Raw genomic sequence first — 114920 nt, 5'->3', positions numbered from 1 at the left:
CAGACGGCATTATCATTCAATGGGGGAAGTCGACTTCTGGCACGGTTGGCACCATTATCGGCGGCTTCGTCGGCGGCGCGCTTGCCGCATGGGAAATGGGACGTTTGTGGAATTGATTATGCAAAAGGTTAATTCAATAACATTGGTTAAGGTTAGTGAAGCTACCGATGTATCCCAGGCTCAATCTGACGTTGTGCTCAATGGTAAAAGCACCGGCATTATTGTACCGGGGCAAGTGCTTGAAGCAGCGGTCCAGGTTAATGAGCAGCGTTACATCCTGTTTCTGACGGATGACATTATTTTTGAGGAATCCCTGACGATTGCCCTTATTGACGTTCATGACGGGCTTAAAGAAATTGTTCGTTTGGGAAATGAGTACTCGACAGGGAGTTTTGCGGATCTCCTGGTCACTGACGATAGCGTGGATTTCAGGTTTTTTGGGGATTATATCTGGACACTGAAAGTATCAGATTCACCCCGCCTGCGGCTTCCTTTTGTTTCCGATCCAAAAGATGTTAAACGGGAGTCTGGTCTGAAAAAGTACATAACGATTTCTGCCACACCGGCGTCGGAAAACGTAAGCTGAAGTCATTATTTAACAGAATGAAAAGGCTTTCTGGTGAGCTGGATAAATGCACCTGAGAATTATGCAGCCCCGGATAGCCAACCAGAATCTCCATCAGTAATAACCCTATTCACCTGATGAAATCCTGAAAGCTCGCACGGTACAACCCCTGCGGGCTTTTTAGTACCTCACCCCACCGTTCCCCATCCCTTTGACAAACATCAACACCCTCTCCCCCTTCCTGCGCAAAATTACCCACGCCACCCAGCGCTACGGATTAGCCGCCCCAACCCGGAAGGAACTCCAACATGTACAGACCCATTACCGTCATTATCTTTATTCTCCTGACCCTCGCTGCCCTCGCGGAAATAGGCATTTTATCCTTTGGATAATCCTCAGGCGAAATATCCCTCATCAGGGCACGTTGATCTCATTACAGTTTTTTCCTAAAGCCATCCCGCTTCGCCTGTGCCATGCTAAATCACGCTCATAACCGATAACGTTAAATGAGGATATTATGAAAAAAACAATTATCGCATTATCTGCCGTTCTGCTGGCTTCCCCAGTATTTGCTGCGACCACACATGCAACTGACGATACCGTCGCGGCGGCGAACGCAAACGCCAACGAGGCGAAGCAAAAACTGCACGAAGAGCAGAACAAAGGTGAAGAGCTGAAGCTGAAACAGAAGCATGCTGCGGAAGGCAAGAGCGAGAGCCTGGGCAGCAAGGTCAGCGAAGATTCCCAGAAAGCCTGGCATAAAACCAAAGAAGGCACCGAGAAAGGGTGGGATGCCACCAAAGAAGGCGCTGAGAAAGGCTGGAACAAAACCAAAGAAGGTGCCAGCGAGCTGGAAAAGAAAGTCACTGAGTAAGTATTTATACTCACAAAAAGGTCGCGCTTGCGGCCTTTTTTATTTCTTCGAATACAATTAGCACCTCGGGCGTTTACGCATTGCGCACTTATCGGAGAAACCACGATGTATCGCCTTTTGGCCTTTCTGAACGTTCTGCTGTTATGTCCTTCCCTGCATGCTGCCCCGAAGAGCTACATTATCGACACCGATAACACCGCCATTCGGCTGTCGTGGCATGCCTTCGGCGGCATCCTCTCCTGGGCGACGTTCAGGGGCGTGACGGGCGCCGTGACGCTCAACCCGGAAAACGACGTCGACGACCATATTCACGTCACCATTCCCGTAGCGACTCTCGTAGCCTCAAACAAGCTGCTCACCTGGCAGCTGAAAAGCGATATGTTTTTTGAATCCGAGCGCTACCCGACTATCGAGTTCATCAGCTCTCGCGTGGTCGCCCAGGGCGACGGGCGATTCAGGGTGTTCGGCACGTTGACCGTACGAAACATTGCCCGCCCGATGATCCTGGAGGCCGTCGTGAGAGACCCGCACGCGCAGGCCCTCACGCTGGATGCCACGACGGCGATCTCGCGCGCGGCCTACGGGATGGATAAGTTTGCCCTGGTCGTGGACGATCGTATTGCCATCGCTATTGCGATTAAGACGAACGACGTGCCGTCATCCTGAGATGAGCCGCTGTAGCTGCTCCGCATTTCCCCGCAGATGAGACGGCGGGTTGCGGCCAATGAGGACAAACTGGTAGCCCGCCTCCTGCCACCACGCCAGGTTCATGCCGTGCCGCTGCTCCTGGCGCAGAGAGGCCGTCGCCTTTTCATCAACAGGAGAGATACAGAGCGCCATCGGGCCGTAGTCGGCGTTGATCCAGGCAATCTGCGCGATCGAGGTGGTTTCATAGCGCAGCATTCGCACCATTTTCAGCTCTGCCCCCTGCAGGACAAGCTGCGACATATTCAGCTTCATGCCGATATCCTGCGCGGCTCGTTCCAGCCCGCGCTGCAGGACCGGCGTTGCGCTGTCCATATCCAGTAGCGTCTCGACGCTGTACAGGGACATATATTGCGCTTCGAGGTCGCGAATATGGGCGTTCTCATCCGCTGGCGAGGAAGCGGGCCTCAGCAGGTAGCCCAGCCCGGATCCGACCATCAAAAAGCTGACCGACGCGGCAATCAGCGCCCGCCTGCTGACGCCAGCCGGCGTGGAGGATTGTGGATCGGAAAGGGCCGCCAGACGCGCCTGCATTGCCTCAAGTGGCGCCTCATCCAGCAGGGGGGCAAACGCCCCGGCGAAATCCTGGGTGCTTTTCATCAGCTCGGCGGTTCGCCCGGAGAGGCGTTCATCACTTTTCAACTGTTCTTCAAATTGCTGCGCGTCGGCGCGGCACATCTCGCCATCTATCCATGCCACGATAGCGTCGTCGTTATAGGGCGGTGCAAAACGGTGCGCGTTCAAGAGCGTTTCTCCTTTACCGGAGGCAGTGCGTCAGCGAACCTGGCAAGCCGAGCTCGTGCCGTCGCCAGCCGGCTCATCACGGTACCGATCGGCACCGCCAGAGTGTCCGCCGCCTCCTGGTAGGTAAAGCCTTCGACATAAACCAAAAATACCGCGTTGCGCTGGGCTTCAGGCAGCGCGTTGACGCGCTGCATCACCTTAAGGTAATGCAGGCGCGTCTCATCCTGTTCACGGGTGTCCGGCGCCAGAAGCTCGTCGCTGGCGACAAATCCCTGCCCCTGACGCACGTGTCGTGCCCGAAGTTCAGAGATCCAGATGGAGTGCAGTATCGCGAACAGCCACCTGTCGATGCGCGTGCCCGGCGTATACTGGCTGCTCCTTTCAAGCGCACGCACGCAGGTGGACTGAACCAGCTCTTCGGCGATATCCCTGTTTCGCGACAGCACCAGCCCATAGCGCCAGAGATGCGGCAGGTGTGCGGCTAACTGTTGACGAACCTCACGGGTAGCGATGTGTTTTCCCTCCACGAGAAAATCAGGACTCCGGATGTCCGTTGATAGCGGCCTGCAGGTCACGATACTCCTCGCAGGACTGGCCACAAATACCGGCAATCACCTTCAGCTGTTCTTTCGCGAGGTCAGGACGCCCTTTTACCATCCACGCTTCACCGAGATATTCCCGGGCTTTGGCATAATCCGGTGCGATAGCCAGCGCGCGCTGGTAGTAACCAATCCCTTCGTCCGTGCGGCCAAGCTTGCGCGTGGCGAACCCGCGATAGTTCCACGCTTCAGGAGTATTGCCATTTTTCAGTGAATCAAGCAGGTTCAGCGCCGCCTGGTACTCGCCTTTCTTCGCGAGATGGTACGCATAGTTGGTTTTGTCCTGGTCGCTGAGGCTGCTGCTCTTGTCCGGCACGCATTTCTGGGTGGCGCTGTCATACACCTGTCCGGAAGGACAATCGGGCGTTTTGCTCTCGGTACTATTATTGCCCATGGCTAGCGCCAGGGGGGACAGCAGGGAAAAAATCAGCACCGGGATCAAACGAAACGAGGTCGTGTTCATACAAAGCTCCAGGGTAAGAAGGAAGTGACGTCAGTTAACGCCCGACTGACGATTTTTATTCATTCTCACCGTGAATATTTTGCTGTCGCAAAATCATGCTGACGTCGTAGCCCCAATGGCTATGAATCAGATTATTTCACCCTTGCCTTAACGTTATTATTCTCGCGCAATAGCAGAGTTTTAAGCCTACATGATAATATATTTCATTATACAAGTAACATAATATATCTTATATCAAAAACGTTAATCTAACTTAAATGCATATTAAGCGCGCTTAAACAATAACGTTAAATGTTATATTTTAAATGTCCCCTACCAATTATCATACTGCGTTAATCATATTTAGAAGCAGCCTCAAAAGGAAAAGACAAAACAATATAAAACAGAAAGTTATGCAATATGAGCTATTAACACCCCTATGTATTAATGCCATCTTTATTGTTTTGGCACTTATTTACGAAAGCTTAAGTTGCACAACTATCGTTTTCTGTCTATATCATTTTTATATTTTGAAAAATAATTCCTCTATTAAACACAGGGTTTTATAAGACGCAAAACACCCATAAAAACTGTTCTCTTTTATAAGTCATTAGATTCGCTCTGATGTTGCCACTCTGAATTCTGGCGGGCATCGTGCGCGCTAAAAACGACGGTGAGTGCTGCGTTATAACAGCAACTGCGCCGGGGGCGCCCTTTACCTTCTGCAGAGATGGCTCGTCTTGCTTGCCGTTCATGATACATCTGCTGGAGTAATGCCTAAATGAGCCAAATCTCTGTTATATCGAAACTTACTGGCGTGGAAACGACCACGGAAGGCACACAGATTACGCTGAGCCATTCCTCTATCGTTGAGCTTCATGTCGAGCGAGCGAGCGTCTCCCACTTCGCGCGAAATGGGAACGATCTGCTGGTTACGCTGCACTCCGGCGAGGTGATCACCCTTAAAAATTTCTACGTCACGGACGCGCAGGGCGTGAGCCAGCTGGTACTGCAGGACAGCAACGGCGCATTATGGTGGATTGAAGATCCGACCGGAGCCGCCACGTACGAATCCATCGCGTCCACGGACGTGCTGCTTGCGGCCTCCGGGAGCGACGCCGGTGGTGCCGCCATCTGGCCATGGGCCCTGGCCGGTATTGCCGCTGCGGGCGGCATCGCGGCGGCGGCAAGCGGTGGAGGCGGCGGCGGTGATAGTGGCAGCAGTAACAATTCGGCCGATCCGGATACGACAGCGCCGAACGCGCCTTCCGGCCTTAAGTTCTCTGCAGATGGCAAAACCGTCACCGGTACCGCTGAACCCGGCAGCACCATCACGCTGAAAGACGCGAACGGCAACGTCATTGGCACAGGAAAAACGGGCAGTGACGGCAATTTTACCGTCTCTCTCGACACACCGTTGACCAACGGCGAGCAGGTGACCGCCACAGCGACGGATAACGCCGGGAATACCAGCCCGGGCACAACGCTCAACGCGCCGGACACCACCGCGCCCGATGCGCCAGCCATCACCAGCGTAACGGATGATATCGCCCCGCAGACGGGGGCAGTCAGCAACGGCGGCAGCACCAACGATCAGCGTCCGCAGCTTACCGGCACCGGCGAAGCGGGCTCGACAGTGACGATTTATGACGGCGGAGTCGCTATTGGTACGGCGGTCGTCGCCAGCAACGGCACCTGGACTTTTACCCCGTCAGTTGTTCTGAGCGAAAGCACCCACCAGATTACCGTGCGGGCAACCGACACCGCCGGCAACACCGGGCCTGCCTCGCCGGTGTTTACCCTGACGGTGGATCTTACTCCGCCGGACGCGCCGACCGCGATTGTGCTGACCGACGATACGGGCGTTATCAGGGGAACCATCACGTCGGGCGCGCTTACCGATGCTTCACTGCCGATCCTGGCGGGAACGGGCGAGCCCGGTGGGACCATCACCATCTACGATAACGGCGTGGTTGTTGACACAACGACGGTGCTGCCCAACGGCACCTGGAGCGTCACGCCGAACGGTCCGCTTCCGGACGGGACACACTCCATAACCGTCACTGAAACTGATGCCGCAGGAAACCTGAGCGCGACCTCAGAGCCCGTCATCTTCACCGTGGACACCACGCCGCCGTCTGCCCCGGGTAATCTCGTGGTGTCGAATGATGGCGGCACCATCAGCGGCATCGCGGAAGCTGGCAGCACGGTGACCATCCGTGAAGGCGACGTCATCCTTGGCACGGTTGTTGCGGACAGCCAGGGTAACTTCAGCCTGACGCTGACCCCGCCAAAAGTTAACGGCGAAATCCTGACCGCTGACGCTACCGACACGGCAGGCAACACGGGGCCCGCAACCTCCGCGGCGTCACCGGATATTACCCCACCGCAGACGCCAGTTATCGTGTCGGTGATGGATGACGTGCAGGCCACCATCGGCCCCGTAGGCCAGAACGGCCTCACCAACGACCGGGCCCCGACCGTGAACGGAACGGGCGAAGCGGGCTCGACCATCACGATTTATAACGGCAGCGATGTCCTCGGTACGGTGGTTGTTCCCTCCTCCGGCCTGTGGAGCTTTACGCCGCCCGCACCGCTGACCGATGGCACGTACGAGCTGACGGCGAAGGCGACGGATCCCGCCGGTAACCCGAGCGGGTTGTCAGCCCCGTGGACAATCAACGTCGACGGCACGGCACCTGGCGCCCCGGTGATTTCACAAGTCGTGGACGATGTTCCCGGCCGCACCGGCTCGCTCGACATTAATGAGACCACTAACGACGCCACCCCGACGCTCAGCGGTACCGCCGAAGCAAACGCGACGGTCACCGTGCACGTGGACGGTGTTGCTATTGGTACGACCGTCGCCAATGGTCTTGGCGTATGGATCTTTACCCCTTCCACCCCGATCGGTGAAGGCCCCCACGCCCTGACCGCCGTCGCGACCGACGCGGCAGGTAACACCAGCGGCGTCTCCAACACCTGGACTCTGACGATTGACAGCGTCGCGCCTGCCGCCCCGGTCATTACCCAGGTGCTGGATGATGTGCCGGAGCGCCTCGGCGCGCTCAACCCCAACGACAGTACTAACGACACCACGCCGACGCTCAACGGTACGGCTGAACCTGGCTCAAACGTCACCATCCGCCTCGATGGCACCGATCTTTTCACGGTCCAGGTCGACGACAACGGCACGTGGACCTATACCCTCACGACGCCTCTTGGCAGTGGGCCTCATACCTTTACCGTTGTCGCCACCGATACCGCGGGTAACACCAGCCAGCCGTCAGGCGGCTTCACCCTGACCGTCGATACCACGCCGCCTGCGGCGGCAACTATCGCCACCGTGACCGATAACGTCGGTGGCGTTCAGGGCACGCTCAGCAGCGGCGATACCACGGATGACACCCAACCCCTGCTGCAGGGCACCGCCCCGGCTGATGCGACGATCACCGTCTATGACGGCGCCACCCTGCTCGGCACCGCCACCCTTGACGGCAGCGGAGGCTGGAGCTTTACGCCCGTTACCCCGCTCACTGACGGCCCGCATTCCCTGACGGTTCACGCCACGGATGCCGCAGGCAATACCACTATCTCCAGCCCGTTTGTGTTGACGGTAGATACCGTCGCACCTGCAACGCCGGATATCCCGGTCATCACCGTCAATCCTGACGGAGCAGACACAACGCTGAACCCGGGCGAAACCACCCGCGACACCACGCCAACCCTGAGCGGTACCGGCACGGCGGGCGATACCGTGACGATCTATAACAACGGCACCAAACTTGATGATGTCATCGTGGACGGTACCGGCAACTGGTCCTGGACGCCATCACCCCCACTGTCCGGCGGTACCTATGACATCACCCTGACCGTCACCAACGTGGACGGCACGGGTAACGAAAGCGCCCCGTCGCAGCCGATAACTTTCACCATTGATACCGAAGCGCCGGCTACGCCTGCGGCACCGACCGTCACCGACAGCGTTACACAGATCACCGGCCCCGTTCCCGATGGCGGAACCACCAACGATCCGCGCCCGGTTCTGAGCGGCACCGGCACGCCGAACGACGTCATCAACATCACTGACACCGTCAACGGCATATCGACCGTCGTGGGCACCGTAACGGTAGACAGCAGCGGTAACTGGAGCTGGCGCCCTGGCAGCGACATTGCCGAGGGCAGCCACGCCTGGACCGCCACCGCCACCGATGAAGCGGGCAACGTCTCTGACCCGTCGCCAGCGATTACGATCGTCGTGGACACCCTGGCGCCGGATACGCCGGTGATTAGTGCAGTGGGCGGCGCACCTGATGGTGGCTTTATTACAGATACCACACCGACAGTGGGTGGAACCGGGGTTAACGGTGAGACGGTGATCGTCTACAACAACGGCGTCGAAGTGGGCCGTGTCGTGGTGGCTAATGGAGAATGGAGTCTGGCGCTTCCCACGCAAACGGACGGTCCGCTCAACATTACCGTGGCGGGCGTGGACGCAGCGGGCAACGTCAGCGCGCCGAGTTCGGTCTTTACCGTCACCCTCGATACCGTTGCGCCTGGGATACCGCAGATTAATGGCGTCTCAGACAGCCAGCTCACCAACAACGTGCTCTACACCCGCGACGGCGCGCCGACCCTTACCGGGACCAGCGAACCCGGCACCACCGTTATCGTCTCCGTCGACGGTATCCCGTCAGGTGTGCCGGTCACGATACAGCCGGACGGCAGCTGGAGCTGGACCGCAGGCACAACGCTCTCAGACGGCCCGCATACCTTCACTGTCTCCGCTACCGATGCGGCGGGTAACGCTTCAGGAACTTCAGCCCCGCTGAGCGTGACGGTGGATACCCAGGATCCAACCGCCCCGGGCAATCTTAGCCTTGCTCCAGAAGGTACACCGCTGACCGGAACCGCCGAGGCTGGAGCACTCATTACCGTTAAGGATAGCGGCGGAAACGTCATTGGTACCGGGGTTGCGACCGGAGGCAACTTCTCCATCGCGGTCAGCCCGGCCCCGCAGGATGGCGCGACCCTGACCGTGACCGCAACCGATGCGTCCGGACGTACCAGCCCTGATGCGACTTACAACGTCACCGGTACGCTTCCGAATCTTCCTGACGTGCCCGTCATCACGGCGATCGTCGATGACGCGGATCCGGTCACTGGCGATGTGAAAGGCAAAACAACCAACGACACCACGCCAACGCTTACCGGTACGGCCGAAGCGGGCAGCCTGATTACCATCTATCAGGACGGCAGCGCGACGCCATTGACAACGGTGACCGCCGACGGCAGCGGCAACTGGAGCTATACGCCAGCCGCGCTTGGCGAGGGGCTGCACACCTTTGTGGTGACGGCGACCCTCAACGGCCAGACCAGCGGCCGCTCTCCGGCGGCCAGCGTCACCGTCGACCTCACCGCACCGGGCACGCCAGCTATCGGCGCGGTGATTGACGACGTCGGCCCGGGAACCGGTCCGCTGACCAGCGGCCAGACCACCAACGACAACCAGCCGACCCTCACCGGCACCGGCGCGGTCGGCGATACTATTTCCATCTACAACAACGGCGTGCTGCTGGGGACCGCGGAGGTCGGCAATACCGGCACCTGGAGCTACACCACGCCCGTTCTGGCTGAAGGCAATAACGTCCTGACTATCCGCGAGACCGATCCGGCGGGGAACCAGAGCGGTCCTTCGGCGGGCTTCACCGTTGTGGTGGACTCCGTTTCCGCCACGCCGGTCATCACCAACGTCACGGATAACGTCGGTAACACCGCGACCACGGTGGTTAGCGGCAGCGAAACGAACGACGCCACGCCAACCCTTTCGGGGACAGCGGACGCAAACAGCGTGGTGACCATTTTCGACGGCGGCACCCAGATTGCCGTGGTAACGGCTGACGGCACCGGCGCGTGGACGTTTACTCCTGACACCGCGCTCGGCGAAGGCTCACACAGCTTCACCGTTCGGGCAACCGATCCGCTGGGCAACGTCAGCGCGGTCTCAGCCCCCTGGAGCATAGAGGTTGACCTGACGGCACCGACGGTTCCGACGCTGGATAATGTGAACGACAACGTCCCTGGCGGCGTTCAGGGTAACCTCACCAGCGGCCAGGTGACCAACGATAGCACCCCAACCATCAGCGGCACCGGCCAGGCGGGCAGCACGATTCACATCATGAACAACGGCACGCAGATTGGTACGGCGCTCGTTGACGGCAGCGGGAACTGGTCCTTTACGCCGACCGCGCCGCTGGGCGACGGCAGCTACTCCCTGCGCGCGTATGCAACGGATACCGCAGGCAACGCCTCGGCTAACTCGTCGGTCTTCGCCTTTACCATTGATACTGCAGCTCCCGGCGTACCGGTGGTGACCAGCGTGATTGACGACGTCGGTCCGGTCACCGGGACGCTAACGTCGGGTAACAGCACCAACGACGCGCGTCCAACCTTCAGCGGCACGGGTGACGTAGGTTCTACCGTGCACGTGATCGTTGATGGCAGCGAAATTGGCACTGCGGTGGTCAATGCCCAGGGCAGTTGGACCTTCACCCCGGGTACCGATCTGCCCGATGGGCCGCACGCCATCACCTTCAACGCCACCGACGTGGCTGGCAATACCGGTAGCACGACGGCACCGTTTAACCTGACGGTGGATACGGGCGTGCCGTCGGCGCCGGTCATTTCGACCGCGGGTGACAACGCGGGCAGCATTCAAACCCCGCTCTCTTCGGGGCAGAGCACTGACGACACCACGCCGACGCTGAACGGCACCGCGACCGCCAACGCCACGGTCACCGTGTACGAGAATGGCCAGCCGGTCGGCACCGTTCAGGCGGACGGTACCGGCGCATGGAGCTTTACGCCGTCAACGCCGCTCACCAGCGGCAGCCATACCTGGACCGCCACGGTCACCGATGCAGCGGGCAACGTCAGCCTGAACTCGCCGGACTTTACCCTGATTGTGGATACCACCGCACCGAACGCGCCGGTTATCAGCCAGGCGATAGACGACGTGGGCACCATCACCGGCCCGCTCACGTCCGGCCAGACAACCGACGATACGGTACCGCGCCTGGTCGGAACCAGCGAACCGTTTGCTACAGTGAAGATCTATGAGGGAACTACGCTGATTGGCACGGGCACCGCGGATAGCAACGGAAGCTGGAGTATCTTACTCAACACTACGCTGACGGCGGGCGCGCACAGCTTCACCGCGCAGGCGACGGATGCGGCAGGCAACACCAGCGTGTCGTCCACCAGCTTCAGCCTCACCGTCGACACCACGCCGCCTGCGCTGCCGGTGCTGACCAGCATTCTGGATGACGTGGGCAATGCGGCAACGCCGGTGGCGAACGGCGGATTCACCAACGACGCGCAGCCAACCCTCAGCGGCACGGCGGAAGCCGGGTCGACGGTGAAAATCTTTGATAACGGCGTACAAATCGGCAGCGTGACGGCGACCGGCGGAGCGTGGAGCTTTACGCCATCCCCGGCGCTGGCCAACGGTCCGCACAATTTGACCTTTACCGCCACCGATGCGGTGGGCAACGCCAGCGCGCCGACCGCCGGGTATGTGATTAACGTCGATACCCTCGCGCCGGGCGCGCCGGTTATCAGTTCGGTGATTGATGATGTCGGCAGCGTCACCGGTCCGGTGACCGGTACGAATCCGACCAACGACACGCGCCCAACGCTGAGCGGAACCGCCGAAGCGAATGCCACGGTGCGTATCTACGACGGCATTACGCTGGTGGGCACGGTGACCGCAGACGGCAGCGGCAACTGGACCCTGCCGCAAACCACCACGTTGACGCAAGGAACGCATAACTTCACCGCCACGGCCACCGATGCGGCGGGCAACACCAGCGTGGCGTCAGCCGTGACGACGATTATCGTCGATACGACCGCCCCAACGGCGCCAACCGGGACCCTCAACGCCGACGGTAGCGTCCTGACCGGAACTGCGGAAGCAGGCAGCACCGTCGCGATCCGCCTTGCGGACGGCTCAACGGTGACCGCCATTGCGGGCAGCAACGGCACCTACAGCTACACCTTCATCAACAAACAGATCGAAGGTCAGACGCTGCAGATCACCGCTACCGACGCCGCGGGCAACACCTCCCTGCCGGGCTCCGCCCTTGCGCCGGTGGTGCCGCTCTCTGCCAGCAATAACGTCGAAGAGCTGGACCTCAGCACCACGGCCACCGTGACCAACAGCCAGTACAGCGATTACGGCTTCCTGCTGGTCGGCGCCGTGGGCAACGTCCTGACGCTGCTGGGCAATGATACGGCCCAGGTCAACTTCACGGTGGGCAACGGCGGCAGCGCGGATATCGTGGTGAACGCCAACGCCACGGGAGCGGTGCTCTCTCTGCTCAACACCCTTGAGCTGGTGGTTCAGCATTACGTCAACGGCGCCTGGACCACCGTGGTGGACACCGGCCAACCGCAGTTTGCCGATCTCCTGACCCTCGGCGCAACCGGCGTTTCGCTGAACCTGACCGGGCTGGCCGACGGCGACTATCGCGTGCTCAGCTACAACACCAACCTGCTGGCAACCGGCTCCTACACCAGCCTCGACGTGGCGGTGAAAGAGACCGGTCCGGGTACGGTTACGGGCGACACCAGCCTCAACGGCAACGTGATCCTCGATACGGATCCGACCGCCGGCAGCGACAACGCGCCGGCCGGAACCACTATCTCCACGGTTACTAACGCGCAGGGCGTCACCACTAGCGTGAACGCCGACGGCACGGTGATTCAGGGCCAGTACGGTACGCTGACCATTAACCGCGACGGCAGCTACACCTACAACCTGACCGACACCAGCGCCGCAGTCATTGGCCGCACAGAGAGCTTCAGCTACACCATTACCCACAACGGCGTCAGCGCCTCGGCGAACCTGGTTCTCTCTCTGGGTGCCGGTACGGTGAACGGCATTGTGGCGGTGGACGACACGGCCTCGCTGACCTTTGACACCACCGTGAGCGAGATTAACAACGGCACATCGTCTCAGGGCGGCGTTACTCTGGTAGGCATTAATCTCGGCAGCACGCTGGGGCTTAACCTGCTGGACGACATGACCAACCCGATTATCTACAACGTGGAGGAAGGCACGACCCGCACCATGACCATCCAGGCCTCCGTGGGCGGCGTGGCGCTGGCGTCGGTGTTCGACCTGTACGTCTATAAGTTCAACAATGCGACCCAGACCTTCGAGCAGGTTCGCGTTGAGTCGGGCTGGCTGCGCGCCCCGGTGCTGGGGGGAACGTCACCTCAACTGACGCTGAACCTGCCTGCCGGGGAGTACCTGTTCCTGCTGAATACCGCGTCCGGGATCGCTGTACTGACGGCCTACACGCTGAGCGTCCTGCAGGATCATGTCTACAGCGTGGCGAGTATCAGCGAAACCACCACGGGCGACGTGCTGGCGAATGACCCGGTTCCAGCGGGCACGCTGGTTACCGAAGTGAACGGCGTGGCGGTCAACAGCAGTGGAACCACCACCATTCAGGGAGAATACGGCACGCTGACTATTAATTCGTCCGGCCAGTACACCTATACCCTGAGGAGCGGCGTGGGGGCGGATCATATCAGCACGCCGGACACCTTCGTCTACACCGTTACCGCGCCTGACGGCTCGAAGGATACGGCATCGCTCAACATCACCCCAACCGCGCAGGCGATGAATGCGGTCAACGACGTCAGCACCGCAATGGACGTCACCTCGGTGCACCACACGTCGGTCTACTCCGATACCACCGTGGGAGTCGCCAGTTGGACAACCGCGCTGCTTTCATCAACCCAGGGCTCCGGCAGCGGAACCTTCGTGGTCGACCCGAATACCGCGCTGCACAACGCGTCGCTGCACTTTAGCGTGGCCTCGCTGCTGTCGCTGGGCGGACTGACGGTGAACTGGACGATTAGCGATGCCAACGGCGTGATCCGCAGCGGCTCCTTCAGCGGCGCCTCGCTGCTGGGCGGCAGTATCGACGTTCCGCTGACCGGGCTGGATCTAAACGCCGGGACCTATACGCTGAGCTTTACCGGTAGCGTACCGGGGCTGAGCGTGGGGAACATCACCATCACGCCAAGCGTGAACGGCACCACCTACTCGCTGAGTGATTTCGACGTCACCGGCAGCCACACCGTCAACGGCAATATCTTTGACGGCACCGATTCTGGCGGCGTGCTGGATCAGCTCCACTCGGTGGATACCCGTCTGAGCGTGACCGGTTACAACGGCGTGACCACCACGCTGGATCCGTATACCGGCAGCGCAACGGTGAACATTGTCGGTCATTACGGCACGCTGGCGATCGGCGCGGACGGTCACTACACCTATACCCTTAACAGCGGGGTATCGCTCTCAACCATGACCTCGAAGGAGACCTTCAACTACACCCTGACCGACTCCACCGGGAGAACGGACAGCGCCACGCTGACTATCAATATGGCGCCACAGTTCATCAGCTCTGAGCATAACGACGCCATCACCGGTACGGCCTACGGCGATACGCTGATTTACCAGGTGCTGAACAGTACGGTGGGGAATGGCACGGCGGGTAACGTCAGCAGCACCGCGGGCGATCACTGGACCGGCTTCTCGCTGGCGCAGGGGGACAAAATCGACATCGGCGATCTGCTGGTCGGCTGGAACGGTAGCGCCGCGACGCTGGGGAATTATCTCCATGTCACTAATAGTAATGGCAATACCGTGATCTCCATCGACCGTGACGGTGCGGGAGGCACCTACACTAATACCACGCTCGTTACGCTTGATGGCGTTCAGACCACCTACGACGAGCTTGTTAACCAGCAACACATCATTACCTGATAGCACCTGCAGGAGATGACCCGGGCGCACAGCGCCCGGGCATAAATAATAAAGCCGTACTCTTTTTATTAGGGACATGACATGGGAATGAAGATGCCTCACTGGTGGCTCTCGTGCTGCCTGATATCTGTGCCCGCTCTTTGCGCGAACCCGGCGGCAATCATCAATACCGGCCAGCTTCGCGAAACGCAGGAACTCCCCTCGCTCAATGGCCGCGTCGCACCTGCGGCGGGCAAAGCCGCACCCGGTTCATTGCAGCTTGGCGATGCCGTCAACCGCGCCGTCACCTGGCACCCGGCCATCAGCGAAGCCGTGGGGAAACTCTACCAGCAGAGCGAAGAGGTGGACGTCGCTAAATCAAAATACTATCCGCAGATTAATGCCGGCGTGGACAACGGTTATTCCCATGACGGCGACCAGAACGGCTTTACGCCGTCGCTGGTGCTCTCTCTTTCACAAATGCTCTACGACTTTGGCAAAGTGGACAGCCAGGTGCGAGCCGAGAGCGCGGGCGTTGCCCAGCAGCAGGCCAACGTGCTGGTAAGTATCGACACTATTGCCCACGATACCGCTATCGCCATGGTGCAGGTGCAAACCTGGCAGCAGATGGTCGAGACCGCTAAAGAGCAGCTCGACGCCCTCTCCTCCATTGGCAAACTGACCCGTCTGCGTAATGACGAAGGAGCCACGTCGCTCTCTGACGTAGTACAGACCGATGCCCGTATCGAAGGCGCGCGCGCCCAGCTAATGCAGTACCAGGCCAGCCTCGACAGCGCCCGCGCCACGCTGATGAGCTTTCTCGGCTGGAACAGCCTGAACGCCATCGGCAATGACTTTCCGCAAAAGCTGGGCCGGAGCTGCGACATTGCCGAGCCGGATGACCGTCTGGTGCCCGCGGTACTTGCCGCCTGGGCGCAGGCTAACGTCGCCCAGGCGAACCTCGACTACGCCGACGCGCAGATGACGCCCACCGTCTCGCTGGAGCCGGAGGTGCGCCACTACATGAACGATCGCTACGCGGGGAGCGAAACCCGGGATCGCACCCAGTATTCCGCATGGGTGAAAGTGCAGATGCCGCTCTACCAGGGCGGCGGCCTCACCGCCCGGCGTAACGCTGCCGGACACGCGGTGGAGGCGGCGCAGTCCACCGTTCAGCGTACGCGTCTGGACGTCCGCCAGAAGCTGCTGGAAGCCCGCAGCCAGGTGATGAGCCTGCAAAGCACGCTGCAAATCCAGGGCCGCCAGGAAGCCCTCAGCGCCCGCACCCGCGAACTGTACCAGCAGCAGTATCTCGATCTCGGCTCGCGCCCGCTGCTCGACGTGCTTAACGCCGAGCAGGAGGTCTATCAGGCGCGCTTCACCCAGCAGCAGACCCTCGGTCAACTGCACCAGCTGCAGCTCAACTGCCTGTATAACACCGGGCAGCTGCGTCATGCGTTCGATCTTGATAACCGCACCATCCAGACCGTGGAGATCCAGCCATGAAGCAACGCGAAATCCCGCAGGGTGAAATGATGACGGATGAGGCGCTGGCGCAGTGGGCGCAGGCCTTTGGTTTTGTCGCCACGCGCTACCGCGTCGCCTGCTCGCCCGGCGCGCTTATCGCTGGCGCACCGTGGCTGAAAGGCAAACCGATGGTACCCGCCCTCACCCAGCTGGCCCGCGAAGCGGGGCTGTCGTTTCAGCTCCTTACCGACGATCGGCAGGCGATCAACAGCTGGCGTCTGCCGGTGGTGGTGGCGATGAATGACGGCAGGATCGGCGTGATCGAGCATTTCGACGGGGACGATACGCTGGAGGTCAGCTTTTTCGACGATGAGGCCTACACCAACCGGCTGTCGATGACGGCGATGCTGCCCGCTATCCGCCACGTCATTGCCCTGCGTCCACTCGCCGCGCTGAAGGACAGCCGCGTGGACGCCTATATCTCAAAATACCGTCCGGACTGGCTCTACCGGCTGGTGATGCGCGACCTGCGCCCCTACAGCTGGGTCATGCTGGCCGCCCTCTTTATCAACGTGCTGTCGCTCTCCGGGATCGTCTTTTCCATGCAGGTGTACGACCGGGTGATCCCCGCCCAGTCCTACCCGACGCTTTACGTCCTGACTATCGGGGTGCTGATCGCCACGCTGTTTGGCTTTGTGCTGCGCGTGGCGCGCGGGCACATCATGGATCTGCTCGGCAAGCGCTCGGACATGCGCGTTTCGGATCGCGTCTTCGGCCACGCGCTGCGGCTGCGCAACAGCGCGATCCCCCGCTCCACCGGCAGCTTTATCTCTCAGCTGCGCGAACTGGAGCAGATCCGCGAGATGGTGACCTCGTCCACCATCTCGACGATTGTTGATCTGCCCTTCTTTCTCCTGTTCGTGGTGGTACTGGCGATCATCGCCCCGCAGCTGGCGTGGATCGCCCCGGTCGCGGCGGTGATCATGGTCCTGCCCGGCCTGCTGCTGCAGAAGAAGCTGGCGGAGCTGGCAAAGCAGTCGGCCCATGAATCAACCCTGCGCAACGCGGTGCTGGTGGAGAGCGTGCAGGGCCTGGAGGACATCAAGCTGATGCAGGCGGAAAACCGCTTTTTGCAGCAGTGGAACAGCTATATCCAGATCACCGCCGAATCCGGCCTGCGCACCCGCGAGGTGACGCAGAACCTGATCAGCTGGGGGATGACCATTCAGAGCCTGGTTTACGCCGCCGTGATTGTGGTCGGCGCCCCGATGGTGATCGACGGCACCCTGACCACCGGCTCGGTGGTCGCCGCGTCAATGCTGGCCTCCCGCATGATCGCCCCAATGGCGACACTGTGCGGCGTGCTGGCGCGCTGGCAGCAGGTCAAAGCGGCAAAAGAGGGGCTGGACAGCATCATGCAGCTTCCCACCGAAAACCAGCGCGAGGAGACGCCGATCCGCCAGGACGTGCTGCGCGGTCACTACCTCTTCGAGCAGGCGCAGTTCCGCTATCAGCCGGACGATCCGCGCATGGCGCTGCGCATTAACCGGCTGGAGATCCGGCCGGGAGAAAAAGTGGCGATCCTCGGGCGCAACGGCGCGGGCAAATCCACCCTGCTGCAGGCCATGGCGGGCGGGATGGATCTGGCGGCCGGCGAGCTGCGGCTTGATAACTTCAGCCTGCCGCATCTCGACGTCGCCGACGTCCGGCGCAACGTCGGCTTTATGACCCAGAACGCCCGGCTGTTTTACGGCACCCTGCGCGAAAACATCACCCTCGGCATGCCGCGCGCTACCGACGAAGAGATTTTCGAGGCGCTGGAGCTGACCGGCGCGGCAGGCTTCGTGCAGAAGCTGCCCAAGGGGCTGGACTACCCGATCATGGAAAACGGCGTGGGATTATCCGGCGGGCAACGCCAGTCGATTCTGCTGGCGCGAATGCTCCTGCGCGATCCGAATATTGTGCTGATGGATGAACCCACCGCGTCGCTGGACGAGCACACCGAGCGGGAATTCATCCAGCGCCTGGGCGACTGGCTCGGGCATCGCACCCTGATTGTCGCCACGCATCGCGTACCGGTGCTGGAACTGGTGGAGCGCGTCGTGGTGTTGAAAGAGGGGATGCTGGTGATGGACGCGCCAAAGGCCCAGGCGCTGAACAACAGCCGTATGCAGCAGCAGCAGCAACAGGCAGCAACCGGACGGGAGTGGAAAAATGAAAATCAGTCAGCGTGACGTGGCGGCAATGGACGATCTGGATAACGCCCTCGACTCCGAAAGTGGCTACACCGGCGCGCGTCGGATCGTGATCTTCTCGCTGCTGATGTTTGTGGTGCTGGGCGTCTGGGCGTGGTTTGGCGTGCTGGATGAGGTATCAACCGGCTCGGGTAAAGTGATCCCCAGCTCGCGCGAGCAGGTCTTACAGTCTCTCGACGGCGGGATCCTCACCGAGCTGAACGTCCACGAGGGCGATCAGGTGCAGGCCGGACAAGTGCTGGCGCGGCTCGATCCGACGCGTTCCGAATCGAACGTCGGCGAAAGCGCGGCGCGCTACCGGGCCTCACTGGCCTCCAGCGCCCGCCTGTACGCCGAGGTGAACGATCTCCCGCTGAAGTTCCCCCCTTCGCTGGCGAAATGGCCGGATCTGATTGCTGACGAAACGCGCCTCTACAACTCCCGCCGCGCGCAGCTGGAGGATACCCAGCGGGAGCTGCGCGCCGCGTTAGATCTCGCCAACAAGGAGCTGGCCATCACCCAGCGGCTGGTCAAAACCGGCGCCGCCAGCCACGTGGAGGTGCTGCGCCTGCAGCGGCAGAAAAGCGATCTGGAGCTGAAGCTCACCGACGTACGCTCGCAGTATTACGTTCAGGCCCGGGAGGCGTTATCCAAGGCCAACGCGGAGGTGGATATGGTTTCAGCGATCCTCAAAGGCCGCCAGGATTCCGTGACCCGTCTGACGGTAAAATCCCCGGTACGCGGGATCGTGAAAAACATCAAGGTCACCACCATCGGCGGCGTGATCCCTCCCAACGGCGAGCTGATGGAGATTGTGCCGGTGGACGATCACCTGCTGATTGAAACCCGCCTGTCGCCGCGCGATATCGCCTTTATCCACCCGAACCAGGAGGCGCTGGTCAAAATCACCGCCTACGACTACGCCATTTACGGCGGCCTGCACGGCGTGGTGGAGACGATATCCCCGGATACCATCCAGGACGAAGCCAAGCCGGAGGTGTTCTATTACCGGGTATTCATCCGCACCAGCCAGGATTACCTGGTCAATAAGGCGGGCAGGCACTTCTCGATTGTGCCCGGGATGATTGCGACGGTGGACATTAAGACCGGAGAGAAAACGGTGCTGGATTATCTGATCAAGCCGTTTAACCGCGCGAAAGAGGCGCTGCGGGAGCGGTAATCAATCGCCGGGTAGCGGCGCCGCCTTACCCGGCCTACATACCCGGAGGCCCTTGCAAGCGCAGCGCCGCAGGGTATTAAACCGTACGCCAGAACTGGAACCTACCTCGGAGTATTAATCTTTAGCCATGCATCCCACTTCCCTTCAGCCATCGCCCTGGTAATATTAACCGCAGACAAAAACGCACTTGCGCACAGTGCGGGAGTGCATTACTATCCAATCAGCTTCAAGGACTGGAGCTCAGCACCATTATGATTAGTTATTTTCGGGATCAATGGCTTGAGGATTTTTTTCTTTACGGCAGATCGAGCAATGTTATTCCTGCAAATCTGGAAACAGCGCTTGCGAGAAAGCTCGATATCATCAGGGCAGCAACCTCGCACAGAGATTTGCGATCGCCACCGGGCAATATGTATGAAGCATTGAATCCTCCGCTGAAGGGATATTCCTCAATCCGGGTAAACAGGCAATACAGGCTCGTATTTCGCTGGACAGAGGGTAAAGCAGAAGATCTCTACCTCTCACCACACAAGTACACGCAACACAAGTGAGGCATCACCCATGACACTTCAACAGGCACTCCGCAAACCCACCACGCCGGGCGACGTGTTGCAGTATGAGTATCTTGAACCGCTCAATCTGAAAATCAGCGATCTGGCGGAGATGCTCAATGTTCACCGCAACACCATCAGCGCGCTGGTCAATAACAATCGCAAACTTACTGCCGATATGGCGATCAAACTGGCAAAAGCCTTTGATACCACGATTGAATTTTGGCTGAACTTACAGCTGAACGTCGATATCTGGGAAGCGCAATCTAACTCCAGGACTCAGGAGGAGCTAAGCCGTATAAAGACCGTTGCGGAAGTTATGGCTAAGCGAAAATCTGGCCAGCCGGATGTTGCCTGATTCGGTAAACACTTCACCTATCAATACTTTTAATCGTTAAAAGAGCTGGATCTCAACGCAGCCACGCGTATTACCTTCGCCCAAAAGGGCCTTCTTTAATCGCCCACTGCCCCGGCGTTTTACCGGTCCATGCTCTGAAAATCTCAATAAATGCGCTGACGCTGCTGTAGCCGCAGGACAGCGCAATCCACCCTACCGGCTTCCCCGCCGCCAGCCACTCCATTGCCCGCATAACGCGTGCCAGCTGCCGCCAGTTAACAAAGTTCATTCCGGTCTGGGCGCTAAACCGACGGTTGAACGTACGCACGCTCATCCCAGCATGAGTAGCATGGCTCTCGACTGTCTGGTTATCATCGACAAACTGCAGCAAATGGCTAACCACTTTCTTCAGACGCGGATCCGTCGGCACGGGCAGAGAAAAGCGAGCCTGGGGCGTCAGGACAAGCTCATCCAGCAGCAAAGTAAGCTTTCGCGGATCGTACTCGCTCTCTGCATCGCATAAACGGGAAAACAGTGCATGGGTGAGATCGTCGGGCTCGAACAGAGCGGGCGCATCGGGAAGCATTGCGCACCCGGCGGGGTCAAGATAGATAGCGCAGCCATCTATTGCACTTTCGGAAAAAGCGGCGTGCTGCTGATCCGGAGGGATCCAGCCAATGTGTTTTGCCGGTACGACCGAACGCGCCTGCGGCGTCTCAATGACCAGCAACCCCGTTGCAATGCGCCACAGCTGGCCGGTGCGATGACTGTGCCAGGGCGTTCGATACCCGCCGGGATGAAGGAGCGCTTCAATACTGACCATATCATTTTGACCGAAAATCGTTATTCTTCGGCATATTAGAGAAACTGCGACTTCGGCTGTCAAGGATAATGGTGATTCAACCACATAAGGAGCCCGCATGAGCATTATCACGTCCCTGATAGCCGACACCGACAACGCCGCGCAGCGCGAAAAGATGGCCTGCCTGTTAACCCGCTTATTCAACGGCGATATCGATCCGGCAGAAGTATTTACGCCCGATTACCAGCAGTTTACGGACGGTCACGCGCTTGACTACCGGGGTTTTATCCAGCATCTGAGCCACGTCAGCTCGCAGATCCGCGCGATCGCCTTTGTCGTGGTGGAGATAGCCTGTCATGACGAACTTCTGGCTGACCGGCATATCGTGACGGTCACGTATCCCGATGGTCGTCAGGCAGAGATCGAGGTTTACCTGTTTGCCGCGCTGCGTGAAGGGAAAATCTGGCGGATCCATGAAGTCACGCGAGCACTCAGCGGCGATGCTGCAGATCGCACGCTGGCACACGCGACAAAATAACCTTACTCCGCCGGGCGCGGTGCGGCGCTGTTATACACGCCAATATAACGCGCAAATTTCCCGAGAAACACACCGGCAAACACGCCGCCGGAGACGATCGCCAGCGCGCTCATGGCGGGCTGCTGCATCGTCTGGGGAGAGACAGCGCTCATCACGCCCATGACGTACTTCACGCCGAACGCCAGCATCATAAACGGCAGCGCGGTGTAGTCTGCCTGACGGTAAAGGCTGCGCGGCGCCTCTGCGCGGGTGATAACCGCCTGCTTAATCAGGAAATACCCCAGCGCGGCCCCGGCGAGGATCCCCGCCGTCCACAATGCGACAGTTCCGGGCGTCAGCGTGCGGTAGACCACCAGATCGTAGATATCCCAGATTAGAAATATTGCCGGAATGATGGCAAGCCTCTCCAGCGTAACGGTGGCAGGCCTGCGGGCTTTAATGCCGCGAGAGATAAGGAAGATAAAAAGCACCCACACCCAGGCGGGCGTGTGCGTAACGACACCGAACAGAAATTCAAACATGGAGATCTCCATGGACGATCGCGGCCCGAGCCGCCTGAACGCGTATTGCGCATAACGGCAGGAAAGCCATTATGCGCAGGTCTTTTACAGCGATTTTTTCAGGCGTTGAACCGCTTCCTTCAGCTCTTCATCCGTTGGCGTGACAAACGACATACGCAGCGTTGAATGGTCTGGCTCATTGCAGTAGAAAAATTCGCCCGGCACAAATACTACGCCGTTACTTAACGTTTTTTCCAGCCAGCGAGTGGTATTACTCCCATTTTTCATAGTCGCCCACAGGAACATGCCGCCCTTCGGCTTGTGGAATGACATTACATCGCCCAGCTCGGCCTCCAGCTCGGTTGCGAAGGTCTGGTATTTCTGGCGATAGGCTTCGCGGATCGTTTTAATCTGATCGGGCAGACGACCGGTTTTCAGGTATTCATACGTCATCAGCTGCGACAGCGTGCTGGTGTGCAGATCGGTGGTTTGCTTAAGGTTCACCACCGCGCGCTTCAGCCATTCCGGCACCAGCACCCAGCCTACGCGAGTCCCCGGCGCGAGAATTTTGGAGAAGGTCGAGGTATACACCACGTTCTCTTCGTTGCCGATATCTTTGGCATGGGCAATTAACGGACGGAAAACTTCATCGGTATAATTAATTTCGCTGTACGGATCGTCTTCAATAATGACGAAATCATAGCGCTTCGATAATTCCACCAGCTGTTTGCGACGCGCCTCAGAAAGGGTTACCCCGCCAGGGTTGCCAAACGTCGGAACAATATAGACCGCTTTGATGGTTTTATTTGCCGCCAGCGCTTCAAGCTCGTCGACCTTCATGCCGTCGCCATCGGTGCCAACGGATTCAAAATTCGCCTGCGCCAGGCCAAATACCTGCAGCGCAGCAAGATAGGTTGGACGCTCAACCACAACGGTATCGCCCGGGTTAATTAATGCACGCGCCAGCACGTCGAGGGACTGCTGCGAACCGGAGGTCACGACCACATCATCCGCCTTGCAGCGGATCCCACGCCCTTCACAGATGCGCTGAATTTCTTCCCGCAGCCCCGGTACACCTTCGGTCAGACCGTACTGAAAGGCCTCACCAAAATGCTGTGATAATACGGCATCAGCGGCAATTTTCAGCCCTTCGTGATCGAACAGGGCCGGGTTAGGGATCCCCCCACCCAGCGAAATGACGCCGGCCATTTTGCTATGTTTTAATAATTCACGGATGGCAGATGATTGCAGGCCCTGCGCGCTGCTGGCGAGTTTATTCACAGACATTCTTTGCATACCTTCTTTTTTATAGTGTGCCCAATCTTAGCAGAATATGGGCGATAAATTCCGTTAGCTTAGGGAGAGGTCGTAAATCCTGACGCCACAGCAAATGCACGGGTCTCGGCGCCGGAATGTACTTCTCCAGCACCCGCACCAGCCTGCCGCTTTCCAGATCTTCCGCCACCAGCATCTCCGGCTGCAGCAGCAGTCCCGCGCAGGCTCTCGCGGCCATCCGCAGCCCGTAGCCGTCATTACATCTCAAGACCGCATCCCGTTTCCAGCGCACCTCGCCTTCGATGCCCGGCAGCCGCCACTCGTTGCGCGCGGTCCACACGCTGTGGGACAGGCAGAGATGATCCACCAGATCGGCAGGGGTTTGCGGCGTACCGTAGCGCGCCAGATAGTCCGGCGCGGCGCAGATCACCATCCGGTAAGGGCAGAGGTATTTCGCCACCAGATCGTCGTTGTGAATGTCGCCAATGCGAATGGCCAGATCGATACCTTCCTCCACCAGATCCACCATACGATTGGTGAGATCAAGCTCGATGCGCACTTCCGGGTAGCGTTGTAAAAAAGAGGCCGTAAGCGGCGCGATCGCGCTGCCGCCAAACGAGGTGGGCGCCGTCACGCGCAGGGTGCCGGACGGCGCGGCACGCAGGCGTTCCACCGCGCTTTCGGCAATCGCCACCTGCTCCAGCACCCGCTTCGCCTCGTCGAAATAGACCCGTCCGGCGTCGGTCAGGCTCTGGCGCCGCGTGTTACGCTCCAGCAGGCGGTTGCCGAGCTGTGATTCCAGCAGCGCAACGTATTTCCCCACCATTACCGCCGACATCTCCAGCCGTGCCGCCGCGCCGGTAAAGCTGCCGCTTTCCACCACCGCAATAAAGGTCTCCATGCTGCGAAGCTTATCCATATTCCAAACCCCTGGTTAGCAATCTTCTAACTTTAGCCCAGTTTATCTCCATTTTTATTTATTAAAGAATGGAGGCTCACAACATAAGGAGTCGGATATGAAAATCGTCATTATTGGTGCCAGCGGTACGGTCGGTCGTGCGGTAACGGAAGAGCTGAGTCGTCGCCACGAGGTCATCCGCGTCGGCCGCACGCAGGGCGACGAGCAGGTGGATATCACCTCGCAGGCGAGCGTCCAGGCGCTGTTTGAGAAAATCGGCCCGGTGGATGCGATTGTCTCCGCCAGCGGTGGCCTTTACTTTGGCCCACTCGCGACCATGAAGGACAGCGACTTCAACCAGGGCCTGCAGGACAAGCTGCTCGGGCAGGTGCGCCTGGCGCTGACCGGCCAGCATTATCTGAACGAAGGCGGCTCTATTACGCTGATAAGCGGCATCGTGGCGCACGAGCCAATTGCCCAGGGCGTGAATGCCACCACGGTAAATGCGGCGCTGGAAGGGTTTGTCCGCGCCGCAGCCTGCGAGCTGCCGCGCGGGATCCGCATCAACCTGATTAGCCCGACGGTCCTCACCGAATCCGTCGAGACGTACGATGGCTTCTTCCCGGGCTTTGAGAGCGTTCCCGCCGCGACCGTGGCGCAGGCCTATCGCCGCAGCGTGGAAGGTGTACAGAGCGGGCGCGTGTATAAGGTGGGTTACTGAGCCTTACGGGCGGCGATCAGCACCAGCATCGGGCGTTCTGCCTCTTCGGCCAATGCAGGCCAGGCGTCAATCTGCGCCTGCGCTGGCCCCCACTCGTTGACGTCGCTTATCGTTAATCCTGCCCCGATCAGCGCGTTAAGCGTGGTGCCGAGCGTGCGGTGGTATTTCACCACTCCGTCCGCCAGCCAGTTGCTGACGCGTTTGCCTTCGTCCTGATAATGGTTTACGCCCCAGAACCGCTCGCCGTTATCGTCGGTCAGCCAGCCCTGACGGGTGGCGCAGGTGTATATCGGGTGCTCCATCGAAAAGACCAGGCTGCCGCCGGGCTTGAGCGCGCGCTGAACCCTGGCGAATAGCGTGTCCAGTTCCGGCAGGTAGTGCAGCGCCAGCGAGCTATAGACCAGATCGAGGCTGTTCTCGTTGAGCTTAAGAGATTCCAGATCGCTACGCTGATAGTGAATCTGTGGGTCAGCGGTAAGCTCCGCTGCGCGGGCGAGCATCTTTTCTGAGATATCGACCCCCGTGACGTCAGCAGCGCCCAGCTCGCGCGCCGCGCGGCAGAACCAGCCGTAGCCGCAGCCGAGATCGACAACCGATTTACCGGTTAAATCGGGCAGCATGGCCTTAAGCGCGGGCCACTCCGGCGCGCCGTCCAGCCCCTGCACCGAGCGTGGAAGCTGGGCGTAGCCTTCAAAAAACGCCGGATTGTCGTAGATGTTTTGTGCCATGGCAGATCCCTCTTTAAGAATGTGACTTCCAGTATAAAGCATTGCCTGCGGCCTGATGCCTTCATCCCCCTCTCCCACAGGGAGAGGGAGAAATGCACGTCAACCCACCGAGCCCCAGACAAGATTGCCCTTATGGAACGTCGCGGTGCGCGGTGAAATGCGCGCCACTGCCTCGGCGGAGCAGGAGGCATCCACCAGCACAAAGCTGGCGTCGTCCTGCGCTTTCGGCCACACGCGTTCGCCTTTGTCGTTCAGCGGCAGCACGTCGCCGGTGGCGATACCGAGCGCGCGGGAGAGCGTCTGCTCGTTCGGGCGGATATAGAGCTGGGCGTAGAGATTCGCTTTTTCCAGCATGTCCCCCAGACCGTACGGCGACCAGTGATCGATTACGCTGTCGGTCCCCGTCATCACGAACACGCCCTTCTCGCGCAGCTGCTTCAGCGGCATATGCAGGGTGCCAATCGGCACGGTGGAGGCGATGGTCACCTGCTGCGCCGCCATGCGGGTGGCGATCTCATCCACCTGCTGCTCGTTGAGCGTCGCCAGCGCAAAGGCGTGGCTGATGGTCAGCTTGCCCTTCAGCTCCGGCGTTTTCTCCACGGTCTCGACCATGTAATTCACCGCCGCCACGCCCGCCGGGCTGGTTTCGTGAAGGTGAATGTCCACCCCTTTGTCGTAGTCCAGCGCAATCTGGAACATGGTGTCGAGGGATTTCTCCATCGCGCCGTCGACGTTGGTTGGATCCAGCCCGCCCACGTAGTGCGCCCCGGCCTGCATCGCCTCGCGCATCAGCTTTTCGGAGTTCGACAGCAGCAGCCCGTGCTGCGGAAAAGCGACAATTTCGCAGTCAAAGCCGGGCTTACGGCGCGATAAAACCGCCTGCAGGTTTTCCAGATTCTTCAGGCCGGAAACCGGCTCGATATTGCAGTGGCTGCGGGCGATGGTGGAGCCTTTCGACTGGATCAGATCGATCAGCTTTTCCGCACGCTCCTGGGTGTAGGGCTGTAGCTTCGGCAGCAGCTTCTGCTCGAGGCGGATCATATCCTGAATCGTCGTGCCCGCCGGGCGGTTCAGGGAGCGCCACGGACCGCCGTAAAAGGTTTTATCCAGGTGAATGTGCATATCGCGCATCGCCGGGAGCATCAGCTTGCCGCCTGCATCGTAGTGCGGCAGCGTGGCGTCGGCGTGGCGCTTGTTGTCGCGCAGGGCGACGAACTTCCCGTCGTTAATCTCCAGCGTTTTCAGTTCGGTGCGGGTGCTCGTCGCCACACCGCCGTCGACGTTGAACCCGGCTTCGAGCAGCACGTTGTCCAGATAGTAATGTTTCGCGGTGATGCTCATCGGTTTGCCCGTCTCGCAGGTTGGCTTCGCGGAGTCAGCAGCATACGCGACGGATCCGGTGGCGCCAAACAGCGCGCAGGCGGTGACCATTTTGCCGCTCTGGCTAATAAACTCGCGGCGGCTTTTGTTTTCACTCATCTTATTCTCCCTTCATTAACGATATGGGTGCCGGTTTCCCCGCGCAGCGCCGCGGGCAGGCAGTCCGGCGAGGTGATGATCACGCGCCTGCCGCCGTGGTGTAAAAATTCCAGCGAGGCGACGATTTTGGGCAGCATGCTGCCCGCCGGGAAGTGGCCCTCTTCCCTGTAGCGCGTCATCTGCGCCACGCTGACGGTGTCCAGCGCCTGCTGGTTCGGCTTGCCGAAGTTGATGCAAACCTTCTCCACGCCGGTGGTGATCACCAGCACGTCGGCGCCGATCTCGCGCGCCAGCAGCGCGGTGGAGAGATCTTTATCAATCACCGCATCGACGCTCTGGTAGTCGCCCTGCTCGCTGCGAATCACGGGTATTCCGCCGCCGCCCGCGCCGATCACCACAAAGCCTTTTTGCGTCAGAGCCTTGATGGCATCCGCCTCGACGATCCGCAGCGGCTGGGGTGAAGCCACCACGCGACGGTAGCCACGGCCTGAATCCTCGACAAAATGCCAGTCCGGGTGTGCGCGCTGCTGCTCGTCGCGCTGCGCCTCGGTGAAGAACGCACCGATAGGTTTGGTAGGGTGAGTAAAGCCCGGATCGTTTTTATCCACCTCCACCTGCGTGACGACCGTGACCGCTTTTTGCTCCCCGCGCGCGGCCAGGCGATTGTTGAGCGCCTGCTGGATCAGGTAGCCAATCCCGCCCTGCGTGTCCGCCACGCAGTTTGCCAGCGGGGTCAGCGGCAGCCCTTCCCGCTCGTGGGCGATTTCGGCGCGGCGCAGATCCAGCCCCACCTGGGGGCCGTTACCGTGGGTGAGCACGATGTCATAGTCGGAGGCCAGCATTTCGAGCACCGACTCTGCCACCGCTTTCACCGCCTGCGCCTGATGTTCAACCGACTGGCTGGCGTTGTCTTTGATAATGCTGTTACCGCCGATGGCGACGACCATAAGCTCTTTCATTTTGTGTCCTTTAGAAGGTGCGTTCTGGTGCCCTCACCCCGGCCCTCTCCCACAGGGAGAGGGGGAGTGACAGAGATATCCAGCACATGCTTCACCACAAACATGCCGCCCATCATCAGATACGCGGTGACGAACATCAGCGAACTGCCCTCGGCAAATCCCACCACCGGAGCGTGGATCACGCCAAACAGCGCCAGCAGTGCACCACCCGCAGCGGCGACAGCTCCGCGCAGCGGCTTGTTGATGATGGCGAAGATGGCGATACAGCCCCACAGCATGCTGGCGAGCGGCGCGCCGTTGCCGAGATGCACCAGGCCTTCGTAGTAAATTCCTTTGCTGTGCAGCACGTCGGTGCCGATCTTCGCCGCGCTGGTGCCCGCCGCCCCCATCACGCTGTTCATCATGGTCAGCGCCCAGTTGGCGATCCACGGGAACAGGCAGATGAAGATCACCGGTACCTCCACTTTGGGCGTTTCCCTTACCACCTGGTTGGCGGTGACCACGCCGATAAACACCAGAATCGGCACGATGGCGGTCATTGGAATGATGGCGAGCATAAACGCCCCCAGTCCGAACAGCGGCACGATGAACATGGTCACGCCGGAGGCCAGCGTGTAGCCGATGCTCGCACCCATCGCTTTCCAGCCAGGGTGGCCGACGTAGACCGTCACCGGGAAGGGGTTCCCCATCAGGCAGCCGAGCATCGACGCCAGGCCGTTCGCCAGCATGACTTTACGCGTCGGGTATTCATCCCCCGCCGCGTGGGCGCTTTCGATGTTCTCCAGGTCAAAGATGTAGTTCGCCAGCCCCAGCGGCACGGCAGAGGCAAGATACGGCAGCGCGTGCGGCAGGCCCTGCATAAAGCTGTCCACGTGCACTTCCGGCGGGTTAAAGCCGAAGGATGACATAGACGCTTTAATCGCTTCCGGGCTTTGCAGACCGGAGATCCACGCCAGTGCCGTACCGGCAATCAGCAGCAGCAGACCGGTCGGGATACGGGCGAAAATCGGCTTTTTACCGAACCAGTTGATGAAGATCAGCAGCAATACGATAAACGACACGGTCGGCGCTTCGAACGCCTGAAGCATCGGGTTCATCGCCAGCAGCAGCAGGCCCAAACCGGAGAGGCACGACAGCAGCACGGTACGCGGGATCATCTTGCGGATGGTTTCACCGAGGAACGAACCGCCCGCGAGGATCATCGCCTCCACGAAGCACCACACCAGGCCAATCTGGATCGCGAAGTCCGCATCGCCGGTTTGCTGATAAACCGGCATCAGGACCAGGAAGGTCACGGTAAAAATCGACGGCGCGCTCGGGCCGGACGGTAGCGCGGTCACGTCCGTTCGTCCGGTGGCGCGCGCCATCTGCATGCCGAACCAGGCGTAGCAAATACTCGCCACCAGCACCGCCAGCCCGAAGGCTGGCGCGATGCGTCCATAAACAATCTCCTTCGGGATGCCGACGACAAAAATGAGCAGCCCCATCATGGTCAGCAAATTGGTCAGGTTGTTGGTCATCAACCCGAAATACGCCGCCCAGTCACCTCTTTTCCACTCCAGCTTCATGTTTTTCATGGATGCATGCCTTATAAAAAGTAGCGATTGCGGAAGGTCAACAGCGCCTTTTCAAAACAGCTAAACGGCGGGTGAACGATGCCCGCCCCAATCATGCCGATGCCCGCGTCTTTGTGGGCAATGGCGGTGTTAATCACCGGCAGAATGCCGCTGCCCGCGACTTTGGTGATGTCGATGGCGGTTGGGATGCCCATAAACGAGAGCAGCGGAATGGTGACGTTCGGGTTTTCGCCGAGGGTGATTTCGCGCATCTGACGGGAGAAGTCGATGGCTTCCTCCACCGTTCCGCCCACCAGCGCAACGATTGCCGGAGCCGTCGCCATCGCAAAGCCGCCGATGCCGTAGGTTTCGGTGATGGCGCTATCGCCGATGTCCAGCCCGGAGTCTTCCGGCTTATAGCCCGCGAACATCGGGCCAATCACCTGCTGCGCCGGGCCGGTGAACCACTGCCCCGGCAGGCCGGAAACGCGCAGGCCGAACTCGTAGCCATTACGCGCCATGGTAGTGACAACGGTGCTGTACTCAATGCCGTGAGCGGCGTCCAGCGCGGCTTTACACATCGCCATCCACGTCGGGCCGGAGAAGTAGTCGCTGCTGGCGACAAATTCGAACACCTCGCGCTGCTGCTCCACCGGATAGCCCGCCTGGATCAGCCCCGGCGTCAGCGCCTGAATAAGAAGCGTGGTGCCCGCGTTGTTGCGGTTGTGGCACTCGTCGCCCATATGCAGCGCCTGGGCCAGCATCAGGCGCAGGTCGATTTCGCCGACGATCTTCATCGCCTCGCGCAGCATCGGGCCGAGCACGTCGCGCATCCAGTTCAGGCGGTCGATCACGCTCTGGTCGTTGGCGCCCATGCGCAGGATCTTCGCCATCTGCTCGCTGAGGTTGGTGAACGCGCGGTTGCCGTAGGTTTTGTTCTCCACGATGTGCATAAACATCGACGCGGAGGTGACACCCGCCATCGAGCCCACGCAGTCGTGCTCGTGGCACGGTGAGAAGGTAATATCTCCGGAGGCAGCGAGCTTTGCCGCATCGTCCAGATCTTTCGCCAGCCCTTCAAACACCAGCGCCCCGGTGACCGCCCCCTTCATCGCCCCGCACATGTTCTCCCAGGCGACAGGCGGACCGGCGTGCAGAATGGTGGTGCGGGTCATGCCCGGCACCACGTTAATGGCCTGGTCATAGCCCACCAGCACCGGATGAGACTGAATAATGCGCTCAAGGGCGATGCGGTTGGCGGCGGCGATTTTCTCCGCCAGCGGTTTTTCCGCCAGCCGATCGAGCGCTTCAACGACCTGCATATTGCCCCGTCCCGGCGGCGTCCAGTCGAGCTGGGTCACGGGAACGTGCTGTTTTTTGATATCGTCGCTGAACATCGCAATGCCGACGTTAATCACGTTCAGCGGCTGGTTGAATAAGGTCGTCATTATGCTTTCTCCCCTTTGCAGACAAATTCGCGTGCCAGTAATCCGGTGTTGGTGCTGCTGCTGGCCCAGATGACGCCTGCGTCGGTCAGCAGCTGGCACTGCTGCGCCAGCGACTGCGGATCCTGGTCGGTGCCGAGCACGTAGCCGAGGATCTCCAGCGGACGGTTATCGGCCTTCGCGATGGCCTGCGCCTCTTTGATAGCGTCGATCATCACCCCGACCGGATCCTCGTGCGCGCCAAAGCCCAGCACGAAGTCCATCACAATTACCCCGACTTCCGGGTCGCGGGCTTCCTGCAGCAGGCGGCTGATGCGGTTGGTCGGGTCGATCATCGGGTGCGGCTTGCCGTTGGTAAAGTCGTCGTCGCCAAAATCGAGGAAGGTGTGGGCTTTACTGACGCTGATGTCGCTCAGGCGCTTAGCCGGATCCGGCTGGATGTTGCTGTAGACGTCGTCGAATTTCGCAAGCGCCGCGAACATCGCCTCGTCGCACAGGGTGCCGCCGCAGAACAGGCCGCGAATGTACTTCTGCTGCGGGGTCAGGCGGGCGCGCACCTCTTCAATCAACGGCCAGTTGAGAGGATGCAGATCGAGGGACTCTTTTTTGATGCCGGTGAGCAGGACCGCCTTCAGGGCCGCCTCTTTCGTGCCGCGTGCAAACTGCAGGCCGTCTTCATCGGCGGGCGGTTCGCTGCGGCCGAGGAAACATGCGATCACGGGCTTGCGGCAGGCGCGTGCTCGGGCCAGCACTTTCTCCGCCACCGCAGGGGCCGGCGGCTTGGAGATCAGCGCAATCACCTGGGTCGCGTCGTCCGCTTCCAGCATGTCGATGGCGTCGAGCATCATCAGGCCGCCGATTTTCTCGCTAAGATCGCGACCGCCGGTGCCGATCAGCTGCGACACGCCGCCACCGAATTCGTGAATGCGCACGCTCAGCTCCTGACTGCCGGTGCCGGAGGCGCCGACGATGCCAATCGCTCCGCGGCGCACCGCGTTGGCAAAGCACAATCCCGCGCCGTTGATAATGGCGGTACCGCAGTCCGGCCCCATCATCAGTAGCCCTTTCTGGTGCGCCAGCTGCTTCAGCGCCAGCTCGTCGTCGAGCGAAACGTTGTCGGAGAACAGCATCACGTTAAGATCGTTTTCCAGCGCCTGGCGCGCTTCGCGGGCAGCGAAGGTGCCGTTGACTGAAATCACCGCGAGGTTGCTCTCCGGGCGATGAGTTTTGGCGCTGGCAATCGTGGCGTAGCGCGCTTCATGGGTGCCGCCGCTCTCTTTACGCGTGAACAGCGCTTCGATGGCCGCCAGCGTTTCATCATTCGCCGCGTCGCCTTTAATGACGATCATCAGGTCGCCGTTTTTGGCTTCCGCTAATTCCGGCGTTAATAGCCCGAGGTTTTTTAATACGCCTTTGTTCATTTCCGTCGCCATCGCGACAAACGCCTGCTCGACGCCCGGTAATTTATTGGCTTTGGTGGAAACGGACATTAATGAGACGGAGTCAAAATATGTGTTCTTTTTTATGACGATTTTTGTGGGCATTATTTTCTCCTGAATGCGGATAAAAGGGGGCCGCCGTCGTGCAAAATGCACGTCGGTAAAAATGCTGTTTAAATTAACGGCCAGCCGGACGCGGCTGACCGAATGCGTTATGCGCCCGCCGCCAGCAGCAGGTCAGCTATTGCATCGAAGCCTTTTTCCCGCGCCAGCTCGAGCGGGGTTTTGCCGTATTTATCGGTCATGTGCGGGTTCGCGCCGTGATCCAACAGCAGCTTCACGATCTCCTGCTGCTTAGCGCCGCCGTCGTTGAGCACGATCGCTTCCAGCAGCGGCGTCCAGCCGACAAAATTGGTGTGGTTAACGTTGATATCGGTTTTTTCCAGCAGCTCGCGGACGATCTCCACGTGCCCTTTTTCACTGGCTGGCGTAATGCCCACGCCGCCAAAGCGCGTCAGGCGGTCAAGATCGGGATTTGCCGGAAGGACAAGGCGCAGCAGGGTGATATCGTTAGTCAGGCAGCTAATCAGGAAGGGGTTAAAGCAGGTCTGATCCTGTTTATCAATATCCGCCCCGGCGGCAATTAATAACGCCACGCAGTCATAATGCTTTTTCAGGCTGGCAATAATAACGGCGGTTCTTTTCTGGCGGTTGGTGGCGTTAATATCCACACCTTTCTCCAGACAGGCTTTTAGCGCATCGCTATTGCCCTCTTCTGCCGCCAGCAGAAATTCAGTAACGAGTTCGTTCGCAGACATATTCAGACTCCCGATGTTTTTATTTCTGTTGACCTGAGAATAGCAACAGCCTGGTGATAAAAGAATCCGCTTAAAAATGATTCATCGACAGTCAATTCATTGTTGAGGTAAATTCAATAAACCGGTCAAAACGTGCGTCTGTGCAACCTTTTTCTTATGTTTCCCCGCTTTTTATCGCTTCTGCCTGCATTATGCTTATGTCTGCCGAAGCCTTACTGCATGCGGCTTTCGACAAAGAGTCAGAACTGTGATCGGCTTCAAATGCGTTGTAACGACGCTGTTAAAATATGTTCAAAACTGATGGCTGGAGGGAGTGAGATATGAATTCCATCTTTACCGAGGAGAACCTGCTGGCCTTTACTACCGCCGCACGCTTCGGCAGCTTCAGCAAAGCCGCCGCCGAACTGGGGGTAACAACCTCCGCCATCAGCTACACCATTAAGCGCATGGAGACCGGGCTGGACGTGGTGCTGTTCGTCCGCAGCACGCGCAGCATCGAGCTGACCGAGTCCGGATTTTACTTTTATCGTAAGGCCACCGACCTTCTTAACGACTTTCACGCCATCAAGCGCGGGATTGACACCATTTCTCAGGGCATTGAGGCGCGGGTGCGCATCTGTATCAACCAGCTTTTGTATACCCCACGCCACACGGCGCGGCTGCTACAGGTGCTGAAAAAGCAGTTTCCCACCTGTCAGATCACCGTGACCACCGAGGTCTACAACGGCGTCTGGGACTCCATCATCAACAACCAGGCCAACATCGCGATTGGCGCGCCGGACACGCTGCTGGACGGCGGCGGGATTGATTACACCGAGATCGGCGCCATTCGCTGGGTGTTTGCCATCGCGCCGGAACACCCGCTGGCGTTCACCCCGGAGCCAATAGCGGAAAGCCAGCTGCGCCTGTATCCCAACATCATGGTGGAAGATACCGCGCATACCATTAACAAAAAGGTCGGCTGGCTGCTGCACGGACAGGAGGCGATTCTGGTCCCGGACTTTAACACCAAATGTCAGTGTCAGATCCTGGGCGAAGGGATTGGCTTTTTGCCGGAATACATGGCCCGCGAGGCGGTAGAAGCGGGGCTGCTGGTCACCCGACGGATTAATAACCCGCGTCAGGATTCGCGCATGCTGCTCGCCACGCAGCATGCCGCAACCGGCCAGGTCACGCGGTGGATCAAGCAGCAGTTTGGTCCTGCGGGGGTGCTGACCGATATCTATAGCGATTTACTGTGGCGCGCCTAGCTTTTGCTCTGTACCCAAAATGCGTGAATGAGGCCGGGGAAGTAGCCTAGCAGCGTCAGAAGAATGTTGATAATAAACGCCCAGCCAAACCCTTTGCCCAACAGCACGCCCAGCGGCGGTATAAGGATCGTAAAAACAATACGCCAAAATCCCATATAAACACTCCGTTCAGTCTAATCCATTGAAAATAATAAAGAGAACGCTGTAAGCATAGCCAGTTTATTCGTCTGTACCAGTTCCGGGCCTCGCGTTTACCCTCTTTTACGCTTTAGACGCTGGTTTAATGCATCGAATTAGTTTAGCATTTACTTAATTAAGTAAATGCTAAACTATTATGACCCAACTCGAACAGCTTCAGGCCAGCGCCGGGCAGGCCGCCACACTCTTAAAAGCGATGAGCAACCCCCGTCGGCTGCTGATCCTCTGCACCCTGTGCGGAGCGCCCGGCACCAGCGCGGGGGAGCTTGCGCGAGCAACGGGGCTTAGCGCGTCCGCTACGTCTCAGCATCTGGCGCGCATGCGTGAGGAAGGGCTTATCGACAGCACCCGCGACGCGCAGCGCATTCTCTATTCCATTAAAAACGATGCGGTACATCAGCTTATCAGCACCCTGAAAACCCTTTATTGCCCGTAAGGAGCCGCCATGTCACTTCCTCTTCTTTCACCGCGCCAGGCCAATGCCCGGGTCGCTGAAGGCGCAAAACTGATTGATATTCGTGATGCCGATGAGTACGCCCGCGAGCATATCCCCGTCGCGCGGTCCGTGCCGCTGGATACCTTACCCGGCGCACTTAACGCGCAGGCGGGCGATACGGTGATTTTTCACTGCCAGTCCGGCGCCCGGACGTCGGGGAATGCCGACCGCCTGGCTCAGGCCGCCGCACCCGCAGAGGCATTTATGGTCGAGGGGGGCATTCAGGGCTGGAAGCAGGACGGGCTGCCTACCGTCGAAGACAAGTCCCAGCCGCTGCCGCTGATGCGTCAGGTACAAATTGCCGCCGGGCTGTTGATACTCTGCGGCGTGGTGCTGGGCTATAGCGTCTCCAGCGGCTTTTTCCTGCTCAGCGGTTTTGTCGGAGCCGGGCTGCTGTTCGCCGGTGTGACGGGCTTTTGCGGCATGGCGCGACTGCTCAAGGTGATGCCATGGAACCGGCGTACCTCATAAGCAGTAATCGGTGAATTACGCTGTACCCGGCGTCATGCGTGGGCTAAGGTGAAGATCGCTAAAACGATGAGGAGGTAATATGTTTTCTGTCGGTGATTATGTGCAACCGCGTAAAGGCGGCCCGAAACTGAAAGTGCTCGAAGTGAACGGTGACAGCATTGTGGCGGTCCAGGCCAGCAATGAGCAAGGCGAGAAATATACGCTGAAAGCCGCCGATGTGGCGCCTTATACCGAAGAAGGCGATTTCGGCGTCTGCTGAACAATAAGCCGGGCGGCGTGTTCCGCCCGGCTCATCCGTTAGATCAGAAAATCATCCAGTGATTTACCGTCTGCCAGCGCGCTGGCGATAGGCTTCGGCGTGCGGCCCTGGCCGGTCCACGTTTTCTCTTCGCCGTTCTGGTCAATAAAGCGATATTTTGCTTCACGCGGCTTACGCTTTTTCGCTGGCTTACCCGCCTGCGCCAGTTCAGAACCCAGCAGGTCAGTCGGGGAAATACCATCGGCTTTCATCCGCTCCAGCAGAGCATTAATTTTTTCCTGCTGCTCAGCACGCTGCTGCTCTAATTCCGTCAGCTCGCTGCGTTTCTCTTCAGTAACGACCCTGACCTTTTCCAGCATTTCCTCAAGAACGTCCAGGGATAATTCACGCGCCATGGCGCGCAGGGTTCGGATATTATTAAGATTCTGTAACGTCAAAGACATATTATTTGGAAACCTTTTCTTTGGGGGATAAATAGATAAATCGCCGACAGAATAATTCATTTGAGTTGAAATATCTACCCAAGGGTCCGTACGGGCGTCGGTGTAAATATATTTAGAGCTCATTGTTAATAATAGCGCAAGGTGCTGGCAGGACACCGGTGAATCCAATCATCCCTATTAATATAAATGGCTAAGCTTAATCCAAATCACAGCATACTCACCCGCCATCAGGTGTAAATGCCTGCTTCTCGCCACCTATAAAATCAAGTTATTGATTTTAATATAAAAATTATCAATCGAGACAGATTATAACGATCGGAACAAAAAACGAACAACTTTAGAGAATTTTGTGGACAAAAGGCGATTAAATAAAAATTAATCACTAGTTGTTAGTTCAAACTCAGAGATATACGCTATACACGTCAAACAAACCAACCTAAAGCACTAACCGCTGAAGGAAAATCGTTTCTTTTGTGTTCTTCTCAAGGAGTTCAGACATGTTCTCGCCGCAATCTCGCCTGCGCCACGCGGTGGCGGATACTTTCGCGATGGTTGTTTACTGTTCCGTCGTGAACATGCTGATCGAAATATTCCTCTCCGGAATGTCCTTCGAGCAGTCGCTTTCTTCTCGTCTGGTGGCGATCCCGGTCAATATTATTATTGCATGGCCTTACGGTTTATACCGCGATGCGGTAATGCGTTTCGCGCGTCGTATCAGTCCTGCAGGCTGGGTGAAAAACCTCGCAGACGTTCTGGCGTATGTGACGTTCCAGTCACCGGTTTACGTGGCCATTCTCCTGACAGTCGGTGCAGACTGGCACCAGATCGCTGCGGCGGTGAGTTCGAATATTGTCATTTCGATGTTGATGGGAGCCGTTTACGGCTATTTCCTCGACTACTGCCGCCGTCTGTTTAAGGTCAGCCAGTACAGCCAGGCAAAAGCGTGATGTGAAGCGACTGGCGCACGCCAGTCGCGGATTTACTGTACGTCGCCAAACAGTCCCTTCAAAAATCGCTCCAGCGCCATACGCGAACTGAAACCGTGCGGAATACCATAATGCTCGTGCCGTTCACCGCCTAAATAGAGCGGAAATTGCTGATAATGATCGCAGGTTTTAATATCCGAGGCAGGCTCAGCAAATGACAGACTTCTGTCTTTCAGCGTCGGGTGAATAATGAGAGCGGTGCGTCCCATTCTTGCTTCGCGATTAACATAAACATAATTCTCGCCGCGGCGATATCCATACGCTTTTGGCGTCACCTCATCCATGGTGAATCCCTCTTTTTCAAGAACGCGTGCCACCTCGTCAGGTCGTAAATACATATCTTTTCCTCGTTATCTTTTCCTGCCCGGCAACCTTACAGTATTCAGCAATAGCAGGGCTTTCAGAATAGTCCATAAACTGCCGGATAACGCGTGATGCGCTTCAGATATTAAATTTCTGAACTAAACTGAACGGGAACACAAAATTACGGAGGATCGTATGTTTAACAGACCGAACCGAAACGATATTAATGACGACGCTCAGGATATTCGTAATGATGTCAGCCAATTAGCGGACACGCTGGAAGAGGTGCTGAAGTCCTGGGGAAGTGACGCGAAGGACGAAGCGGATGCCGCAAAGCGTAAGGCTCAGTCTCTGCTCCGTGAAACTCGCGCCCGCATGAACGGACGTTCACGCGCCACGCAGGCAGCCTGCGATATGGCAAGCTGTGCTACGACCTTCGTGCGTGAAAAACCGCTATGTACTCTGGGAACCGTCGCGGCGGTCGGCATCTTCGTCGGTGCCCTGCTCAGCCTGCGTAAATAAGCCCGCGTTTTCTGCCCCGGCAGCCTCAGGCGCCGGGGCTTTTTTATGCCCGTTAGCCTGAAAAACCCGTACAGCCTGCCCTGCCCCGCTGTGCTCATCACAGGGGCGATATCAATCTAAATTTCCCATATCTTGTATGGTTGAAACTTAAGACAACTACATCTAGTATTCCTTTTAGCAAGATACATACAACCCGACGCGATGATTCGCGCCGTACTCTCATTTTAAATGGAAATACGAATCATGAGCATTATTATTTACACTCGTAACAATTGTGTTCAGTGCCACGCGACCAAACGGGCGATGGAAAGCCGCGGCGTGGCGTTTGAGACGGTGAATATTGACCAGCAGCCCGAGGCCGCCGATACCCTTCGCGCGCAGGGTTTCCGTCAGCTTCCGGTGGTGGTGGCCGGGGAGACCAGCTGGTCTGGCTTCCGCCCGGACATGATCAACCGCATCGCCGCGCAGGCCGTACGGGCATGAGCAGACTGGTGTTCTTCTCCAGCAGCTCGGAAAACACGCTCCGTTTTATTGAGCGCGTCGGGCTGCCTGCGGTGCGCATTCCGCTGAACGAGCGGGAGCGGATCCGGGTAGAGGAGCCTTACATTCTGGTGGTGCCCAGCTATGGCGGAGGCGGTACAGCAGGAGCCGTGCCTCGTCAGGTGATCCGCTTTCTGAACGATCCTCATAACCGCGGGCTCATCCGCGGCGTTATCGCAGCGGGGAATCGCAATTTCGGCGATGCCTTTGGCCGCGCCGGGGATGTCATTTCTCAAAAATGCGGCGTGCCGTATCTCTATCGTTTTGAGCTGATGGGGACACAGCAGGACGTCGAAAACGTGCGTAAAGGAGTGAACGAATTTTGGCAACGACAACCGCAGAACGGGTGATTCAGGCGACGCCGGATTACCACGCATTAAACGCGATGCTTAACCTCTACGATCGGGAGGGGCGCATCCAGTTCGATAAAGATCGTGAGGCGGTGGACGCCTTTTTTGCCGCCCACGTGCGGCCCAACAGCGTGATCTTTGCGAGCCAGCATGAACGTCTCGACTATCTGGTTAACGAGGGCTACTACGACGCGCGCACGCTCACCCGCTACGACCGCGCCTTTGTGGTGAAGCTGTTTGATCGCGCCCACGCCAGCGGCTTTCGTTTCCAGACCTTCCTCGGCGCATGGAAGTACTACACCAGCTACACCCTGAAGACTTTTGACGGTAAACGCTACTTAGAAAGCTTTGAAGATCGCGTGGCAATGGTGGCGCTGACCCTGGCGCAGGGTGATGAAGCGCTGGCGGAGCGGCTCACCGACGAGATCCTCTCCGGACGCTTCCAGCCCGCCACGCCGACCTTCCTCAACTGCGGCAAAGCCCAGCGCGGCGAGCTGGTTTCCTGCTTCCTGCTGCGTATCGAAGACAACATGGAGTCGATTGGCCGCGCGGTGAACTCGGCGCTACAGCTTTCCAAACGCGGCGGCGGCGTGGCGTTTCTGCTCTCGAACCTGCGTGAAGCGGGCGCGCCGATCAAGCGCATCGAAAACCAGTCCTCCGGGGTGATCCCGGTGATGAAGATGCTGGAAGATGCGTTCTCCTATGCCAACCAGCTTGGCGCGCGTCAGGGCGCGGGCGCGGTTTATCTGCACGCGCATCACCCGGATATTCTGCGTTTTCTCGATACCAAGCGCGAAAACGCCGACGAAAAAATTCGCATCAAAACCCTGTCGCTCGGCGTGGTGATCCCGGATATCACCTTTAAGCTCGCCAAAGAGAATGACGAGATGGCGCTTTTCTCGCCGTATGATGTTGAGCGAATCTACGGCAAAGCCTTTGGCGACGTGGCCATCAGCGAGCTGTACGACGAGCTGCTGGCCGACGATCGCATCCGCAAAAAAACTATCAACGCCCGCGATTTCTTCCAGACGCTTGCGGAGATCCAGTTTGAGTCCGGCTATCCGTACATCATGTACGAGGACACGGTGAACCGCGCAAACCCGATTGCCGGGCGTATCAACATGAGCAACCTGTGCTCGGAGATTTTGCAGGTCAACAGCGCGTCAACCTACGATGAGAACCTGGACTACGCGGACATCGGCAAGGATATCTCCTGCAACCTCGGGTCGCTGAATATTGCCCACACCATGGATTCCCCCGACTTTGGCCGCACGGTGGAGACCGCCATTCGCGGGCTGACGGCGGTATCGGACATGAGCCACATCCGCAGCGTGCCGTCTATTGAAGCGGGTAACGCCGCGTCGCACGCCATCGGTCTGGGGCAGATGAACCTGCACGGCTATCTGGCGCGCGAAGGCATCGCCTACGGCAGTCCGGAAGGGCTGGATTTCACCAACCTCTATTTTTACACCATTACCTGGCACGCGCTGCACACCTCGATGATGCTGGCGCGCGAGCGCAGCCAGCGGTTCGCGGGCTTTGAGCAGTCCCGCTACGCCAGCGGGGAATATTTCAGCCAGTACCTCGAGGGCGACTGGCAGCCGAAAACCGAAAAAGTGCGCGAACTGTTTGCCCGCGCGGGGATTACCCTGCCGACGCGCGAGATGTGGCAGCAATTGCGTGATGACGTGATGCGCTACGGCATTTATAACCAGAACCTGCAGGCGGTACCGCCGACCGGATCGATTTCCTACATCAACCACGCCACGTCGAGCATTCACCCGATCGTGTCGAAAATTGAAATTCGCAAAGAAGGCAAAACCGGGCGCGTTTACTACCCTGCCCCGTTTATGACCAATGAGAACCTGGCGCTGTATCAGGACGCGTATGAGATCGGCCCGGAGAAAATCATCGATACCTACGCGGAGGCGACAAAACATGTGGATCAGGGGCTGTCGCTGACGCTGTTTTTCCCGGACACCGCCACCACGCGGGATATCAACAGGGCGCAGATCTACGCCTGGAAGAAAGGCATCAAAACGCTCTACTACATTCGCCTGCGCCAGCTTGCGCTGGAAGGCACCGAAATTGAAGGCTGCGTGTCCTGCGCGCTGTAAGGAGAAAGGATGAAACTGTCACGCGTGAGTGCCGTTAACTGGAACAAAATCCAGGACGATAAAGACCTGGAGGTATGGAACCGCCTGACCAGCAACTTCTGGCTGCCGGAAAAGGTTCCGCTCTCCAACGATATTCCGGCCTGGCAAACGCTGAGCCACGCCGAACAGCAGCTGACGATCCGCGTCTTTACCGGCCTGACGCTGCTGGACACCATTCAGAATACCGTGGGAGCGCCCGCGCTGATGAGCGATGCGCTGACGCCGCACGAAGAGGCGGTGATGTCAAACATCAGCTTTATGGAGGCGGTGCACGCCCGCTCCTACAGTTCGATTTTTTCGACGCTCTGCCAGACCAAAGACGTGGACGCAGCCTACGCCTGGAGTGAAGAGAGTGAGTCATTACAGAGAAAGGCGGAGCTTGTTCTGGAATATTACCGGGCCGACGAGCCGCTGAAGAAAAAGATCGCCAGCGTATTCCTGGAATCCTTCCTCTTCTATTCCGGCTTCTGGCTGCCCATGTACTGGTCGAGCCGGGGCAAGCTCACCAACACCGCCGATTTGATTCGGCTCATCATTCGTGATGAAGCGGTGCACGGGTATTATATCGGCTATAAGTATCAGAAAGGGCTGGAGAAAGTCAGCGAGGCAAAGCGCGAGGAGCTTAAAGGCTTTGCGCTCGATTTGCTGATGGATCTGTACGACAACGAGCTGAGCTATACGGAGGAACTCTACGCCGGCACCGGCTGGGAGGAGGACGTGAAGGCCTTCCTCTGCTACAACGCCAACAAGGCGCTGATGAACCTGGGTTACGACGCGCTGTTCCCGCCGGAGATGGCGGAGGTGAACCCGGCTATTCTGGCTGCGCTGTCGCCCAATGCCGACGAAAACCACGATTTCTTCTCGGGATCTGGCTCATCGTACGTGATGGGCAAAGCGGTGGAAACCGAGGATGAAGACTGGGATTTTTAATGAACGCTAACGTTCGTTAATTTAATATAAACCCAACAACTCCCTCTCTAATATTTACAAAACAACTACACTGTAATTTCCACGTCATATTCGCCTGAATCATTCCGATTCAGGTGAAATTTCCCGATGCAGCAGCAAAAAATTGAGAAAAATTCAAACCGCCCTCAGCCCTTTATTCATGGGAAATTCAGCCGTTTCGCTTGCATGAAAATTCCGCCCTTAGCCCGACACAGGGTTGTCTCAGATTCTCAGTATGTTAGGGTTATGCCCGTTAACAATTTACCATGGTAATCATATCGGCATAAACAAATAACAGGACACTCTCTATTGCATGGCAATTAAATTAGAAGTGAAAAATCTTTATAAAGTATTTGGCGAGCACCCGCAGCGCGCATTCAAATATATTGAGAAAGGCCTTACGAAAGAGCAAATTCTGGAAAAAACCGGGCTATCACTTGGCGTTAAAGACGCCAGTCTGGCCATTGAAGAAGGCGAGATTTTTGTCATCATGGGGTTATCCGGTTCGGGTAAATCCACTATGGTTCGCCTTCTCAATCGCCTGATTGAACCCACCCGCGGACAGGTGCTGATTGACGGCGTGGATATCGCCAGAATATCAGACGCAGAGCTTCGCGAGGTGCGCAGAAAGAAGATTGCAATGGTGTTCCAGTCATTCGCGCTGATGCCGCACATGACGGTGCTGGATAATACTGCTTTCGGCATGGAATTAGCCGGCACGTCGGCTCAGGAACGTCAGGAAAAAGCCCTTGATGCACTGCGTCAGGTCGGGCTGGAAAATTATGCGCATGCGTACCCGGATGAACTTTCCGGCGGTATGCGTCAGCGCGTAGGATTAGCCCGTGCATTAGCCATTAATCCAGACATATTATTAATGGATGAAGCCTTCTCCGCCCTCGATCCTTTAATTCGCACCGAGATGCAGGATGAGCTGGTAAAATTACAGGCTAAACATCAGCGAACGATTGTCTTTATTTCCCACGATCTGGATGAAGCCATGCGTATTGGTGACCGTATTGCCATTATGCAAAACGGTGAAGTGGTGCAGGTCGGCACGCCGGATGAAATTCTCAATAACCCGGCGAACGATTATGTGCGCACCTTCTTCCGCGGCGTGGATATTAGCCAGGTCTTTAGCGCCAAAGATATTGCCCGTCGAACGCCAAACGGCATTATCCGTAAAACGCCAGGCTTCGGCCCGCGCTCCGCGCTGAAGCTGCTGCAGGACGAAGACCGTGAATACGGCTATCTGGTTGAACGCGGCAATAAATTTGTTGGCGTTGTCTCCATCGACTCCCTGAAAACGGCTCTGACTGAGAACCAGGGAATCGATGCGGCGTTAATTGACGCTCCGCTTGCCGTGGACGCCGAAACGCCGCTCAGCGAGTTGCTCTCTCACGTGGGCCAGGCGCCTTGCGCCGTGCCGGTCGTGGGTGAGGAACAACAGTACGTCGGCATCATCTCAAAACGGATGCTGCTGCAGGCTTTAGATCGCGAGGAGGCAAACAATGACCGATCAATCTAACCCGTGGGGCACCACTGAAGCAGCGGACAGCGCTGCGCAATCTGCCGACGCCTGGGGTTCCGCGCCAGCGCCGACCGATGGCGGCGGTGCGGCAGACTGGCTCAACAGCGCACCCGCGCCTGCGCCAGAACACTTCAATATCATGGATCCGTTCCACAAAACGCTGATCCCGTTGGACAGCTGGGTCACGGAGGGGATCGACTGGGTGGTCACCCACTTCCGTCCGGTCTTCCAGGGGATCCGCGTCCCGGTGGATTACATCCTGAACGGCTTCCAGCAGCTGATGCTGGGCATGCCGGCGCCGGTGGCGATTATCCTGTTCTCCCTGATCGCCTGGCAGTTCGGTAGCGCGGGCATGGGGGTCGCCACGCTGATTTCGCTGATAGCCATCGGCGCGATTGGCGCCTGGTCGCAGGCGATGATCACCCTGGCGCTGGTGCTGACCGCTCTGCTCTTCTGCATTGTCATCGGCCTGCCGATGGGGATCTGGCTGGCGCGCAGCCCGCGAGCGGCGAAGATTATTCGTCCGCTGCTGGATGCAATGCAGACCACCCCGGCGTTCGTCTATCTGGTGCCTATCGTGATGCTGTTCGGCATCGGCAACGTGCCGGGCGTGGTGGTCACCATTATCTTCGCCCTGCCGCCGATTATTCGTCTGACCATTCTGGGGATTAACCAGGTGCCTGCGGACCTGATCGAAGCGTCACGCTCGTTCGGTGCCAGCCCGCGCCAGATGCTGTTTAAGGTTCAGCTTCCTCTGGCGATGCCGACCATCATGGCGGGCGTTAACCAGACGCTGATGCTGGCCCTGTCGATGGTGGTGATTGCCTCGATGATCGCCGTTGGCGGTCTGGGCCAGATGGTGCTGCGCGGCATTGGCCGTCTCGACATGGGGCTGGCCACCGTCGGCGGCGTCGGCATTGTGATCCTCGCCATTATTCTTGACCGCCTGACCCAGGCCGTCGGTCGTGATTCACGCAGTCGCGGCAACCGTCGCTGGTATACCACCGGCCCTGTCGGGTTACTCACCCGCCCTTTCACGAAGTCAAAATAAGGAACAACGATGCGACATAACGTACTTTTTGCCACAGCGTTTGCCACCCTTGTCTCCACCAGCGCGTTTGCGGCTGACCTGCCTGGCAAAGGCATTACCGTACAGCCGGTGCAGAGCACCATTTCGGAAGAGAGCTTCCAGACGCTGATCGTCAGCCGCGCGCTGGAGAAGCTGGGCTATACGGTTAACACCCCGAGCGAAGTGGATTACAACGTGGGCTACACCTCGATTGCCTCCGGCGACGCCACCTTTACCGCCGTCAACTGGCAGCCGCTGCACGACGACATGTATGCCGCCGCCGGTGGCGACAAGAAATTCTATCGCGAAGGCACCTTCGTGACGGGTGCGGCGCAGGGGTATCTGATCGACAAAAAAACTGCCGATAAGTACCACATAACCAACATTGAACAGCTGAAAGATCCGAAGATCGCCAAACTGTTCGACACCAACGGTGACGGCAAGGCCGACATGATGGGCTGCTCGCCGGGCTGGGGCTGTGAAGCGGTGATTAACCACCAGAACAAAGCGTTCGATCTGGCGAAAACGGTCGACGTGAGTCACGGCAACTATTCAGCGATGATGGCCGACACCATTGCCCGCTTCAAAGAGGGTAAACCGGTGATCTACTACACCTGGACGCCATACTGGGTGAGCGACGTGCTAAAGCCGGGCAAAGACGTGGTGTGGCTGCAGGTGCCGTTCTCCTCCCTTCCGGGCGAGCAGAAGGATATCGACACCAAACTGCCGAACGGCATGAACTACGGCTTCCCGGTGAACACCATGCATATCGTGGCCAACAAAGCCTGGGCGGAGAAAAACCCGGCGGCGGCGAAGCTGTTCTCGGTAATGAAGCTGCCGCTGGCGGACATCAATGCCCAGAACGCGATGATGCATGCGGGCAAATCGTCTGAAGCGGATGTGAAAGGCCACGTGGACGGCTGGATCAAAGCCCACCAGCAGCAGTTCGACGGCTGGGTGAAAGAGGCGCTTGAAGCGCAGAAGTAAAGGACTTAGCCCTCTCCCCGTGGGAGAGGGCTAGGATGAGGGGATCAACCGCACCCAACCTAAACCGCACAATACATCACCCAACAATCCCCCAACTTTCACAATCATTAGCTATTATGGTTTCCGGAAAAATAATCACTCAACTAACGATTCCTGAAACTAATGACAAAAACAACTCAAGGGCTTAGCCCCGCACTCATCCTTTTAATGTCCGTGGCAACGGGTCTGGCAGTCGCCAGCAACTATTACGCGCAGCCTCTTCTCGACACCATCGCCCGCGCGTTCAATCTCTCCGCCAGCTCCGCAGGCTTTATCGTCACCGCTGCACAGCTGGGCTATGCCGCCGGGCTGCTGTTCCTGGTGCCGCTCGGCGATATGTTTGAACGCCGAATGCTGATTGTCTCCATGACCCTGCTGGCCGCCGGTGGGATGCTGATCACCGCCAGCAGCCAGTCGCTGACGATGATGATCGTCGGAACCGCGCTAACGGGGCTGTTCTCCGTGGTGGCGCAAATCCTGGTCCCGCTCGCCGCGACCCTCGCCTCTCCGGAAAAACGCGGCAAGGTGGTGGGCACCATCATGAGCGGCCTGCTGCTGGGGATTTTGCTGGCGCGAACCGTTGCAGGGCTGCTGGCAAGCCTCGGCGGCTGGCGCACCGTATACTGGGTGGCGAGCGTGCTGATGGTCGTCATGGCGCTGGCGCTGTGGCGCGGGCTGCCAAAAGTGAAGCAGGAAAACCACCTGAACTATCCTCAGCTGCTGGCCTCCGTTTTCAGCCTGTTCACCCAAGACAAGCTTCTGCGCACCCGCGCCCTGCTGGGCTGTTTCACCTTCGCTAACTTCAGCATCCTGTGGACGTCGATGGCGTTTCTGCTGGCCGCGCCGCCGTTCAATTATTCCGAAGGGGTGATTGGCCTGTTCGGCCTGGCCGGCGCCGCAGGCGCGCTGGGCGCACGTCCCGCAGGCGGGCTGGCCGACAAGGGCAAATCCCACCTGACCACCTCCGCAGGGCTGGTTTTACTTCTGCTCTCCTGGGCGGCGATCTGGTACGGACACATCTCGGTGCTGGCGCTGATTGTCGGTATCCTGGTACTCGATCTCACCGTTCAGGGCGTTCACATCACCAATCAGACCGTCATCTATCGCGTGAAGCCAGAGGCGCGTAACCGCCTGACGGCCGGATACATGACCAGCTACTTCATCGGCGGCGCGGCGGGTTCGCTCATTTCAGCGTCGGCGTGGCAGCATGCGGGCTGGTCGGGGGTATGCGCGATAGGGGCCATCGTCGCAACCCTCAACCTGCTAGTATGGTGGCGCGGTTATCACCGTCAGGATGCAATTAACTAACATTTACATTGAGTTGGCCTCTTAGGGTGTTAAGAGGCCCTTCACTCTGTTAATGTAAATGTAATCATTTATCCCAGAAATTTTAATGTGGGTGACATATTTACAATCGGCATGAATAGTTCAGACCCCCGTCCTCACATCCTCTCTCCAGCGGGTTCACACCCTACGCTTTCTGTGCTCACCGGGTCACGGACTTACCCGGCGCTTTCTGACGGTGACATAAATTTGGCGGATATAACCGCACAAATAATTCATTTACATTATTTGTCACTATCGTTACTATATCGGCTGTAATTAATGAGGTTATGCCCAAATGGATAGTTCGTTTACGCCCATTGAACAAATGCTTAAATTCCGCGCCAGTCGCCATGAGGACTTCCCGTATCAGGAAATCCTGCTGACTCGCCTGTGCATGCACATGCAGGGTAAGCTACTGGAAAACCGTAATAAAATGCTGAAAGCTCAAGGGATTAACGAGACGTTGTTTATGGCGTTGATTACGCTGGAGTCTCAGGAAAATCACAGCATTCAGCCTTCCGAACTGAGCTGCGCGCTGGGCTCCTCCCGTACCAATGCGACCCGTATTGCCGATGAACTCGAAAAGCGCGGCTGGATTGAGCGCCGTGAAAGCGACAACGATCGCCGCTGCCTGCATCTGCAACTGACCGATAAAGGTCACCAGTTCCTGCGCGAGGTGCTGCCACCTCAGCACAATTGCCTGCACAAACTCTGGTCTGCCCTCAGCACCGCCGAGCGCGACCAGCTTGAGCACATCACTCGCAAGCTGCTCACCCGTCTGGACCAGATGGATGAAGACGGCGCCGTTCTTGAGGCGCTGCGCTAACGCGACGACACGCTCACCATTCCAGATTCATAAGAAAACCGACAGGCCAGCACGTCACAGTGCTGGCCTTTCTGACAACAGGTCGGCTCAGCCGATGTGAAAATAAGAAGATCGTGGAGAACAACAATGAGCGCAAATGCGGAGAGCACTACCCCGCAGCAACCGGCCAACAAGAAAGGCAAACGTAAGAGCGCCCTTCTTCTGTTGACCTTGCTCTTTATCATTATTGCCGTGGCATATGGGATCTATTGGTTTTTAGTACTGCGTCATGCTGAAGAGACTGACGATGCGTACGTGGCAGGGAACCAGGTACAAATTATGGCGCAGGTGTCGGGCAGCGTGACGAAAGTCTGGGCTGACAATACCGACTTTGTGCAAAAAGGCGATGTGTTGGTAACCCTCGATCCAACCGACGCCCAGCAGGCGTTTGAAAAAGCACAGACCGCGCTGGCCTCCAGCGTCCGTCAGACCCGCCAGCTGATGATCAACAGCAAGCAGCTGCAGGCCAACATCGACGTGCAGAAAACGGCGCTGGCGCAGGCGCAGAGCGACCTGAACCGCCGTGTTCCGCTCGGCACCGCCAACCTGATTGGCCGTGAAGAGCTGCAGCACGCCCGCGATGCCGTTGCCAGCGCTCAGGCACAGCTGGACGTGGCCATTCAACAGTACAACGCCAACCAGGCGATGGTGCTGGGCACCAGTCTGGAAAATCAGCCTGCCGTACAGCAGGCGGCGACCGAAGTGCGCAACGCGTGGCTTGCCCTGCAGCGTACCAAAATCGTCAGCCCGATGACCGGCTATGTCTCCCGTCGTTCCGTCCAGCCAGGGGCGCAGATTAGCCCAACCACGCCGCTGATGGCGGTCGTGCCGGCGGACAACCTGTGGGTAGACGCCAACTTTAAAGAGACGCAGCTTGCCCATATGCGTATCGGCCAGAGCGCGACGGTTGTCAGCGACATCTATGGCGATGAGGTGAAGTACACCGGTAAAGTGGTCGGTCTGGACATGGGGACCGGCAGCGCCTTCTCCCTGCTGCCAGCGCAAAACGCCACCGGTAACTGGATCAAAGTGGTTCAGCGTCTGCCCGTGCGTATTGAGCTGGATGCCAAACAGCTGGCGGATCACCCGCTGCGTATCGGCCTCTCAACGCTTGTGACGGTCGACACCGCCAACCGCGACGGTCAGATCCTGGCAAGCCAGGTGCGAAGCAGCCCGGCTTATGAAAGTAACGCCCGTGAAATTAGCCTCGATCCGGTCAACAAGCTGATCGATGACATCGTGAAGGCAAACGCCGGTTAATCCGAAGGTGAGCGTTATGCAACAGCAAAAGCCGCAAAAACCGCTGGAAGGCGCGCAGCTGGTCATCATGACCATCGCGCTGTCGCTGGCGACATTCATGCAGGTGCTGGACTCCACCATCGCAAACGTGGCGATCCCGACCATCGCCGGTAACCTTGGCTCGTCGCTGAGCCAGGGAACCTGGGTCATTACCTCGTTTGGGGTGGCAAACGCCATCTCCATTCCGATTACCGGCTGGCTGGCAAAGCGCGTCGGTGAAGTGAAGCTGTTCCTCTGGTCGACGGTATTGTTCGTTCTTGCCTCCTGGGCGTGCGGCATGTCCAGCAGCCTGACGATGCTGATTTTCTTCCGCGTCATTCAGGGGATTGTGGCCGGGCCGCTGATCCCGCTGTCGCAGAGCTTACTGCTGAACAACTACCCGCCCGCCAAGCGCTCGATTGCGCTGGCGCTGTGGTCAATGACCGTAATTGTCGCGCCGATTTGCGGGCCTATCTTAGGCGGCTATATCAGCGACAACTATCACTGGGGCTGGATCTTCTTCATCAACGTACCGATTGGCGCCATCGTGGTAATGCTGACGCTCCAGTCGCTGCGCGGCAGAGAAACCCGGACGGAACAGCGGCGTATCGACGCCATTGGTCTGGCACTGCTGGTTGTCGGCATCGGTAGCCTGCAGGTCATGCTCGACCAGGGCAAAGAGCTGGACTGGTTCAACTCCCGGGAGATCATCATCCTGACGATTGTCGCGGTGGTGTCGCTGAGCTTCCTGATTGTCTGGGAGCTAACGGACGATAACCCGATAGTCGACCTGTCGCTGTTTAAGTCGCGAAACTTTACCATAGGCTGTCTGTGTATCAGCCTCGCCTACATGCTCTACTTCGGCGCGATTGTACTGCTGCCGCAGCTGTTGCAGGAGGTATACGGCTACACCGCAACCTGGGCAGGTTTAGCCTCAGCGCCGGTTGGATTGATTCCGGTTCTGCTGTCGCCGATTATTGGCCGCTTCGCCCACAAGCTCGACATGCGCAAACTGGTGACGTTCAGCTTTATCATGTATGCCGTTTGCTTTTACTGGCGCGCGTATACGTTCGAACCGGGAATGGACTTTGGCGCGTCCGCGTGGCCGCAGTTTATTCAGGGCTTTGCCGTGGCGTGTTTCTTTATGCCACTGACCACCATCACGCTTTCCGGTTTACCGCCTGAGCGCATGGCGGCCGCATCGAGCCTGTCGAACTTTACGCGAACGCTGGCGGGCTCGATTGGTACGTCGATCACCACCACCCTGTGGACGAACCGTGAATCGATGCACCATGCCCAGCTGACCGAAGCGGTGAACCCGTTCAACCCTAACTCCCGGGAGACGTACAATCAGCTTCAGGGAATGGGTATGACGGAACAGCAGGCGTCCGGCTGGATCGCCCAGCAGATCACCAACCAGGGTCTGATTATCTCGGCCAACGAGATTTTCTGGATATCGGCGGGGATCTTTATCGTCCTGCTGGGGCTGGTGTGGTTTGCTAAACCACCGTTTGGTGCCGGTAGCGGCGGCGGTGGCGCGCACTAATTCGCGTTGTCCAGAACGCGACAGCGATTGTCAGTTTCGATAAAGCAGCGCTCCTGAAATCCATTCACGATGGTGAAAAGACAACAGGAGCGCATCATGCTGAACACACCCGCCGACAAGTACCAACCCTATCCAACCCTTTCCCTGCCCGACCGCCGCTGGCCGGAGCAACGCATTACCCGCGCGCCGCGCTGGCTCTCAACCGACTTACGCGACGGCAACCAGGCCCTTGCCGAGCCGATGGACAGCACCCGCAAGCTGCAGTTCTGGGATCTGCTGCTGGGCTGCGGATTCAAAGAAATTGAGGTGGCTTTCCCATCCGCCTCGCAGACGGACTTCAACTTTGTTCGCCAGCTGATTGAAGAGAACCGCATCCCGGATGACGTGACGATTCAGGTGTTAACCCAGGCGCGGGAAGATCTCATCCATCGCACTTTCCAATCCCTGCGCGGCGCGAAACAGGCCACCGTCCATCTGTATAACGCCACCGCCCCGCTGTTCCGCCGCCTGGTATTCGGCATGGAAAAAGCGCAAATCGTCGAGCTGGCGACGCGATCCACGCGGCTTATTCGTCAGCTGTGTGAAGAGAACCCGGACACCCGCTGGCAGTATGAGTATTCCCCGGAGACCTTCTGCTTTACCGAGCCGGAGTTTGCGCTGGAGATCTGTGAAGCCGTGGCGGAGATCTGGCAGCCGTGCGACGAACGGCCCATGGTGATCAACTTACCGGCCACCGTCGAAGTGAGCACGCCGAACGTCTATGCCGACCAGATCGAGTATTTCTGTCGTCACTTCAGCCGCCGCCGGGATGTCTGCATTAGCATGCATCCGCATAACGACCGCGGTACCGGCGTCGCCAGCGCCGAGCTGGCCGTGATGGCGGGGGCTGATCGCGTGGAGGGCTGTCTGTTTGGTAACGGCGAGCGCACGGGCAACGTCTGCCTGGTGACGCTGGCGATGAACCTCTACAGCCAGGGCATCAGCCCGAATCTCGACTTTAGCGATATGAACCGGATCGTGGAAGTGGTGGAAGCCTGCAACCAGCTGCCGGTGCATCCGCGCCACCCGTGGGCCGGACGACTGGCCTATACCGCCTTCTCAGGCTCGCATCAGGACGCGATCAAAAAAGGCTTTGATGCCCGCAGGCCTGGCGATCGCTGGGAGATGCCGTATCTGCCCGTCGATCCGCAGGATATCGGCTGTACCTACGAAGCGGTGATCCGCGTAAACAGCCAGTCAGGGAAAAGCGGTAGCGCGTGGCTGATTGAGCAGAATCATGGCCTGAAACTGCCCCGCGCCCTGCAGCAGGATTTCAGCCAGCACGTGCAGCAGGAAACCGATCGCCACGGAAAAGAGATGACGCAAAATGCGCTGTGGCAGCTGTTCCGCACCCGCTACGGCCTGGTCGCCACGCCGCAGTTTGCGCTGCAATCCTACCGCAGCGACAGCCAGCAGGACGGCCAGCTGCGTTTGACGGCAAGCGTCGCTACGCAGGGGGGAACGCGTCAGCTGGAAGGTCAGGGTAACGGTCTGCTCTCCGCCGCCGCTCAGGGCTTAAGCCGCTGGGTCAACGCCCCGTTCGTGATTAAGGATTATCACGAGCATACGTTAGGCGAACGCAGCGACAGCCGCTCGGTGGCCTACATCTGCTGCCTGTTCCAGGACGGCAGCAGCCGCTGGGGCGTAGGCATTGACAGCGACGTGGCGCGCGCGTCGCTTCAGGCGCTTTTAAACGCCGTCAGTCGTTCTTAAAATAATCGCTGGGGGAGACGCCCATCACCCGGCGGAACATCGCCGTAAAGGCGCTGTGGCTGCCGTAACCCAGATCCAGTGCCACGCGCAGTACCGGCTGGCCCTGCGCCAGCCGCACTAAGGCTTCCAGCAGGCGCGCCCGTCTCAGCCACTCGCCGTAGCTTAATCCCGTCTGCTGCTGAAAATGGCGGTTCAGGGTTCGCTCGCTCATGTTCATCATGCTCGCGGCCTGCGCGCCGCTCCAGCTCTCCCCCGCGTTTTGCCGGATTAGCAGACACAGGTGACGTAACGCCTCGCTTTCCGGCTCCGGCAGATGAAACGGCAGCACCGGCATAGTGCGGATTTCATCGAGAATGAGTTCATAGACGCGTTCATCCCGGCTGCCGGGCGAGTACGATTCAGGTAAAGCAAGAGAGACGAGGATCAGCTCGCGCAACAGCGCCGCGATCTGCACGATCTGGCAGGTGGCCGGGAGATCGGCTCGCGCCAGCGGATCGATGAACAGCGTTCGCGCCGCCACGTTGCCGGTGATGCGAAGCGAGTGGCGAGTACCCGCCGGCAGCCAGACGCCGCGGCCAGGAGGAACCACCCAGTAGCCCGAGACGGTATCTACCCGTACCACGCCGCTCAGGATGTGCAGCAACTGCGCGCAGTCGTGCTCATGCCACGGCTCGCTGTCACCATGAACGTAATCATGGGCAAACGGAACAAGAGGACGATGGGTAAAGGAGAAAGTCGACGTTGTGGTCATGGGGTTAAACAACCCTCACCCTACCCTCTCCCGGTGGGAGAGGGAAAAGGTGCACTAGATGTGCAGTTCCTGCAGCTTTTCTTTTGGCAGGGCCAGCTCTTCGTTGCTGTTCACGCGAACGTCACGCTCGATGATGTGGCGCGCGATGTCCTGCGCTTCTTCCAGAGAGTGCATCTGGTAAGTACCGCACTGGTAAACGTTCAGCTCAGGGATCTGGTTCTGCTCTTTCACCTTCAGCACGTCTTCCATCGCCGCTTTCCACGCATCTGCGACGCGTTTCTCTTCCGGCTGGCCAATCAGGCTCATGTAGAAACCGGTACGGCAGCCCATCGGAGAGATGTCGATGATCTCAACGCCGTTGCCGTTCAGATGGTCACGCATGAAACCGGCGAACAGGTGTTCCAGGGTATGAATGCCTTTCTCTGGCATCACTTCTTTATTTGGCACGCAGAAACGCAGATCGAAGACGGTGATCGTGTCGCCGTGCGGGGTGTGCATGGTCTTCGCCACGCGAACTGCAGGTGCTTCCATACGGGTATGGTCGACAGTAAAGCTATCTAATAACGGCATACGTCACCTCCGACAGTGATTTTTTTTAAAATAAACTGAACTCTTCTACAGAATGCACGTCTGAGTATATGAAAGACGCGCATTTGTTATCATCATCCCTGAATTCAGAGATGTATATTTTGGCCACAGCGATGTGGCCTTTTTCTTTTCTGCTTAAGACTGCTTCGCCAGAAACGCCTCAAACGACTCGGTATCCGCCGCTTCAACCTCTTTCTGACGCACCACGGACGCATCGCGTTCCGCGGCAAAATCCGCTTCGCTCAGCACTTCTAACGGCTCCTGCATCAGCATCTCACGGTACTCCGCTGAGAGTGAACGCCCCGTGCCGCCAATGCCCTGATCGATCATAGAACGCAGAATACGCGCTGAGAACGTCAGTTCCGGATTATCAAAACATTCCACCAGCTGGTCGCAGACCTGTTGATACGCGTCGCCGCCGTCAACGCTGTCCATTGTGCGGGCAACGCGCTTCAGATCGCGGAACAGATCTTTGCCGACTTTGGTCAGCGGGAACTGTGCCGTTTCGCAGCCGATACCCAGCGTCAGGCCCGGTTTACGCCCTTCCAGAATCACGCGATTCCAGTTTGTACGGGTACAGAGCAGTTCGTCTGAACTCATTTCCGGCGCATCCGCCAGCACGCACCAGACCATAAACAGATCCAGGAAGCGAACCTGCTGTTCATCAACGCCAATCGGTGAGAACGGGTTGATATCCAGCGAACGCACTTCGATGTATTCGATCCCGCCGCGCTGCAGCGCATCCGACGGGGTTTCACCGCTGCGCGTTACGCGTTTAGGACGAATAGGCGCATACAGCTCGTTTTCAATCTGCAGCACATTGCTGTTGATTTGCAGGCGCTTGCCGTCTTTTTCGAGGCCGATTTTCTCGTACTCTTCCGACGGGGTTTTGATCGCCCGCTTCAATCCTGCCACATATTCGTGCAATTCGTTAAACGTAATACCGAGATTGCTTTGCGATTTATTGGTATAACCGAGATCGCTCAGGCGCAGAGAGGTGGCGTACGGGAGATAGTACATTCCGCACTCGGTCTTCTCGAACGGCAGCGTGGTCGGTTTCCCCTGCAGGAACGAAGAACAGATCGCAGGAGACGCACCAAACAGATACGGGATCACCCAGCCGAAACGGTAATAGTTGCGGATCAGGCGGAAGTAGCCTTCAGAGATCGCGTCTTTATCCGTTTCACCGCATTTCGCCTGCCAGAATGCCACTGGCAGCGAGAAATTGTAATGCACGCCCGAGATCGTCTGCATCAACGCGCCGTAGCGGTTTTTCAGCCCTTCGCGATAGAGCGTTTTCAGCCGGCCGATATTTGACGTGCCGTACTGCGCCAGCTCAATCTCCTGGCCCTGCTCGATATAGCACGGCATGCTGAGGGGCCACATACGTTCGTCACCCATGTTGCGCGCGGTGTAGCGATGGATATCGCGCATAATCGTCAGCATATGATCAATATCACCCTCTACTGGGGTGATGAACTCCAGCAGCGCTTCAGCGAAATCGGTTGTGATCCATTTATGTGTCAGCGCCGAGCCTAACGCCTTCGGGTGACCCGTCGTCGCTAAACTACCGTCCGCGTTAACGCGCAGCGTTTCACGCTCGAGACCACGCTGAATACCCTTCAATGCCTGAGGGTGGTTTTCCAGCCAGGCCAGCGCCTGAGATACGTCCGGGATCAAATTGACCTCCCGCCTGTCAAAGTAATGTTACTCAGCATAATTGTAATGGTTGACGATTGAAGGTCGCGTATTCATTCCACCAATTAGTGCCACCACGTCATACCCTGTAGTGTTGCCCACGCCACAAGAACATAGCGCAACGCCTTGCCAAGGCACAAAAAAAAGAGCACCGGTCCCCAGGAGATGCGCATCCATCCCGCCAGCAGACACAGTAAATCGCCTATTACAGGCATCCAGCTTAATAACAGCGTGGCAGCGCCATAGCGTTTTAGCCAGCCAACTGCCTTTTCCTGCCAGCGCGATTTTTCGCGCAGCGGAAAGAAACGCCCAAGAATAACGTTAGTCAGCCCTCCAAGGCTATTACCCATTGTTGCTATTAATACAAGCAGCCAGGGCTGACTCACGCCGGACAACAGCATCGCCACCACCACCACTTCCGAATTTCCCGGTAACAGCGTGGCGCTTAAAAAACTGCTGGCGAATAATGAAGCAAGTGACAGCGCGTCACTCACAGTAAGCGCACATCCACCGCATCCATTCCGGCATCTCGCGCGGCCTGGATACCGAAATCGGCGTCTTCAAACACGACACATTTTGCCGCCGGGACGCCCATTAATTCTGCGCAAAGCAGGAAGGTGTCCGGTGCGGGCTTGTGATGTTTAACATGATCGGCGGCCACCACGGCAGAAAAATAGTGGCGCAGGCCAAGATGGTTGAGCAAAGCTTCTGCAATCGCGCTTTCGCTCCCGGTTCCTACCGACATCGGGCGGCGCCCGTGCCACTCTTTTACCACATCAATCAGCGGCAGAGGGCGTACGGTATCTAAAAGCATGGCTTTTACCGCATCGGTTTTTTCGCGCGCGAGCAGGTGCGGGTCGAGATCGGCCTGATTCAGTTCAATCACGGCCTGCGCAATACGCCAGGTGGGGGATCCGTTGAGGGCAATCATCGCCTGAAGATCGAAACGCATACCGTAGCGGCCCAGGACGTCAGTCCAGGCTTGACGATGCGTGGGTTCGGTATCCAGGAGAGTGCCGTCCATATCGAAGATCAAACCGTCATACTGTGCGTACATCGTGCTCTCGCTAAACGATTAACAAAGCATTACTTTATCGTAAATGGTGATTTTTGTCGCTGATTGCGAAATGATAACAACGAGAGTGATTAAGAACTAAACATCGAAGGGAAAGCAGAAGAGATGGTGCATCCGGGAGGATTCGAACCTCCGACCGCTCGGTTCGTAGCCGAGTACTCTATCCAGCTGAGCTACGGATGCATCGGGAAATGCTTTTAGAAACAGTAAATGGTGCATCCGGGAGGATTACTCGGCTGCGCCTCGCCCTGCGGGCCGTTGCTGAAGCAACGTTATCCTCCCTGGTGCTCGCGATTAACTCGCAGACCTTGAAACAACAGCGTGGCTATTATCTCGGAGAATATGGTGCATCCGGGAGGATTCGAACCTCCGACCGCTCGGTTCGTAGCCGAGTACTCTATCCAGCTGAGCTACGGATGCATCAGGGTACTGCTTTCAGAAATAGTAAATGGTGCATCCGGGAGGATTCGAACCTCCGACCGCTCGGTTCGTAGCCGAGTACTCTATCCAGCTGAGCTACGGATGCATCGGGATTTACTACTGTACTGCTCGATATTCATATCACTTCTAAAGCAATATGAAGTAATAGATGGTGCATCCGGGAGGATTCGAACCTCCGACCGCTCGGTTCGTAGCCGAGTACTCTATCCAGCTGAGCTACGGATGCAAAATGGCGGTGAGGCGGGGATTCGAACCCCGGATGCAGCTTTTGACCGCATACTCCCTTAGCAGGGGAGCGCCTTCAGCCTCTCGGCCACCTCACCACACAACGCCTCTTTCGAGTGCTTCGAGTTACTCGTTAAGAGCTTCTCGTCGCTGCGTGGCGCATATATTACTTTCTGGGACTTATAAGTCAAACAATTTTCCAAAAGCTTTTATCGTTTGCACAAATCACACGCAATTCGAATGTAAAAGCCGCAAAGAGGGTGTTTTATAAGCGGATTTTGCAGGCATCTTCACAGAAAACCTATGCAGAAATGGCGGCGCAGGGGCGAGTTTAGGGTAACAGAGTGGTTAAAAAGAGAGCGTTTGAAATTAAACGGTAACGTTGAGCAGGAAAAATGACAGGAGGGTTGCGTCTCGCCCGACAGCGAGACGCGACAATATCAGTAACTGGACTGCTGGGATTTTTCAGCCTGGATACGCTGGTAGATCTCTTCACGGTGGACAGATACTTCTTTAGGAGCGTTAACACCAATACGTACCTGGTTACCCTTTACCCCTAAAACTGTCACGGTGACCTCATCCCCAATCATGAGGGTCTCACCAACTCGACGAGTCAGAATCAGCATTCTTTGCTCCTTGAAAGATTAAAAGAGTCGGGTCTCTTGTATCCCGGCATTATCCATCATATAACGCCAAAAAGTAAGCGATGACAAACACGTAAAGTGTAAGCAGTCACGGCATCACATTCTGTTAAACGTAAGTTTAGCCGATATACACAAACTCAACCTGACTTTATCGTTATCGATAGCACAGTGAACAAGACGCCATAACGTTACCGCTATGGCGTCTGCTTGTGCTTTGTAGTTATTACAGTTTCGCGCTTACCCAGCTTTCAACGCTGGCCAAAGCTTGCGGAAGTGCCGCCGCATCCGTACCACCGGCTTGCGCCATGTCCGGACGACCGCCACCCTTGCCGCCCACCTGCTGAGCGACCATACCAATCAGTTCCCCTGCTTTTACGCGGTCGGTCACATCCTTAGAGACGCCCGCAATCAGAGAAACCTTACCTTCTGCCACTGTCGCCAGCACGATAACGGTAGAACCAAGCTGGTTCTTGAGATCGTCGACCATAGTACGCAGCATCTTAGGCTCAACGCCCGCCAGATCGCTGACCAGCAGTTTGACGCCCTTAATGTTTACAGCCTTGCTGGAGAGGTTTGCACTCTCCTGCGCCGCAGCCTGCTCTTTCAGCTGCTGCAGCTCTTTTTCCAGCTGACGCGTGCGATCCAGCGCAAAGCGCACTTTCTCGCCCAGGTTCTGGCTATCGCCTTTCAGCAGCTGCGCGATGTCGTGCAGCTGATCGCTCTGCGCATGCAGGCTGGCAATCGCACCTTCACCGGTCACCGCTTCAATACGACGCACACCTGCCGCCGTTCCCGACTCGGAAACAATGCGGAACAGGCCGATGTCACCGGTGCGCGATGCGTGCGTACCGCCGCACAGCTCGGTAGAGAAGTCGCCCATGCTCAGCACGCGAACGCGCTCGTCGTATTTCTCACCAAACAGCGCCATCGCACCTTTTTTCTTCGCGTCCTCGAGCTCCATGATGTGGGTCTCGATTGGCAGGTTACGACGGATCTGCGCGTTCACCAGATCTTCCACCGCGCGGATTTCAGACGGTTTCATCGCTTCAAAATGCGAGAAGTCGAAGCGCAGCACTTTGTCGTTAACCAGAGAACCTTTCTGTGCAACGTGGGTACCGAGCACGTCGCGCAGGGCAGCGTGCATCAGGTGGGTTGCAGAGTGGTTCAGACGAATGCGCGCGCGGCGAGCTTCATCCACGTTAGCCTGTACGCCCTCGCCCACTTTCAGAGAACCGGAAACCAGTTTGCCCTGGTGACCAATCGCCTGACCGTATTTCTGGGTGTCGCTGACGCTGAAGCTGAAACCGTTGCCTTTCAGTTCGCCTTTATCGCCAACCTGACCGCCGGATTCCGCGTAGAACGGCGTTTTGTCCAGAATGACAACCGCATCCTGGCCCGCGCTGATGCTGTCCACGGCTTTACCGTCAACAAACAGAGCGGTCACTTTGCCGGTCAGTTCCAGCGCGTCATAACCTTTGAATTCTGACGCGCTATCAACGCGGATCATCGCGTTGTAGTCTGCACCGAAACCGCTGGATTCACGCGCACGACGACGCTGCTCTTCCATCGCGGCTTCGAAGCCCGCTTCGTCAACTTTGATGTTGCGCTCGCGGCAAACGTCTGCCGTCAGGTCAACCGGGAAGCCGTAGGTGTCGTACAGACGGAAAGCGGTTTCGCCATCCAGCGTGTCGCCCTTAAGTTTCGCCAGCTCTTCGTCCAGCAGCGCCAGGCCGCGCTCCAGCGTACGCGCAAACTGCTCTTCTTCGGTTTTCAGAACCTGCTCTACCTGTGCCTGCTGGCGTTTCAGCTCATCACCGGCAGCACCCATCACGCCAATCAGTGGCCCAACGAGTTTATAGAAGAAGGTGTCCTTCGCGCCCAGCATGTTGCCGTGACGGATGGCACGACGAATGATACGACGCAGCACGTAGCCACGGTTTTCATTCGACGGGATAACGCCGTCGGCAATCAGGAACGCACAGGAACGAATGTGGTCCGCGATGACGCGCAGCGATTTGTTGTTCAGATCGGTCGCGCCGGTAACGTCCGCAACGGCTTTGATCAGGGTGCTGAACAGATCAATCTCGTAGTTGGAGTTAACGTGCTGCAGAACCGCGGCAATACGCTCCAGGCCCATACCGGTATCGACGGAAGGCTTCGGCAGCGGCTCCATCGTACCGTCGGCCTGACGGTTGAACTGCATGAAGACGATGTTCCAGATCTCAATGTAGCGATCGCCGTCTTCTTCCGGGCTGCCCGGAGGCCCACCCCAGATGTGGTCGCCGTGATCGTAGAAGATCTCGGTGCACGGACCGCAAGGGCCGGTATCACCCATCTGCCAGAAGTTGTCAGACGCGTATGGCGCGCCTTTGTTATCACCGATGCGAATAATACGCTCACGCGGGATCCCGACTTCTTTTTCCCAGATTTCGTAGGCTTCGTCATCGGTTTCATAGACGGTAACCCACAGACGCTCTTTCGGCAGGTTGAACCAGTTTTCACCGGTCAGCAGTTCCCACGCATATTGAATGGCATCGTGTTTGAAGTAGTCGCCGAAGCTGAAGTTACCCAGCATTTCGAAGAACGTATGGTGACGCGCGGTGTAACCGACGTTTTCCAGGTCGTTGTGTTTACCGCCCGCACGCACGCAACGCTGTGAGGTTGTGGCGCGGGAATAATTACGCTTGTCGAGACCAAGGAACACATCCTTGAACTGGTTCATCCCGGCGTTGGTAAACAGCAGAGTTGGATCGTTGTTCGGTACCAGGGAGCTGCTGGCAACAACCTGGTGTCCCTTACTATGGAAAAAATCGAGAAACGCCTGACGGATCTCAGCGGTGCTCTTGCTCATAATTATCCTGAAATCAAGCTAACGAAATGTCGTAGCCAGCCTGTATCGGTAAACCGTTGGACAGGCCAGCTACTGGAAAAAGTGGGAATAAGATAAGTTTTCTTGGGTGGGAAGTAAAATCCCGCATGCGTTCAATCGGCAAAATTACGCCAGATATCCTGAATATCTTCCATCAGAAAGCCGCGGTAGAGCAAAAAGCGCTGGATTTTGACTTTTTCTGAAAATTCACGCGGCAGCGGTTCGCCGTATTTACGAATCGCCTGTTCTCTGGCCAGCTCGCACCAGTCAGTATCGCATTCGCGCATCGCTTTCTCGATGGACTCCCGGGCCACCCCTTTCTGGTTCAGCTCCTGCCGGATGCGCGCGGGCCCATATCCTTTACGGCCGCGGCTGGCGAGAAACCGTGAGGCAAAACGCTCGTCATCAAGATAACGATGCTCGTAGCACCAGGCAATCACGCGGTCATAATCCTCCGCGGTGGCATCAATCTCTTCCGGCCCGTTTTTACTCATTACCGGCGCCGACAGTTTTCGCCGCAGCTCCTGTTCACTGTGGTCACGAACGGCCAGGATGCGCACCGCACGGTCCAGTAAGCGTGCATACGCGGGTCGACGTGTTGTCGGTTCACTCATAAAAAAACCTGCTGGTTCAGAAATGCAAAAAGGGCCGCATCAGCAGCCCTTCATTTTTAAACGAAAGAATTAAAAGTCTTCGTTAGTTTCTTCAGCATCCGCGGCATCCACCACGAAATCAGGTTTGGAGTCCTGGTTGTTCAGCAGAAGCTCACGCACCTTCTTCTCAATCTCTTTCGCCGCAGCCGGGTTCTCTTTCAGCCAGGAGATCGCGTTCGCTTTACCCTGACCAATCTTGTCACCATTGTAGCTGTACCAGGCGCCCGCTTTTTCAATCAGCTTCTCTTTCACGCCCAGGTCAACCAGCTCGCCGAGGAAGTTGATCCCTTCGCCGTAGAGGATCTGGAATTCAGCCTGTTTGAACGGCGCGGCGATTTTGTTCTTCACAACCTTCACGCGGGTTTCGCTACCGACCACGTTCTCGCCCTCTTTCACCGCGCCGATACGGCGGATATCCAGACGGACAGAGGCGTAGAATTTCAGTGCGTTACCACCGGTAGTGGTTTCCGGGTTACCGAACATCACACCAATTTTCATACGGATCTGGTTGATGAAGATCAGCAGCGTGTTGGACTGCTTCAGGTTACCCGCCAGCTTACGCATCGCCTGGCTCATCATACGTGCCGCGAGGCCCATGTGAGAGTCACCGATTTCACCTTCGATTTCGGCTTTTGGCGTCAGTGCGGCAACGGAGTCGACCACAATAACGTCAACGGCACCAGAACGCGCCAGCGCGTCACAAATTTCCAGCGCCTGCTCACCGGTGTCCGGCTGAGAACACAGCAGGTTGTCGATATCAACGCCCAGCTTGCGGGCATAAACAGGATCCAGCGCGTGCTCGGCATCGATAAACGCACAGGTTTTACCTTCGCGCTGTGCCGCGGCAATCACCTGCAGCGTCAGGGTGGTTTTACCGGAGGACTCTGGCCCGTAGATTTCTACGATACGGCCCATAGGCAGACCGCCAGCGCCCAGCGCGATATCCAGAGAAAGCGAACCGGTGGAGATGGTTTCCACATCCATGGAACGGTCTTCACCCAGGCGCATGATGGAGCCTTTACCGAATTGCTTTTCGATCTGGCCCAGTGCTGCCGCCAACGCTTTCTGTTTGTTTTCGTCGATAGCCATTATTACTCCTGTCATGCCGGGAGAAGCGACTGTGCTTCACCGTGGATTTCTGTTCTGTTGGTGCAATTATACTGTATGGTCATACAGTATCAAGTGTTTTGTAGAAATTGTTGCCAGAGCGTTTTTAACGCATAAACGGTTGCCTGACGACGCACGCTTTCGCGATCGCCGCTGAAGCACTCCCGGCGGGTGATCCCTTCCCCTTTGGAGGTGGCGAACCCAAACCAGACGGTGCCGACAGGCTTCACGTCGCTACCGCCGTCCGGGCCCGCAATACCGCTAATGGAAATGGCGTAATCTGCCCGCGCCTCTTTGAGCGCGCCAATTGCCATCTCGATCACCACCGGTTCGCTGACCGCACCATGCTGTTCAAGCGTGGATTCACGCACGCCAATCATCTGAGCTTTAGCTTCGTTACTGTAGGTCACAAAACCGCGTTCAAACCAGGCGGAACTGCCGGCAATATCGGTAATCGCTTTCGCCACCCAGCCGCCGGTGCAGGATTCCGCGGTGGTGATTGTCGCGCCACGCTGCTTCAGCGCAAGGCCAACGATCTCGCTAAGCTGCATCAATTCATGGTCAGTCATTCTCGCTCCAGGCATCAGAAAAACGTGCTGCACAAGATAGCACTTTCTCGTCAGATGTGGGGATGGACTTCAGGTTTTACGAGGGGGCTTCAGAAAAAAGCCGGTACGGACGCACCGGCGGGGGAAAGGTTATTTCATGCTGTCGGCGAGGGTGTTCACATTGTGGCGAAACGCCTTAACGTAGGTGTCAGCCACCCCACCTTTTGCCGACAGCGCTTCGGGGTAAAGCTCCCCCCCGGGCTGTGCGCCCGTCGCCGACGCAATCTGTTTCACCAGACGCGGATCGAGCTGATTCTCCATAAACCAGGTTTTCACGCCGTCGGCTTTAATCTGATTGATAATCTCGGCGACCTGCGCCGCGCTGGCTTCGCTCTCAGACGACAGCCCCTGCGGCGCCATAAACGTCACGCCGTAGGCGCGGCTGAAATAGCCGAACGCGTCATGGCTGGTCAGCACTTTACGCTTCGCCAGTGGAATCTGGCTAAAGCGCGTTTTGGCCCAGTTATCCAGCTGGCTAAGCTGCGCGATATACGGTTTACCGGAGGCTTCCAGCGCGGCTTTGTCCTGCGGGTCAGCTTTCACCAGCCCGTTCAGAATATTTTGTGCATACAGCGCCCCGTTCGCCGCGCTGTTCCACGCGTGCGGATCGGTCACAGTCTTTCCATCTTCCTCAAGCGTGTGGGTTTTAACCCCTGTTGAGGCGACAACCAGTTGCCCTTTGAAACCGGAGGCTTTTACCAGACGGTCAAGCCAGCCTTCCAGCCCCAGGCCGTTTACCACTACCACATCAGCCTTGCTAAGGGCCGCGCTGTCTTTCGGCGACGGTTCGAAGGTATGCGGATCGCCGTCCGGACCGACCAGCGTCGTCACGTTCACATGGTCACCGCCCACCTCCTGCGTGATATCCCCCAGTATCGAAAAGCTGGTGACCACATTCAGCGTTTTCGCCATCACGCCGTGCGACATCATCCCCAGCGCGAGCGCCACTACAAATCCTGTACGTTTCATCGTTTCCCCTTGCGTTAAAAATACGCCCGCAGGCTGCCAGCGAGCCTGCTTCGCGTACCCAGTAAAATGGAAATAAAGAACAGCGCGCTGGCGGTGAGCACGATGGATGGCCCCGCAGGCAAACTCGCGGCCCAGGAGAGGCTCAGCCCAAGCCATGCGCAGAATATACCGCTGATACCCGCCATCAGGAGTAATGCCGGTAACGTGCGCACCCAGCAGCGGGCTGCCACGGCCGGAAGCATCATCAGCCCGACGGCCATCAGCGTGCCGAGCACCTGAAAACCGGCCACCAGGTTAAGCACCAGCAGCGCCAGAAACAGGCCGTGCAGCAGGCCAGGCAGCCAGCGGGCGTTCACCTGCAGCCAGGCGGTATCAAACGCTTCTGTCACCAGTCCGCGATAAAATAGCGCCAGCGTGATAAGGGTGAACATGCACACGCCCGTGACGAACAGCGCGGCGTCGTTGTCCACGGCGAGGATAGATCCGAACAGCAGATGCAGCAGATCGACATTCGACCCGCGCAGCGACACCAGCGTGACCCCCAGCGCCAGCGAGCCGAGATAAAACCCGGCAAAGCTGGCATCTTCTTTCAGCGGCGTGCGTCGACTGACCAGACCGGCCAGCAGCGCCACGGTAATTCCCGCGATAAAACCGCCAATACTCATCGCCAGCAGCGACATACCGCTGAGCAAATACCCCACGGCGACACCCGGCAAAATAGCGTGAGAAAGGGCGTCGCCCATCAGGCTCATCCGACGCAGCTGAAGAAACACGCCGAGCGCGGTGGTGCTGACGGAGAGCGCCAGGCAAACCACCAGCGCGCGACGCATAAAGCCGTACTCAATGAACGGCTGAAAAAAGAGATGCCAGATCATGCCACCCTCACCCGCTCGGTTTTCCACTGGGGAACGTCAGCATCCAGCCGCAGCGTTTGCGGAAAATGGCGAGACACGCGCTCGCTGTCGTGCAGTACCGCGAGCAGCGTTTGCCCCTGCATATACATCTCCAGCATCAGATCCATCAGCACGTTGCAGGTGGCTTCATCGACCCCGGTAAAGGGTTCATCCAGCATCACCAGCGGCGCGTGCTGCACCAGGACGCGGGCAAAGAGCATGCGCTGAAACTGACCGCCGGAGAGTTCATCGATGGTGGATAACGCCATGGACTCAAGCCCGACGCGCTCAAGCGCGCTGGCAATGCGCAACCGCGTTTCGCGACGAAACCCGGAAAAAAGCGAAATACCCGGCCAGCAGCCCATGCTTACCACGTCCTGTACGGTCAGCGGAAACTGCGCCTCCAGCGCGTGACGCTGTGCCAGCCAGCCGATGACCGGGCGCTTCCCCTGCCAGCGGAAGCCGCCGCTGACGGGAGGAATAAATCCCGCCAGCGTTTTCAGCAGCGTGGATTTCCCGCAGCCGTTAGCGCCGATAATGGCGGTCATGCTTCCGCGCTCAATCGTGCCCGAAAGGGGCCGCGTAACGGGCTGGCGTTCATATCCCGCGACCAGTTCATTCATCACGATCATGGCAATGCCACCGCCCAGCGCACGGCCAGCCCGATAAAGGCAACAAGCACCAGCGCCAGCAAAAGCCGAACCAGAGCAGACAGAGAAAAAAGGGACGTTGACATGTCGACACCGCATTAAATGTTATAACATAACAATAATGAAAGACGGTTAAGATGTAAATGGCGGGTTTGAAAAGGGAGTGTGGCGAAATGTTTCTGAGAAAACCAGGATGGGCGCGGGGTACCCTCTCCCAAAGGGAGAGGGCGGAATAAGATGACTTACTGACTAAACGGCGACGCCGCCGGAACGCGCGCCTGAGACACTGCCAGCCCCAGCTGCCACACCGCCATTGCATAATGGGTGCTGTGGTTATAGCGGGTGATGGTGTAGAAGTTCGGCATGCCGTACCAGTACTGATAACCGGTTCCCACATCCAGACGCAGCAGGCTCACCTGATCGACATTGCCCAGCGGCTGGGTTGGCGTTAAGCCCGCCGCCGTCAGCTGTGCGACGCTGTATTTGGTTTTGAAGCCGTTTTCCAGACCAAACGCCTCGCCGTTTGCCTGAACGGCAACCTGACCACCCGGCGTCCAGCCGTGCGCTTTGAAGTAGTTCGCCACGCTGCCGATGGCATCCACCGGATCCCACAGGTTGATATGACCATCCCCGTTAAAGTCGACGGCATACTGCTTATAGGAGGACGGCATAAACTGGCCGTAGCCCATCGCGCCGGCAAACGACCCTTTCAGATCGAGCGGATCGTCCTGCTCGTTGCGCGCCATCAGCAGGAAGGTTTCCAGCTCGGAAGAGAAATACTCCGCGCGGCGCGGGTAGTTAAAGGAGAGCGTCGCCAGCGCGTCGAGGATGCGGGTTTTACCCATCACGCGGCCCCAGCGGGTTTCCACGCCGATAATCCCGACGATGATTTCAGGCGGTACGCCGTACACCTGCCACGCGCGGTTGAGCGCATCTTCATACTGATTCCAGAACACCACGCCATTTTGCACGTTGTCCGGGGTAATAAACTGTTTGCGATAGCGCAGCCACGCGCCGTTTGGCCCGCTCGGCACCTGGGCGGTTGGTGCCTGCCTGTCCATCAGGCGCAGCACGTAGTCCAGGCGCTTGGCCTGAGACAAAATTTCGTGCAGTTGCTGTCTGTCAAAGCCGTGCTTGCTCACCATTTTATCGATGAACTGCTCGGCCGCCGGGTTATTCGCGAAGTCGCCGCCCATCTGCATCATATTGTGCTGCGGCTCCAGCAGGAATCCTCCGGAAGGCGCGCCCGCCGTTTGCTGAACGGCTTCGGTCTTAGGTTTGCTACTACAGGCAGACAGCAGAATAAGCGCAGGCAACAGCGCTGCATAACGACGCTTGAACATGAGACATCCATTTAACGGGTTCGATAAGAACCCAGTATGGTAAAGCATCCGCAACACCTCAAGGAAGCGGTACGCACCTCCCCTACGCAAATCCGCGCTTTTTTCCACCGAAAATCATTCGCCCCACCAATAAACTTTCAAAATAATACTTTTTTCTTTCATTGTGAGATCTAATTAACACTTTAAAATCTTTCAAAGTGATTATTATTAGCCCAGTCAGACAAAAACAAAAAAGCCCCACAGGAGAGAAGAATGATAGAAACCATCACCCACGGCGCCGAGTGGTTCATCGGGCTGTTTCAGAAAGGCGGAGAAGTGTTCACCGGCATGGTGACCGGGATCCTGCCCCTGCTGATCAGCCTGCTGGTGATCATGAACGCGCTGATCAACTTTATCGGCCAGCAGCGCATCGAACGCTTCGCCCAGCGCTGCGCCGGGAATCCGCTGTCCCGCTACCTGGTACTGCCGTTCATCGGCACCTTCGTGTTCTGCAACCCGATGACCTTAAGCCTCGGCCGCTTCATGCCGGAAAAGTACAAGCCGAGCTACTACGCCGCCGCCTCCTACAGCTGCCATTCGATGAACGGCCTCTTCCCGCACATTAATCCCGGCGAGCTGTTTGTTTATCTCGGGATCGCCAGCGGTCTCACCACCCTTGGCCTGCCGCTCGGCCCGCTGGCGGTGAGCTACCTGCTGGTTGGCCTGGTCACCAACTTCTTCCGCGGCTGGGTGACCGACCTCACCACCGCCATTTTTGAGAAAAAAATGGGCATCCAGCTTGAACAGAAAGTCCATCTTTCAGGAGCCACAGCATGAACCGGATCCGCATTGAGAAAGGCACGGGCGGCTGGGGTGGCCCGCTGGAGTTCGACGCCACCGAAGGCAAAAAGATCGTCTACATCACCGCAGGCACGCGCCCGGCGATCGTCGACAGGCTGCGCGAGCTGACCGGTTGGGAAGCGGTCGACGGCTTCAAAGAAGGGGAACCACCGGAGGCGGAAATTGGCGTGGCGGTAATCGACTGCGGCGGCACGCTGCGCTGCGGCATCTATCCGAAGCGCCGCATTCCGACGGTAAATATTCACTCCACCGGAAAATCCGGCCCGCTGGCACAGTACATCCTTGAAGACATTTATGTCTCAGGCGTGAAGGAGGACAACATCACGCTGGTGAACGGCACTCCGGCGCCGCAAAAAGCGGCCCCGCGCGAGTATGACACCACTAAGAAAATCACCGAGCAGAGCGACGGCCTGCTGGCGAAGGTCGGGATGGGCATGGGTTCCGCCGTGGCGGTGCTGTTCCAGTCCGGGCGCGACACCATCGACACGGTACTGAAAACCATTTTGCCGTTTATGGCATTCGTCTCGGCGCTGATCGGCATCATCATGGCGTCCGGCCTGGGCGACTGGATTGCCCACGGCCTCGCCCCGCTCGCCAGCCACCCGCTCGGGCTGGTGACGCTGGCGCTGATCTGCTCCTTCCCGCTGCTGTCGCCGTTCCTCGGACCGGGCGCGGTGATTGCCCAGGTCATCGGCGTACTGATTGGCGTGCAGATTGGTCTGGGGAACATTCCCCCGCATCTCGCCCTGCCCGCCCTGTTTGCCATTAACGCCCAGGCGGCGTGCGACTTCATCCCCGTTGGGCTGTCGCTGGCCGAAGCGCGCCAGGACACCGTGCGCGTGGGCGTGCCGTCCGTGCTGGTTAGCCGCTTCCTGACGGGCGCGCCGACGGTGCTGATTGCCTGGTTTGTCTCCGGCTTTATTTATCAATAAGAGGTTCCTGCGATGACCGTGATTTACCAGACCACCATTACCCGCATCGGCCAGAGCGCGGCCGACGCGCTGAGCGACCAGATGCTGATCACCTTCCGCGAAGGGGCGCCTGCGGATATCGAGGAGTTTTGCTTTATCCACTGCCACGGCGAGCTGAAGGGCGAGCTGAAGGCCGGGAGCCATCTGGAGCTGGGCGAGGCGCGGTATGCCGTTACCGCCGTCGGCGACGTCGCCGAGCAAAACCTGCGCGAGCTGGGGCACATCACCCTGCGTTTCGACGGCCAGCCGCAGGCGGAATATCCCGGCACGGTTCACGTAGCGGGCCCGGTTCCGCAGGCTGTCACCCCAGGCTGCACGTTAAAATTTGTTGCGTAATTAAGGAGAAACACATGAGTCAGGTTGCCGTTGTCATTGGTGGAGGACAAACCTTAGGCGAGTTCCTCTGCCGTGGGCTTGCCGCAGAGGGCTACCGCGTGGCGGTAGTGGACATTCAGAGTGAAAAAGCCGCCCGCGTGGCGGACACCATTAACACCGAGTTTGGTGAAGGAATGGCGTACGGGTTTGGCGCCGACGCCACCAGCGAACAGAGCGTGATGGCGCTCGCCCGCGGCGTGGACGAGATTTTTGGCCGTACCGACCTGCTGGTTTATAGCGCCGGTATTGCGAAAGCGGCCTTTATCAGCGACTTCGAGCTGGGAGATTTTGACCGCTCGCTGCAGGTCAATCTGGTGGGCTATTTCCTCTGCGCCCGCGAGTTTTCCCGTCTGATGATCCGCGACGGCATTCAGGGGCGCATCATTCAGATCAACTCCAAATCGGGGAAAGTGGGCAGCAAGCATAACTCCGGCTACAGCGCGGCGAAGTTTGGCGGCGTGGGGCTGACGCAGTCTCTGGCGCTGGATCTGGCCGAATACGGCATTACCGTGCATTCGCTGATGCTGGGCAACCTGCTGAAATCGCCGATGTTCCAGTCCCTGCTGCCGCAGTATGCCACCAAGCTCGGCATCAAGGCTGAGGAAGTGGAGCAGTACTACATCGATAAAGTGCCGCTGAAGCGCGGGTGCGATTATCAGGACGTGCTGAACATGCTGCTGTTTTACGCCAGCCCGAAAGCCTCGTACTGCACCGGGCAGTCGATTAACGTCACCGGCGGGCAGGTGATGTTCTGATCGAGCGGGCTGATGCCCTCACACTAACCCTCTCCCACGGGGAGAGGGAACAAAACAAGGAGCCGATATGGTCACCGCACTCATCACCGTCGCCGCCCTCGCCTGGATCTGCCAGATGGCGTTTGGCGGCTGGCAGATCCACCAGTTTAACCGCGCGTTTGACGCGCTGTGTCAGAAAGGTCGCGTCGGGGTCGGGCGTTCCGGTGGACGCTTCAAACCGCGCGTGGTCGTCGCCGTTGCGCTGGATGAAAACAATCACGTCTGCGATTCCCTCATCATGCGCGGCATGACCGTCTTTGCCCGACCGGTGAAAATCCAGGCAATCAACGGCATTTCGCTGCAGGAATTACGGCCTGATGTGATCTTTCCCCATGATCCACTCTGTCAGAATGCACTATCATTAGCGCTTAATCTGAAACATGGATAATTTCGTTGTGAAAGCTATAGACTTGCGAAATTATCATTTCGCAACCTAAGGAACGAAGCGCCTATGAAACCTCGTCAGCGGCAGGCGGCCATTCTCGAACATCTGCAAAAGCAGGGAAAATGTTCGGTAGAGGATCTGGCCCACTACTTTGACACCACCGGCACGACAATACGCAAGGACCTGGTATTGCTCGAAAACTCTGGCGCCGTCATTCGAACCTACGGCGGCGTGGTGCTCAATAAGGACGAAGCGGACCCGCCTATCGATCACAAAACGCTGATCAATACCCACCAGAAAGCGCTGATTGCCGAAGCAGCCGTAAAATTTATCCACGATGGCGACTCCATCATTCTGGATGCAGGCAGCACCGTCCTGCAGATGATCCCGCTGCTCAGCCGCTTTAACAACATCACGGTGATGACCAACAGCCTGCACATCGTCAATGCCCTGTCGGAGTTTGACAGCGAGCAGACCATCCTGATGCCCGGCGGCACCTTCCGCAAAAAATCGGCGTCGTTTCACGGCCAGCTTGCGGAGAATGCCTTCGACCACTTCAGCTTTGATAAACTGTTTATGGGCACCGACGGCATCGACCTGAACGCCGGCGTTACGACGTTCAACGAGGTGTTCAGCGTCAGTAAAGCCATGTGCAACGCCGCGCGGGAAGTGATTTTGATGGCAGACTCGTCGAAGTTTGGCCGTAAAAGCCCCAACATTGTCTGTAGCCTTGAAAGCGTTGATAAGCTGATTACCGACGCGGGTATCGACCCGGCGTTCAAAAAAGCGCTGGAAGAGAAAGGAATCGACGTGATCGTAACCGGAGAGAGAGATGAGTGATTTTCTGTTAGAAACGGGCCGCCAGACGCTGATGCTGGAACTGCAGGAAGCCAGCCGCCTGCCGGAACGTCTGGGCGAGGATTTTGTCCGCGCGGCCAACACCATTATCCACTGCGAAGGCAAAGTGATCGTGGCGGGCATCGGTAAATCCGGCCATATCGGCAAAAAGATTGCCGCGACGCTCGCCAGCACCGGCACCCCGGCGTTCTTCGTGCACCCTGCTGAGGCGCTGCACGGCGATCTGGGGATGATTGAAAGCCGCGACGTGATGCTGTTTATCTCCTACTCCGGTTCGGCCAAAGAGCTGGACCTGATTATTCCGCGCCTGCAGGAAAAATCGGTCGCCCTGCTGGCGATGACCGGAAAATCCCGCTCGCCGCTGGCGCTGGCCGCCAAGGCGACGCTGGATATTTCCGTTGAGCGTGAAGCCTGTCCGATGCACCTCGCCCCGACCTCCAGCACCGTTAACACCCTGATGATGGGCGACGCGCTGGCAATGGCGGTGATGCAGGCGCGCGGCTTTAACGAGGAAGATTTCGCCCGTTCGCATCCGGCGGGCGCGCTCGGCGCACGCCTGCTCAACAAGGTTCACCACCTGATGCGCACCGACGATGCCATTCCGCAGGTTAAACTCGATACCAGCGTCATGGACGCGATGCTGGAGCTCAGCCGCACCGGTCTGGGGCTGGTTGCGGTGTGCGATGACGGCGGGAGCGTAAAGGGCGTGTTCACCGACGGCGACCTGCGCCGCTGGCTGGTGGGCGGCGGCAGGCTGGAAACCAAAGTGTCGGACGCCATGACCAAAGGCGGGCTGACGCTGAACGCCGAGAGCCGCGCCATTGAAGCCAAAGAGGTGCTGATGAAGCGCAAAATCACCGCCGCACCGGTGGTGGATGACGCCGGCAGGCTGTGCGGCGCCATCAACCTGCAGGATTTCTATCAGGCCGGCATTATCTAACCCTTCAGTCCCAGACGCTTCGCCAGCCTGTGCAGGTTGGCGACGTCCATCTCCAGCGCCCGCGCGCAAGCCGCCCAGCTGCGGTTATTCTGCTCCAGCGCGCGGGTAATCATCTGACGCTGAAACGCCTCCGTGGCTTCACGCAGATTTTCATTCGCTATCTCGGGTACTGCCTGGGCGATAGCCGGTGCGGTTTCATCCTGCAGCGCAAAATGCCGCGCGTGGAGCACCACTTCATCACCCGAACGCGTCGCCCGCGCCAGCACCACCGCGCGGTGAATCGCATGCTCCAGCTCGCGCACGTTACCCGGCCAGCCGTAGCTCAGCAGATGCGACCGTGCCCCCGGGCTCAGCACCACGCGGGAAAGCCCCATCCTGAGACGGCACTGCTCGCAGAAAAAGCCCGCCAGCAGCACCACGTCGTCCCCGCGCTCGCGCAGCGGCGGCACGGTAAGCGGGAACACGCTCAGGCGATGGAACAGGTCGGCGCGGAACTGCCCTGCCAGCACCGCTTCCAAAAAGCTCGCTTTCCGCCACGCTTTCCGGCAGCGCGGCGCAGTTGAGGTACACCAGCGGATTGACCGCGCGCGGCGACGCTTCGTGAATGGACTTCGCCACCAGCTCCTTACCGGTGCCGGTTTCCCCGAAGATCAGCACGTTCAAATCTGAGGCGGCGACAATCTCAATCTCTTTTTTGAGCTGCGCCATGCCCGGAGAGAGGCCGATCATCTCCGTGTGCGTCACCTGCTCAAACGCCGCCGGGCTGCCGGGAAGAATGTTCTGGCTCTCCAGCTGTTCAATCAGCAGGGCATTGTTCAGCGCCCCGGCGGCCAGGGCGGCAATCAGGCGCAGCTCTTCGTCGCTAAAGGTGTCGAACTGGTCCGGTGACAGGCCGTCAAGGGTCAGCGCGCCGATCAGGTTTTGTCCGGCAAATAAAGGCAGGCCGATACAGGCGTGCACCTTCAGGCTCTCCTGTCCGGGAATAAGCCCGTCGTACGGGTCGGGCAAGTCGCTGTCCGCCGGAAAGCGCACCACGTCACCCGCGCGGGCGATGGTTTCCAGACGCGGATGGCCCTCAAGGGTAAAACGCCGCCCGAGCACGTCCTTCGCCAGCCCGTCGATAGCCAGCGGAATAAACTGCCGCCCCTCGTAGCGCAGCAGCGCGGACGCATCGCACTCAAGCACGCGGCGCAGCGTGGAGATCAGCCGCTGAAAGCGGTCCTGATGGCCGATACCGGTCTGCAGCTCAATGGCGATCTTCGCCAGCACGTCTACGGAAAAGCTCATAGTGACCTCGCTGTCATTTTGACAATGCATGTTGTCATATTGACACTGCTTTTGATAGTCATAATGACTACCCACTACGGATCATAAAAGTATTAATTAAGTAAAATCAACAAATTAAAAACTGGCACGCAACTTGATATAGGCAAACCATCTTATTTGAAAATGCTGTATTACGTAGAGGTTGCTATGTCTATTCTGGTTAAAAATAACATTCATTGGGTGGGTCAACGTGACTGGGAAGTGCGCGATTTCCACGGGACGGAATACAAAACGCTGCGCGGCAGCAGCTACAATAGCTATCTCATCCGCGAAGATAAAAACGTGCTGATCGATACCGTCGATCATAAGTTCAGCCGCGAGTTCGTGCAGAACCTGCGTAGCAAAATCGACCTGGACGCCATCGACTACATCATCATCAACCACGCTGAAGAAGATCACGCCGGCGCGCTGACCGAGCTGATGTCCTACATTCCGAACACGCCGATCTACTGCACCACCAACGCCATCGACTCGATCAACGGCCACCACCACCATCCGGAGTGGAATTTCCACACCGTGAAAACCGGCGACGCGCTGGATATCGGCAACGGCAAGCAGCTGATCTTCGTGGAAACCCCGATGCTGCACTGGCCGGACAGCATGATGACCTACATGACCGGCGACGCGGTGCTGTTCAGCAACGACGCCTTCGGCCAGCACTACTGCGACGAACGCCTGTTCAACGACGAAGTGGACCAGACCGAGCTGTTCGAGCAGTGCCAGCGCTACTACGCCAACATCCTGACGCCGTTCAGCCGCCTGGTGACGCCAAAAATCACCGAGATCCTCGGCTTCAACCTGCCGGTGGACATGATTGCCACCTCCCACGGCGTGGTATGGCGTGAAAATCCCATCCAGATCGTCGAGCTATACCTCAAGTGGGCGGCGGACTATCAGGAAGACCGCATCACCATTTTCTACGACACCATGTCCAACAACACCCGCATGATGGCGGACGCCATTGCTCAGGGCATCAACGAAGTGGACCCCAACGTGGCGGTGAAAATCTTCAACGTGGCGCGCAGCGATAAGAACGAGGTATTGACCAACGTCTTCCGTTCTAAGGGCGTGCTGGTGGGCACCTCCACCATGAACAACGTGATGATGCCGAAAATTGCCGGTCTGGTAGAAGAGATGACCGGCCTGCGTTTTCGCAACAAGCGCGCCAGCGCCTTTGGCTCCCATGGCTGGAGCGGCGGCGCGGTAGACCGTCTGTCTACGCGTCTGCAGGATGCCGGTTTCGAAATGTCCCTGAGCCTGAAGGCGAAATGGCGTCCGGATATCAACGCCCTGGAGATCTGCCGCCAGCACGGTCGCGACATTGCCCGTCAGTGGGCGCTCGCACCGCTGCCGGAAGCGGCGGCAAAACCAAGCGGAAAGCAGGACGCCTGCCCTGCCGCGGAAGCCGCCGATCCCGGACCGCGCATGCAGTGCAGCGTCTGCCAGTGGATCTACGACCCGGCGCTGGGCGAGCCGCTGCAGGATGTCGCGCCGGGCACGCCGTGGAGTGACGTGCCGGACAATTTCCTCTGCCCGGAATGTTCCCTCGGGAAAGACGTCTTTGACGAACTGGGTACGGAGGCAAAATGAGCAACGGAATCGTCATCATCGGCTCGGGCTTTGCCGCCCGCCAGCTGGTGAAAAACATCCGCAAGCAGGATGCCAGCGTGCCGCTGACGGTGATTGCCGCCGACAGCATGGACGAGTACAACAAGCCTGACTTAAGCCACGTGATTAGTCAGAATCAGCGTGCCGAAGACCTCACCCGCCAGACGGCGGGGGAGTTCGCCGAACAGTTTAACCTGCGTCTTTTTCCCTACACCTGGGTCACCGACATCGACGCAGAGGCTCGCGTGGTAAAAGCTAAAGAGAAAACCTGGCAGTACGACAGGCTGGTGCTGGCCACGGGTGCCTCTGCGTTTGTGCCGCCGGTTGAGGGCCGCGAGCTGACTATCACCCTCAACAGCCAGCAGGAGTATCAGGCCAGCGAAACGGCGCTTCGCGACGCACAGCGCGTGATGATTGTCGGCGGCGGGATGATAGGCACCGAGCTGGCAATGGATTTCTGCCGGGCGGGTAAATCCGTGACTCTGGTCGACCACGCGGCAAGCATTCTGTCGTCGCTGATGCCCGCAGAAGTAAGCAGTCGCTTACAGCATCGCCTGACCGACATGGGGGTGCATCTACTGTTGAAATCGCAGCTGCAAAGCCTGAGTAAAACCGAAGGCGGCATTCTTGCCACGCTCGATCGCAGCCGCAGCGTTGAAGTGGATGTCGTGGTTGCCGCAACGGGCCTGCGCCCGGAAACCGCGCTGGCGCATCGAGCAGGCGCCGAAATACAGCGTGGCGTGAAGGTAAATAGCTACCTGCAAACCACGCAACCTGATATTTACGCGTTAGGCGACTGCGCTGAAATTAACGGTCAGGCACTGCCCTTTTTACAGCCAATTCAATTAAGCGCGATGTATCTGGCGAAAAACCTGCTCGGCGAAAACGCGCCGCTGAAATTACCCGCCATGCTGATTAAAGTCAAAACGCCGGAATTACCGCTGCATCTTGCCGGTGAAACGCAGCGTCAGGATCTGAACTGGCAAATTACCCTCGAACCGCAGGGAATGGTCGCGCGCGGCGCGGATAACGAGGGTCAGCTTCGCGCTTTTGTGGTTAGTGAAGACCGGATGAAGGAGGCTTTCGCTCTGCTGAAACAGTTACCTGCTTAACCCTCGCTTTGCCGGGCGGCGCTTCGTTTACCCGGCCAACAACAAGTCTACGCAGAGTTAACCTTTGAATTTTATTATTCACCGCCCCGATATTCCGGGGCTTTTTCTTACGCATTCTATTCATCAAATAAATGCAAAGCAGATATATCATCGCCATCAATCCCTTATTTATTATTTTCGTAAATGCTTTACTATGAAACAGCTTAAAAACATCATCCAGTTTTATTATTGGCAGCCAACTCAGTCTGAATAGATATCATCAGCAGGAGGCAAATCATGGCGAATTTTTATAAATAACTCAATTATATTTATCGCTATATCACACAAGCGAAGAATGCGGAATATATTTTATTCCGCAAAAGTTCTCCATTTTCAGCATCTTTTTATCGGTATGCCGCTATGCGCCAGCCATCGAGGAAGTCGCGGAGGTTGCGCCGTGCAGGAGCCGGTTCAGGAACGTACCACCAGCGCGTCGTAGCCGCGCCAGCGGTAGTTGACCATGGAGATCAGCCAGCAGGCGACAAACAGCCCAACCACCACAAACCCGGCGTTGCCCAGATTGTCGTTTACCGTGCCAATCAGATCCCACACGCCGCCGCTGAGGGCAAATTTGTCCATCAGCAGACCCAGCGCTTCCAGCCCGCCGATAAACAGCGCCACCACCACGGAGGTGCCGGTGATGGTTATGTTGTAGTAAAGCTTGCGCTGCGGCTTGTTGAACGCCCAGCCGTAGGCGCCGACCATCAACAGGTTATCGAGGGTATCCACCAGCGCCATGCCGCTGGCGAAGAGCGCCGGGAAGACCATGATTGACCACACCGACATTCCGCTTGACGCGCTGGCGGCAGAGATCCCCAGCACGCCAATCTCGGTAGCCGTGTCAAAGCCGAGGCCAAACAGGAAACCGACCAGGTACATTTGCCAGCTTTTATTCACCAGGCGGAAGGTTTTTCCAAACAGCCAGTTCATGACGCCGCCCTGGGCAGGGAGCGTGATGTCACCCTGCACGGGCCTGCCCTGCTTCAGCGCCTGAAAACTGCGCCAGACGCCGCGCAGGATCACCATGTTCACCAGCGCCATCGCCAGCAGGAAGGTGGCGGACACGGCGGTGCCGATCAGGCTGCCGGTTTCGTGGAACCATTCCATGTTTTTCTGGAACGCCGTCGCGGTAGCGGCGATAGCAATGGAGGCCAGCACTACGATGGTGGAGTGCCCCAGCGAGAACCACGCCCCCACGCCGGACGGACGTTTGCCCTGCTGCATCATCTTACGCGTCACGGTATCAATGGCCGCAATGTGGTCAGCGTCCACCGCGTGACGTAGCCCGTAGCACCACGCCAGCAGGCTGGCGGCCATCAGCGCCGTGCTGCCGCTAAAAGCGTGCCATGCCCATCCCCAGGCCAGCAGGTTTGCCATTACCAGAGCCAGCAGCAGAAGCGCGGCGCGAGGTTCATTGCGTAAGAGTCGTAACATTTTAAGTCCTTTGTGAACATGACCGGGCAGCGGCAACCACCGCCTGCCCGAAGGAGATCGCTCCGTCACCTGCGGGCAGGCGCGAAGGAAAAAGAAGCGTAAAGTCAGAAAGATAATGACGCAGGCGCGCGCGCAGCAGACGATTGTGCAGCACGCCTCCGCTGAGACAGATTGTCGACAGCGACAGTCGTCGGGCATGGCGCGCGGCGAGTTCCGCCAGCCCTTTTGCCAGCGCGTCGTGAAACGCCCACGCGCGCTCGCAGGGCTCAGCCTGCCAGGCAAGCCACTGCTGCCAGAACTGCGCGAGGTTATCCACGTTCAGCGTCACCGGATGGTCGACGCCCGCACACTGCGAAGCCAGCGCTTCCAGCCGGCAGGCCGCTTCACCTTCCCAGGATTGAGTTTCAATACCCAGCGCGCAGGCGACCGCATCAAACAGGCGACCACAGGACGAGGCCTGCGGCGCGTTGATGCCGCGCCGGATCGCCGTTGCCAGCAGCGGCCAGTTTTCACGCTGAACCGCGCGCGTTTCCGGGTACTGCTGCCAGTCAGGGACAAACGCCAGGCAGTGGGCGAGCAGATTGCGCCACGGCTGCCGCGCCGCCAGATCGCCCCCCGGCAGCGCAACGGCAGGCAGCCCGCCCAGACGCTCGCACGCGAGATAGCTCACCCGCAGGCACTCCCCGCCCCACAGCGCGCCGTTCTCGCCCATGCCGATCCCGTCCAGCGTCAGGGCAATCGCGTCTCCGCCGTCCAGCGGCCAGCCGTTCTCCGCCAGGCACGCCGCCGCGTGGGCGTGATGGTGCAGTACGGTTTCGACCGGCAGCCCCTGCGCCTGTGCCCACCGTTGTGTGTGATAGCCCGGATGGGCGTCGCACACCACGCGCTTCGGCTGGAAGGCGTAAATTTTCTGCATCAGCGAGAGCGCGCCTCGCCACTGCGCTTCAACGCCCTCGTCACCGAGATCGCCAAAATGCTGGCTCAGCACCGCCTGGCTGCCACGCACCAGGCAGAAGGTGTTTTTCATCTCCGCGCCGGTGCATAGCATGGCGGGGATATTCTCAAAACCCGCAGGCAACGTGACGGCATCGGGCACAAAACCGCGCGCGCGGCGAAGCATCGTGCCGTCGCGATCCATCACCGAATCGTCCATCCGCTGCAGGATATCGCGGTTGTTCAGCAGGAAGCCGTCCGCGACGTCGCCGAGCTCATTCAGCGCCTGCTGGTTGGTCATGGCAGGCGGTCTGCCGCTGAGGTTGCCGGAAGTCATCACCAGCGGTCGCCGGCAGTCCATCATCAGCAAATGTTGCAGCGGGTTAGCGGGAAGCATGATGCCAATACAATCGAGTCCCGGTGCAATCCCTTCGGGAAACCCGTGAAGCGAGGCTTTTGGGGTCAGCACAATCGGCGCTGCGGAGGAGCGCAACAGCGTCTGGATCGCCTCCGGCACGCCGTCCGCGTTTGGGATCATCACCGCCAGCGGCTTCGCGGGACGCTGCTTGCGTACCCGGAGCGTCGCGACCGCCTGCGGATTACGCGCGTCGCAGACGAGATGAAAACCGCCCAGCCCTTTGACCGCGACTATGCCGCCGCTTTTCAGCATCGCCACCGCCGCGCTCAGTGCAGCCTCACGGGAAGCGGTGTTGTCGCCCGCGCGCCATTCCAGCGCGGGCCCGCAGTCCGGGCAGGCTACCGGCTGGGCGTGAAAGCGGCGGTCAGAAGGGTTACGGTACTCCGCTTCGCAAAGCACGCAGAGGGGAAATGCGGCCATTGACGTGGCCGGACGGTCATAGGGCATCGCGCGGATAATGGTAAACCGCGGCCCGCAGTGCGTGCAGTTGATGAACGGATAGCGATAGCGGCGCTCGCCGGGGTCGCGCATTTCAGCCAGGCACGCCGGACAGGTCGCGGCGTCGGGGACGATCTGCGTGTCCATCGCCCCACCCGCGCTGTGGCGGATGGTAAAGTCCTCCGGCACCTGCGCCCAGGTAAACGGCTGCGTTTCCACGTGGTCAATGCGTGCCAGCGGCGGACAGTCCTGATGCAGCCTCGCGGTAAAGGCCCCCCCATTACCCGCGAGGCGCACCAGCACGCCCTCTCCATCATTGCAGACGTCACCGGTCAACTGAAGCACCTGCGCCAGCTGCCAGACGAAGGGACGAAACCCCACGCCCTGCACTTTACCGCGCACAAGCAGCTGTACGCCGTTGCTGCACATACGGTTCAGAACAGCAGCGATGACGACGTGTCGAATGCCGCACGACGGCGCTTTTCGGCGCTCATCTGCTCAAGCTTGTCGCGATCCACGCAGACCAGCGCGTGCGTCGGGCAGGCTTCCATGCAGGCCGGACCGGCGTCGCGGTGGTAGCACAGGTCGCATTTGTTGGCTTCGGCTTTGTCCGCGCGCACGCTCAGCCCCATGCCGCTGTTGCGCACCACCGGACGGACAACCACCTCCATCGCGCCGTACGGACAGGCGACCACGCAGGTTTTGCAGCCAATACAGCGCTCCTGCATGACGTGCACAAAGCCTTTCTCGCGTTTAATCGCCCCGTTCGGGCAGACGTTCGCACACGGTGCGTCTTCGCACTGGCGACAGATGGCGGCGGTGGAAATATTCACGCCTTTGATGACGTGGATACGCGGCAGGAAGGTGTCAGGGGTAAGCGACGCGCAGTCCTGCTCCGCCTGATGGGAAACCACGCACGCCACTTCACAGGTACGGCAACCAATACACTTACTGGCATCGGCCATAATAAAACGGTTCATCTGCTTCTCCAGCATTACAGTTATGCGCGGAGATATTCATAAACCGTGCCAATAATTAACTTATTGATTTTATATGAATTTAAAAAATACGGAGGCGCTGTCATCGTCACTTATGACGATGACAGCTGTCGACATCAGCGGTGCGGGCCGTCAATAACGGAGTCGCGCAGGACAAGCTCGCCGGAGAAGGTTTGCTGATACTTAAACTCACCGCCGTCGAGCATGAAGATCAGGCGGCTGATGGTCTCTTTGATCATCTCCGTCACCGGAATACGCACGCTGGAAAGCGACGGCACGATGTAAGGCGCGATGGCCACGTCGTCAAAGCCGATCACCGACACCGCGTCCGGTGCGGCCACGCCGCTGTCGTGGAGCTGCTTCATGGCACCGATCGCCATGTCGTCATTACTCGCCACCAGCGCCGTAAACCGTTCACCGCGAGCAAGCAGTTCGGCAACCGCCGCCGCGCCGCTGGCGGGGTTCCACTTCCCGCGCGCAATAAGGCCCTCGCGCAGCGGAATACCGTGCTGCGCCAGCGCGTCCTTGTAGCCGGAGAGACGCTCAACCCCGGTGGGAGAATCCAGCGAGCCGGTGATAAACGCGATCTCCCGGTGCCCTTTCGCAATCAGCTGCGACACCGCCTCCTGGCTGGAGGCTTTATGATCTGACCAGACGCAGTGGCTGCTGTTTTTCCGCAGGCGGCGGTTGAGCACCATGATGGGCTGCTCGCACTTCTCGACGATCTCATCCATCTCTTCCACGCTCAGAAAACGCGGATAGATAATCACCGCGTCGCAGCGCATATCGAGCAGGTACTGGATCGCCTCTCGCTCTTCATCCGCGCTGTGCTTGCCGTCCGCGAGGATCAGCTGCCGCCCCTTTTCTTCCGTCATGCGCGCGGCGTGAAACAGCAGTTCGCTAAAGTAGACGCCGTGATAGAGGGTGTTCGTCACCACCAGTCCCAGCGTCTGGGTACGTTTGGTTGCCAGGTTTCGCGCCAGCAAATTCGGGCGATAGCCGCTCTCTTCAATGGCCTGAAAAACCCGGTCTTTGGTCTCCTGGCTGACGTAGCCATTTCCCGACAGCACCCGGGACACCGTGGCTTTCGAAACGCCTGCCCGCTTCGCCACTTCAAGCATCGTGGTCATGTTGTTATTCCATCTGAATCTGATGAAGCGCAGTGTACTGCACTGCAAAAAAATTGTCGCAGCGGTGAAATCACGCTTTCGATACCCCATTGAGATCTGCATCACGAAACGAAAAAATGGTCAAAAAGCGATCTTGTTTCATTCATAGAAACTCATGATGATTATGTGGAACCGGTTTCCTACATGTCTCACAACAATAACAGGATCACATCCGATGGCCAAAAACTACGCTGCGCTGGCGAACGACGTTATCAGCGCGCTGGGCGGCAAAGAGAACATCGTCGCCGTCACCCACTGCATGACGCGTCTGCGTTTCGTACTGAAAGACGAAAGCCTGACCGACGCTGCGCGCCTGAAAAGCATCAGCGGCGTCCTCGGCGTGGTGCGCAACGACAACCAGTGCCAGGTGATTATTGGCAACACGGTTTCACAGGCGTACCGCGAAGTGGTGAGCCTGCTGCCCGCTGACCTGCAGCCCGCAGTGCCGGAAGGTCCGCAGAAGATGACCTTACGCCGACTTGGCGCCGGGATCCTCGACGCGCTGATCGGCACCATGTCCCCGCTGATCCCGGCGATCATCGGCGGCTCGATGGTCAAGCTGCTGGCGATGATCCTTGAGATGACCGGCGTGCTGCCAAAAGGCGCGCCGACGCTCACTATTCTGACCGTCATCGGCGACGGTGCCTTCTTTTTCCTGCCGCTGATGGTGGCGGCCTCGGCGGCGGTGAAATTCAAAACCAACATGTCGCTGGCCATCGCCATTGCCGGCGTACTGGTGCACCCGAGCTTTATCGAGCTGATGGCGAAAGCCGCACAGGGCGAGCACGTTGAGTTCGCCTTCATTCCGGTGACGGCGGTGAAATACACCTACACCGTCATCCCGGCGCTGGTGATGACCTGGTGCCTGTCATACATCGAACGCTGGGTGGATCGCATTACCCCGGCGGTGACGAAAAACTTCCTCAAGCCGATGCTGATCGTGCTGATTGCCGCCCCGCTCGCCATCGTGCTGATTGGCCCGCTGGGGATCTGGATCGGTAGCGCCATCTCCGCGCTGGTCTACACCATTCACGGCTACCTGGGCTGGCTCTCCGTCGCCATCATGGGCGCGCTCTGGCCGCTGCTGGTGATGACCGGGATGCATCGCGTGTTTACGCCGACCATCATTCAGACCATTGCCGAAACGGGCAAGGAAGGGATGGTGATGCCGTCGGAAATCGGCGCCAACCTGTCGCTCGGCGGCTCGTCGCTGGCGGTGGCGTGGAAAACCAAAAACCCGGAGCTGCGCCAGACGGCGCTGGCGGCGGCAGCCTCCGCCATTATGGCGGGGATCTCTGAACCGGCCCTGTACGGCGTGGCGGTGCGGCTGAAACGTCCGCTGATTGCGAGCCTGATCAGCGGCTTTATCTGCGGGGCGGTCGCCGGCATGGCCGGTCTTGCCAGCCACTCGATGGCGGCACCGGGGCTGTTCACCAGCGTGCAGTTCTTCGACCCGGCGAACCCGATGACCATCGTCTGGGTGTTCGGCGTGATGGGGCTGGCAGTCTTGCTGTCGTTTGTTCTGACCCTGCTTTTAGGGTTTGAGGATATCCCGGTCGAAGACGAGGCTGAAAAAGCGCGCGCCCTGCAGACCGCACCGGTACAGAACAACGCAGCAAAAGCATAAATTGAAAGCGAGGTAAGAATGTCTATTTTTCCACAAGGATTTTTATGGGGCGGCGCGCTTGCCGCCAACCAGAGTGAAGGTGCTTACCGTGAAGGCGGCAAAGGACTGACGACGGTCGATATGATCCCCCACGGCGCGAATCGCCTGGCGGTGAAGATCGGTAAGGAAAAGCGTTTCTCGCTGCGTGACGACGAGTTCTACCCGAGCCACGAAGCGATTGATTTTTACCATCGCTATAAAGAAGACATCGCCCTGATGGCGGAGATGGGCTTTACGGTGTTCCGCACCTCAATTGCCTGGAGCCGCCTCTACCCGAACGGCGACGAACCGTTGCCGAACAAAGAGGGCATTGCCTTCTATCGCGCGGTGTTCGAGGAGTGCAAAAAGTACAACATCGAGCCGCTGGTAACGCTCTGCCACTTCGACGTGCCGATGCACCTGGTGACAGAATACGGCTCCTGGCGCAACCGCAGGATGGTCGATTTCTTCGCCCGCTACGCCCGCACCTGCTTTGAAGAATTTAACGGGCTGGTGAAATACTGGCTGACCTTCAACGAAATCAACATCATGCTGCACAGCCCATTCTCCGGCGCGGGGCTGGTGTTTGAGGAAGGTGAAAACGAAGACCAGGTGAAATACCAGGCCGCGCACCACGAGCTGGTAGCGAGCGCGCTGGCGACCAAAATCGCCCACGAGGTGAACCCGGAAAACCAGGTCGGCTGCATGCTGGCGGGCGGCAATTTCTACCCGTACTCCTGCAAGCCGGAAGACGTGTGGATGGCGCTTGAGAAAGACCGCGAGAACCTGTTCTTTATCGACGTGCAGGCGCGCGGCAGCTACCCGGCCTACTCTGCCCGCGTGTTCCGCGAGAAAGGCGTGGTGATTGTGAAAGAGCCGGGCGACGACGACCTGTTAAAGAACACCGTCGACTTTGTCTCGTTCAGCTATTACGCCTCGCGCTGCGCGTCGGCGGACATGAACGCGGGCAACACCAGCGCGGCGAACATCGTGAAGTCCCTGCGTAATCCGCATATTCAGGTGAGCGAATGGGGCTGGGGCATTGACCCGCTCGGCCTGCGCATCACCATGAACATGATGTACGACCGCTACCAGAAGCCGCTGTTCCTGGTGGAAAACGGCCTCGGGGCAAAGGACGAGATTGACGTCAACGGCGAGATCAACGACGACTACCGCATCAGCTACCTGCGCGAGCACATCCGCGCGATGGGCGACGCGATCGAGGACGGCGTGCCGCTGATGGGCTACACCACCTGGGGCTGTATCGACCTGGTGTCGGCCTCAACGGGCGAAATGAGCAAGCGCTACGGGTTTGTGTACGTTGACCGCGACGACGCAGGGAACGGCACGCTGGACAGAAAACGCAAGAAATCGTTCTGGTGGTATAAGAAGGTGATTGCGAGTAACGGGGCGGATCTGGAGTAGCCTGTTGCCCTCTCCCACAGGGAGAGGGGTTTGGCGCCGCTCAGAGCTGAGAAAAACCCCCATCCCCAACCCACTCCGCAAGCCGTGAATACACCACGTCCACCGCCTCTTTCACCGGCAGCGTCATCGGGTAATAAAACCCAACGATATCCGGCTGAATTCCCAAAAAGAGCACCTCGCCCACGTCGTCCCTGATCTGATCGACAAGGTAGTTCAGCGGCATATTGTGGGTGGTCATCATAAACATCTCGGCGATGTCGTCCGGGTCAATCAGGCGGATCTCTCCGGGGTTGAGCCCCATATCGGTGGCATCGACGATTAACAGCCTCTCCGGGCGCAGCTCGCGGATGGCGACCACGTCGTTTTCCGGCGCGCTTCCGCCGTCAATCACCACCCAACTGCCCTGCGGATTCGCGGCGCACATCTCTGCCAGCAGCGGGCCCGCGCCGTCGTCGCCCATCATGCTGTTGCCGACACACAGTAAAACGTCAGTCACGTAATCTCCTCACCATCAGGTAGATGGCGCTCTCCTGATGAATATCGTGCAGCATGCTAAGCAGCGTTTTGCTCCACGCCTGCTGCTCGGGGGTTTGCTTGGCGAGCGCCGCGTCAAAGGCGTTGGCAAGCATCGCAATGTGGTTGGCGTCGATGACGATCTCGCCGTACTTCGGCACGCCCTCCATTTTGCGCCGCGCCGTGCTGCCCTCCTCCAGCGTGGCGATCCACGCCAGGTATTCCGGCCACGGGCAGCTCAGCGCGGCCTCCAGGCAGTCAATCACCCCGAGATGGTGCCCAATCGCCAGGCTGTAATAGACCACCTGCTGCGCCGCATCCGGCGTGGCATCGTTCTCATCAATAAACTTACGGCTCAGCTGGCTGAACACCACCGTTTCACTCATCGGATACGCGCCTCATCCACGATGCTGTTCAGGTTCGCCACGATCTCACTGAGACGGGGATCGTTCTCGGCCTCCAGCCAGCGCGCCACCTGATGGTCGCCCTGACTCAGTAGGCGCAGATAATCATCGGCAATCTGACGCCCGTAACGATAGCCCGCCAGCCTGCGCGCCGTGCGGTCAATCTTCACCCGCAGCGGCTGCACCATGTCCGGGTGCAGAATGGCCGCCGGCCGGTTGTCCAACTCGCCCGGCTCGCGCGCGTGGATTTTCTGCTCCAGCAGGCCAAGCGCCATCGCGAAGCCGTACAGCGTCGCGGCAGGCGTCGGCGGACAGCCCGGAATGTAGACGTCCACCGGCACGATTTTGTCGGTGCCGCCCCAGACGCAGTAGAGGTCGTGGAAGATGCCGCCGCTGTTGCCGCAGGCCCCGTACGAGATGCAGATTTTCGGGTCCGGCGCGGACTGCCAGGCGCGCAGCGCGGGGGATCGCATGGCGCGGGTGACGGCCCCGGTAAACAGCAGAATGTCCGCATGACGCGGGGACGGCACCACCTTGATGCCGAAGCGCTCGGCGTCAAACAGCGGCGACAGCGTAGCGAAGATCTCAATCTCGCAGCCGTTGCAGCCCCCGCAGTCCACGCGGTAGACGTAGGCCGAGCGTTTGATTTTTTTCAGCAGCGACGCCTTCATGCTGGCGATGGACTCCTCCACCGTCATCGGCACCGGAATGCCGTTAGCGTCGCGCGGGCCGAGTAAGTTTTCCATCAGCTGGCCTCTCTCATATGGCGGGTGATATCAATGCGGTCGGACGGCAGCAGGCACTTCTGACGCTTGCACTCCGGGCAGGTTTCAAAGCTTTCGCGGTGGTGCTCCGCGCGAGCGTCGCCGTTGTGCTGCAGCAGCGCGATGGCGTAGTCGATCTCTTTTTGCACGGCGAACGGGCGCCTGCAGACGCGGCAGCTGCAAAGGTCAAAGCGCGACTGCTGCAGAAAATCCTCTTTCTTCCACACCGCCAGCTCGTACTCCTGCGACAGGCGAATGGCGACAGTCGGGCAGACCTCCTCGCAGCGGCCGCAGAAGATGCAGCACCCGAGGTTAAACTGCCAGGCCAGCTCGCCGGTTTTGAGATCCGTTTCCACCGTTAAGGCGTTCGACGGACAGGCATTCACGCAGGCCGCGCAGCCGATGCACTGCTGCGGGTTGTGCTCCGGCTTGCCGCGAAAGTTTTTATCCACCGGCATCGGCTCCAGCGGATAGCTGCTGGTCTGCGTGCCGGTTTTTATCGCTTTTTTGATAAAGGTAAACATGGCGAGTCCTTATTTCAGCGGCGAGTTCTTACGCTCGATGCTGTAGCGCTCAAGCTCTTTGTACGGCACTACCTGGCTTTTTTTCTTGCGCACGTCCACAACGGTCATGCGGTCGGTGCACGAGTAGCACGGGTCGAGGCTGCCGATGATCAGCGGCGCATCGGAAACCGTGTTGCCGCGCAGCATATAGCGCAGGGTTGGCCAGTTGGCGTAGGTGGCCGCACGGCAGCGCCAGCGGTAGAGCTTCTGGTTGTCGCCGGTCATGCTCCAGTGGATGTCATCCCCGCGCGGCGCTTCGGCAAAGCCGAGGGCAAAGCGGTTCGGAATGTAGGTAAAGCCCTCCACCATCAGCGGGCCGCCGGGAAGGTTATCGAGGCCGAAGTCGATCATGTTCAGGGCGGTGAACACCTCGTTAATGCGCACCTTGAGGCGCGAGATGACGTCGCAGCCCTGCTCGCTGTGCACGGTCATCGGCAGCAGGCCGTAGCCGACGAACGGGTGATCGGCACGGGTGTCGCGGGCGTGGCCGCTGGCGCGCACCATCGGGCCGACGTTGCTGAAGTCGCGGGCGATCTCCGGGTCAAGGCGCCCGATGCCGACGGTGCGCTGCTCGATGTTTGGCGTGCTGAGCAGCATGTCCACCAGCTCCTGCACGTCGCGGCGCATCTGCTGCGCCAGCTGGCGGGTCTGGATCATGTCGTCCTTCAGCAGGTCGCGGCGGATCCCGCCGATCAGGTTCAGGCCGTAGGTTTTACGCGCCCCGGTGAGGATCTCCGCCATCTTCATTGACGCTTCACGCACGCGGAAGAACTGCATAAACCCGGAGTCAAAGCCGACGAAGTGGCAGGCCAGGCCGAGGTTCAGCAGGTGCGAGTGCAGACGCTCCACCTCCAGCAGAATGGCGCGGATCATCTGCGCGCGCTCCGGCACCACGATCCCCATGCCGTTCTCCACCGAGGTGGTATAGGCGGTGCTGTGGGCGAAGCCGCAGATACCGCACACGCGGTCAGAGAGGAACGTGACCTCGTTGTAACCCATGCGGGTTTCCGCAAGCTTTTCCATGCCGCGGTGGACGTAGAACAGGCGGTAGTCGGCGTCGATGATGTTCTCGCCGTCGACGAACAGGCGGAAGTGGCCCGGTTCGTCAGAGGTGACGTGCAGCGGGCCGATCGGCACCACGTTGTTCTTCTTGCTGCCCAGCTCGTTGATGAATTCGTAGGTTTCGCTGTCGGTGGTCGGCGCCGGGCGCTGGCGGTAGTCCATGCTGTCTTTGCGCAGCGGATAGAGTTCGTCCGGCCAGTCGTCCGGCAGCACCAGGCGGCGCTCGTCCGGCAGGCCGACCGGCACCAGGCCGTACATGTCGCGCACTTCGCGCTCGCCCCAGACGGCGGCGGGCACGCGCGGCGTGACGGACGGGTATTCCGGCTTAGACGGGTCGACTTCGACGCGCACGGTGAGCCAGCACTTTTCGCCCTGCTCCATCGACATCACGTAGTACACGGCGTAATTGCCGCACAGCTGGCGCTCGTCGTTGCCGAACAGCACCGACAGCCAGCCGCCCTGCTGGTAGTACAGAAACTCGACCACTTCCGGCAGATAGTTCACCTTAATGGTGACGGTTACCTGGTCTTTGGTTTGCCAGGACTCCTCTAGCACCACGCCGGGGAAAGCCTGATGCAACGCGGCGAGATACTGCTGACCTTTCTTTTCTTCAGACATAAATACTCTCTCTAATCACGCCACCAGCAAGGAGACGAACGCTAAAAATGCAAAACCAAAACCGGCCCAGGTGATGCGCGACGTTTCCACAAAACGCAGGCGCGCCATGCTGTTTTCAAACAGGGCAATCACCAGCACGCCGACCAGCAGCTTGAGGGCGGCAACCACGACGGCCAGCACCAGACCGCCTGCGGAGAAGTGCGTCATCTGTCCCCACGGGAAGAAGACGCCGACAAACATCTGCAGCACCACCAGCTGTTTGAGGCTGATGCCCCACTTCAGCACCGCGAAGCCGTAGCCGCTGTATTCGGTAAGCGGCCCCTCCTGTAGCTCCTGCTCGGCTTCCGCGAGGTCGAACGGCAGTTTGCCCATCTCAATAAACGTGGCGAACGCGCAGGCGCACAGCGCCAGCACCAGCGGGATCGAGCGCGCCACCGGCCAGTGGTAAACGGTGTGGGTGATAAAGCTGATGTGGGTAGAGCCCGCGACCTGCGCGGCGACCCACAGCCCCAGCAGCAGGATCGGCTCGACCAGCACGCCGAGCATCGCCTCGCGGCTGGCACCGATGCCGGTAAACGGGCTCCCTGTGTCCAGGCCCGCAATCGCAAAGAAGAAGCGGGCGATGGCGAAGAGGTAAATCAGCGTGATCAGATCGCCAAGCACGGGCAGCGGCGACGCCACCGTCACCACCGGCAGCGCGGTGGCGATGGTCAGCATCACGCCCACCATCACAAACGGCGTCAGGCGGAAGACCCAGCCTGCGGCGCCCGGCGCAACGCTCTGACGGGAGAGCAGCTTGAAGAGATCGCGGTATTCCTGAAGCACCCCAGGCCCGCGACGGTTGTGCATCCGGGCGCGCGCCACGCGCGTGATGCCCGACAGCAGCGGCGCGGCGGCGAACAGCACCAGCGCCTGAAGAATTGCCAGTAACAGACTCATGTCAGGCTCCTCGTGAAATCACAATGACCACCAGCACAGCTAGCTCGATGACCGCCAGACGGCGGAACAGCACGGGTGCGGCGGCACTCTGCCAGCCGGGTACCCAGTCCACCGGGTTCAGCCAGTGGCGCAGCTTCAGCACGGCGGCGAAGTTCTCCTTCACCGGCATGGCGAAACCGTGGGCGGTGATGACCATCGACTGTTCGTGTTCGTAGCCGCAGGCCCACGCCGCACCGCGCGAGCGGGAGGCGAGCCGGTCGCGTTTGAAGAACAGCATCAGGACGAGCGGCAGCAGCGGTGCGCCAATCAGCAGCAGCGCGATCATGGGCTGAGAGACGGTGGTATTCGCCACGGTCAGCGGCAGCGGAATGGCGTTGCCCAGCAGCGGCAGCAGCCACGGCGCGGCGACGCCGCCCGCGATGCAGCACAGCGCCAGCGCGACCACGCTCACGCCCATCAACAACGGTGCGCAGCAGGCGTTTTCCGCTTCGCGGGTGCGCGGCGCGCCGAGGAAGGTCACGCCGTAGACTTTCGCCATGCACATCACCGCCAGCGCGCCGGTTATCGCCAGTCCAACCGCCAGCAGCGGGCCGAGCAGACGCGCGATAAAGACATCGCTCTGACCGAGCGCGAAGAAGGACTGATAGATCACCCACTCCCCGGCAAAGCCGTTCAGCGGCGGCAGCGCGGCCATCGCCATCAGCCCGACCAGCATCGCCAGTGAAATCACCGGCATCTTTTTGCCAATCCCGCCGAGCTTTTCAATATCCCGATGGCCGGTGCGGAACCAGACGCTGCCCGCCCCGAGGAACAAGGTGCTTTTAAACAGGCTGTGGTTGACGAGGTGATACAGACCGCCGATAAACCCGGCGGCAATCAGCGCCGGATGATTGAGCGCCAGCCCGGTCACGCCCGCGCCAATGCCGAGCAGGATAATGCCGATATTTTCCAGGGTGTGGTAGGCCAGCAGGCGCTGGATATTGTGCTCCATCAGCGCGTACAGACCGCCGACGAACGCGGTAATCATTCCGGCGACCAGCAGCACGACGCCCCACCACAGCGGCGGCTGTCCGCCGGTCAGCGTAATCGCCAGAATCCCGAACAGACCCACTTTCATCACCACCACCGAAAACAGCGCGGCGGCAGGCGCGGAGGCATTCGCATGCGCCTGCGGCACCCAGCCGTGCAGCGGGATGATGCCAGCGAGCAGGCCAAAGCCGAGCACGCCCAGCAGCCAGACGTCGTTCCCCAGCGGATACCCGTTGAGCGCAGCGAAGTCCAGCGTGCCAAAGCGGTGCCATACCAGCCAGCAGGCCAGCGCCAGCAGCAGCGTTCCGAGGCGTCCCAGCGCAAACCACAGCTTGCCGGAGGCGCTGCAGCCGGTCAGGAACACGCCGCACAGCGCCATGATTTCCGCCATCACCACCAGCGCCCCGAGGTTGCTGGCGCTAACGGTACAGACCGCCGTCGCCATCAGCAGGTTAACCAGCAGGCCGTTGGCTTTAGCGTGCGGGTGGCGATGCCAGTCGATATTGAACAGGCTGATAAACAGCCCGCTCAGGCCAAACGTCACCAGCCAGATGGCGTTCAGGGGCGTGATCTCAACCGTGTGGCGAATCAGCGGCATCACGGTCTCTGCGGACTGGCCGCCGAGCAGGACGACACCGCCTGCCGCCAGCGTCATCAGGCTAGCGGCCGCCCCGCCGATCCCGCCGATCGCGCCGCTGAGCATTTTATGGAATGAGAAGATCAGCGCCAGAACAGCGGCGGCAGCAAAACAGGCTACCGCGCCGGTAATCATCATCGCCGCGTTCATTTCGCCCCCTCGTTAAGCGCCTGTAGCAGAGAAAGGTCGCCAAAATCACTGTTGATGGTCAGCTCGCGTTTACGCTTGCTGGTACGGGCGATGTCGCGAATGTTAACCAGAATCAACGCCTTAGTCGGGCAGGTGCGCACGCATGCCGGGCCCTGCTCATCGAAGCTGCACAGGTCGCATTTCACCGCAACGGCACGAATGCCGGGCACCCAATCCAGCAGCGTGCTTACGCGTGCAGGTGCCGGGGGCGCGGGCGGGGCTTTTGGCGAGTTGGCGTTCGCCGGAATATGCAGCGGACGGCTGCCGGAAAATTCAATCGCGCCGAACGGGCAGGCAATGCCGCACAGCTTGCAGCTTACGCACAGGCTTTCGTTCAGCTGGACAGCGCCATCAACGCGGGTGATGGCATTCACAGGGCAAACGCCCGCGCAGGGGGCATCTTCACAGTGATGGCAGAGCTGCGGGGCAGACTCTTTTTCATTACGCATGACGTGCAGACGCGGCATGGACTGCAGCCCATGCAGGCGATGCGTTTCCGAACACGCCGCCTCACAGGTTCGACAGCCAATGCAGACCGTCGAGTCGGCAATTACAAAACGGTTCACCGGGTTATCCTCTGGTGATAGTCATTTTTGACGAAAAACTGTCTTGTCGACACTTCTCGACACGCATGGGTCAGGCCACGTTCGCTGAGGTATTTCCATCCATCAGCTGCTTCAGGTTGACCGGAAGATCGTGTTCAACGGCGGCGTACAGGCCGTTATAGACCGGCGCGATTTTTTCCAGATAGTGCTCCAGCACCTGCTGGCGATCGCGGTTGCTGACGTGGCCGTCCACCATGCCGTCGGCCATTAGCTGCGCCTTCGCAATACACTGTTTTTCGCCGTCTTTTGTCTCGAGGTGGTACTCAATGGTGTGGCTGTTGAAGTTGTCCGCCAGGGTAACGTTGATGATGAAATGGCCGAAGAGGACAAAGCGCATGTCGCCCTGCGCCGCGCAGCTCATTGCGTGGTGAAGACGCGCTTTCGAGAGGGTTATGCCCTGAACCAGAGAGTTGCAGTAGAAGTGCCACTGGTCCTGCAGCTGCTGATGACGCTGCGCGATGTAATCCGCTTTTTCGCTGATTTCCCAAATAGTCATAGAAGGTATCCGGTTAATGGAGATAGCGGCTGTTAAGCAGATTCCATGCCAGTTTTTATCCTGCTGATTTTAAATAGATTTAATTACAAAACCGCTGTCAACGCCGTGGTGTCGACGTGTCATTTCGACAGCGTTGACATCGTCACGCCTTAACAAAAATTAAGCTGGCACCGTTATTGCATTCAATGGCGCAATTCATTGAGGAGGCGTCATGCACGAAATCACCCTCTGCCAGCGGGCTCTGGAACTTATCGAACAGCAGGCAGTGCAAAACCACGCGAAGCGCGTCACCGGCGTCTGGCTGAAGGTCGGGGCGTTTTCCTGCGTCGAGCCCAGCGCCCTGCATTTCTGTTTTGAGCTGGTGTGTCGCGGCACGCTGGCGGAAGGCTGCGAGCTCCATATCGAAGAGCAGCAGGCGGAGTGCTGGTGCGAGCAGTGCCAGCAGTACGTCACCCTGCTGTCATCAAAGGTTCAGCGCTGTCCGCAGTGTCAGAGCACCGGTCTTCGCATCGTGGCGGACGACGGCATGCAGATCCAACGCCTCGAAATCGAGAAGGAGTAAAGTATGTGTAGCACCTGCGGTTGCGCCGAAGGCAACCTGTATATAGAAGGGGATGAACACCGTCCCCATTCCGCGTTTCGCTCCGCGCCCTTTTCCCCTGCCCCGCGTCCTTCTGCGGCACTGACCGGTATCACTTTCTCTCCGCAACGGTCCGCTGCGGGCGATCTCCACTACGGCCACGGCGAAGCGGGTACCCACGCGCCGGGCATCAGCCAGCGCCAGATGCTGGAGGTGGAAATCAACGTGCTGGATAAAAATAACCAGATCGCCGACCGCAACCGCGCGCGCTTTGCCGCCCGCAAACAGCTGGTGCTGAACCTGGTCTCCAGCCCCGGCTCCGGCAAGACCACGCTGTTAACGGAAACGCTCAAACGCCTTAACGGGCGCGTCTCCTGCGCGGTGATTGAAGGCGACCAGCAAACCGTTAACGACGCGGCGCGCATTCGCGAAACCGGCACCCCGGCGATTCAGGTCAATACCGGCAAAGGCTGCCACCTGGATGCGCAGATGATTGCCGACGCCGCCCCGCGTCTGCCGCTGGCGGATAACGGCATTCTGTTTATTGAAAACGTCGGCAACCTGGTCTGCCCGGCGAGCTTCGATCTGGGCGAACGCCACAAGGTAGCGGTGCTTTCGGTGACCGAAGGCGAAGACAAGCCGCTGAAGTACCCGCATATGTTTGCCGCCGCGTCCATCATGCTGCTGAACAAAGTCGACCTGCTGCCGTACCTGAATTTCGACGTGGATAAATGCCTGGCGTATGCCCGTGAGGTGAATCCGGAGATCGAGATCCTGCTTGTCTCCGCCACGCGAGGCGACGGGATGGATGCCTGGCTGAACTGGCTGGAGAGCGAACGATGTGCATAGGCGTACCGGGACAAATTCACGCTATCGACGGTAATCAGGCCAAAGTGGAGGTCTGCGGTATCCTGCGCGACGTCGACCTGACGCTGGTGGGCAGCACCGATGAAAGCGGCGCCTCGCGTCTCGGCCAGTGGGTGCTCGTCCACGTGGGGTTTGCCATGAGCGTAATTAACGAAGCGGAAGCCCGCGACACGCTGGATGCATTGCAAAACATGTTCGACGTGGAGCCTGACGTGGGCGCGCTGCTTTACGGCGAGGAGCGTTAGCCATGCGTTACGTTGATGAATACCGCGCGCCGGAACAGGTGCTGCAGCTTATCGGGCACCTGAAAACGCGCGCGGCGCTGCTGGACTACACCAAAGAGAGACCGCTGCGGATCATGGAGGTGTGCGGCGGACACACGCACGCCATCTTCAAATTTGGCCTCGACCAGCTGCTGCCGGAGAACATCGAGTTTATCCACGGCCCCGGCTGCCCGGTCTGCGTGCTGCCGATGGGGCGCATCGACAGCTGTATTGAAATTGCCAGCCAGCCCGACGTCATTTTCTGCACCTTTGGCGACGCGATGCGCGTGCCGGGGAAAAACGGCTCGCTGCTGCAGGCGAAAGCGCGCGGAGCCGACATCCGGATCGTCTATTCGCCGATGGATGCCCTGACGCTGGCGGAGGACAACCCAGCGCGCAAGGTGGTGTTTTTTGGCCTGGGGTTTGAAACCACCATGCCCGCCACCGCCATCACGCTGCAGCAGGCGAAAGCGCGCGGCGTCGGGAATTTTTTCTTCTTCTGCCAGCACATTACGCTTATCCCCACCCTGCGCAGCCTGCTGGAAGAGCCGGAAAACGGCATTGACGCCTTTCTGGCACCGGGCCACGTCAGCATGGTGATTGGCACAGACGCCTACGGTTTTATCGCTGAACAGTACAATCGTCCGTTAGTGGTCGCTGGTTTCGAACCACTTGATCTACTGCAAGGTGTCACCATGCTGGTTGAGCAGAAAATAGCGGCCCTGAGTACCGTGGAAAACCAATACCGCCGTGTGGTGCCGGATGCGGGAAATGAACGGGCGCAGCAGGCGATAGCCGACGTGTTCAGCGTTGAGGGCGACAGCGAATGGCGTGGTCTGGGGCTGATTGCCGAATCCGGCGTGCGCCTGACGCTGGCCTATCGCGCGTTCGACGTCGAAGCGCATTTCCGCCCGCAGCCGCAGCAGGTTTGCGACGATCCCCGGGCACGCTGCGGCGACGTGCTCACCGGTAAATGCAAACCGCATCAATGCCCGTTATTTGGCAATACCTGTAACCCGCAAACGGCGTTTGGCGCGCTGATGGTCTCCTCCGAAGGGGCGTGTGCCGCGTGGTATCAGTATCGCAACCAGGAGAGTGAAGCATGAATACGGTTGAAATGGCGCACGGCAGCGGCGGACAGGCGATGCAGCAGCTGATTAACCGGCTGTTTATGGAAGCCTTCAACAACCCCTGGCTCGCCGAACAGGAAGACCAGGCGCGCATTGACCTCGCCCCCCTCACCGCGCAGGGCGACAGGCTGGCGTTCTCCACCGACAGCTACGTGATCGATCCGCTGTTCTTCCCCGGCGGCGATATCGGCAAGCTCGCCGTCTGCGGCACGGCCAACGACGTGGCGGTCAGCGGCGCTATTCCGCGCTACCTCTCCTGCGGGTTTATCCTCGAAGAGGGGTTACCGATGGAGACGCTCACGGCAGTGGTCAACAGCATGGCGCAGACCGCGTGCGAGGCGGGGATAGCTATCGTCACCGGCGATACCAAAGTGGTGCAGCGCGGCGCGGCCGACAAGCTGTTTATCAACACCGCCGGCATGGGGGCGATCCCCGCCGATATTCACTGGGCGGCGCAGCAGCTTAGCGTGGGCGACGTGCTGATCGTCACCGGAACGCTGGGCTGCCACGGGGCGACCATCCTTAACCTGCGCGAAGGTCTGGGGCTGGATGGCGAACTGCGCAGCGACTGCGCGGTGCTCACCCCGCTGATTCAGACGCTGCGGGATATTCCCGGCGTGAAAGCCCTGCGGGACGCGACGCGAGGCGGCGTGAACGCCGTGGTCCACGAATTTGCAGCAAGCTGCGGGTACGGGATTGAACTCACCGAGCGTAGCCTGCCCGTTAAGCCTGCCGTTCGCGGGCTTTGCGAACTGCTGGGGCTGGACCCGCTCAACTTCGCCAACGAAGGAAAACTGGTGATTGGCGTTGAACGCGCAGCCGCGGAAGCCGTTCTTGAACAGCTGCGGGCTCATCCGTCAGGAAAAGAGGCGGCGATGATTGGTGAAGTGGTTGAGCGCAAAGGGGTGCGCCTGGCCGGGCTGTATGGCGTTAAACGCACGCTGGATCTGCCGCACGCGGAACCCTTACCCCGTATTTGCTAGAACCGCGCCAAAAGCGGTCAGCACTGAATCTCTTTTTTGCCAGTTTCTATTGGAAAGCAATATGTCGTATACACCGATGAGCGATCTTGGACAGCAGGGCCTGTTTGATATCACGCGCACACTTTTACAGCAGCCCGACCTCGGTGCGCTGAGCGATGCCCTGACGCGGCTGGTCAGGCAATCGGCGCTGGCGGACAGCGCCGCGATTGTGCTCTGGCATAGCGGAACGCAGCGCGCGAGCTACTACTCGACGCGTGATAATGGCAAAACGTTTGAATACGAAGACGAAACGTATCTGGCGCATGGCCCGGTGCGCCGCATACTCTCCCGGCCTGAAGTGCTGCACTGCAATTTTGCGGAGTTCCGCCAGGCGTGGCCGCGGCTCGCGGATAGCGATCTCTATCAGCCTTTCGGGCATTACTGCATGCTGCCGCTGGCGGCAGAGGGCCAGATTTTTGGCGGCTGCGAGTTTATCCGCACGACCGACCACCCCTGGAGCGAGGCGGAATACGAGCGCCTGCACACCTTTACCCAGATTGTAGCCGTCGTTGCGGAGCAGATCCAAAGCCGCGTGACCAATAATGTGGATTACGACCTGCTGAGCCGTGAGCGCGACAACTTCCGCATTCTGGTCGCCATCACCAACGCCGTGCTCTCCCGCCTGGACATGGACGAGCTGGTCAGCGAAGTCTCGAAAGAGATCCACCACTATTTCAAAATCGACGCCATCAGCATTGCGCTGCGCGGGCATCGCAAGGGCAAGCTGAACATCTACTCCACGCACTATCTCGATGAAGCCAACCCGGCGCACGAGCAGAGCGAGGTGGACGAAGCGGGCACCCTTTCCGAGCGGGTCTTCAAGAGCAAAGAGATCCTCCTGCTCAACCTGAACGAGCAGGACCCGGTCGCGCCGTACGAGCGGATGCTGTTTAACACCTGGGGCAATAAAATTCAGACCCTGTGCCTGCTGCCGCTGATGTCCGGCAACACCATGCTGGGCGTGCTGAAGCTAGCGCAGTGCGAGGAAGGCGTGTTTACTACCGCCAACCTGAAGCTGCTACGCCAGATTGCCGAGCGTATCTCTATTGCCCTGGATAACGCCCTCGCCTATCAGGAAATTCATCGTCTGAAAGAGCGGCTGGTGGATGAGAACCTGGCCCTGACCGAACAGCTCAACAACGTGGACAGCGAGTTTGGTGAAATCATCGGGCGCAGCGACGCCATGTACAGCGTGCTTAAGCAGGTTGAAATGGTGGCGCAAAGCGACAGCACGGTGCTGATCCTGGGCGAAACCGGCACGGGCAAAGAGCTGATAGCCCGCGCAATCCACAATCTGAGCAACCGCAACAGCCGACGGATGGTGAAGATGAACTGCGCCGCGATGCCTGCGGGGCTGCTGGAAAGCGATCTGTTCGGCCACGAGCGTGGTGCATTCACCGGGGCCAGCAGCCAGCGGCTGGGCCGGTTTGAGCTGGCGGACAAAAGCTCGCTGTTCCTCGACGAAGTGGGCGATATGCCGCTGGAGCTACAGCCGAAACTGCTGCGCGTCCTTCAGGAACAGGAGTTTGAACGTCTTGGCAGCAACAAGCTTATCCAGACTGACGTGCGGCTGATTGCAGCCACCAACCGTGACCTGAAAAAAATGGTCGCCGACCGCGAGTTTCGCAGCGATCTTTACTATCGTCTGAACGTCTTCCCGATCTTCCTGCCGCCGCTGCGCGAACGCCCGGAGGATATCCCCCTGCTGGTCAAAGCCTTTACCGCGAAGATTGCGCGCCGGATGGGGCGAAACATCGACAGTATTCCTGCCGAGACGTTGCGTACCCTTTCATCGATGGAATGGCCCGGCAACGTGCGCGAGCTGGAAAACGTCATCGAACGCGCGGTGCTGCTGACGCGCGGTAACGTGCTGCAACTCTCCCTGCCTGAGATTACGCTTCCTGACGTAACCGCGCCCGCCGCCGAGACAGCGAAAGAAGGAGAAGATGAATATCAGCTCATTATGCGCGTGCTGAAAGAGACCAACGGCGTGGTCGCCGGACCAAAAGGTGCCGCCCAGCGACTGGGGTTAAAACGCACCACCCTGCTGTCACGCATGAAGCGTCTCGGTATTGATAAAGAGAGCCTCATTTAAGGCCTTATTCCGGCGGTGTTTTTCTGACACCGCCTTTTGTTACCCTGCGCAATTGTCCCTCATTGACACAAAATCGTTTCCTCTGTATAAAATTCCGCCTTAATAATGAGTTTCATTTGCATCAATAATAATTTTAATGAAGGGTAGCGTTTCATGAAAAAGGTCATCTGCGCGTTAGGCCTGGCGATTGCGTCGGTCGGTTCTGCTCTGGCAACCACCTATCCCCTGACGATTGAAAACTGTGGCTATAAAGAGACATTCACCAAAGCGCCGGAACGCGTCGTGGCCCTGGGCCAGAACACCGTCGAAATTTTGCTCCTGCTGGGTCTGGAAGATAAGGTGAAGGCCAGCGCCTTCTGGCCGACCAAAGTGCTGCCGCAGCTGGCGGAACAGAATGCAAAAATCAAAACCCTGACGGTCGAAATCCCTACCCTTGAATCCGTGCTGGCGCAAAACCCCGACTTTGTTCCCGCCCAGACGCCACTGCTGCTGGGGCCTGAAAGCAAGGTCGCAAAACGCGACGATCTGATGACCCTGGGCGTGAACAGCTACGTGTCGCCGGGCATGTGCGCGACCAAAAAAGCCACCGGCGATATGTACGGCAGCCGCCAGAAACTGTGGGATATGACGTATCTCTACAAAGAGATTGAGGATTTCGCCAAAATCTTTAACGTTGAAGATCGCGGTCAGGCCGTGATTGCCGATTTCAAAAAACGCGAGGCCGACCTGCGTAAGGAATTCGGCAAGAGTAAAAAAGATCTTTCGTTTGTCTTCTGGTTCTCCAGTTCATCCCCTTCTGCGGACGCCTACGTCGGCGGTAAAAATAGCCCCTCCGGGTTTATCGCCAGCCTGATGGGCGGTCATAACGCCATTACGTCCGAGACCGAATGGCCAACCGTGGGCTGGGAGAGCATTATTGCCGCCAATCCGGATGTGATTGTGGTCTCCAGCCTCGATCGCAACCGCTGGGCGCTGGATAACGCGGAAGAGAAAATCAAATTCCTGAAGAGCGATCCGGCGTTCAGCCAGCTGGACGCGGTGAAAAAAGGCCATATCGTGGTGATGGACGGCCAGGCGATGAATCCGACGATCCGTACGATTTACGGGGCTGAGCAGGTCGGCGAACAGCTCAGAAAGCTGGGGCTGAACTGATGACAACCGCCGTTCTTCAGGCCCGGCAGAGCCTGGTTCTGACGACCTCGGCTTTGCTCGCCCTGGTACTGTTATTTCTGACGATCGCGCTGAGCGTCAGCGTCGGCGAGCTGTCTATCCCGCTGCAGAACGTGTTTTACGCCATCAGCAATAAAATGGGGCTCACCGAGGTTCCGCTCACCCGCATCTATGAGAGCGTGATCTGGGACTTTCGCCTGAGCCGCGCGCTGGTTGCGGCCTGCTGCGGCGCGGGGCTGGCCATCTGCGGTGCCGTATTGCAGAGCCTGCTGAAGAACGCGCTGGCGGAACCTTACGTGCTCGGCGTGTCCGCGGGCGCGTCGACCGGGGCGGTTTCCGTTGTCGTATTGGGGATCGGCACCGGTGCGGTCTCCCTTTCTGCCGGTGCCTTCGCCGGGGCATTCGCCGCCTTTGCGTTTGTCGCGTTTCTGACGAACGGCGCGCGCGGCGGGAATGAACGTACTATTCTGGCAGGCGTCGCCGCCTCGCAGCTTTTCAACGCCATTACGGCCTACACCATCAGCACCTCCGCCAGCGCCCAGCAGGCGCGCGACGTGATGTTCTGGCTGCTGGGCAGCTTCAGCGGCGTACGCTGGCCTGAATTCCAGCTGGCACTGGTCGTGGTGCTGACTGGATTAGCCGTTTGCCTCTACTATTCCCGGGCGCTGGATGCCTTTACGTTCGGCGATGACGCCGCCGCCTCTTTAGGTATTGCCGTCCCGTGGGTTCGCCTGACCCTCTTTACCACTACCGCGCTGATTACCGCGACGATTGTCAGCATGGCGGGCTCAATCGGCTTTGTCGGGCTGGTAGTGCCGCACGTGATGCGCTTCCTGTTCGGGCCGCTGCACCGCACGCTGCTGATTGCCAGCGCGCTGGCAGGGGCGATCCTGATGGTGCTGGCTGATATTGCCTCGCGCATGCTGATTGCGCCGCAAAGCCTGCCCGTCGGCGTGGTCACCGCGCTGGTTGGCGTGCCTTTCTTTGCAGTGATTATCTACCGCTCAAGGAATAAGTGATGAGTATCTGCGCTGAAAATATTACCTGGAAGGTCGGCAAAAAAGTCATCGTTAATGACGTCTCGCTGAAGGTTTCTCGGGGCGAAACGGTAGGACTGCTTGGCCCTAACGGCTGCGGTAAATCGTCTCTTTTACGTATCCTGGCGGGGCTGCGTCGCCCGGATGCGGGCTGTGTGACGCTGGACGGGCAGGACATCTCTCGTATTGCCAAAAAGCAGCTTGCCCGCCGGGTCGCCTTCGTCGAACAGCACGGCATGACTGACGCCAACATGCGCGTTCGTGACGTGGTGAAACTCGGGCGTATTCCGCACCACTCCGCTTTTTCCAACTGGAGCAACCACGATGACGAAACCGTCACCGCCGCCCTGCAGCGCGTGGATATGCTGGATAAAAGCGACCAGGGCTGGCTGAGCCTCTCTGGCGGCGAGCGCCAGCGGGTGCATATTGCCCGCGCCCTGGCTCAGACCCCAACGGAAATCCTGCTGGACGAACCGACCAACCACCTGGACATTCATCATCAGATGCAGCTGATGCAGTTAATCAGCGAATTACCGGTCACCAGCATTGTCGCTATCCACGATCTCAACCACGCCTCGATGTTCTGCGACTCGCTGATTGTGATGCAGAAAGGGCAAATTGTGGCGACGGGGACACCGCAGGACATCTTATCCGAGTCTTTGCTCTGGGATGTCTTCCGGGTCAAAACCAAAATCGAGATCTCGCCGTTCCATGGCAAAAAGCACATCCACTTTATCGTTTAGGGACGAGTGAACGACGATGCCCCTTCGCCCTGCCGCCACGCTCTGGCCGCCCGTCTTACTGGGTAGCCAGTTCGTTTTCAACATTGGCTTTTACGCCGTCGTTCCCTTCCTGGCGATATTCCTGCGCGACGACATGCTGCTCTCCGGCGGACTGATCGGGCTGATCCTGGGCCTGCGTACCTTCTCGCAACAGGGGATGTTTATCGTTGGCGGTGCGCTCTCGGACCGGTTTGGCGCGAAAGTGATTATCCTGAGCGGCTGTATTGTTCGTGTTTCAGGCTATCTGCTGCTGGCCTTCGGGGAATCCCTGTGGCCGATTATTCTGGGCGCGTGTCTGACGGGCGTTGGCGGCGCGTTATTCTCCCCCTCGATTGAGGCACTGCTGGCAAAAGCAGGCACTCACAGCGAGGAAAAAGGCAAACGAAGCCGGGCGGAATGGTTTGCGCTCTTTGCCGTCTGCGGAGAGCTCGGCGCGGTACTGGGCCCGGTTGCTGGCGCCCTGCTCACCGGCCTCGGCTTTCGTCAGGTGGCGCTGGCGGGGGCAGGTGTCTTTGTCATTGCGCTAGTGGTGCTCTACTTTTGCCTGCCTGCTGCTGGCCACCGTTCACAGACGCTGAAAATACAGCCCTGGTGGACAACGTTCCGTCAGCCGCGCTTTGTCGCCTTTATCATTGCCTACAGCTCGTGGCTGTTAAGCTATAACCAGCTTTATCTGGCGCTGCCGGTGGAGATCCAGCGTTCTGGCGGTAACGAGAAAGATCTCGGCCCGCTTTTTATGCTGGCCTCCGTTCTGATCATCACCTTACAGCTGCCGCTGGCGCGTTTCGCCCGTCGCGTGGGTGCGGTGAGAATTCTGCCGGTGGGATTTTTGCTCCTTTCAGCCGCCTTTGCGAGCGTGGCGACGTTCGCCCCGATGACGCCGCCGGAAGGCTGGCTGCGCTTACTGCCTTCTGTCTGTTTTGTGACGCTGTTGACGCTGGGGCAAATGCTGCTGGTGCCCTCGGCTAAAGATCTGATCCCTCGGTTTGCGGAGGAATCCACGCTTGGCGCGCACTACGGCGCACTCGCTACCGCCGGAGGCATAGCGGTACTGGCGGGAAACTTGTTGTTTGGCAGCCTGCTGGACCGCGCGCTGGTGCCCTCAACGCAGGCGATGTATCTCTGGCTTCTGCTGGCCCTCTTCCCGCTTTGCAGCGCGCTGGCCCTGAAGGTGATTTGCGGCCCGATGAGACGCTGAACCAATCACTTTTTCGGACGGTATTTCTCCGGCAGTTCCGGCACGGGACGACGGTCATCCATCAGATGACGAACGGTCAGAATGGGATGACGCCATAACATACGCGGACCAGCCCAGCGCATAACCTGCTTCATCTCTTCGCGTCTGGCAGGCTGATAGCAGTGGACCGGACACTGTTTACAGGCGGGCTTTTCCTCACCGAAAACGCACTTATCCAGGCGCTTATCGGCATAGGCATTCAGCGCCTGATAGTGCCCGTCTTCCACAGAGGCCTGAGGACACTGCTTCTGATACAGCGCGATCATTTTCGCGACGGTCTCTTTTTCTCGTGAGATGCGTTTACCGGACATAGCGATTTACCGAACAATAAAGTGCAAAAATTATACATCTTTCAATGCGAGATTTCAGTTGTTGCATGCCGTTTTCTGAAGCCTGATTCCAGTTTTAGCCCTGCAGCGACCGATAATCACTGGTATTTTATACAGGCATCAGAAATAACCTTTGTCCGTGTTGTCTGGAGACCCTATGCAAGAGCTCACGATCGGCAAACCTTATCGCCATTTAAAAGTGGGATATTTTAGAAAGCGCCATGAAGACCGCAATACCAAGATACCGAAGCGCTACAGCGTCCATGCGGCGCTGAGCTTAAAAGGTGACTGGCTTGAAAAGGCCGGGTTTACGACCCACTCAAGGGTCAGAGTGGGCGTGGAGCATGGAAAAATTGTCATCGAATTAATGTCGGAAGATGCCTCGTAAAGCCACGACATTTTTCTGCGCCGGACCTTTTTTTCATGCGACAATAGAAGGAACAAACGGCCACTGAGCCCATCAAAACAGTTAATTTTCAAAGAAATGGACATCATAACTCCATGAGCACAATCGACAATTTCGACGCACATACGCCGATGATGCAGCAGTATCTGAAGCTGAAAGCACAGCATCCGGAAATCCTGCTGTTTTACCGTATGGGCGATTTTTACGAGCTGTTTTATGACGATGCTAAGCGTGCATCGCAGCTGCTCGACATCTCGCTGACCAAACGTGGCGCATCGGCAGGCGAGCCCATTCCTATGGCAGGTATCCCGCACCACGCGGTAGAAAACTACCTGGCGAAGCTGGTGAATCAGGGCGAGTCCGTTGCCATCTGCGAACAGATCGGCGATCCAGCGACCTCAAAAGGCCCGGTGGAACGCAAAGTCGTGCGCATCGTCACGCCTGGCACCATCAGTGATGAAGCCCTGTTACAGGAACGCCAGGATAACCTGCTGGCAGCGCTGTGGCAGGACGGTAAAGGGTTTGGCTACGCGACGCTGGATATTAGCTCCGGACGTTTTCGTCTGAGTGAACCGGCTGACCGTGAAACGATGGCCGCCGAACTGCAGCGCACCAACCCGGCAGAATTGCTCTATGCCGAAGATTTCGCCGAAATGGCCCTGATTGAAGGTCGTCGCGGGCTGCGCCGTCGTCCGCTGTGGGAATTCGAAATTGATACCGCGCGCCAGCAGCTGAATCTGCAGTTTGGCACCCGCGATCTGATTGGCTTTGGCGTTGAAAACGCACCGCGCGGGCTGTGTGCGGCCGGTTGCCTCCTGCAATACGTGAAGGATACCCAGCGCACCGCCCTGCCGCATATCCGCTCTATCACCATGGAGCGCCAGCAGGACAGCATCATCATGGATGCCGCCACGCGCCGTAATCTGGAGATCACGCAGAACCTGGCGGGTGGCGTCGAAAATACGCTCGCGTCGGTCCTCGACAGTACGGTAACGCCAATGGGCAGCCGCATGCTGAAACGCTGGCTGCATATGCCGATCCGCAATACCGAGACGCTGGTTTGCCGTCAGCAGACGATTGCCGCGTTGCAGGATCGCTATACCGAGCTGCAGCCGGTTCTGCGCCAGGTGGGCGATCTGGAGCGTATCCTTGCTCGTCTGGCACTGCGAACAGCTCGACCACGCGATCTCGCGCGGATGCGTCATGCTTTCCAGCAGCTGCCGGAACTGCGTGCGCAGTTGAGTGACGTTGACAGCGCGCCGGTACAGAAACTCCGCGAAACCATGGGCGAATTTACCGAGCTACGCGAACTGCTGGAGCGCGCCATTATCGATGCGCCTCCGGTTCTGGTGCGTGATGGTGGCGTGATTGCCCCTGGCTACAACGAGGAGCTGGACGAATGGCGCGCGCTGGCCGACGGTGCGACGGACTACCTCGATAAGCTGGAAATCCGCGAGCGCGAGCGTCTTGGGCTCGACACCCTAAAAGTGGGGTATAACGCGGTACACGGTTACTACATTCAGATTAGCCGCGGGCAGAGCCACCTGGCGCCGATTCACTACGTGCGTCGCCAGACGTTGAAAAACGCCGAACGCTACATCATTCCTGAACTGAAAGAGTACGAAGACAAAGTTCTCACTTCGAAAGGTAAGGCGCTGGCGCTGGAAAAACAGCTGTATGACGAGCTGTTCGACATGCTGATGCCGCACCTGGGCGACCTGCAGCAGAGCGCCAGCGCGCTGGCGGAGCTGGACGTGCTGGTGAATCTGACAGAACGCGCTGAAACGCTGAACTACACCTGCCCAACCTTTACCGACAAGCCCGGCATTCGCATCACTGAAGGCCGTCACCCTGTGGTAGAGCAGGTGCTGAACGAACCGTTCATCGCCAACCCGCTGAGCCTGTCACCGCAGAGAAGAATGTTGATCATTACCGGTCCGAACATGGGCGGTAAGAGTACCTATATGCGTCAGACGGCGCTGATTGCGCTGCTTGCGTATATCGGCAGCTACGTCCCGGCGCAAAACGTGGAGATTGGCCCCATCGACCGCATCTTTACCCGCGTCGGGGCTGCGGACGATCTGGCGAGCGGACGCTCAACCTTCATGGTCGAGATGACCGAAACGGCAAACATTCTGCATAACGCGACGGAGCACAGCCTTGTGCTGATGGATGAAGTCGGACGCGGAACGTCAACCTATGATGGTCTGTCGCTGGCATGGGCCTGTGCGGAAAGCCTTGCGAATAAAATCAAGGCCATGACGCTGTTTGCCACCCACTATTTCGAACTGACGCAGCTGCCGGAGAAAATGGAAGGGGTTGCGAACGTTCATCTGGATGCGCTGGAGCACGGCGATACCATTGCCTTCATGCACACGGTGCAGGATGGCGCGGCGAGCAAGAGCTATGGTCTGGCCGTCGCGGCGCTGGCCGGTGTACCGAAAGAAGTGATTAAGCGCGCGCGTCAGAAACTGCGTGAACTGGAAAGCCTGTCACCGAATGCGGCGGCGACGCAGATTGATGGTGCGCAGATGTCGCTACTGGTGCCTGCGGAAGAGACGTCGCCTGCGGTGGAAGCGCTGGAGAACCTCGACCCGGATTCGCTGACGCCGCGTCAGGCGCTGGAGTGGATTTACAGGTTGAAAAGTCTGGTTTAGTTTTCTGCGGTCTTTTGCCCGGTGGCGCTGCGCCACCGGGCTTTTTTTTACAGCAGCGGCGGGATTGTCGGCACCTGCGGCGCCTCATCAATATCCTTCTGCGTCATGCGGAACGCTTCCGGGTAATGCTCACGGCTGGTACGACGCAGCGGTTCGGTATCGCGCCAGGTATACAAACAATGCTGGCACTGATAAACGGTCCAGACCCCTTTTACCGGCGACGTCGCCATCACTTCAATATGCTCATCGGCACAACGTGGACAAATCATCTTTTCCTCCTTATTGACGTGCTGCCAGCATCGCGGTCAGTTTTTCGGCCCAGGCTTTGGTTTCAGGCAGATCCTGTACCGGCTGGCTGTAGTGGCCCCGGGTATCCGGTGCGACAGGCGTGGTCGCATCAATAATCAGTTTGTCAGTAATGCCCGCCGGGCTGGATCCGGGATCGAGTTCAAGCACCGACATGTTCGGCAGTTGCACCAGATCGCCTGCCGGGTTGACCTTCGATGACAGCGCCCACATCACCTGCGGGAGGTTGAACGGGTCGACATCCTCGTCCACCATGATCACCATCTTCACGTAGCCCAGGCCGTGCGGCGTTGTCATGGCGCGTAAACCGACCGCGCGGGCAAAACCGCCGTAACGCTTTTTGGTAGAGATAATCGCCAGCAGACCGTGGGTGTACATCGCATTCACCGCCTGCACTTCCGGGAATTCCGCTTTCAGCTGCTGGTAGAGCGGCACGCAGGTGGCCGGGCCCATCAGATAATCAATCTCGGTCCACGGCATGCCGAGGTAAAGGGATTCGAAAATCGGTTTGGTGCGGTAAGAGACTTTGTCGATACGGACCACCGTCATGTTACGGCCACCGGAATAGTGTCCGGTAAACTCGCCGAATGGCCCCTCGATTTCACGCTTGCGGCCTTCAATCACACCTTCCAGTATCACTTCTGAACCCCACGGCACGTCGAAGCCGGTCAGCGGCGCGGTGGCAATCGGATACGGGCTTTCACGCAGCGCGCCGGCCATTTCATACTCGGACTGATCGTACTTCAGCGGCGTGGCGCCCATCAGGGTGATGATCGGGTCGTTGCCCAGCGTAATCGCAATCGGCAGGTCTTCACCGCGCTCTTCCGCCTTGTGCAGATGCAGGGCGATATCGTGCATCGGAACAGGCTGCAGGCCCAGCTTGCGCTTGCCCTTCACTTCCATGCGGTAGATCCCGACATTCTGCTTGCCGAAGTTGTCCGGGTCGAGCGGATCGCGCGAGACAACGCACGCTTTATCGAGATAAAAACCGCCGTCACCGTCGTTCAGGCGAAACAGCGGCAGGATATCGAACAGGTTAATGTCTTCACCGTCCACCGAATTCTGCGCCCAGGCAGGATTGGCTCGGCGCTCTGGCGCAATCGGGAATTTATCCCAGCGGCGGATAAACTCGTCGATCTGTTTTTTTACCGGGGTGTTCGCAGGGAGCCCCATCGAAATGGCGTGGTTCTGCCAGGAGCCGATGGTGTTCATCACCACGCGGGCATCGGTAAACCCGCGAATGTTGTCGAACCACAGCGCGGGCGCGCCGTCGCCAATGCGGCCGGTCGCGTTGGCTGCCGCCGCCAGATCGGGCTCGGCGTTAACCTCTTCCTCAATTCTCAGCAGTTGCCCTTGCTCATCGAGCGCCTGCAGGAAGCTTCTCAAATCATCAAATGCCATCTTTATTCTCCTGTGAAAAATGTTTCGCCTCCCGCAACCCGTTCCAGCGGCGCGCCTTTTTATGCTCCAGACCGAACTGGTCAAGCACGCGGGTCACAATGTGCTGGGTAATGTCATCGGCGGTTTGCGGGTGGTTGTAATACGCAGGCATAGGCGGCACCATCGCCACGCCCATGCGGGAGAGCGCAAGCATATTCTCCAGATGAATGGTGCTGAGCGGCGTTTCACGGGGCACCAACACCAGCTTGCGCCCCTCTTTCAGCACCACATCCGCCGCGCGTCCCACCAGCCCTTCGGCATAGCCCGCGCGGATCCCGGCCAGCGTTTTCATGCTGCAGGGAATGACGATCATGCCGTCGGTACGAAACGAGCCGGAGGAGATGGTGGCGGCCTGGTCAGCCGGGCTGTGGACAACGTCAGCCAAAGCAGCAACGTCCTGCGCGGTGTATGGCGTTTCCAGCTCAATGGTGGTTTTTGCCCACTTCGACATCACCAGATGCGTCTCTACTTCCGGCATTTCCCGCAGCGCCTGCAGCAGCGCCACGCCCAGCGGAGCACCCGTTGCCCCCGTCATTCCCACGATTAATCTCATTCAACACCTCAATCAATTTGTTCGTACACGAACATTATGAGTAAACTACTCCCTGATCGATTTCCTGACAAGATTGTTCGCATACGATCACACGAATTGCTAAAAAATGCCGCGTTAAAATCCAGGGCAAGAGCAGCTATCATAGAGGGAGATTTTTTCCGTCGGAGTGTTCATGGAACTAAGACAAGAGGCGTTCCACCTGTTACGTCAGCTTTTTCAACAGCATACCGCCCAGTGGCAACATGCCTTACCGGAACTGACCAAGCCGCAGTATGCGGTGATGCGCTCTATTGCCGAGCATCCGGGTATTGAACAGGTGGCGTTGACCGAAGTGGCGGTCAGCACGAAAGCGACCCTGGCGGAGATGCTCAGCCGCATGGAGGCGCGCGGTCTGGTCAAACGCGAGCACGATCCAGCCGATAAGCGACGCCGGTTTGTCTTTCTGACGCCAGAAGGTGAAGCCCTGCTTGCGGGCTGTAAACCGGTTGGCAACGAGGTGGATGAGGCGTTTTTAGGACGTCTTAACAAGGCCGAGCGGGAGCAGTTCTCTGCGCTCATCAAAAAGATGATGCACGATTAATTCACGGTGGTGCGCATAAAATCGATAAAAGTGCGCACCTTCGCCGACACGTGCCGGGCATCAGGATAGACCGCATAGATGCCCTGCCGCGCAAAGGTATATTCCGGTAACACCGGGACCAGTTTTTCCGCATCAATCGCATCGCGCGCCAGCCATTCTGGCAGTAACGCCACGCCTCCGCCCGCGAGTGCAAAGGCCATAAGAGCCTGCGCGCTGTCGGCAAACAGGCGCGGCGCTTTTTTTATCTCCAGCGTTTCAGGCGCACCGCTGGCATCCTTCACCTGCCAGCGCAGCGGCGAGGCCAGGCGCTCGTGAATAATCCAGTCGGCGTTGGCAAGGTGCGCAAGCGTTTCGATCGGATGGTTGACCAGCCACCCGGGCGCCGCGACGGGGAGAATAGAGAAGTGCGAAATCAGCGCGGCGTGGTTGCGCGAATCGGCAAGCGTTCCCAGACGGATAGCCACGTCAAAGCGCTCCGAGATAAGGTCGGCGTGCAGGGAGGACGAAACATGCCGCACGCGAAGATCCGGATGCTGCTGGCTAAACCTGGCCAGCAACGGCACAACCACCTGAGAGCCATATTCAGGCGTGGTCGTGATCCGCAGTTCACCGGTAAGCCCCGCATGATTCGCGCGAACATCATCCTGCAGCCGTTCTGCATCCTTCAGAAGCGCCACGCTGCGTTGATGAAAAAGCGCGCCCGCCTCGGTTAACGTCAGGCGGCGGGTGGAGCGCAGCAGCAGCGTAACGCCCAGCTCATCTTCAAGCTGGCGAATATTGAAGCTGACGACCGCTTTTGTCAGCCCCATTGCCTCGGCTGCGGCAGTGAAACTGCCGGTATCGGCCACCGCGACAAACATCTGCGTTCGCTGTAGGTTAATCATCATCACGCCTTTTACTGTCAAAATATTTTTGACAGTATATCGCGCTTTGTCAGGTTTATCCGAGCTTCCCGGATCGATAGGATACGCCACCTCACCGGAGGATCCACCATGACGTATCGCAGCAAAGTCGCCGTTGTCTATCTGCTGGGCTTTTTTCTTGATTTAATCAATATGTTTATTGCCAGCGTCGCCTTACCGGCAATGGCCCAAGCCTTTAACACCACGCCTTCAGCCCTTGCCTGGGTCAGTAACGGGTACATTGCCGGCCTGACGCTGGCGATCCCGTTCAGCAGCATGCTCACGCGCCGCATCGGGCCAAAGCGCGTCATCCTGCTCTCGCTTTTTCTGTTCAGCGCAGCATCCGCTGCGGCGGGCCTGTCAGCAACGCTTGAAAGCCTGATCGCCTGGCGAGCGATCCAGGGCGTGGGTGGAGGCTTACTGATCCCCGTCGGACAGGCGCTGACCTGGCAACAGTTTAAGCCTCACGAGCGCGCCAGACTCTCCTCGGCGGTGATGCTGGTCGCGTTGCTTGCCCCGGCCTGCTCCCCTGCTATCGGAGGACTGCTGGTGCAGACGCTCAGCTGGCGATGGATATTTTTCGCCACGCTACCGGTCGCTATCGTGACCTTTGTTATGGCCTGCCTGTGGCTTAAACACGAAATGCCCGCGATAAAAGCGGCCAGACTGCTAAACCTGCCGTTGCTCGCGGACCCGCTTTTGCGTTTTTCGATGCTTGTTTATTTATGCGTTCCCGGCGTATTTATTGGGGTGAACGTCACGGGCATGTTTTATCTTCAGCACGTGGCGAACATGAGCCCAGCCGCAACGGGGATGCTCATGCTGCCGTGGTCCGTAGCATCGTTTATCGCCATCACGGCAACGGGACGCTATTTTAACCGCATCGGCCCCCGACCGCCGATCGTCATCGGCTGCCTGCTGCAGGCGACGGGTATTCTGCTTTTGATTAACGTTAGTTCGGCTACGCTGCTACCTGTCGTCGCGTTTACCCTGATGGGCGCGGGAGGAAGCCTGTGCAGCAGTACGGCTCAGAGCAGCGCGTTTCTGACGACGCGCCGGGAAGAGATGCCGGACGCCAGCGCCCTGTGGAATCTCAATCGCCAGCTGAGCTTTTTTGCCGGTGCCCTGCTGCTGGCGCAGGCGCTGAACCTGGCGCAGGCCTGGCTGCCACCGCTCGCCGCCTGGCACGCGATGTTTTTTTTGGCCGCAGGTATCACCTTGCTGCCTGTACCGTACGTTTTTCGTCTTAACAATACGCAGGTGCTTACCCAGCTGCGACAGGAGAATTCATGACGCCTTTCGAACACGACATTATCGACCTCCACATTGCGCTTGAAGACTGGTTAGGCAAAGGCGAAGGCGATGCCGACGCCCTGCTCACCCGATTCCATCCGGATTTCCTGATGATCCCGCCTGGCGGTGTGCAGATCGACTATAGTGGTCTTGTCAGTTTTCTGGAAAAACAGCGCGGAAGCCGTACCGGACTGAAGATCGTCATTGACGAATTATCCACGATCCAGCGCTGGGATCGTGGCGCGGTGCTTCACTACCGCGAGACGCAAACCCGGCCAGATCTGCCCGTTAACGTGCGCTGGTCAACCGCGGTGCTCAATCAGGAAGGCGACAAAATAACGTGGCGTCTGCTGCACGAGACGGCGGCACAGCCGTAACACAAAAGAAAAAGGCCCGTCTCACGACGGGCCTTTTTTGACGAAAGGTTGCTTATTCGCGGAACAGCGCTTCGATATTCAGACCTTGCCCCTGCAGGATTTCACGCAGGCGGCGCAGACCTTCAACCTGAATCTGACGAACACGTTCACGGGTCAGGCCAATTTCGCGGCCGACGTCTTCCAGTGTTGCAGCTTCATACCCCAGTAAACCGAAACGACGTGCCAGCACTTCACGCTGTTTGGCGTTCAGTTCGAACAGCCATTTGACGATGCTCTGTTTCATGTCATCATCCTGCGTGGTGTCTTCCGGGCCGTTGTCTTTTTCATCGGCCAGGATGTCCAGCAGCGCTTTTTCGGAGTCGCCACCCAGCGGGGTGTCAACAGAGGTAATGCGCTCGTTGAGACGCAGCATACGGCTAACGTCATCAACCGGTTTATCGAGTTGCTCGGCAATCTCTTCTGCGCTTGGCTCGTGGTCCAGTTTATGGGACAACTCGCGCGCGGTACGCAGATAAACGTTCAACTCTTTGACGATGTGAATCGGCAGGCGGATCGTACGGGTCTGGTTCATAATAGCCCGTTCGATGGTCTGACGAATCCACCAGGTCGCGTAGGTTGAGAAACGGAACCCGCGTTCCGGGTCAAACTTCTCAACTGCGCGGATGAGACCTAAGTTGCCCTCTTCAATCAGATCCAGCAGAGCCAGACCACGATTGCCGTAACGGCGGGCAATTTTCACGACCAGTCGCAGGTTACTTTCAATCATGCGACGACGCGAGGCGACATCACCACGCAAAGCACGACGTGCGAAATAGACTTCTTCTTCGGCCGTTAGCAGTGGGGAGTAACCAATCTCCCCAAGGTAAAGCTGAGTCGCGTCCAGTACACGCTGTGTGGCGCCCTGCGATAACAGCTCTTCTTCAGCCAAATCGTTATCACTGGGTTCCTCTTCTACTAAGGCTTTTTCGTCAAAAGCCTCTACTCCGTTCTCATCAAATTCCGCGTCTTCATTTAAATCATGAACTTTCAGCGTATTCTGACTCATAAGGTGGCTCCTACCCGTGATCCCTAAACGAGACACCCTGGCTGGCATGCCCCGTCAAATTATCGCTGCGGCAAGTACTGCAGCGGGTTTACGGATTTCCCCTTGTAACGAATTTCAAAATGCAAGCGTGTAGAACTGGTTCCGGTGCTACCCATGGTAGCGATTTTTTGCCCCGCCTTAACTTCTTGTTGTTCCCGGACCAGCATTGTGTCGTTATGGGCGTAGGCACTCAGGTAATCATCGTTATGTTTGATGATAATAAGATTACCGTAACCGCGCAGAGCGTTACCGGCATACACAACGCGTCCGTCTGCGGTCGCGATGATAGCCTGTCCTTTACTCCCTGCGATATCGATCCCTTTATTTCCCCCTTCGGAGGAAGAGAAGTTCTCGATAACCTTGCCGTCAGTTGGCCAGCGCCATGCAGAGATTGGCGAACTGGAGGTCATACTGCTGGCAGTCGGTTCAGTAGAGCTAACCACAGGTGCCGTCACCGGTGCTGTGACAACAGTCGCAGTCCCTTTATTATTCGGCAACATTTTGTTAGCAGTCTGATCACCTGAATCCTCAGAATACGTAATTACAGGTTGTGAAGCAACCACCGTGGTGGATTTTTGTGCAGGCTTAACGCTGTTATTTTGAGCCGTCACATCGGCCGCTGAAACGGTGTTGCCAGGCGTGAGCGGCGTACCCGTCGCGTTGCCCACCTGGAGCGTTTGCCCGACTTCCAGACCATATGGGGCCTGGACGTTATTGCGCTGCGCGAGATCACGGAAATCGTTCCCGGTGATCCACGCAATGTAGAACAACGTGTCGCCACGCTTCACGGTATAGGTGCTGCCGCCAGTGTAACTGCCTTTCGGAATGTTCCCATACTGGCGGTTATAGACTATGCGGCCATTCTGGGTCTGGACAGGCTGTTCGACTGGCTGAACCTGCATTGGCTGTGTAACAGGATGTTGCACAGGCTGAATTTGTGGTGTTTGCTGCGGTGCAGCCGTCCCCATTTTAGGCGGCGGCGTGATTAACATTCCGCTGGACGTGTTACCGGAGCCGCTGTTTCCGCCGACGGAACTGACGGGCGCAGGCGCGTTGTTAGAACTTGTACAGCCTGCCAGCCAGAGCGAAACCAGTGATAATGCCGCAACACGGCTGATGGTGAATTTAGGGCTTCCCGCGCTCATTTATCCCCCAGGAATGTGTTAACTACCAGTGACTTAAAATTTACCGTGAAGGCACGAATCTTTCGCGCCACACCATACGCTGAATTTGCCTTAATAACCCTGGATAATTCCGAGTCTCAGGCCAACTCCCCCTTCACCAGAGGCACAAAGCGCACGGCTTCCACGGTGTCGATAATATACTCGCCGCCGCGCCGACGAACGCGCTTCAACAGCTGCTGCTCGTCCCCGACGGGCAAAACCAGAATGCCCCCCTCATCCAGCTGCGACAACAGGGCTGAAGGAATTTCAGGCGGGGCCGCCGTCACGATGATCGCATCAAACGGGGCGCGCGCCTTCCAACCCTGCCATCCATCACCGTGTCGTGTCGAAACATTATGTAAATCAAGTTGTTTCAGGCGACGACGCGCCTGCCACTGTAAACCTTTAATCCGCTCAACGGAGCATACATGATGAACCAGATGCGCCAGGATCGCGGTCTGATACCCCGATCCGGTACCAATCTCCAGCACGCGGGAGTCGGGCGTCAGCTCCAGCAGCTCCGTCATGCGCGCCACCATGTAAGGCTGCGAAATCGTCTGACCCTGCCCGATGGGCAGCGCTACGTTTTCCCACGCTTTGTGTTCAAACGCCTCGTCTA

108 protein-coding genes, 5 tRNA genes and 1 pseudogene (2 of these 114 only partly in view) are annotated in these 114920 nt (G+C 58.5%); 56 read left to right on the top strand and 58 right to left on the bottom strand.

Translation table 11 applies throughout. The features are described 5' to 3' along the window. The 4 genes from LA04_RS24620 to LA04_RS02335 form a co-directional block, all read left to right on the top strand. A protein-coding gene (locus tag LA04_RS24620; RefSeq protein ID WP_045357491.1) for a hypothetical protein crosses the window boundary here: on the top strand, positions 1-116 show its 3' end. 154 nt of this gene lie to the left of the window's left edge; 116 of the gene's 270 nt are visible here — the last part of the coding sequence; the start codon falls outside the window, past its left edge; the stop codon is at positions 114-116. A gap of 2 nt (positions 117-118) precedes the next feature. Continuing rightward, positions 119-586, top strand: coding sequence for a hypothetical protein (locus LA04_RS02345; protein ID WP_047650339.1), 468 nt, complete (start codon positions 119-121; stop codon positions 584-586). Positions 587-1082: 496 nt separating this feature from the next. After that, on the top strand, positions 1083-1439 hold the full coding sequence (locus tag LA04_RS02340; protein ID WP_023333137.1) for a hypothetical protein: 357 nt from the start codon (positions 1083-1085) through the stop codon (positions 1437-1439). 105 nt (positions 1440-1544) lie between these two features. Continuing rightward, positions 1545-2105 (top strand): YceI family protein, encoded by a 561-nt coding sequence (locus LA04_RS02335; RefSeq protein ID WP_047650338.1) that lies wholly within the window; start codon positions 1545-1547, stop codon positions 2103-2105. Here the strand turns inward: LA04_RS02335 and LA04_RS02330 are convergent. The 3 genes from LA04_RS02330 to LA04_RS02320 are packed head-to-tail and all read right to left on the bottom strand — an operon-like array spanning position 2097 to position 3950. After that, positions 2097-2888, bottom strand: a complete 792-nt coding sequence (locus tag LA04_RS02330; RefSeq protein ID WP_047650337.1) for an anti-sigma factor family protein — start codon at positions 2886-2888, stop codon at positions 2097-2099. The genes LA04_RS02335 and LA04_RS02330 overlap by 9 nt on opposite strands. After that, a complete protein-coding gene (locus LA04_RS02325) occupies positions 2885-3415 on the bottom strand; it encodes a sigma-70 family RNA polymerase sigma factor (RefSeq protein ID WP_081957634.1) in 531 nt (176 codons plus the stop codon). The genes LA04_RS02330 and LA04_RS02325 overlap by 4 nt, the downstream gene beginning before the upstream one ends. A gap of 7 nt (positions 3416-3422) precedes the next feature. After that, positions 3423-3950 (bottom strand): tetratricopeptide repeat protein, encoded by a 528-nt coding sequence (locus tag LA04_RS02320; protein ID WP_047650335.1) that lies wholly within the window; start codon positions 3948-3950, stop codon positions 3423-3425. A 760-nt stretch (positions 3951-4710) separates the two neighbouring features. Here LA04_RS02320 and LA04_RS02310 point away from each other — a divergent pair. From LA04_RS02310 to LA04_RS02285, 6 genes are all read left to right on the top strand, one after another. Then, positions 4711-14769, top strand: a complete 10059-nt coding sequence (locus LA04_RS02310; RefSeq protein ID WP_047650333.1) for a BapA/Bap/LapF family large adhesin — start codon at positions 4711-4713, stop codon at positions 14767-14769. Between the two features lie 81 nt (positions 14770-14850). After that, positions 14851-16254, top strand: a complete 1404-nt coding sequence (locus LA04_RS02305; protein WP_047650332.1) for a TolC family outer membrane protein — start codon at positions 14851-14853, stop codon at positions 16252-16254. Continuing rightward, positions 16251-18449: a type I secretion system permease/ATPase gene (locus LA04_RS02300; RefSeq protein WP_047650331.1), complete on the top strand. Its 2199-nt coding sequence runs from the start codon at positions 16251-16253 to the stop codon at positions 18447-18449. The genes LA04_RS02305 and LA04_RS02300 overlap by 4 nt, the downstream gene beginning before the upstream one ends. Before the next feature lie 10 nt (positions 18450-18459). After that, positions 18460-19629 carry an HlyD family efflux transporter periplasmic adaptor subunit gene (locus tag LA04_RS02295; protein WP_086374946.1) on the top strand — a complete coding sequence of 390 codons (1170 nt, stop codon included), beginning with the start codon at positions 18460-18462 and terminating at the stop codon, positions 19627-19629. Between the two features lie 251 nt (positions 19630-19880). After that, positions 19881-20180 (top strand): type II toxin-antitoxin system RelE/ParE family toxin, encoded by a 300-nt coding sequence (locus tag LA04_RS02290; protein WP_033146338.1) that lies wholly within the window; start codon positions 19881-19883, stop codon positions 20178-20180. A gap of 10 nt (positions 20181-20190) precedes the next feature. Beyond that, complete coding sequence (locus LA04_RS02285; RefSeq protein WP_047650330.1) at positions 20191-20538, top strand: HigA family addiction module antitoxin; 348 nt, start codon at positions 20191-20193, stop codon at positions 20536-20538. Positions 20539-20608: 70 nt separating this feature from the next. Here LA04_RS02285 and LA04_RS02280 read toward each other — a convergent pair whose 3' ends face one another. Then, positions 20609-21340: an AraC family transcriptional regulator gene (locus tag LA04_RS02280; RefSeq protein WP_047650329.1), complete on the bottom strand. Its 732-nt coding sequence runs from the start codon at positions 21338-21340 to the stop codon at positions 20609-20611. Positions 21341-21437: 97 nt separating this feature from the next. Here LA04_RS02280 and LA04_RS02275 point away from each other — a divergent pair, with 97 nt between their 5' ends. Next, positions 21438-21857: a nuclear transport factor 2 family protein gene (locus LA04_RS02275; protein ID WP_047650328.1), complete on the top strand. Its 420-nt coding sequence runs from the start codon at positions 21438-21440 to the stop codon at positions 21855-21857. A 2-nt stretch (positions 21858-21859) separates the two neighbouring features. Here LA04_RS02275 and LA04_RS02270 read toward each other — a convergent pair whose 3' ends face one another. The 3 genes from LA04_RS02270 to LA04_RS02260 all read right to left on the bottom strand — a co-directional run bounded on the left by LA04_RS02270 (position 21860) and on the right by LA04_RS02260 (position 24551). Next, positions 21860-22378: a DUF6622 family protein gene (locus tag LA04_RS02270; protein WP_047650327.1), complete on the bottom strand. Its 519-nt coding sequence runs from the start codon at positions 22376-22378 to the stop codon at positions 21860-21862. 84 nt (positions 22379-22462) lie between these two features. After that, a complete protein-coding gene (locus tag LA04_RS02265) occupies positions 22463-23644 on the bottom strand; it encodes an aminotransferase-like domain-containing protein (protein WP_047650326.1) in 1182 nt (393 codons plus the stop codon). 19 nt (positions 23645-23663) lie between these two features. Further along, positions 23664-24551, bottom strand: coding sequence for a LysR family transcriptional regulator (locus LA04_RS02260; protein ID WP_047650325.1), 888 nt, complete (start codon positions 24549-24551; stop codon positions 23664-23666). Positions 24552-24648: 97 nt separating this feature from the next. On the opposite strand from LA04_RS02260, the gene LA04_RS02255 reads away from it, so the two are divergent. Further along, positions 24649-25251 carry a short chain dehydrogenase gene (locus LA04_RS02255; RefSeq protein ID WP_023308908.1) on the top strand — a complete coding sequence of 201 codons (603 nt, stop codon included), beginning with the start codon at positions 24649-24651 and terminating at the stop codon, positions 25249-25251. On the opposite strand, the gene LA04_RS02250 is transcribed toward LA04_RS02255, so the two are convergent. The 7 genes from LA04_RS02250 to LA04_RS02220 form a co-directional block, all read right to left on the bottom strand. Next, positions 25245-25979: a class I SAM-dependent methyltransferase gene (locus tag LA04_RS02250; RefSeq protein ID WP_047650324.1), complete on the bottom strand. Its 735-nt coding sequence runs from the start codon at positions 25977-25979 to the stop codon at positions 25245-25247. The two genes, LA04_RS02255 and LA04_RS02250, sit on opposite strands and share 7 nt — an antisense overlap. A 99-nt stretch (positions 25980-26078) precedes the next feature. Then, positions 26079-27458, bottom strand: coding sequence for an amidohydrolase family protein (locus LA04_RS02245; protein ID WP_047650323.1), 1380 nt, complete (start codon positions 27456-27458; stop codon positions 26079-26081). Then, a complete protein-coding gene (locus LA04_RS02240) occupies positions 27455-28417 on the bottom strand; it encodes a carbamate kinase family protein (RefSeq protein WP_047650322.1) in 963 nt (320 codons plus the stop codon). The genes LA04_RS02245 and LA04_RS02240 overlap by 4 nt, the downstream gene beginning before the upstream one ends. Further along, positions 28414-29994, bottom strand: a complete 1581-nt coding sequence (locus LA04_RS02235) for a hypothetical protein (RefSeq protein ID WP_047650321.1) — start codon at positions 29992-29994, stop codon at positions 28414-28416. The genes LA04_RS02240 and LA04_RS02235 overlap by 4 nt, the downstream gene beginning before the upstream one ends. Positions 29995-30005: 11 nt before the next feature. Then, entirely contained in the window at positions 30006-31421 is a 1416-nt protein-coding gene (locus tag LA04_RS02230; protein ID WP_047650320.1) for a DUF1116 domain-containing protein, read from the bottom strand. After that, positions 31421-32962 carry an acyl-CoA synthetase FdrA gene (gene fdrA / locus LA04_RS02225; RefSeq protein WP_047650319.1) on the bottom strand — a complete coding sequence of 514 codons (1542 nt, stop codon included), beginning with the start codon at positions 32960-32962 and terminating at the stop codon, positions 31421-31423. Before fdrA ends, LA04_RS02230 begins: the two co-directional genes overlap by 1 nt. Positions 32963-33069: 107 nt before the next feature. Beyond that, complete coding sequence (locus LA04_RS02220; protein WP_039263421.1) at positions 33070-33675, bottom strand: ankyrin repeat domain-containing protein; 606 nt, start codon at positions 33673-33675, stop codon at positions 33070-33072. Between the two features lie 320 nt (positions 33676-33995). On the opposite strand from LA04_RS02220, the gene LA04_RS02215 reads away from it, so the two are divergent. After that, a complete protein-coding gene (locus LA04_RS02215; RefSeq protein WP_029742057.1) occupies positions 33996-34925 on the top strand; it encodes a LysR substrate-binding domain-containing protein in 930 nt (309 codons plus the stop codon). Here LA04_RS02215 and LA04_RS02210 read toward each other — a convergent pair. After that, positions 34922-35080 (bottom strand): YqaE/Pmp3 family membrane protein, encoded by a 159-nt coding sequence (locus LA04_RS02210; RefSeq protein ID WP_023308917.1) that lies wholly within the window; start codon positions 35078-35080, stop codon positions 34922-34924. The genes LA04_RS02215 and LA04_RS02210 overlap by 4 nt on opposite strands. Positions 35081-35259: 179 nt before the next feature. Here LA04_RS02210 and LA04_RS02205 point away from each other — a divergent pair, with 179 nt between their 5' ends. The 3 genes from LA04_RS02205 (at position 35260) to LA04_RS02195 (ending at position 36349) form a co-directional block, all read left to right on the top strand. Next, the gene (locus tag LA04_RS02205; protein ID WP_047650318.1) at positions 35260-35559 is read left to right on the top strand and encodes an ArsR/SmtB family transcription factor; all 300 of its coding nucleotides are present in this window, start codon (positions 35260-35262) and stop codon (positions 35557-35559) included. A gap of 9 nt (positions 35560-35568) precedes the next feature. Then, on the top strand, positions 35569-36090 hold the full coding sequence (locus LA04_RS02200) for a rhodanese family protein (RefSeq protein WP_047650317.1): 522 nt from the start codon (positions 35569-35571) through the stop codon (positions 36088-36090). Between the two features lie 79 nt (positions 36091-36169). Continuing rightward, positions 36170-36349 carry a hypothetical protein gene (locus LA04_RS02195; protein ID WP_023308920.1) on the top strand — a complete coding sequence of 60 codons (180 nt, stop codon included), beginning with the start codon at positions 36170-36172 and terminating at the stop codon, positions 36347-36349. Between the two features lie 38 nt (positions 36350-36387). Here the strand turns inward: LA04_RS02195 and stpA are convergent, their stop codons facing one another. Continuing rightward, complete coding sequence (gene stpA, locus LA04_RS02190) at positions 36388-36792, bottom strand: DNA-binding protein StpA (protein WP_033146355.1); 405 nt, start codon at positions 36790-36792, stop codon at positions 36388-36390. Positions 36793-37289: 497 nt separating this feature from the next. Between stpA and alaE the strand changes: the two genes are divergently transcribed. Next, positions 37290-37739 (top strand): L-alanine exporter AlaE, encoded by a 450-nt coding sequence (gene alaE, locus LA04_RS02185; RefSeq protein ID WP_008502567.1) that lies wholly within the window; start codon positions 37290-37292, stop codon positions 37737-37739. 32 nt (positions 37740-37771) lie between these two features. Here the strand turns inward: alaE and LA04_RS02180 are convergent, their stop codons facing one another. Further along, positions 37772-38116: a DUF2002 family protein gene (locus tag LA04_RS02180; protein WP_023308923.1), complete on the bottom strand. Its 345-nt coding sequence runs from the start codon at positions 38114-38116 to the stop codon at positions 37772-37774. Positions 38117-38276: 160 nt separating this feature from the next. Between LA04_RS02180 and LA04_RS02175 the strand changes: the two genes are divergently transcribed. From LA04_RS02175 to leuA, 13 genes are all read left to right on the top strand, one after another. After that, complete coding sequence (locus LA04_RS02175) at positions 38277-38603, top strand: DUF883 domain-containing protein (RefSeq protein ID WP_023308924.1); 327 nt, start codon at positions 38277-38279, stop codon at positions 38601-38603. A 243-nt stretch (positions 38604-38846) separates the two neighbouring features. Then, positions 38847-39086, top strand: coding sequence for a glutaredoxin-like protein NrdH (nrdH, locus tag LA04_RS02170; RefSeq protein WP_047650316.1), 240 nt, complete (start codon positions 38847-38849; stop codon positions 39084-39086). After that, entirely contained in the window at positions 39083-39493 is a 411-nt protein-coding gene (gene nrdI / locus LA04_RS02165) for a class Ib ribonucleoside-diphosphate reductase assembly flavoprotein NrdI (protein ID WP_047650315.1), read from the top strand. Before nrdH ends, nrdI begins: the two co-directional genes overlap by 4 nt. Next, a complete protein-coding gene (nrdE, locus tag LA04_RS02160; RefSeq protein WP_047650314.1) occupies positions 39466-41610 on the top strand; it encodes a class 1b ribonucleoside-diphosphate reductase subunit alpha in 2145 nt (714 codons plus the stop codon). Before nrdI ends, nrdE begins: the two co-directional genes overlap by 28 nt. A gap of 9 nt (positions 41611-41619) precedes the next feature. Next, a complete protein-coding gene (gene nrdF, locus LA04_RS02155) occupies positions 41620-42579 on the top strand; it encodes a class 1b ribonucleoside-diphosphate reductase subunit beta (protein WP_047650313.1) in 960 nt (319 codons plus the stop codon). A 331-nt stretch (positions 42580-42910) separates the two neighbouring features. Then, on the top strand, positions 42911-44122 hold the full coding sequence (gene proV, locus LA04_RS02150) for a glycine betaine/L-proline ABC transporter ATP-binding protein ProV (RefSeq protein ID WP_047650312.1): 1212 nt from the start codon (positions 42911-42913) through the stop codon (positions 44120-44122). Then, positions 44106-45176, top strand: coding sequence for a glycine betaine/L-proline ABC transporter permease ProW (gene proW, locus LA04_RS02145; protein ID WP_047650311.1), 1071 nt, complete (start codon positions 44106-44108; stop codon positions 45174-45176). Before proV ends, proW begins: the two co-directional genes overlap by 17 nt. Positions 45177-45185: 9 nt before the next feature. Then, a complete protein-coding gene (gene proX / locus LA04_RS02140; protein WP_023308931.1) occupies positions 45186-46181 on the top strand; it encodes a glycine betaine/L-proline ABC transporter substrate-binding protein ProX in 996 nt (331 codons plus the stop codon). 162 nt (positions 46182-46343) lie between these two features. Continuing rightward, positions 46344-47528 (top strand): MFS transporter, encoded by a 1185-nt coding sequence (locus tag LA04_RS02135; protein WP_045889178.1) that lies wholly within the window; start codon positions 46344-46346, stop codon positions 47526-47528. A gap of 313 nt (positions 47529-47841) precedes the next feature. After that, the gene (mprA, locus tag LA04_RS02130) at positions 47842-48372 is read left to right on the top strand and encodes a transcriptional repressor MprA (RefSeq protein ID WP_023308933.1); all 531 of its coding nucleotides are present in this window, start codon (positions 47842-47844) and stop codon (positions 48370-48372) included. Positions 48373-48498: 126 nt separating this feature from the next. Beyond that, complete coding sequence (gene emrA, locus LA04_RS02125; protein WP_047650310.1) at positions 48499-49671, top strand: multidrug efflux MFS transporter periplasmic adaptor subunit EmrA; 1173 nt, start codon at positions 48499-48501, stop codon at positions 49669-49671. Between the two features lie 16 nt (positions 49672-49687). Then, entirely contained in the window at positions 49688-51235 is a 1548-nt protein-coding gene (gene emrB, locus LA04_RS02120; protein WP_047650309.1) for a multidrug efflux MFS transporter permease subunit EmrB, read from the top strand. A gap of 96 nt (positions 51236-51331) precedes the next feature. Further along, a complete protein-coding gene (gene leuA, locus LA04_RS02115) occupies positions 51332-52987 on the top strand; it encodes a 2-isopropylmalate synthase (RefSeq protein WP_047650308.1) in 1656 nt (551 codons plus the stop codon). On the opposite strand, the gene LA04_RS02110 is transcribed toward leuA, so the two are convergent. The 19 genes from LA04_RS02110 to mltB all read right to left on the bottom strand — a co-directional run bounded on the left by LA04_RS02110 (position 52974) and on the right by mltB (position 67501). After that, positions 52974-53738: an AraC family transcriptional regulator gene (locus LA04_RS02110; RefSeq protein ID WP_047650307.1), complete on the bottom strand. Its 765-nt coding sequence runs from the start codon at positions 53736-53738 to the stop codon at positions 52974-52976. The two genes, leuA and LA04_RS02110, sit on opposite strands and share 14 nt — an antisense overlap. Before the next feature lie 54 nt (positions 53739-53792). Then, the gene (gene luxS, locus LA04_RS02105) at positions 53793-54308 is read right to left on the bottom strand and encodes an S-ribosylhomocysteine lyase (RefSeq protein WP_014884972.1); all 516 of its coding nucleotides are present in this window, start codon (positions 54306-54308) and stop codon (positions 53793-53795) included. Between the two features lie 153 nt (positions 54309-54461). After that, a complete protein-coding gene (gene gshA / locus LA04_RS02100; protein ID WP_047650306.1) occupies positions 54462-56006 on the bottom strand; it encodes a glutamate--cysteine ligase in 1545 nt (514 codons plus the stop codon). 83 nt (positions 56007-56089) lie between these two features. Then, positions 56090-56518, bottom strand: coding sequence for a YqaA family protein (locus tag LA04_RS02095; RefSeq protein ID WP_047650305.1), 429 nt, complete (start codon positions 56516-56518; stop codon positions 56090-56092). Continuing rightward, the gene (yqaB, locus tag LA04_RS02090; protein WP_032648006.1) at positions 56515-57081 is read right to left on the bottom strand and encodes a fructose-1-phosphate/6-phosphogluconate phosphatase; all 567 of its coding nucleotides are present in this window, start codon (positions 57079-57081) and stop codon (positions 56515-56517) included. The genes LA04_RS02095 and yqaB overlap by 4 nt, the downstream gene beginning before the upstream one ends. A gap of 124 nt (positions 57082-57205) precedes the next feature. Next, positions 57206-57282 (bottom strand) — tRNA-Arg (locus tag LA04_RS02085). 160 nt (positions 57283-57442) lie between these two features. Further along, positions 57443-57519: transfer RNA gene (locus LA04_RS02080), tRNA-Arg, on the bottom strand. Between the two features lie 29 nt (positions 57520-57548). Then, a tRNA-Arg gene (locus LA04_RS02075) sits at positions 57549-57625 on the bottom strand. Positions 57626-57689: 64 nt separating this feature from the next. Further along, positions 57690-57766 (bottom strand) — tRNA-Arg (locus tag LA04_RS02070). Positions 57767-57770: 4 nt separating this feature from the next. Beyond that, a tRNA-Ser gene (locus tag LA04_RS02065) sits at positions 57771-57863 on the bottom strand. A 342-nt stretch (positions 57864-58205) separates the two neighbouring features. After that, on the bottom strand, positions 58206-58391 hold the full coding sequence (gene csrA / locus LA04_RS02060; protein ID WP_000906486.1) for a carbon storage regulator CsrA: 186 nt from the start codon (positions 58389-58391) through the stop codon (positions 58206-58208). Positions 58392-58632: 241 nt separating this feature from the next. Further along, the gene (alaS, locus tag LA04_RS02055) at positions 58633-61260 is read right to left on the bottom strand and encodes an alanine--tRNA ligase (RefSeq protein ID WP_047650304.1); all 2628 of its coding nucleotides are present in this window, start codon (positions 61258-61260) and stop codon (positions 58633-58635) included. A 131-nt stretch (positions 61261-61391) separates the two neighbouring features. Further along, positions 61392-61892 (bottom strand): recombination regulator RecX, encoded by a 501-nt coding sequence (recX, locus tag LA04_RS02050; RefSeq protein ID WP_033146366.1) that lies wholly within the window; start codon positions 61890-61892, stop codon positions 61392-61394. A 69-nt stretch (positions 61893-61961) separates the two neighbouring features. After that, complete coding sequence (recA, locus tag LA04_RS02045) at positions 61962-63020, bottom strand: recombinase RecA (RefSeq protein ID WP_023308943.1); 1059 nt, start codon at positions 63018-63020, stop codon at positions 61962-61964. A gap of 89 nt (positions 63021-63109) precedes the next feature. Next, positions 63110-63607: a nicotinamide-nucleotide amidase gene (pncC, locus tag LA04_RS02040; protein ID WP_023308944.1), complete on the bottom strand. Its 498-nt coding sequence runs from the start codon at positions 63605-63607 to the stop codon at positions 63110-63112. A 129-nt stretch (positions 63608-63736) separates the two neighbouring features. Next, positions 63737-64615 carry a metal ABC transporter substrate-binding protein gene (locus LA04_RS02035; protein ID WP_047650303.1) on the bottom strand — a complete coding sequence of 293 codons (879 nt, stop codon included), beginning with the start codon at positions 64613-64615 and terminating at the stop codon, positions 63737-63739. A gap of 14 nt (positions 64616-64629) precedes the next feature. Then, on the bottom strand, positions 64630-65490 hold the full coding sequence (locus LA04_RS02030; protein WP_047650302.1) for a metal ABC transporter permease: 861 nt from the start codon (positions 65488-65490) through the stop codon (positions 64630-64632). Then, the gene (locus LA04_RS02025; RefSeq protein WP_047650301.1) at positions 65487-66140 is read right to left on the bottom strand and encodes a metal ABC transporter ATP-binding protein; all 654 of its coding nucleotides are present in this window, start codon (positions 66138-66140) and stop codon (positions 65487-65489) included. The genes LA04_RS02030 and LA04_RS02025 overlap by 4 nt, the downstream gene beginning before the upstream one ends. Positions 66141-66400: 260 nt before the next feature. Further along, complete coding sequence (gene mltB / locus LA04_RS02020; protein WP_200882512.1) at positions 66401-67501, bottom strand: lytic murein transglycosylase B; 1101 nt, start codon at positions 67499-67501, stop codon at positions 66401-66403. Positions 67502-67753: 252 nt separating this feature from the next. On the opposite strand from mltB, the gene srlA reads away from it, so the two are divergent. The 7 genes from srlA (at position 67754) to gutQ (ending at position 72664) form a co-directional block, all read left to right on the top strand. Beyond that, positions 67754-68317, top strand: coding sequence for a PTS glucitol/sorbitol transporter subunit IIC (gene srlA / locus LA04_RS02015; RefSeq protein WP_023333189.1), 564 nt, complete (start codon positions 67754-67756; stop codon positions 68315-68317). Further along, positions 68314-69273 (top strand): PTS glucitol/sorbitol transporter subunit IIB, encoded by a 960-nt coding sequence (srlE, locus tag LA04_RS02010; RefSeq protein WP_047650299.1) that lies wholly within the window; start codon positions 68314-68316, stop codon positions 69271-69273. Before srlA ends, srlE begins: the two co-directional genes overlap by 4 nt. Positions 69274-69285: 12 nt before the next feature. Further along, positions 69286-69648 carry a PTS glucitol/sorbitol transporter subunit IIA gene (gene srlB, locus LA04_RS02005; RefSeq protein ID WP_047650298.1) on the top strand — a complete coding sequence of 121 codons (363 nt, stop codon included), beginning with the start codon at positions 69286-69288 and terminating at the stop codon, positions 69646-69648. 14 nt (positions 69649-69662) lie between these two features. Next, positions 69663-70442, top strand: a complete 780-nt coding sequence (srlD, locus tag LA04_RS02000; protein WP_023294411.1) for a sorbitol-6-phosphate dehydrogenase — start codon at positions 69663-69665, stop codon at positions 70440-70442. Between the two features lie 67 nt (positions 70443-70509). Further along, on the top strand, positions 70510-70869 hold the full coding sequence (gene gutM / locus LA04_RS01995) for a transcriptional regulator GutM (RefSeq protein WP_045404213.1): 360 nt from the start codon (positions 70510-70512) through the stop codon (positions 70867-70869). A gap of 63 nt (positions 70870-70932) precedes the next feature. Further along, positions 70933-71706, top strand: coding sequence for a glucitol operon DNA-binding transcriptional repressor SrlR (gene srlR / locus LA04_RS01990; RefSeq protein ID WP_032640855.1), 774 nt, complete (start codon positions 70933-70935; stop codon positions 71704-71706). Next, entirely contained in the window at positions 71699-72664 is a 966-nt protein-coding gene (gene gutQ / locus LA04_RS01985; RefSeq protein ID WP_033146372.1) for an arabinose-5-phosphate isomerase GutQ, read from the top strand. The genes srlR and gutQ overlap by 8 nt, the downstream gene beginning before the upstream one ends. Here the strand turns inward: gutQ and LA04_RS01980 are convergent. Continuing rightward, a pseudogene (locus LA04_RS01980) lies at positions 72661-73951 on the bottom strand (sigma 54-interacting transcriptional regulator). The gene gutQ and the pseudogene LA04_RS01980 overlap by 4 nt on opposite strands. 186 nt (positions 73952-74137) lie before the next feature. Between LA04_RS01980 and norV the strand changes: the two are divergent. Continuing rightward, on the top strand, positions 74138-75580 hold the full coding sequence (norV, locus tag LA04_RS01975; RefSeq protein ID WP_047650373.1) for an anaerobic nitric oxide reductase flavorubredoxin: 1443 nt from the start codon (positions 74138-74140) through the stop codon (positions 75578-75580). Further along, positions 75577-76710, top strand: a complete 1134-nt coding sequence (gene norW, locus LA04_RS01970) for an NADH:flavorubredoxin reductase NorW (protein WP_047650297.1) — start codon at positions 75577-75579, stop codon at positions 76708-76710. Before norV ends, norW begins: the two co-directional genes overlap by 4 nt. A 450-nt stretch (positions 76711-77160) precedes the next feature. Here norW and LA04_RS01965 read toward each other — a convergent pair whose 3' ends face one another. From LA04_RS01965 to LA04_RS01950, 4 genes are all read right to left on the bottom strand, one after another. Beyond that, positions 77161-78183: a HoxN/HupN/NixA family nickel/cobalt transporter gene (locus tag LA04_RS01965; protein ID WP_047650296.1), complete on the bottom strand. Its 1023-nt coding sequence runs from the start codon at positions 78181-78183 to the stop codon at positions 77161-77163. A gap of 1 nt (position 78184) precedes the next feature. Next, positions 78185-80401, bottom strand: coding sequence for a carbamoyltransferase HypF (gene hypF, locus LA04_RS01960; RefSeq protein ID WP_047650295.1), 2217 nt, complete (start codon positions 80399-80401; stop codon positions 78185-78187). Between the two features lie 5 nt (positions 80402-80406). After that, positions 80407-80952 (bottom strand): electron transport protein HydN, encoded by a 546-nt coding sequence (hydN, locus tag LA04_RS01955; protein ID WP_029739520.1) that lies wholly within the window; start codon positions 80950-80952, stop codon positions 80407-80409. A gap of 134 nt (positions 80953-81086) precedes the next feature. After that, the gene (locus tag LA04_RS01950) at positions 81087-82100 is read right to left on the bottom strand and encodes a LacI family DNA-binding transcriptional regulator (RefSeq protein WP_047650294.1); all 1014 of its coding nucleotides are present in this window, start codon (positions 82098-82100) and stop codon (positions 81087-81089) included. Between the two features lie 214 nt (positions 82101-82314). On the opposite strand from LA04_RS01950, the gene ascF reads away from it, so the two are divergent. Together ascF and LA04_RS01940 are read left to right on the top strand one after the other, a co-directional pair. Continuing rightward, positions 82315-83766, top strand: coding sequence for a PTS cellobiose/arbutin/salicin transporter subunit IIBC (gene ascF, locus LA04_RS01945; RefSeq protein ID WP_047650293.1), 1452 nt, complete (start codon positions 82315-82317; stop codon positions 83764-83766). An 18-nt stretch (positions 83767-83784) separates the two neighbouring features. Further along, positions 83785-85209 carry a 6-phospho-beta-glucosidase gene (locus LA04_RS01940; RefSeq protein ID WP_047650292.1) on the top strand — a complete coding sequence of 475 codons (1425 nt, stop codon included), beginning with the start codon at positions 83785-83787 and terminating at the stop codon, positions 85207-85209. A 40-nt stretch (positions 85210-85249) separates the two neighbouring features. On the opposite strand, the gene hycI is transcribed toward LA04_RS01940, so the two are convergent. The 9 genes from hycI to hycA form a co-directional block, all read right to left on the bottom strand. Beyond that, positions 85250-85705 carry a hydrogenase maturation peptidase HycI gene (gene hycI, locus LA04_RS01935; RefSeq protein WP_047650291.1) on the bottom strand — a complete coding sequence of 152 codons (456 nt, stop codon included), beginning with the start codon at positions 85703-85705 and terminating at the stop codon, positions 85250-85252. Next, positions 85698-86108, bottom strand: coding sequence for a formate hydrogenlyase maturation HycH family protein (locus LA04_RS01930; protein WP_047650290.1), 411 nt, complete (start codon positions 86106-86108; stop codon positions 85698-85700). The genes hycI and LA04_RS01930 overlap by 8 nt, the downstream gene beginning before the upstream one ends. Further along, entirely contained in the window at positions 86105-86872 is a 768-nt protein-coding gene (locus LA04_RS01925; RefSeq protein ID WP_047650289.1) for an NADH-quinone oxidoreductase subunit B family protein, read from the bottom strand. Before LA04_RS01925 ends, LA04_RS01930 begins: the two co-directional genes overlap by 4 nt. After that, positions 86872-87414 carry a formate hydrogenlyase complex iron-sulfur subunit gene (locus LA04_RS01920; RefSeq protein WP_047650288.1) on the bottom strand — a complete coding sequence of 181 codons (543 nt, stop codon included), beginning with the start codon at positions 87412-87414 and terminating at the stop codon, positions 86872-86874. The genes LA04_RS01925 and LA04_RS01920 overlap by 1 nt, the downstream gene beginning before the upstream one ends. Before the next feature lie 9 nt (positions 87415-87423). Further along, a complete protein-coding gene (gene hycE, locus LA04_RS01915) occupies positions 87424-89133 on the bottom strand; it encodes a formate hydrogenlyase subunit HycE (RefSeq protein WP_047650287.1) in 1710 nt (569 codons plus the stop codon). A 15-nt stretch (positions 89134-89148) separates the two neighbouring features. Beyond that, positions 89149-90072 carry a respiratory chain complex I subunit 1 family protein gene (locus tag LA04_RS01910; RefSeq protein WP_047650286.1) on the bottom strand — a complete coding sequence of 308 codons (924 nt, stop codon included), beginning with the start codon at positions 90070-90072 and terminating at the stop codon, positions 89149-89151. 1 nt (position 90073) lies between these two features. Then, a complete protein-coding gene (gene hycC / locus LA04_RS01905) occupies positions 90074-91888 on the bottom strand; it encodes a formate hydrogenlyase subunit 3 (RefSeq protein WP_047650285.1) in 1815 nt (604 codons plus the stop codon). Beyond that, positions 91885-92493, bottom strand: coding sequence for a 4Fe-4S dicluster domain-containing protein (locus tag LA04_RS01900; protein WP_023308971.1), 609 nt, complete (start codon positions 92491-92493; stop codon positions 91885-91887). The genes hycC and LA04_RS01900 overlap by 4 nt, the downstream gene beginning before the upstream one ends. 70 nt (positions 92494-92563) lie before the next feature. Continuing rightward, positions 92564-93028, bottom strand: a complete 465-nt coding sequence (gene hycA / locus LA04_RS01895; RefSeq protein WP_047650284.1) for a formate hydrogenlyase regulator HycA — start codon at positions 93026-93028, stop codon at positions 92564-92566. Positions 93029-93239: 211 nt separating this feature from the next. Here hycA and hypA point away from each other — a divergent pair, with 211 nt between their 5' ends. The 10 genes from hypA to LA04_RS01845 all read left to right on the top strand — a co-directional run bounded on the left by hypA (position 93240) and on the right by LA04_RS01845 (position 103172). Next, the gene (hypA, locus tag LA04_RS01890) at positions 93240-93590 is read left to right on the top strand and encodes a hydrogenase maturation nickel metallochaperone HypA (RefSeq protein ID WP_047059961.1); all 351 of its coding nucleotides are present in this window, start codon (positions 93240-93242) and stop codon (positions 93588-93590) included. 3 nt (positions 93591-93593) lie between these two features. Continuing rightward, positions 93594-94457, top strand: coding sequence for a hydrogenase nickel incorporation protein HypB (gene hypB, locus LA04_RS01885; RefSeq protein ID WP_047650283.1), 864 nt, complete (start codon positions 93594-93596; stop codon positions 94455-94457). Next, on the top strand, positions 94448-94720 hold the full coding sequence (locus LA04_RS01880) for a HypC/HybG/HupF family hydrogenase formation chaperone (RefSeq protein ID WP_047650282.1): 273 nt from the start codon (positions 94448-94450) through the stop codon (positions 94718-94720). The genes hypB and LA04_RS01880 overlap by 10 nt, the downstream gene beginning before the upstream one ends. A 2-nt stretch (positions 94721-94722) precedes the next feature. Then, positions 94723-95844 (top strand): hydrogenase formation protein HypD, encoded by a 1122-nt coding sequence (hypD, locus tag LA04_RS01875; protein WP_047650281.1) that lies wholly within the window; start codon positions 94723-94725, stop codon positions 95842-95844. Continuing rightward, the gene (hypE, locus tag LA04_RS01870) at positions 95841-96851 is read left to right on the top strand and encodes a hydrogenase expression/formation protein HypE (protein ID WP_047650280.1); all 1011 of its coding nucleotides are present in this window, start codon (positions 95841-95843) and stop codon (positions 96849-96851) included. The genes hypD and hypE overlap by 4 nt, the downstream gene beginning before the upstream one ends. Before the next feature lie 61 nt (positions 96852-96912). Continuing rightward, a complete protein-coding gene (gene flhA / locus LA04_RS01865; RefSeq protein WP_047650279.1) occupies positions 96913-98985 on the top strand; it encodes a formate hydrogenlyase transcriptional activator FlhA in 2073 nt (690 codons plus the stop codon). Positions 98986-99138: 153 nt separating this feature from the next. After that, positions 99139-100137 carry an ABC transporter substrate-binding protein gene (locus LA04_RS01860; RefSeq protein WP_047650278.1) on the top strand — a complete coding sequence of 333 codons (999 nt, stop codon included), beginning with the start codon at positions 99139-99141 and terminating at the stop codon, positions 100135-100137. Then, entirely contained in the window at positions 100137-101174 is a 1038-nt protein-coding gene (locus LA04_RS01855) for a FecCD family ABC transporter permease (RefSeq protein ID WP_047650277.1), read from the top strand. The genes LA04_RS01860 and LA04_RS01855 overlap by 1 nt, the downstream gene beginning before the upstream one ends. Then, positions 101174-101935 (top strand): ABC transporter ATP-binding protein, encoded by a 762-nt coding sequence (locus tag LA04_RS01850; RefSeq protein WP_047646251.1) that lies wholly within the window; start codon positions 101174-101176, stop codon positions 101933-101935. The genes LA04_RS01855 and LA04_RS01850 overlap by 1 nt, the downstream gene beginning before the upstream one ends. Before the next feature lie 16 nt (positions 101936-101951). Then, on the top strand, positions 101952-103172 hold the full coding sequence (locus tag LA04_RS01845; protein ID WP_047650276.1) for an MDR family MFS transporter: 1221 nt from the start codon (positions 101952-101954) through the stop codon (positions 103170-103172). A 5-nt stretch (positions 103173-103177) separates the two neighbouring features. Here LA04_RS01845 and LA04_RS01840 read toward each other — a convergent pair whose 3' ends face one another. Continuing rightward, positions 103178-103522: a nitrous oxide-stimulated promoter family protein gene (locus LA04_RS01840; protein WP_047650275.1), complete on the bottom strand. Its 345-nt coding sequence runs from the start codon at positions 103520-103522 to the stop codon at positions 103178-103180. Between the two features lie 175 nt (positions 103523-103697). On the opposite strand from LA04_RS01840, the gene LA04_RS01835 reads away from it, so the two are divergent. After that, positions 103698-103928, top strand: coding sequence for a SymE family type I addiction module toxin (locus tag LA04_RS01835; RefSeq protein WP_047650274.1), 231 nt, complete (start codon positions 103698-103700; stop codon positions 103926-103928). Between the two features lie 113 nt (positions 103929-104041). Further along, positions 104042-106603, top strand: coding sequence for a DNA mismatch repair protein MutS (gene mutS, locus LA04_RS01830; RefSeq protein ID WP_047650273.1), 2562 nt, complete (start codon positions 104042-104044; stop codon positions 106601-106603). Between the two features lie 47 nt (positions 106604-106650). Here the strand turns inward: mutS and LA04_RS01825 are convergent, their stop codons facing one another. Genes LA04_RS01825 through LA04_RS01815 form a run of 3 tightly spaced genes read right to left on the bottom strand, consistent with a single transcriptional unit; the run spans position 106651 to position 108902 of the window. Beyond that, the gene (locus tag LA04_RS01825) at positions 106651-106872 is read right to left on the bottom strand and encodes a non-oxidative hydroxyarylic acid decarboxylases subunit D (RefSeq protein WP_003862116.1); all 222 of its coding nucleotides are present in this window, start codon (positions 106870-106872) and stop codon (positions 106651-106653) included. Between the two features lie 10 nt (positions 106873-106882). Then, positions 106883-108310, bottom strand: a complete 1428-nt coding sequence (locus LA04_RS01820) for a non-oxidative hydroxyarylic acid decarboxylases subunit C (RefSeq protein WP_047650272.1) — start codon at positions 108308-108310, stop codon at positions 106883-106885. After that, entirely contained in the window at positions 108300-108902 is a 603-nt protein-coding gene (locus LA04_RS01815; RefSeq protein ID WP_008499595.1) for a non-oxidative hydroxyarylic acid decarboxylases subunit B, read from the bottom strand. Before LA04_RS01815 ends, LA04_RS01820 begins: the two co-directional genes overlap by 11 nt. A 172-nt stretch (positions 108903-109074) precedes the next feature. Here LA04_RS01815 and LA04_RS01810 point away from each other — a divergent pair, with 172 nt between their 5' ends. After that, positions 109075-109482 (top strand): MarR family winged helix-turn-helix transcriptional regulator, encoded by a 408-nt coding sequence (locus tag LA04_RS01810; protein ID WP_023308984.1) that lies wholly within the window; start codon positions 109075-109077, stop codon positions 109480-109482. Here LA04_RS01810 and LA04_RS01805 read toward each other — a convergent pair. Continuing rightward, positions 109479-110366: a LysR family transcriptional regulator gene (locus LA04_RS01805; RefSeq protein WP_047650271.1), complete on the bottom strand. Its 888-nt coding sequence runs from the start codon at positions 110364-110366 to the stop codon at positions 109479-109481. The two genes, LA04_RS01810 and LA04_RS01805, sit on opposite strands and share 4 nt — an antisense overlap. A 108-nt stretch (positions 110367-110474) precedes the next feature. On the opposite strand from LA04_RS01805, the gene LA04_RS01800 reads away from it, so the two are divergent. Together LA04_RS01800 and LA04_RS01795 are read left to right on the top strand one after the other, a co-directional pair. After that, complete coding sequence (locus tag LA04_RS01800) at positions 110475-111677, top strand: MFS transporter (RefSeq protein ID WP_047650270.1); 1203 nt, start codon at positions 110475-110477, stop codon at positions 111675-111677. After that, positions 111674-112054 (top strand): DUF4440 domain-containing protein, encoded by a 381-nt coding sequence (locus tag LA04_RS01795; protein WP_047650269.1) that lies wholly within the window; start codon positions 111674-111676, stop codon positions 112052-112054. Before LA04_RS01800 ends, LA04_RS01795 begins: the two co-directional genes overlap by 4 nt. 52 nt (positions 112055-112106) lie before the next feature. Here the strand turns inward: LA04_RS01795 and rpoS are convergent, their stop codons facing one another. From rpoS to LA04_RS01780, 3 genes are all read right to left on the bottom strand, one after another. Beyond that, positions 112107-113099 (bottom strand): RNA polymerase sigma factor RpoS, encoded by a 993-nt coding sequence (gene rpoS, locus LA04_RS01790; protein ID WP_008499600.1) that lies wholly within the window; start codon positions 113097-113099, stop codon positions 112107-112109. Positions 113100-113158: 59 nt separating this feature from the next. After that, positions 113159-114283, bottom strand: coding sequence for a murein hydrolase activator NlpD (gene nlpD / locus LA04_RS01785; RefSeq protein WP_045286502.1), 1125 nt, complete (start codon positions 114281-114283; stop codon positions 113159-113161). A 116-nt stretch (positions 114284-114399) separates the two neighbouring features. Next, positions 114400-114920: the 3' portion of a protein-L-isoaspartate(D-aspartate) O-methyltransferase gene (locus tag LA04_RS01780; RefSeq protein ID WP_047650268.1), read on the bottom strand. The gene runs 106 nt beyond the window's last position; 521 of the gene's 627 nt are visible here — the last part of the coding sequence; its start codon lies off the right edge, out of view; its stop codon occupies positions 114400-114402.

It is taken from the genome of Enterobacter sp. UCD-UG_FMILLET, assembly GCF_000762975.1.
GTDB classification, from domain to species: Bacteria; Pseudomonadota; Gammaproteobacteria; order Enterobacterales; family Enterobacteriaceae; genus Enterobacter; species Enterobacter dykesii.
Note: the sequence above shows the minus strand (reverse complement) of the source record. Positions and strands in the feature narration are given on the sequence as shown.

Coding starts and splice junctions, on each gene's coding strand:
- LA04_RS02345 (WP_047650339.1), top strand. CDS start 119: ATGCAAAAGGTTAATTCAATAACATTGGTTAAGGTTAGTGAAGCTACC.
- LA04_RS02340 (WP_023333137.1), top strand. CDS start 1,083: ATGAAAAAAACAATTATCGCATTATCTGCCGTTCTGCTGGCTTCCCCA.
- LA04_RS02335 (WP_047650338.1), top strand. CDS start 1,545: ATGTATCGCCTTTTGGCCTTTCTGAACGTTCTGCTGTTATGTCCTTCC.
- LA04_RS02320 (WP_047650335.1), bottom strand. CDS start 3,950: ATGAACACGACCTCGTTTCGTTTGATCCCGGTGCTGATTTTTTCCCTG.
- LA04_RS02310 (WP_047650333.1), top strand. CDS start 4,711: ATGAGCCAAATCTCTGTTATATCGAAACTTACTGGCGTGGAAACGACC.
- LA04_RS02305 (WP_047650332.1), top strand. CDS start 14,851: ATGGGAATGAAGATGCCTCACTGGTGGCTCTCGTGCTGCCTGATATCT.
- LA04_RS02300 (WP_047650331.1), top strand. CDS start 16,251: ATGAAGCAACGCGAAATCCCGCAGGGTGAAATGATGACGGATGAGGCG.
- LA04_RS02295 (WP_086374946.1), top strand. CDS start 18,460: ATGGACGATCTGGATAACGCCCTCGACTCCGAAAGTGGCTACACCGGC.
- LA04_RS02290 (WP_033146338.1), top strand. CDS start 19,881: ATGATTAGTTATTTTCGGGATCAATGGCTTGAGGATTTTTTTCTTTAC.
- LA04_RS02285 (WP_047650330.1), top strand. CDS start 20,191: ATGACACTTCAACAGGCACTCCGCAAACCCACCACGCCGGGCGACGTG.
- LA04_RS02280 (WP_047650329.1), bottom strand. CDS start 21,340: ATGGTCAGTATTGAAGCGCTCCTTCATCCCGGCGGGTATCGAACGCCC.
- LA04_RS02275 (WP_047650328.1), top strand. CDS start 21,438: ATGAGCATTATCACGTCCCTGATAGCCGACACCGACAACGCCGCGCAG.
- LA04_RS02270 (WP_047650327.1), bottom strand. CDS start 22,378: ATGTTTGAATTTCTGTTCGGTGTCGTTACGCACACGCCCGCCTGGGTG.
- LA04_RS02265 (WP_047650326.1), bottom strand. CDS start 23,644: ATGTCTGTGAATAAACTCGCCAGCAGCGCGCAGGGCCTGCAATCATCT.
- LA04_RS02260 (WP_047650325.1), bottom strand. CDS start 24,551: ATGGATAAGCTTCGCAGCATGGAGACCTTTATTGCGGTGGTGGAAAGC.
- LA04_RS02255 (WP_023308908.1), top strand. CDS start 24,649: ATGAAAATCGTCATTATTGGTGCCAGCGGTACGGTCGGTCGTGCGGTA.
- LA04_RS02250 (WP_047650324.1), bottom strand. CDS start 25,979: ATGGCACAAAACATCTACGACAATCCGGCGTTTTTTGAAGGCTACGCC.
- LA04_RS02245 (WP_047650323.1), bottom strand. CDS start 27,458: ATGAGTGAAAACAAAAGCCGCCGCGAGTTTATTAGCCAGAGCGGCAAA.
- LA04_RS02240 (WP_047650322.1), bottom strand. CDS start 28,417: ATGAAAGAGCTTATGGTCGTCGCCATCGGCGGTAACAGCATTATCAAA.
- LA04_RS02235 (WP_047650321.1), bottom strand. CDS start 29,994: ATGAAAAACATGAAGCTGGAGTGGAAAAGAGGTGACTGGGCGGCGTAT.
- LA04_RS02230 (WP_047650320.1), bottom strand. CDS start 31,421: ATGACGACCTTATTCAACCAGCCGCTGAACGTGATTAACGTCGGCATT.
- fdrA (WP_047650319.1), bottom strand. CDS start 32,962: ATGCCCACAAAAATCGTCATAAAAAAGAACACATATTTTGACTCCGTC.
- LA04_RS02220 (WP_039263421.1), bottom strand. CDS start 33,675: ATGTCTGCGAACGAACTCGTTACTGAATTTCTGCTGGCGGCAGAAGAG.
- LA04_RS02215 (WP_029742057.1), top strand. CDS start 33,996: ATGAATTCCATCTTTACCGAGGAGAACCTGCTGGCCTTTACTACCGCC.
- LA04_RS02210 (WP_023308917.1), bottom strand. CDS start 35,080: ATGGGATTTTGGCGTATTGTTTTTACGATCCTTATACCGCCGCTGGGC.
- LA04_RS02205 (WP_047650318.1), top strand. CDS start 35,260: ATGACCCAACTCGAACAGCTTCAGGCCAGCGCCGGGCAGGCCGCCACA.
- LA04_RS02200 (WP_047650317.1), top strand. CDS start 35,569: ATGTCACTTCCTCTTCTTTCACCGCGCCAGGCCAATGCCCGGGTCGCT.
- LA04_RS02195 (WP_023308920.1), top strand. CDS start 36,170: ATGTTTTCTGTCGGTGATTATGTGCAACCGCGTAAAGGCGGCCCGAAA.
- stpA (WP_033146355.1), bottom strand. CDS start 36,792: ATGTCTTTGACGTTACAGAATCTTAATAATATCCGAACCCTGCGCGCC.
- alaE (WP_008502567.1), top strand. CDS start 37,290: ATGTTCTCGCCGCAATCTCGCCTGCGCCACGCGGTGGCGGATACTTTC.
- LA04_RS02180 (WP_023308923.1), bottom strand. CDS start 38,116: ATGTATTTACGACCTGACGAGGTGGCACGCGTTCTTGAAAAAGAGGGA.
- LA04_RS02175 (WP_023308924.1), top strand. CDS start 38,277: ATGTTTAACAGACCGAACCGAAACGATATTAATGACGACGCTCAGGAT.
- nrdH (WP_047650316.1), top strand. CDS start 38,847: ATGAGCATTATTATTTACACTCGTAACAATTGTGTTCAGTGCCACGCG.
- nrdI (WP_047650315.1), top strand. CDS start 39,083: ATGAGCAGACTGGTGTTCTTCTCCAGCAGCTCGGAAAACACGCTCCGT.
- nrdF (WP_047650313.1), top strand. CDS start 41,620: ATGAAACTGTCACGCGTGAGTGCCGTTAACTGGAACAAAATCCAGGAC.
- proV (WP_047650312.1), top strand. CDS start 42,911: ATGGCAATTAAATTAGAAGTGAAAAATCTTTATAAAGTATTTGGCGAG.
- proW (WP_047650311.1), top strand. CDS start 44,106: ATGACCGATCAATCTAACCCGTGGGGCACCACTGAAGCAGCGGACAGC.
- proX (WP_023308931.1), top strand. CDS start 45,186: ATGCGACATAACGTACTTTTTGCCACAGCGTTTGCCACCCTTGTCTCC.
- LA04_RS02135 (WP_045889178.1), top strand. CDS start 46,344: ATGACAAAAACAACTCAAGGGCTTAGCCCCGCACTCATCCTTTTAATG.
- mprA (WP_023308933.1), top strand. CDS start 47,842: ATGGATAGTTCGTTTACGCCCATTGAACAAATGCTTAAATTCCGCGCC.
- emrA (WP_047650310.1), top strand. CDS start 48,499: ATGAGCGCAAATGCGGAGAGCACTACCCCGCAGCAACCGGCCAACAAG.
- emrB (WP_047650309.1), top strand. CDS start 49,688: ATGCAACAGCAAAAGCCGCAAAAACCGCTGGAAGGCGCGCAGCTGGTC.
- leuA (WP_047650308.1), top strand. CDS start 51,332: ATGCTGAACACACCCGCCGACAAGTACCAACCCTATCCAACCCTTTCC.
- LA04_RS02110 (WP_047650307.1), bottom strand. CDS start 53,738: ATGACCACAACGTCGACTTTCTCCTTTACCCATCGTCCTCTTGTTCCG.
- luxS (WP_014884972.1), bottom strand. CDS start 54,308: ATGCCGTTATTAGATAGCTTTACTGTCGACCATACCCGTATGGAAGCA.
- yqaB (WP_032648006.1), bottom strand. CDS start 57,081: ATGTACGCACAGTATGACGGTTTGATCTTCGATATGGACGGCACTCTC.
- csrA (WP_000906486.1), bottom strand. CDS start 58,391: ATGCTGATTCTGACTCGTCGAGTTGGTGAGACCCTCATGATTGGGGAT.
- alaS (WP_047650304.1), bottom strand. CDS start 61,260: ATGAGCAAGAGCACCGCTGAGATCCGTCAGGCGTTTCTCGATTTTTTC.
- recX (WP_033146366.1), bottom strand. CDS start 61,892: ATGAGTGAACCGACAACACGTCGACCCGCGTATGCACGCTTACTGGAC.
- recA (WP_023308943.1), bottom strand. CDS start 63,020: ATGGCTATCGACGAAAACAAACAGAAAGCGTTGGCGGCAGCACTGGGC.
- pncC (WP_023308944.1), bottom strand. CDS start 63,607: ATGACTGACCATGAATTGATGCAGCTTAGCGAGATCGTTGGCCTTGCG.
- LA04_RS02035 (WP_047650303.1), bottom strand. CDS start 64,615: ATGAAACGTACAGGATTTGTAGTGGCGCTCGCGCTGGGGATGATGTCG.
- LA04_RS02030 (WP_047650302.1), bottom strand. CDS start 65,490: ATGATCTGGCATCTCTTTTTTCAGCCGTTCATTGAGTACGGCTTTATG.
- LA04_RS02025 (WP_047650301.1), bottom strand. CDS start 66,140: ATGATCGTGATGAATGAACTGGTCGCGGGATATGAACGCCAGCCCGTT.
- mltB (WP_200882512.1), bottom strand. CDS start 67,501: ATGTTCAAGCGTCGTTATGCAGCGCTGTTGCCTGCGCTTATTCTGCTG.
- srlA (WP_023333189.1), top strand. CDS start 67,754: ATGATAGAAACCATCACCCACGGCGCCGAGTGGTTCATCGGGCTGTTT.
- srlE (WP_047650299.1), top strand. CDS start 68,314: ATGAACCGGATCCGCATTGAGAAAGGCACGGGCGGCTGGGGTGGCCCG.
- srlB (WP_047650298.1), top strand. CDS start 69,286: ATGACCGTGATTTACCAGACCACCATTACCCGCATCGGCCAGAGCGCG.
- srlD (WP_023294411.1), top strand. CDS start 69,663: ATGAGTCAGGTTGCCGTTGTCATTGGTGGAGGACAAACCTTAGGCGAG.
- gutM (WP_045404213.1), top strand. CDS start 70,510: ATGGTCACCGCACTCATCACCGTCGCCGCCCTCGCCTGGATCTGCCAG.
- srlR (WP_032640855.1), top strand. CDS start 70,933: ATGAAACCTCGTCAGCGGCAGGCGGCCATTCTCGAACATCTGCAAAAG.
- gutQ (WP_033146372.1), top strand. CDS start 71,699: ATGAGTGATTTTCTGTTAGAAACGGGCCGCCAGACGCTGATGCTGGAA.
- norV (WP_047650373.1), top strand. CDS start 74,138: ATGTCTATTCTGGTTAAAAATAACATTCATTGGGTGGGTCAACGTGAC.
- norW (WP_047650297.1), top strand. CDS start 75,577: ATGAGCAACGGAATCGTCATCATCGGCTCGGGCTTTGCCGCCCGCCAG.
- LA04_RS01965 (WP_047650296.1), bottom strand. CDS start 78,183: ATGTTACGACTCTTACGCAATGAACCTCGCGCCGCGCTTCTGCTGCTG.
- hypF (WP_047650295.1), bottom strand. CDS start 80,401: ATGTGCAGCAACGGCGTACAGCTGCTTGTGCGCGGTAAAGTGCAGGGC.
- hydN (WP_029739520.1), bottom strand. CDS start 80,952: ATGAACCGTTTTATTATGGCCGATGCCAGTAAGTGTATTGGTTGCCGT.
- LA04_RS01950 (WP_047650294.1), bottom strand. CDS start 82,100: ATGACCACGATGCTTGAAGTGGCGAAGCGGGCAGGCGTTTCGAAAGCC.
- ascF (WP_047650293.1), top strand. CDS start 82,315: ATGGCCAAAAACTACGCTGCGCTGGCGAACGACGTTATCAGCGCGCTG.
- LA04_RS01940 (WP_047650292.1), top strand. CDS start 83,785: ATGTCTATTTTTCCACAAGGATTTTTATGGGGCGGCGCGCTTGCCGCC.
- LA04_RS01930 (WP_047650290.1), bottom strand. CDS start 86,108: ATGAGTGAAACGGTGGTGTTCAGCCAGCTGAGCCGTAAGTTTATTGAT.
- LA04_RS01925 (WP_047650289.1), bottom strand. CDS start 86,872: ATGGAAAACTTACTCGGCCCGCGCGACGCTAACGGCATTCCGGTGCCG.
- LA04_RS01920 (WP_047650288.1), bottom strand. CDS start 87,414: ATGTTTACCTTTATCAAAAAAGCGATAAAAACCGGCACGCAGACCAGC.
- hycE (WP_047650287.1), bottom strand. CDS start 89,133: ATGTCTGAAGAAAAGAAAGGTCAGCAGTATCTCGCCGCGTTGCATCAG.
- LA04_RS01910 (WP_047650286.1), bottom strand. CDS start 90,072: ATGAGTCTGTTACTGGCAATTCTTCAGGCGCTGGTGCTGTTCGCCGCC.
- hycC (WP_047650285.1), bottom strand. CDS start 91,888: ATGAACGCGGCGATGATGATTACCGGCGCGGTAGCCTGTTTTGCTGCC.
- hycA (WP_047650284.1), bottom strand. CDS start 93,028: ATGACTATTTGGGAAATCAGCGAAAAAGCGGATTACATCGCGCAGCGT.
- hypA (WP_047059961.1), top strand. CDS start 93,240: ATGCACGAAATCACCCTCTGCCAGCGGGCTCTGGAACTTATCGAACAG.
- hypB (WP_047650283.1), top strand. CDS start 93,594: ATGTGTAGCACCTGCGGTTGCGCCGAAGGCAACCTGTATATAGAAGGG.
- LA04_RS01880 (WP_047650282.1), top strand. CDS start 94,448: ATGTGCATAGGCGTACCGGGACAAATTCACGCTATCGACGGTAATCAG.
- hypD (WP_047650281.1), top strand. CDS start 94,723: ATGCGTTACGTTGATGAATACCGCGCGCCGGAACAGGTGCTGCAGCTT.
- hypE (WP_047650280.1), top strand. CDS start 95,841: ATGAATACGGTTGAAATGGCGCACGGCAGCGGCGGACAGGCGATGCAG.
- flhA (WP_047650279.1), top strand. CDS start 96,913: ATGTCGTATACACCGATGAGCGATCTTGGACAGCAGGGCCTGTTTGAT.
- LA04_RS01860 (WP_047650278.1), top strand. CDS start 99,139: ATGAAAAAGGTCATCTGCGCGTTAGGCCTGGCGATTGCGTCGGTCGGT.
- LA04_RS01855 (WP_047650277.1), top strand. CDS start 100,137: ATGACAACCGCCGTTCTTCAGGCCCGGCAGAGCCTGGTTCTGACGACC.
- LA04_RS01850 (WP_047646251.1), top strand. CDS start 101,174: ATGAGTATCTGCGCTGAAAATATTACCTGGAAGGTCGGCAAAAAAGTC.
- LA04_RS01845 (WP_047650276.1), top strand. CDS start 101,952: ATGCCCCTTCGCCCTGCCGCCACGCTCTGGCCGCCCGTCTTACTGGGT.
- LA04_RS01840 (WP_047650275.1), bottom strand. CDS start 103,522: ATGTCCGGTAAACGCATCTCACGAGAAAAAGAGACCGTCGCGAAAATG.
- LA04_RS01835 (WP_047650274.1), top strand. CDS start 103,698: ATGCAAGAGCTCACGATCGGCAAACCTTATCGCCATTTAAAAGTGGGA.
- mutS (WP_047650273.1), top strand. CDS start 104,042: ATGAGCACAATCGACAATTTCGACGCACATACGCCGATGATGCAGCAG.
- LA04_RS01825 (WP_003862116.1), bottom strand. CDS start 106,872: ATGATTTGTCCACGTTGTGCCGATGAGCATATTGAAGTGATGGCGACG.
- LA04_RS01820 (WP_047650272.1), bottom strand. CDS start 108,310: ATGGCATTTGATGATTTGAGAAGCTTCCTGCAGGCGCTCGATGAGCAA.
- LA04_RS01815 (WP_008499595.1), bottom strand. CDS start 108,902: ATGAGATTAATCGTGGGAATGACGGGGGCAACGGGTGCTCCGCTGGGC.
- LA04_RS01810 (WP_023308984.1), top strand. CDS start 109,075: ATGGAACTAAGACAAGAGGCGTTCCACCTGTTACGTCAGCTTTTTCAA.
- LA04_RS01805 (WP_047650271.1), bottom strand. CDS start 110,366: ATGATTAACCTACAGCGAACGCAGATGTTTGTCGCGGTGGCCGATACC.
- LA04_RS01800 (WP_047650270.1), top strand. CDS start 110,475: ATGACGTATCGCAGCAAAGTCGCCGTTGTCTATCTGCTGGGCTTTTTT.
- LA04_RS01795 (WP_047650269.1), top strand. CDS start 111,674: ATGACGCCTTTCGAACACGACATTATCGACCTCCACATTGCGCTTGAA.
- rpoS (WP_008499600.1), bottom strand. CDS start 113,099: ATGAGTCAGAATACGCTGAAAGTTCATGATTTAAATGAAGACGCGGAA.
- nlpD (WP_045286502.1), bottom strand. CDS start 114,283: ATGAGCGCGGGAAGCCCTAAATTCACCATCAGCCGTGTTGCGGCATTA.